This is a genomic window from Amycolatopsis kentuckyensis (assembly GCF_041679295.1).
GTDB classification, from domain to species: domain Bacteria; phylum Actinomycetota; class Actinomycetes; order Mycobacteriales; family Pseudonocardiaceae; genus Amycolatopsis; species Amycolatopsis kentuckyensis_A.
Genome location: NZ_JBGDMD010000004.1, coordinates 390,948 through 506,290 on the forward strand (window position 1 = coordinate 390,948; position 115,343 = coordinate 506,290).

Annotated in this window: 71 protein-coding genes (2 of these 71 cut by a window edge); 42 read left to right on the top strand and 29 right to left on the bottom strand. The window is 72.5% G+C overall.

The window, feature by feature from the left end; translation table 11 throughout:
* Positions 1 to 130 carry the beginning of a ricin-type beta-trefoil lectin domain protein gene (locus ACERZO_RS18660; RefSeq protein ID WP_372665948.1) on the bottom strand. It extends 953 nt beyond the left edge of the window, so only the first 130 of its 1,083 coding nucleotides appear in the window; the start codon lies at positions 128 to 130; its stop codon lies beyond the left edge, outside the window.
* A 16-nt stretch (positions 131 to 146) separates the two neighbouring features.
* Positions 147 to 2,516 carry an RICIN domain-containing protein gene (locus ACERZO_RS18665; protein WP_372665949.1) on the bottom strand — a complete coding sequence of 790 codons (2,370 nt, stop codon included), beginning with the start codon at positions 2,514 to 2,516 and terminating at the stop codon, positions 147 to 149.
* Between the two features lie 211 nt (positions 2,517 to 2,727).
* Here ACERZO_RS18665 and ACERZO_RS18670 point away from each other — a divergent pair, with 211 nt between their 5' ends.
* From ACERZO_RS18670 to ACERZO_RS18700, 7 genes are all read left to right on the top strand, one after another.
* Positions 2,728 to 3,468, top strand: a complete 741-nt coding sequence (locus tag ACERZO_RS18670; RefSeq protein ID WP_372665950.1) for a FadR/GntR family transcriptional regulator — start codon at positions 2,728 to 2,730, stop codon at positions 3,466 to 3,468.
* Between the two features lie 222 nt (positions 3,469 to 3,690).
* Complete coding sequence (locus ACERZO_RS18675) at positions 3,691 to 4,860, top strand: ThuA domain-containing protein (protein WP_372665951.1); 1,170 nt, start codon at positions 3,691 to 3,693, stop codon at positions 4,858 to 4,860.
* Between the two features lie 35 nt (positions 4,861 to 4,895).
* The gene (locus ACERZO_RS18680; RefSeq protein ID WP_372665952.1) at positions 4,896 to 7,754 is read left to right on the top strand and encodes a PQQ-dependent sugar dehydrogenase; all 2,859 of its coding nucleotides are present in this window, start codon (positions 4,896 to 4,898) and stop codon (positions 7,752 to 7,754) included.
* The gene (locus tag ACERZO_RS18685) at positions 7,751 to 9,070 is read left to right on the top strand and encodes an extracellular catalytic domain type 1 short-chain-length polyhydroxyalkanoate depolymerase (RefSeq protein WP_372665953.1); all 1,320 of its coding nucleotides are present in this window, start codon (positions 7,751 to 7,753) and stop codon (positions 9,068 to 9,070) included. Before ACERZO_RS18680 ends, ACERZO_RS18685 begins: the two co-directional genes overlap by 4 nt.
* 23 nt (positions 9,071 to 9,093) lie before the next feature.
* Positions 9,094 to 10,458: an RICIN domain-containing protein gene (locus tag ACERZO_RS18690; RefSeq protein ID WP_372666422.1), complete on the top strand. Its 1,365-nt coding sequence runs from the start codon at positions 9,094 to 9,096 to the stop codon at positions 10,456 to 10,458.
* A 56-nt stretch (positions 10,459 to 10,514) separates the two neighbouring features.
* Positions 10,515 to 11,540, top strand: a complete 1,026-nt coding sequence (locus ACERZO_RS18695; protein WP_372665954.1) for a LacI family DNA-binding transcriptional regulator — start codon at positions 10,515 to 10,517, stop codon at positions 11,538 to 11,540.
* A gap of 66 nt (positions 11,541 to 11,606) precedes the next feature.
* Positions 11,607 to 13,064 (top strand): arabinofuranosidase catalytic domain-containing protein, encoded by a 1,458-nt coding sequence (locus ACERZO_RS18700; RefSeq protein ID WP_372665955.1) that lies wholly within the window; start codon positions 11,607 to 11,609, stop codon positions 13,062 to 13,064.
* Between the two features lie 222 nt (positions 13,065 to 13,286).
* On the opposite strand, the gene ACERZO_RS18705 is transcribed toward ACERZO_RS18700, so the two are convergent.
* The gene (locus ACERZO_RS18705) at positions 13,287 to 14,900 is read right to left on the bottom strand and encodes a glycoside hydrolase family 27 protein (protein WP_372665956.1); all 1,614 of its coding nucleotides are present in this window, start codon (positions 14,898 to 14,900) and stop codon (positions 13,287 to 13,289) included.
* A gap of 22 nt (positions 14,901 to 14,922) precedes the next feature.
* A complete protein-coding gene (locus tag ACERZO_RS18710) occupies positions 14,923 to 16,311 on the bottom strand; it encodes a glycoside hydrolase family 43 protein (RefSeq protein ID WP_372665957.1) in 1,389 nt (462 codons plus the stop codon).
* A 255-nt stretch (positions 16,312 to 16,566) separates the two neighbouring features.
* Here ACERZO_RS18710 and ACERZO_RS18715 point away from each other — a divergent pair, with 255 nt between their 5' ends.
* From ACERZO_RS18715 to ACERZO_RS18730, 4 genes are all read left to right on the top strand, one after another.
* On the top strand, positions 16,567 to 18,534 hold the full coding sequence (locus ACERZO_RS18715; RefSeq protein ID WP_372665958.1) for an alpha-L-fucosidase: 1,968 nt from the start codon (positions 16,567 to 16,569) through the stop codon (positions 18,532 to 18,534).
* A 26-nt stretch (positions 18,535 to 18,560) separates the two neighbouring features.
* On the top strand, positions 18,561 to 20,936 hold the full coding sequence (locus tag ACERZO_RS18720; RefSeq protein WP_372665959.1) for a ricin-type beta-trefoil lectin domain protein: 2,376 nt from the start codon (positions 18,561 to 18,563) through the stop codon (positions 20,934 to 20,936).
* A gap of 121 nt (positions 20,937 to 21,057) precedes the next feature.
* The gene (locus ACERZO_RS18725) at positions 21,058 to 22,524 is read left to right on the top strand and encodes an arabinofuranosidase catalytic domain-containing protein (RefSeq protein WP_372665960.1); all 1,467 of its coding nucleotides are present in this window, start codon (positions 21,058 to 21,060) and stop codon (positions 22,522 to 22,524) included.
* Between the two features lie 28 nt (positions 22,525 to 22,552).
* Complete coding sequence (locus tag ACERZO_RS18730) at positions 22,553 to 23,962, top strand: endo-1,4-beta-xylanase (RefSeq protein ID WP_372665961.1); 1,410 nt, start codon at positions 22,553 to 22,555, stop codon at positions 23,960 to 23,962.
* Positions 23,963 to 24,068: 106 nt separating this feature from the next.
* On the opposite strand, the gene ACERZO_RS18735 is transcribed toward ACERZO_RS18730, so the two are convergent.
* Complete coding sequence (locus ACERZO_RS18735; protein WP_372665962.1) at positions 24,069 to 24,830, bottom strand: FadR/GntR family transcriptional regulator; 762 nt, start codon at positions 24,828 to 24,830, stop codon at positions 24,069 to 24,071.
* Between the two features lie 228 nt (positions 24,831 to 25,058).
* Between ACERZO_RS18735 and ACERZO_RS18740 the strand changes: the two genes are divergently transcribed.
* Genes ACERZO_RS18740 through ACERZO_RS18760 form a run of 5 tightly spaced genes read left to right on the top strand, consistent with a single transcriptional unit; the run spans position 25,059 to position 30,400 of the window.
* Positions 25,059 to 26,408, top strand: coding sequence for an ABC transporter substrate-binding protein (locus ACERZO_RS18740; RefSeq protein ID WP_372665963.1), 1,350 nt, complete (start codon positions 25,059 to 25,061; stop codon positions 26,406 to 26,408).
* The gene (locus ACERZO_RS18745) at positions 26,405 to 27,310 is read left to right on the top strand and encodes a carbohydrate ABC transporter permease (protein WP_372665964.1); all 906 of its coding nucleotides are present in this window, start codon (positions 26,405 to 26,407) and stop codon (positions 27,308 to 27,310) included. Before ACERZO_RS18740 ends, ACERZO_RS18745 begins: the two co-directional genes overlap by 4 nt.
* Entirely contained in the window at positions 27,300 to 28,235 is a 936-nt protein-coding gene (locus ACERZO_RS18750; protein WP_372665965.1) for a carbohydrate ABC transporter permease, read from the top strand. The genes ACERZO_RS18745 and ACERZO_RS18750 overlap by 11 nt, the downstream gene beginning before the upstream one ends.
* Positions 28,236 to 28,238: 3 nt before the next feature.
* Positions 28,239 to 30,158 (top strand): hypothetical protein, encoded by a 1,920-nt coding sequence (locus tag ACERZO_RS18755; RefSeq protein ID WP_372665966.1) that lies wholly within the window; start codon positions 28,239 to 28,241, stop codon positions 30,156 to 30,158.
* Positions 30,155 to 30,400, top strand: a complete 246-nt coding sequence (locus tag ACERZO_RS18760) for a hypothetical protein (RefSeq protein ID WP_372665967.1) — start codon at positions 30,155 to 30,157, stop codon at positions 30,398 to 30,400. Before ACERZO_RS18755 ends, ACERZO_RS18760 begins: the two co-directional genes overlap by 4 nt.
* Before the next feature lie 21 nt (positions 30,401 to 30,421).
* Here the strand turns inward: ACERZO_RS18760 and ACERZO_RS18765 are convergent, their stop codons facing one another.
* Positions 30,422 to 30,754, bottom strand: a complete 333-nt coding sequence (locus ACERZO_RS18765; RefSeq protein WP_372665968.1) for a MerR family transcriptional regulator — start codon at positions 30,752 to 30,754, stop codon at positions 30,422 to 30,424.
* A 635-nt stretch (positions 30,755 to 31,389) separates the two neighbouring features.
* Between ACERZO_RS18765 and ACERZO_RS18770 the strand changes: the two genes are divergently transcribed.
* Complete coding sequence (locus tag ACERZO_RS18770) at positions 31,390 to 31,650, top strand: hypothetical protein (protein WP_372665969.1); 261 nt, start codon at positions 31,390 to 31,392, stop codon at positions 31,648 to 31,650.
* A gap of 236 nt (positions 31,651 to 31,886) precedes the next feature.
* On the opposite strand, the gene ACERZO_RS18775 is transcribed toward ACERZO_RS18770, so the two are convergent.
* Positions 31,887 to 32,750 carry a fumarylacetoacetate hydrolase family protein gene (locus ACERZO_RS18775; protein ID WP_372665970.1) on the bottom strand — a complete coding sequence of 288 codons (864 nt, stop codon included), beginning with the start codon at positions 32,748 to 32,750 and terminating at the stop codon, positions 31,887 to 31,889.
* An 89-nt stretch (positions 32,751 to 32,839) separates the two neighbouring features.
* Positions 32,840 to 33,748, bottom strand: a complete 909-nt coding sequence (locus ACERZO_RS18780) for an alpha/beta hydrolase family protein (protein ID WP_372665971.1) — start codon at positions 33,746 to 33,748, stop codon at positions 32,840 to 32,842.
* A gap of 59 nt (positions 33,749 to 33,807) precedes the next feature.
* On the opposite strand from ACERZO_RS18780, the gene ACERZO_RS18785 reads away from it, so the two are divergent.
* Positions 33,808 to 34,335 carry a helix-turn-helix domain-containing protein gene (locus ACERZO_RS18785; RefSeq protein ID WP_372665972.1) on the top strand — a complete coding sequence of 176 codons (528 nt, stop codon included), beginning with the start codon at positions 33,808 to 33,810 and terminating at the stop codon, positions 34,333 to 34,335.
* 26 nt (positions 34,336 to 34,361) lie between these two features.
* On the opposite strand, the gene ACERZO_RS18790 is transcribed toward ACERZO_RS18785, so the two are convergent.
* Genes ACERZO_RS18790 through ACERZO_RS18800 form a run of 3 tightly spaced genes read right to left on the bottom strand, consistent with a single transcriptional unit; the run spans position 34,362 to position 37,756 of the window.
* A complete protein-coding gene (locus ACERZO_RS18790; RefSeq protein ID WP_372665973.1) occupies positions 34,362 to 35,036 on the bottom strand; it encodes a response regulator in 675 nt (224 codons plus the stop codon).
* On the bottom strand, positions 35,036 to 36,178 hold the full coding sequence (locus ACERZO_RS18795) for a sensor histidine kinase (RefSeq protein WP_372665974.1): 1,143 nt from the start codon (positions 36,176 to 36,178) through the stop codon (positions 35,036 to 35,038). The genes ACERZO_RS18790 and ACERZO_RS18795 overlap by 1 nt, the downstream gene beginning before the upstream one ends.
* 42 nt (positions 36,179 to 36,220) lie before the next feature.
* Positions 36,221 to 37,756: an alpha/beta fold hydrolase gene (locus ACERZO_RS18800; RefSeq protein ID WP_372665975.1), complete on the bottom strand. Its 1,536-nt coding sequence runs from the start codon at positions 37,754 to 37,756 to the stop codon at positions 36,221 to 36,223.
* Between the two features lie 247 nt (positions 37,757 to 38,003).
* On the opposite strand from ACERZO_RS18800, the gene ACERZO_RS18805 reads away from it, so the two are divergent.
* Positions 38,004 to 39,212, top strand: a complete 1,209-nt coding sequence (locus tag ACERZO_RS18805; RefSeq protein WP_372665976.1) for a L,D-transpeptidase — start codon at positions 38,004 to 38,006, stop codon at positions 39,210 to 39,212.
* Between the two features lie 136 nt (positions 39,213 to 39,348).
* Complete coding sequence (locus ACERZO_RS18810) at positions 39,349 to 42,027, top strand: ATP-binding protein (RefSeq protein WP_372665977.1); 2,679 nt, start codon at positions 39,349 to 39,351, stop codon at positions 42,025 to 42,027.
* A 14-nt stretch (positions 42,028 to 42,041) separates the two neighbouring features.
* Here ACERZO_RS18810 and ACERZO_RS18815 read toward each other — a convergent pair whose 3' ends face one another.
* A complete protein-coding gene (locus tag ACERZO_RS18815; protein ID WP_372665978.1) occupies positions 42,042 to 42,809 on the bottom strand; it encodes a hypothetical protein in 768 nt (255 codons plus the stop codon).
* 171 nt (positions 42,810 to 42,980) lie between these two features.
* On the opposite strand from ACERZO_RS18815, the gene ACERZO_RS18820 reads away from it, so the two are divergent.
* The 3 genes from ACERZO_RS18820 to ACERZO_RS18830 are packed head-to-tail and all read left to right on the top strand — an operon-like array spanning position 42,981 to position 72,620.
* Positions 42,981 to 59,180, top strand: coding sequence for an SDR family NAD(P)-dependent oxidoreductase (locus ACERZO_RS18820; RefSeq protein ID WP_372665979.1), 16,200 nt, complete (start codon positions 42,981 to 42,983; stop codon positions 59,178 to 59,180).
* Positions 59,180 to 71,452 (top strand): SDR family NAD(P)-dependent oxidoreductase, encoded by a 12,273-nt coding sequence (locus ACERZO_RS18825; RefSeq protein ID WP_444843224.1) that lies wholly within the window; start codon positions 59,180 to 59,182, stop codon positions 71,450 to 71,452. The genes ACERZO_RS18820 and ACERZO_RS18825 overlap by 1 nt, the downstream gene beginning before the upstream one ends.
* Complete coding sequence (locus ACERZO_RS18830; RefSeq protein WP_372665980.1) at positions 71,364 to 72,620, top strand: activator-dependent family glycosyltransferase; 1,257 nt, start codon at positions 71,364 to 71,366, stop codon at positions 72,618 to 72,620. The genes ACERZO_RS18825 and ACERZO_RS18830 overlap by 89 nt, the downstream gene beginning before the upstream one ends.
* Here ACERZO_RS18830 and ACERZO_RS18835 read toward each other — a convergent pair.
* Together ACERZO_RS18835 and ACERZO_RS18840 are read right to left on the bottom strand one after the other, a co-directional pair.
* The gene (locus tag ACERZO_RS18835; protein ID WP_372665982.1) at positions 72,600 to 73,022 is read right to left on the bottom strand and encodes a hypothetical protein; all 423 of its coding nucleotides are present in this window, start codon (positions 73,020 to 73,022) and stop codon (positions 72,600 to 72,602) included. The genes ACERZO_RS18830 and ACERZO_RS18835 overlap by 21 nt on opposite strands.
* A complete protein-coding gene (locus tag ACERZO_RS18840) occupies positions 73,019 to 73,945 on the bottom strand; it encodes a diiron oxygenase (RefSeq protein WP_372665983.1) in 927 nt (308 codons plus the stop codon). Before ACERZO_RS18840 ends, ACERZO_RS18835 begins: the two co-directional genes overlap by 4 nt.
* 113 nt (positions 73,946 to 74,058) lie before the next feature.
* Between ACERZO_RS18840 and asnB the strand changes: the two genes are divergently transcribed.
* The 9 genes from asnB to ACERZO_RS18885 all read left to right on the top strand — a co-directional run bounded on the left by asnB (position 74,059) and on the right by ACERZO_RS18885 (position 83,589).
* On the top strand, positions 74,059 to 75,894 hold the full coding sequence (asnB, locus tag ACERZO_RS18845; RefSeq protein ID WP_372665984.1) for an asparagine synthase (glutamine-hydrolyzing): 1,836 nt from the start codon (positions 74,059 to 74,061) through the stop codon (positions 75,892 to 75,894).
* Positions 75,895 to 76,071: 177 nt separating this feature from the next.
* A complete protein-coding gene (locus ACERZO_RS18850) occupies positions 76,072 to 78,303 on the top strand; it encodes a hypothetical protein (RefSeq protein WP_372665985.1) in 2,232 nt (743 codons plus the stop codon).
* The gene (locus ACERZO_RS18855) at positions 78,296 to 79,558 is read left to right on the top strand and encodes a hypothetical protein (RefSeq protein WP_372665986.1); all 1,263 of its coding nucleotides are present in this window, start codon (positions 78,296 to 78,298) and stop codon (positions 79,556 to 79,558) included. Before ACERZO_RS18850 ends, ACERZO_RS18855 begins: the two co-directional genes overlap by 8 nt.
* A gap of 17 nt (positions 79,559 to 79,575) precedes the next feature.
* On the top strand, positions 79,576 to 80,121 hold the full coding sequence (locus tag ACERZO_RS18860) for a hypothetical protein (protein ID WP_372665987.1): 546 nt from the start codon (positions 79,576 to 79,578) through the stop codon (positions 80,119 to 80,121).
* A 17-nt stretch (positions 80,122 to 80,138) separates the two neighbouring features.
* On the top strand, positions 80,139 to 81,446 hold the full coding sequence (locus tag ACERZO_RS18865) for a hypothetical protein (protein ID WP_372665988.1): 1,308 nt from the start codon (positions 80,139 to 80,141) through the stop codon (positions 81,444 to 81,446).
* 5 nt (positions 81,447 to 81,451) lie between these two features.
* Positions 81,452 to 82,459 (top strand): hypothetical protein, encoded by a 1,008-nt coding sequence (locus tag ACERZO_RS18870; protein WP_372665989.1) that lies wholly within the window; start codon positions 81,452 to 81,454, stop codon positions 82,457 to 82,459.
* Positions 82,460 to 82,619: 160 nt separating this feature from the next.
* A complete protein-coding gene (locus ACERZO_RS18875) occupies positions 82,620 to 82,826 on the top strand; it encodes a hypothetical protein (RefSeq protein WP_372665990.1) in 207 nt (68 codons plus the stop codon).
* Positions 82,823 to 83,356 carry a hypothetical protein gene (locus tag ACERZO_RS18880; RefSeq protein ID WP_372665991.1) on the top strand — a complete coding sequence of 178 codons (534 nt, stop codon included), beginning with the start codon at positions 82,823 to 82,825 and terminating at the stop codon, positions 83,354 to 83,356. The genes ACERZO_RS18875 and ACERZO_RS18880 overlap by 4 nt, the downstream gene beginning before the upstream one ends.
* Positions 83,317 to 83,589: a helix-turn-helix domain-containing protein gene (locus tag ACERZO_RS18885; RefSeq protein WP_372665992.1), complete on the top strand. Its 273-nt coding sequence runs from the start codon at positions 83,317 to 83,319 to the stop codon at positions 83,587 to 83,589. Before ACERZO_RS18880 ends, ACERZO_RS18885 begins: the two co-directional genes overlap by 40 nt.
* On the opposite strand, the gene ACERZO_RS18890 is transcribed toward ACERZO_RS18885, so the two are convergent.
* Positions 83,590 to 84,777: a cytochrome P450 gene (locus tag ACERZO_RS18890; RefSeq protein WP_372665993.1), complete on the bottom strand. Its 1,188-nt coding sequence runs from the start codon at positions 84,775 to 84,777 to the stop codon at positions 83,590 to 83,592.
* A 146-nt stretch (positions 84,778 to 84,923) separates the two neighbouring features.
* Between ACERZO_RS18890 and ACERZO_RS18895 the strand changes: the two genes are divergently transcribed.
* On the top strand, positions 84,924 to 87,059 hold the full coding sequence (locus ACERZO_RS18895; RefSeq protein WP_372665994.1) for a DUF6351 family protein: 2,136 nt from the start codon (positions 84,924 to 84,926) through the stop codon (positions 87,057 to 87,059).
* A gap of 34 nt (positions 87,060 to 87,093) precedes the next feature.
* Here the strand turns inward: ACERZO_RS18895 and ACERZO_RS18900 are convergent, their stop codons facing one another.
* Complete coding sequence (locus ACERZO_RS18900) at positions 87,094 to 88,272, bottom strand: tetratricopeptide repeat protein (protein WP_372665995.1); 1,179 nt, start codon at positions 88,270 to 88,272, stop codon at positions 87,094 to 87,096.
* A gap of 90 nt (positions 88,273 to 88,362) precedes the next feature.
* On the opposite strand from ACERZO_RS18900, the gene ACERZO_RS18905 reads away from it, so the two are divergent.
* Together ACERZO_RS18905 and ACERZO_RS18910 are read left to right on the top strand one after the other, a co-directional pair.
* The gene (locus ACERZO_RS18905) at positions 88,363 to 88,518 is read left to right on the top strand and encodes a hypothetical protein (RefSeq protein WP_372665996.1); all 156 of its coding nucleotides are present in this window, start codon (positions 88,363 to 88,365) and stop codon (positions 88,516 to 88,518) included.
* A gap of 14 nt (positions 88,519 to 88,532) precedes the next feature.
* Entirely contained in the window at positions 88,533 to 89,282 is a 750-nt protein-coding gene (locus ACERZO_RS18910; RefSeq protein WP_372665997.1) for a short-chain dehydrogenase/reductase, read from the top strand.
* A gap of 7 nt (positions 89,283 to 89,289) precedes the next feature.
* Here ACERZO_RS18910 and ACERZO_RS18915 read toward each other — a convergent pair whose 3' ends face one another.
* Entirely contained in the window at positions 89,290 to 90,231 is a 942-nt protein-coding gene (locus tag ACERZO_RS18915) for a lysyl oxidase family protein (RefSeq protein ID WP_372665998.1), read from the bottom strand.
* 119 nt (positions 90,232 to 90,350) lie between these two features.
* Here ACERZO_RS18915 and wecB point away from each other — a divergent pair, with 119 nt between their 5' ends.
* Entirely contained in the window at positions 90,351 to 91,523 is a 1,173-nt protein-coding gene (gene wecB, locus ACERZO_RS18920) for a non-hydrolyzing UDP-N-acetylglucosamine 2-epimerase (protein WP_372665999.1), read from the top strand.
* On the opposite strand, the gene ACERZO_RS18925 is transcribed toward wecB, so the two are convergent.
* Positions 91,493 to 92,821, bottom strand: coding sequence for an NAD(P)/FAD-dependent oxidoreductase (locus ACERZO_RS18925; RefSeq protein ID WP_372666000.1), 1,329 nt, complete (start codon positions 92,819 to 92,821; stop codon positions 91,493 to 91,495). The genes wecB and ACERZO_RS18925 overlap by 31 nt on opposite strands.
* Positions 92,822 to 92,829: 8 nt before the next feature.
* A complete protein-coding gene (locus tag ACERZO_RS18930) occupies positions 92,830 to 93,642 on the bottom strand; it encodes a glycosyltransferase (RefSeq protein WP_372666001.1) in 813 nt (270 codons plus the stop codon).
* A 258-nt stretch (positions 93,643 to 93,900) separates the two neighbouring features.
* Between ACERZO_RS18930 and ACERZO_RS18935 the strand changes: the two genes are divergently transcribed.
* Complete coding sequence (locus ACERZO_RS18935) at positions 93,901 to 95,331, top strand: exopolysaccharide biosynthesis polyprenyl glycosylphosphotransferase (RefSeq protein ID WP_372666002.1); 1,431 nt, start codon at positions 93,901 to 93,903, stop codon at positions 95,329 to 95,331.
* Entirely contained in the window at positions 95,331 to 96,629 is a 1,299-nt protein-coding gene (locus ACERZO_RS18940; protein ID WP_372666003.1) for a putative glycoside hydrolase family 15 protein, read from the top strand. The genes ACERZO_RS18935 and ACERZO_RS18940 overlap by 1 nt, the downstream gene beginning before the upstream one ends.
* A 176-nt stretch (positions 96,630 to 96,805) precedes the next feature.
* Here the strand turns inward: ACERZO_RS18940 and ACERZO_RS18945 are convergent, their stop codons facing one another.
* Genes ACERZO_RS18945 through ACERZO_RS18985 form a run of 9 tightly spaced genes read right to left on the bottom strand, consistent with a single transcriptional unit; the run spans position 96,806 to position 106,504 of the window.
* Positions 96,806 to 97,918: a glycosyltransferase family 4 protein gene (locus tag ACERZO_RS18945; protein WP_372666004.1), complete on the bottom strand. Its 1,113-nt coding sequence runs from the start codon at positions 97,916 to 97,918 to the stop codon at positions 96,806 to 96,808.
* The gene (locus tag ACERZO_RS18950) at positions 97,915 to 99,006 is read right to left on the bottom strand and encodes a glycosyltransferase (protein WP_372666005.1); all 1,092 of its coding nucleotides are present in this window, start codon (positions 99,004 to 99,006) and stop codon (positions 97,915 to 97,917) included. The genes ACERZO_RS18945 and ACERZO_RS18950 overlap by 4 nt, the downstream gene beginning before the upstream one ends.
* Before the next feature lie 5 nt (positions 99,007 to 99,011).
* On the bottom strand, positions 99,012 to 100,406 hold the full coding sequence (locus tag ACERZO_RS18955; protein ID WP_372666006.1) for an oligosaccharide flippase family protein: 1,395 nt from the start codon (positions 100,404 to 100,406) through the stop codon (positions 99,012 to 99,014).
* Positions 100,403 to 101,623: a glycosyltransferase 87 family protein gene (locus ACERZO_RS18960; protein ID WP_372666007.1), complete on the bottom strand. Its 1,221-nt coding sequence runs from the start codon at positions 101,621 to 101,623 to the stop codon at positions 100,403 to 100,405. Before ACERZO_RS18960 ends, ACERZO_RS18955 begins: the two co-directional genes overlap by 4 nt.
* A complete protein-coding gene (locus ACERZO_RS18965; protein ID WP_372666008.1) occupies positions 101,620 to 102,474 on the bottom strand; it encodes a hypothetical protein in 855 nt (284 codons plus the stop codon). Before ACERZO_RS18965 ends, ACERZO_RS18960 begins: the two co-directional genes overlap by 4 nt.
* Positions 102,471 to 103,517: a glycosyltransferase gene (locus tag ACERZO_RS18970; RefSeq protein WP_372666009.1), complete on the bottom strand. Its 1,047-nt coding sequence runs from the start codon at positions 103,515 to 103,517 to the stop codon at positions 102,471 to 102,473. The genes ACERZO_RS18965 and ACERZO_RS18970 overlap by 4 nt, the downstream gene beginning before the upstream one ends.
* A complete protein-coding gene (locus ACERZO_RS18975; RefSeq protein ID WP_372666010.1) occupies positions 103,492 to 104,715 on the bottom strand; it encodes an O-antigen ligase family protein in 1,224 nt (407 codons plus the stop codon). The genes ACERZO_RS18970 and ACERZO_RS18975 overlap by 26 nt, the downstream gene beginning before the upstream one ends.
* A complete protein-coding gene (locus ACERZO_RS18980; protein WP_372666011.1) occupies positions 104,712 to 105,677 on the bottom strand; it encodes a polysaccharide deacetylase family protein in 966 nt (321 codons plus the stop codon). Before ACERZO_RS18980 ends, ACERZO_RS18975 begins: the two co-directional genes overlap by 4 nt.
* On the bottom strand, positions 105,674 to 106,504 hold the full coding sequence (locus ACERZO_RS18985) for a hypothetical protein (protein WP_372666012.1): 831 nt from the start codon (positions 106,502 to 106,504) through the stop codon (positions 105,674 to 105,676). The genes ACERZO_RS18980 and ACERZO_RS18985 overlap by 4 nt, the downstream gene beginning before the upstream one ends.
* A 377-nt stretch (positions 106,505 to 106,881) precedes the next feature.
* Here ACERZO_RS18985 and ACERZO_RS18990 point away from each other — a divergent pair, with 377 nt between their 5' ends.
* The 3 genes from ACERZO_RS18990 (at position 106,882) to ACERZO_RS19000 (ending at position 112,644) form a co-directional block, all read left to right on the top strand.
* Positions 106,882 to 110,280, top strand: a complete 3,399-nt coding sequence (locus tag ACERZO_RS18990) for a TM0106 family RecB-like putative nuclease (protein ID WP_372666013.1) — start codon at positions 106,882 to 106,884, stop codon at positions 110,278 to 110,280.
* 265 nt (positions 110,281 to 110,545) lie between these two features.
* The gene (locus ACERZO_RS18995) at positions 110,546 to 111,880 is read left to right on the top strand and encodes a GH25 family lysozyme (protein ID WP_372666014.1); all 1,335 of its coding nucleotides are present in this window, start codon (positions 110,546 to 110,548) and stop codon (positions 111,878 to 111,880) included.
* Positions 111,881 to 111,903: 23 nt separating this feature from the next.
* Entirely contained in the window at positions 111,904 to 112,644 is a 741-nt protein-coding gene (locus tag ACERZO_RS19000) for a D-Ala-D-Ala carboxypeptidase family metallohydrolase (protein WP_372666015.1), read from the top strand.
* A 149-nt stretch (positions 112,645 to 112,793) separates the two neighbouring features.
* On the opposite strand, the gene ACERZO_RS19005 is transcribed toward ACERZO_RS19000, so the two are convergent.
* A complete protein-coding gene (locus tag ACERZO_RS19005; RefSeq protein WP_372666016.1) occupies positions 112,794 to 113,744 on the bottom strand; it encodes a helix-turn-helix domain-containing protein in 951 nt (316 codons plus the stop codon).
* A gap of 254 nt (positions 113,745 to 113,998) precedes the next feature.
* Here ACERZO_RS19005 and ACERZO_RS19010 point away from each other — a divergent pair, with 254 nt between their 5' ends.
* Positions 113,999 to 115,343, top strand: partial view of a hypothetical protein gene (locus tag ACERZO_RS19010; RefSeq protein ID WP_372666018.1) — the 5' portion only. It continues 53 nt past the right edge of the window; the window shows 1,345 of its 1,398 coding nt (coding positions 1-1,345); it begins with the start codon at positions 113,999 to 114,001; its stop codon lies off the right edge, out of view.

Below are 115,343 nucleotides of genomic sequence, written 5' to 3' on the forward strand. Positions count from 1 at the left end.
TGCCTTCGGTGATGGAGTCGCCCAGCGGCATGACCCGCACCCCGCCGTTGGAATCGGCGGCCGCCGGCGTGCCCGGGAGCAACGCGCTCAGGAACAGGGCCGTGACGGCCGCGATGAGCCGGATTCTCATGGTTCTCCTCGATCGGTCAGCCGAAGGTCCACTTTTGGTTCGCTTGCCCGGTGCACGTCCAGAGCCGGACGGCGGTGCCGTTGGCGGTACCGCCGTCGGTCACGTCCAGGCAGAGTCCGGATTGGACACCGGTGACGGCACCGGCCGCGGTGACCTGCCAGCGCTGGTTGGCGCCGCCGTTGCAGGTCCAGACGACGACCTTGGTGCCCGGCGTGGTGCCCTGCCCGGAGGCGTCCAGGCACCGGGTGCTGTCTCCGCTGTAGACGGTCAGTTCCCCGGCGGTGGTCCGGGTCCAGGACTGGTTGGTGCCGCCGTTGCAGGTCCACACGACGACCGTGGTGCCCGGGGTGGTGGCGGCGCCGTTGACGTCCAGGCACTTGCCCACGCCGGCCGCGCGCACCGGGCTCGCGGCCGGGCCGGTCCCGCGCGGGCCCGCGGCGGCGATGACCTGCTGGGCACCCGTTGGCCAGTTCGTGCCGCTCACCTGGACGTTGCCGCTCAGGACGTTGTTGTGCGGCGGTCCGGTGGCGACGTTGGTCGCGCCGCCGTTGAACCAGTTGCCGCCGAAGGTGCTGTCGTTGGTGTTGTTGCTGCCGCTGGCGTTGGTGAAGGCCCAGACCCCGGAGTCCTGGATCACGTTGGCGGTCAGGGAAACGTAGCGGGATCCCTCGTCCAGGTAGAGGCCGACCGTGCGGTTGTTGTCGTAGACGTGGTTGTGGTCGATCGAGCTGCCCGGGTTCGCGGAGAGGTTGTAGATGCTGCCGCCGTCGTGCATGAGCTTCTTCGTGCCGTGCACCCGGTTGTAGCTGACGACGGTGTCGCGCAACGTCGTCGCGGTGGAGTACACGGGCTGGTAGTCGTACAGGCCGCGGTTGCGGTAGTCCTGGCTGCCGCCCGGGTCGTTCGCGCCCCAGCCCCAGCCGACGTCGATCCCGTCGTAGGTCAGGTTCGCGACGTCGTTGTGCGTGATCACGGCGTGCGTCACGTAGGTCGAAAGGATGCCGGCCATTTCCCGGTAGTCCAGCGCGACCCGGCTGATCGTGTTGTCCGACAACGTGATGTCGCGGTTGGTCATCGCGGGGTTCGCCGGGTGGTGGGCGTCCGGGCGCACGCCGCCGACGACGATGCCCGCGCCCGAGTCCTCGGTGAACGTGTTGTGGTCCACGGTGATCGACGACGCCCCGAGGCCGACCCCGGACGCGTGCGCGTTCGCGTCGTTGCCGATGCCGAGCGCCACCTGACCGAGGTGGGTGAAGGTGTTGCCGCTGAACGTGATCCCGGTGGCGGCCGAGACCTGGACGGCGGCCGGGGCCTGCGCCCAGCCGTTGCGGGCGCCCTCGAACAGCGGGCAGCCCGACTGGCACGAGCTCAGGAAGTCACCCGGCATCGGCGCCGCGGCCGGGAGGTACGTGCCGCTCTGCTGGTCGGCGTAGCCGACCGACGTGCCCGGCGTGAGCCACGTCGTGTGCTCGAAGTGCAGTCCGTTGAAAGCGAGGCCCCGCACCGGGTCGTCGTAGCTGCCGCTGATCCGCAGCAGGGACGTCAGCCGCGGCAGCTCGACGTCGTGGCTGCCGGGGACCCACCCGCCGGGTGCCTTGTAGTAGAGCCGCCCGGCCTGCGGGTCCAGGTACCACTGGCCGGTGTTCTTGAGGAACGAGTAGGAGTTCTCCAGGTACAGCTGGCCGCCGCCGAAGGGCTTGGCGAGGGTGTCGTAGCCCCAGTTGTTGTTGTTCCACGCCGGTTGCTGCATGACGATCGACGTGCCGCTGACGTGGTCGACGGGGGAGTACCGGTCGGTGAAGGAGTTCTGGCTCTCCACCTCGATCCGGTTCTGCTGCGGCAGCGTCGCGAGGTAGTTCAGCGCGGAGTTGACGATGGTCAGGCCGGCCGTCGTGACCTGCACATCACTGCGGGAAATCGGGATCGACGCGCGCGGCGCCAAAGCCCCGTCCACGAACAGCTGCCGGGAGTCGGAGCCTGGCGGCACGGACGCGACCCAGATGTTCTGGTTCGCGTCCTGCACCGTCCAGCCGGTGACCGGCGAGCCGCCGGAGAGGATCGGCGTCTGGCCCGCCGCGGCCTGCCAGGTGACGGTGTGGCCGTTCTGGCCGGAGTCGGCGCTGGTGAACGTCAGCGGGGCGGCGAGCCGGTAGGTGCCGCCGGCGAGCTCCACGACGACGTCGCCGGCGGCCGCCCGGTCGCGGGCCAGCTGCTGCGCCTTGGCCGGGGTGGCGACGGGCCGCTCGGGGGTGCCGGGGTTGGCGTCGTCACCGTCCGGGGCCACGGCGATGATGGCGGTCGCGGCGTGGGCGGGCGGCGCGGCGAGCGCGGTCACCACGAGGGCGGCCGCGAGCGCGGCGGCCACGGATCGGGTGCGCGGCGGCATGGCGGCTACCTCCCGGGGGACGACAGATGTGTGTGACTCATGCCAGGCCATGGTCCCCGCCGCGCCGGCGGATCAGCACAGCCTTCGCACCGCTCGACTTCCCACCTGCGGGAACGCATGTAAGTTTCATCCCGGTTCCGCGGCTGTTGACTCGGTAACCGGGGCGCGAGGTACAGTCACTGGCCGGCGCCCGCTGAGTCATACTCATCGGGTGACCAGCGACGAGGAAACCGCACCGCCGGCCCCGTACCGGCCGGGCTACGAACTGGTGGCCGAGCAGATCCTGCGGCTCATCGCCGAGCTGGAGCTGCGGCCCGGTGACCGGATGCCGACCGAGGTCGAGCTGGCGGCGCGGATGGGGACCAGCCGGACCGTGGTGCGGGAGGCCGTCAAGATCCTCTCGGCGATCGGCCGGGTACGCGCGCACAAGGGACGTGGGCTGTATGTGTCCGACGACGAGGGCATGCTCGGCGCCTCCCGGTGGGGCGGGTTCTTCCTGCCCGCCGACCTCGACCACGTCTACATGCTCTTCGAGTTCCGCCGGGTGCAGGAGACGGCCGCCGGCCGGCTGGCGGCGGTCAACGCCACCCCGGCCCAGCTGCGCGCGATCGAGGCCGCCGCCGAGACCTGCCGCGACGGTCACCTGACCGGCAGCACGGCGCTGTTCGACCGCGGTGACGACGACTTCCACCTCGGGATCGCCACCGCGTCGCACAACCAGTTCCTCGTCGCGGCCGTGCGCGAGGCCCGCAGCCTGCAACGCCAGTCGAACATCATCGGGATGTCCGGCACGGTCGGCGGGCACGCGGCGGGCGCGATCGAGGAGCACGCCGCGATCTTCCGCGCGATCCGCGACGGCGACCCGGACGCGGCGGCCGACGCGGTCGCCGTCCACCTCGACAACACCCTGGAGGACTACCGCCGCGAGATCCGGCGCCGCGTCTTCGGCTGACGAACTCACTGTGGATTCCCGGAACCTGCTCCGGGAGGCCGACGGTGGGTTCGTTCCTTTGTGGACTCACCGGCGCGATCCGTTGCGCGTGAGTAATTTTCACGATGGATTGACCTTTGCCGCCGGCGGCTCTTATCTTGGCTGTTGTCCGTTCGGTCGGTAACCGGGCGGTTTCGCAGCGCGCACCCCGCGCGCTCCTTGCGCTCCTGAAGAGGAGTACCCGTGACGACGCTGTCTCGTACTCTGCGCGCGGCCCTCCTGCTCGCCGTGCTGCTCCTGGGGGTCGCGACGCCCGTGGCCGCCGCGCCCGCGGCGGCCTTCAAGGTCCTGGTGTTCTCCAAGACCACCGGCTTCCGGCACGACTCCATCCCGGCCGGGATCGCCGCGATCCGGCAACTGGGGCAGCAGAACGACTTCGCGGTCGACGCCACCGAGGACGATTCGGTGTTCACCGACGCCGGCCTGGCCCCGTACGCCGCCGTGGTCTTCCTGTCCACGACCGGCGACCCGGTCGGCACGCAGGCCGGGAAGGACGCCTTCCGGCGGTACATCGAGCGCGGCGGTGGGTTCGCCGGCATCCACGCGGCCTCCGACAGCGGGTACGACTGGGCCTGGTACGGCCAGCTCGTCGGCGCCTACTTCAAGCAGCACCCCTCGCAGCAGAACGCGCTCGTGAAGGTCGAGGACGCGAACCACCCGTCCACGCAGGGCCTGCCGGCGCAGTACCGCCATTTCGACGAGTGGTACGACTTCCGGGCGAACCCGCGCCCGGCCGTCCACGTCCTGACCACAGTGGACGAATCGAGCTACTCGGGCGCCACGATGGGCGCGGACCACCCCACGACGTGGTGCCACGACTTCGACGGCGGCCGCGCCTGGTACACCGGCATGGGCCACACCGCCGAAAGCTTCGGCGAACCGAACTTCCTGCACCTGCTGCTGGGCGGCATCCGCACCGCGGCCGGGGCGGTGCCCGCGAACTGCTCGGTCACCACCACGCCGCCGTCGGGCAAGCAGCTCGTGGGCGCGCAGTCGGGCCGGTGCGTGGAGGTGCCGAACGCCTCGACGGCGAACGGGACCCAGGTGCAGCTGCGGGACTGCGTGGCGGGCCAGGCGAACCAGACGTGGACCTACACCGCGGGCAAGCAGCTGACGGTGTACGGGACCAAGTGCCTGGACGCGTCCGGCCGCGGGACGGCCAACGGCACGCCGGTGATCATCTGGGACTGCACCGGGCAACCCAATCAGCAGTGGAATGTTAGCGCGAACACGATCACCGGTGTCCAGTCGAACCTCTGCTTGGACGCGTCCGGCCGCGGCACGGCCAACGGCACGAAGATCATCCTGTGGTCGTGCGGCGGGCAGGCCAACCAGCAGTGGTCCCTGCGCTGAACCGTCCTCGCCACCCCTTCGCCTCGAGGAGAGCCATGTCCGGATTTCCCGCGCTGCGCCGCGGCGCACTGGCGGTGGCCGCGGTCCTGGCCGCCGCCCTGGTCCCGGTGCTCACCACGTCCGTGGCCCCGGCCGCCGCGGCGCTGCCGCCGGACTCGAAGTTCCAGAAGGTCACCCTGCACACCGAGACCGGCAACCCGATGGCGCTGGACGTCGCCCCGGACGGACGGGTCTTCTACATCGACCGGCTCGGTGACGTGAAAGTCGTCAAACCCAACGGCACCACGGTTCTCTCGACGCACCTGAACGTCTTCACGGCCAACGAGTCCGGCGGCCTCAACATCGCGCTCGACCCGGGGTTCGCCACCAACCAGTGGGTGTACGTCTACTACTCGCCGAACAACGCCGGCAACGTCGACCGGCTGAGCCGGTTCACCGTCGGCGGCGACACCATCGACCAGTCGACCGAGAAGGTCGTGCTGGACGTGCCGGTGCAGCGCGCCGAATGCTGCCACCACGGCGCCGGCCTGGTCATCGACAAGAAGAACGGGAACCTGTGGTTGTCGCTGGGGGACAACACGAACCCGTTCGCCTCGGACGGCTACAGCCCGCTCGACCAGCGATCAGGACGCGCCTACTGGGACGCCGAACGCACCGCCGGCAACACCAACAGCCTGTCGGGCAAGGTCCTGCGGATCCACCCGGAGGCCAACGGGACCTACACGATCCCCGCCGGCAACCTGTTCGCGCCCGGCACGGCGAACACCCGCCCGGAGATCTACACGATGGGGGAGCGCAACCCGTTCCGGATGGGCCTCGACCCGAAGACCGGCTACCCCCTGGTCGCCAACTACGGCCCGGACGCCCCGAACGCCAGCTCGGCCCGCGGTCCGCAGAACACCGTGGAGTGGGACGTCGTCAGCAAGCCGGGCAACGCCGGCTGGCCGTTCTGCGTCGGGCCGAACCTGGCCTACAACCAGTACAACTTCGCCACCGGCGCGTCCGGGCCGCAGTTCGACTGCGCCGGCGGGCCTGCCAACAGCTCGCCCAACAACACCGGGCTGACGAAGCTGCCCCCGGCCATCCCGGCCCAGGTGTATTACCACTACACCGCCGACCCGGCGCACTTCCCGCAGCTGTCCGGCGGCGCGCCGATGGCCGGGCCGGTCTACCGGTTCGACCCGAACCTCGCCTCTGCTCGCAAGTGGCCGGTGGACTTCGACGGCCGCGCGGTCTTCGCCGAGTGGAACACCAGCTCGATGTTCACCTTCCAGCTCGACAGCGGCGGTACGAACGTCACCTCGATCGACCCGCTGCTGCCTTCGATGAAGTTCAACCGCCCCATGGACTTCGAATTCGGCCCGGACGGCGCGCTCTACGTCGTCGAGTGGGGCACCGGGTACGGCGGCGGCAACAGCGACGCGGCCATCGTCCGCGTCGACTACCTCGGCGGCGGCTCGGCCGCGCCGGTCGCGAAGGCCGCGGCCGACCGCACCAGCGGGCCCGCCCCGCTGACCGTGACCTTCTCCAGCGCCGGTTCGGCCGACCCGGGCGGGTCGGCGCTGCGGTACAGCTGGAACTTCGGGGACGGCACCACGTCCACCGCGGCGAACCCGAGCCACACCTACGCCGCCGGCACCTACACCGCCGTGCTGACCGTGACCAACTCCGCCGGGGCCGCCGGGACCGCGAGCGTCGCCGTCACCGCGGGCAACACGGCGCCGGCCGTCACCATCACCACCCCACCGTCCGGCGGGCTGTTCGACTGGGGCGACACGGTGGACTTCGCCGTCACGGTAAGCGACCCGGAGGACGGGACGATCGACTGCGCGCAGGTGACCGTCCAGGCCTACCTCGGACACGACGAGCACGGGCACCCGCTCGACCAGTACCACGGCTGCACCGCCCGCGTGCAGACCACGCTTTCCTCGGGGCACAGCGAAAACGACAACATCTTCTACGTCGTCGAAGCGTCCTACACCGACAAGGGCGGCGCCGGGGGAGCCGGCCCGCTCACCGGGCGCTCACAGGTGATCCTGCAACCCAAGATGAAGCAGGCCGAGTTCTTCACCGCGACCGGCCGGACCGCCGACGGGAAGGGCACGGACACCGCGGGCGTCACCGTGGAGGCCGCCACCGACCCGCAGGGCGGCGGCAGCAGCGCGGCGTTCGTCCAGGACGGCGACTGGTGGTCCTTCGACCCGATCGCCCTGGACAACACCACCGGCTTCCACGTCCGGGCGTCCTCGGGCGGCTCCGGGGGAACGCTCGAGGTGCGCCGCAACGCGCCGGACGGCGCCCTGGTCGCCTCGGTGCCGATCACCGGCACCGGTGGCTGGCAGACCTGGCAGGACTTCGCGGTCAGCCTGGCGAACCCGCCCACCGGCACCGGGAAGCTTTACTTCGTGGCCCGCAACCCCGCGGGCCAGAGCGGAGCCGCCTACCTGTTCAACGTCAACTGGGTCCACTTCACCGGCTCGGGCGTCGGCCAACCCGGCACGACGCCGTCGGGCAAGCAGATCGTGGGGACGCCGTCCGGCCGGTGCGTGGAGGTGCCGAACTCCTCGACGGCCAACGGGACCCAGGTGCAGCTGCGGGACTGCGGCCAGGCCGCCAACCAGCAATGGACCTACTCCAGCACGAAGCAGCTGGTGGTCTACGGGAACAAGTGCCTGGACGCGTCCGGCCAGGGCACCGCCAACGGCACGCAGGTGATCATCTGGGACTGCCACAACCAGGTGAACCAGCAGTGGAACGTCAACGCCAACGGCACGATCACCGGCGTCCAGTCCGGGCTGTGCGTCGACGCGAACGCCCAGGGCACGGCCAACGGCACGAAGATCATCCTCTGGTCCTGCGGTGGCCAGGCCAACCAGCAGTGGAGCCTCCGATGAAACGTCTGCTCGCGTTCCTCCTCCTTCTGCCGCTGGCGGTGGTGTTCGCGGCCACCCCGCCGGCCGGGGCCGCCGCGCTAACCCGCGTCACCGGGTTCGGCGCCAACCCCACCAACCTCGGCATGTACCTGTACGTGCCGGACACCGTGGCGCCCAAGCCGGCCCTGCTCGTGCTGGTGCACTACTGCAGCGGTTCGGCGAGCGCGATCTTCAACGGCAACGGGCACGACTTCGCGACGGCGGCCGACCGCTACGGCTACCTCGTCGTCGTCCCGGAAGCGACCCGGGACGGGCACTGCTTCGACGTGTCCACGAAGGCGGGCCTGACGCGCGACGGCGGCAGCGACACCACCGGCATCATGGCGATGGTGGCCTGGACCCGCCAGCACTACAACGTGGACCCCGGCCGGATCGTCGTCAGCGGCTTCTCTTCGGGCGCCATGATGACCAACGTCCTCGCCGCGGAGTACCCCGACGTCTTCTCCGCCGGTGCCGCGTTCTCCGGCGTGCCCGCCGGGTGTTTCGCGACCACCGACGGCTCGCTCTGGAACAGCCAGTGCGCGGGCGGGAACGTCGTCAAGTCCGCGCAGCAGTGGGCGGACCAGGCCCACGCCATGTACCCCGGCTACACCGGCACGTACCCGCGGATGCAGCTCTGGCACGGCAACCAGGACACCACCCTGGCCTACCCGAACTACGGCGAAGAGATCAAGCAGTGGACCGCGCTGCGCGGGCTGGGCCAGACGCCGTCCTTCACCGACCACCCGCAGTCGTCGTGGACGCGGAACCGCTACGGCGGCACCGGTACCCAGGCGCCGGTCGAGGGCATCACGATCGCCGGCACCGGCCACACCCTGCCGCAGGCGGGAATGCTCGCGTACACCATCGCCTTCCTCGGGCTCGACGGCGGCGGGAGCGGGACCGCCGGCGCGCCGGTGCGTTCGGTGGCCGCGGGCCGGTGCCTGGACGTGCCGGGCCAGTCGGCCACCCAGGGCACGCGCCTGCAGGTCTGGGACTGCCACGGCGGCTCGAACCAGACGTGGACGGCCACTTCGGCCGGCGAGCTGACCGTCTATTCCGGTGGCTCGCTGCGCTGCCTGGACGCCGAGGGCGCCGGGACCACGCCCGGCACCGCCGCGATCATCTGGGCGTGCCACGGCGGCGCCAACCAGCAGTGGCGGATCGGCTCCGACGGCTCGATCACCGCGACGCAGTCGGGGCTCTGCCTGGAGCTCGCGGGCGCGACCGCGAACGGCACCGCCGTCCGGCTCGGGACCTGCACCCACGCCACCACCCAGCAATGGACCCGGAACTGACCGGGGAAAGGAGCGCCACGATGATGTTCAGACGTCTGCTCACGTGCGCCGCGATCGGTGCGCTGCTGACGACGCCCGGGATCGGCACCGCGCAAGCCGCCGTTCCCGGCGGGCCGGCGCAGTCGGTGGCCGCCGCGGGCACCGCGGGCTGTGGCCAGGCCCCCGGGCTGGCGAGCGGCAGCCACACCATCTCCAGCGGCGGCCAGAACCGCAGCTACCTCCTGCGGGTGCCGGCGAATTACGACAACGCGCACCCGTACCGGCTGTTCGTCGGGCTGCACTGGCGCGGTGGCACGGCCAACGACGTCGACTCGGGCGGGACCGACGGCTACAACTGGTCCTACTACGGGCTTCGGCGGCTCGCGGACAGCGCGGGCAACAACACGATCTTCGTGGCGCCGCAGGGCAACGGCAACGGCTGGGCCAACCCCGGCGGCCAGGACGTCACCTTCATCGACGACCTGTTGAGGCAGCTCGAGGCGGCGTTGTGCGTCGACACCTCGCAGGTGTTCGCGGGCGGGTTCAGCTACGGCGGCGCGATGAGCTACGCGCTCGCGTGCGCGCGGCCGACGGTCTTCCGCGCGGTCGCCGTCTACTCCGGGGCCAACCTCAGCGGGTGCAGCGGCGGCACCCAGCCGGTCGCGTACATCGGGATGCACGGCATCGGGGACAACGTCCTGCCCATCGCGTCCGGGCGGTCGCTGCGTGACCAGTTCGTCCGCAACAACGGCTGCACCGCGCAGAACCCGCCCGAGCCCGCGAGCGGCAGCCGGACGCACATCGTCACCGCCTACTCGGGCTGCCGGGCCGGCTACCCGGTGGTCTGGGCCGCGTTCGACGGCGGCCACGACCCCGGCCCGCGCGACGGCTGCACCTGCAGCGGCTGGCAGACCTGGACCTCGGGCGAGGTGTGGAAGTTCCTCACGCAGTTCGACTCGTCGACCCCGCCGTCCGGGGCGCCGGTGCAGGTCGGGGTGAACTACACCGTGACGGCCGAGCACAGCGGCAAGCTCCTGGACATCAGCGGTGTCTCCACCGCCGCCGGCGCCGCGCTGCAGCAGTGGACGGCCACCGGCGGGCAGAACCAGCAGTTCGACTTCCTGGACTCCGGCGACGGCTACTACCGCGTCCGGGCCCGGCACAGCGGCCTGGTGCTCCAGGTGGCCGGGTCCGCGACCGGCGCGGTCATCAGCCAGCAACCCGACTCCGGTGCCGCGGCGCAGCAGTGGCGGGTCACCGACCTGGGTGGCGGCGTGGTCAGCCTGGTCAACCGGCTGAGCGGCCTGGCGATGGACGTCTGGGAAGCCTCGACCGCCGACGGCGCGCGGGTGTCCCAATGGACGAACACCGGTGCCGCCAATCAGCGGTTCCGGATCCAACGCGCCTGAGGCGGCCATATCCTCGGGTGAGCCCACGAAGACAACGACGTCTTGGGAGAGCGAACGTGTCCATCACCGAGTCACCAGAACTCCGTCCGACCCTGGCCGATGTCGCGCGGGCGGCCGGGGTGTCGACCGCCACCGCGTCCCGCGTGCTCAACGGTTTCGCCCGGGTGCGGCCGAAAACGCGGCAGCAGGTCGAGTCGGCGATGTCGGAGCTGGGCTACGCGCGCCAGCGGGCCGCCCGGGCGGCCGCCGGGCCCACCGGGTCGGTCGCGCTGGTGGTGTGCGAGGAGGTGCCGCGGCTGTTCGCCGATCCGTACTTCGCCCGCGTCGCGGCCGGGGTCGGCAAGGCGTTGAGCGGCGTCGGGCTGCAGCTGGTGCTGCTCACCGTGCCGGCGACGGAGAACTACCAGGCTCCGGTGGTGCGGTACCTCGACGGCGGGCACGTCGACGGCGCGCTGGTGATCGGGATGCACGGGCGTCGCCCGCTCGACCTGGGCTGGCTCGGCATCCCGGTGGTGTTCGGCGGCCGGCCGGTCTGCGGGCGGGAGCCCGGCCGGTTCTCTTACGTCGACGTGGACAACCGGGGTGGTGCCCGGCGGGCCACCCAGCGCTTCCTGGACGCGGGCCGGCGGACCGTGGCGACCATCGCCGGCCCGCAGGACATGACGGCCGGGGTGGACCGGCTGCTCGGCTACCGGCAGGCGGTGGCGGGTGCCGGTCACGGCGACCGGGGGCTGGTGGTGTTCGGGGATTTCGGGCAGGCCTCCGGTGAGCACGCGACCGCGCGGCTGCTGGACCGCCGGCCGAACGTCGATGCCATTTTCGCCGCGTCGGACATGATGGCGGTCGGCGCGATGCGGGCGTTGCGGCGGGCGGGCCGGCGGGTGCCCGGCGACGTGGCGGTGATCGGGTTCGACGACCTGCCGATCGGGCGCCGCACGGATCCGCCGTTGACGACCGTGCGGCAGCCCATCGAGGAGATGGGGGCCCGGATGACGGCGGAGCTGCTGGCGATGCTCGGCGGCTCGGGCGGGCCGCGCTGCGCGGTGCTGGACACCGAGCTGGTCACGCGCATCTCCGGCTGAACGCCGATTTGTGTTAGCGCTAACAATCGTATCGCGGCGAGATCCGCGGTGCCCGAAGGAGGATTCGTGACCACTCGAGTCAACCCGGTGCGGGCCGTGCTGGTCCTGGCTGTGCTGGTGGCGGCCGCGCTGGCCGGCGCGGTACCGGCGGCCGCGGCGACGACCTCGCTCACGAGCGCGGCGTCGGGCCGGTGCCTGAACGTGGCGGGCGGCGCCGACGCACCGGGCACGGCGCTGGAGATCCGGGACTGCACCGGCCAGGCGAGCCAGGCCTTCGAATTCACCGCCGCCGGTGAGCTGCGCGCGCTGAACGGGACGCGGTGCGTGGACGCGTACGGCAACCAGACGGCGCCCGGGACGGCGGTGATCATCTGGTCCTGCACCGGCGGGGCGAACCAGCAGTGGCGGCAGAACTCCGACGGGACGATCACCGGTGTCCAGTCCGGGCTGTGCGTCGACGTCAACGGCGCCGGGACCGCCAACGGCACCGCGGTCATCCTGTGGACGTGCCACGGCCAGAGCAACCAGCGGTGGACGACCGGAACCACCCCGCCCGCCGGCGCGGGCCCGTGCGACATCTACTCGTCGGGCGGCACGCCGTGCGTCGCCGCGCACAGCACGGTACGCGCGCTGTACCGGTCCTACGGCGGGAAGCTGTACCAGGTCCGGCGCGCGTCCGACAACGGGACCCGAGACGTCGGCGTCCTGACGGCGGGCGGTGCCGCCGACGCCGCGGCCCAGGATTCCTTCTGCGGTGGCACTTCCTGCGTCATCACGGTGGTCTACGACCAGTCCGGGCGGGGGAACGACCTGTGGTACCAGGGGTCGAGCGTGGTGCCGGGCTCCAGCCAGAGCAGCCCCGCGAAGGCGACCACGGAGTCGCTCACGGTCGGCGGCAGCAAGGCGTATTCGCTGTACATCAACCCGGGCAACAGCTACTGGCGTGACGGTCACCTGACCGGCGTGCCCACCGGCAGCGCGCCGGAGGGCATGTACATGGTGACCAGCGGGACCCACGTCAACAGCGGCTGCTGCTTCGACTACGGCAACAGCGAAACGACCCGCAAGGCCGACGCGGCCGGCGCCATGGACGCGCTCAACTTCGGCAAGCAGTGCTGGTTCGGCGGCTGCTCCGGAACCGGCCCGTGGGTGCAGGCCGATCTGGAGTGGGGGCTCTACCCCGGCGGCAGCCAGACGTGGAACCCGAACCAGCGGGCGTTCGGCAGCAAGTTCGTCACGGCGGTGCTGAAGAACAACGGGACGTCCCGGTTCGCGATCAAGGGCAGCGACGCCCAGTCCGGCGGCCTCACGACGTTGTGGGACGGCGGGCTCCCGAGCGGGTACAGCCCGATGAAGAAGCAGGGCGCGATCGTCCTGGGCAGCGGCGGCGACTGCTGCAAGCCGGGCGGGGGCGCGAACCTGAGCGCCGGGACGTTCTACGAAGGGGCGATGGTCGCCGGGTATCCGTCCGACGCGACGGAGAACGCGGTGCAGGCGAACATCGTCGCCGCCGGCTATCGCTGAGGCCACCTTCCGGGGAGAACCGAACGCCCGAGCCGTGGTGGACGGCTCGGGCGTTCGGCTCCGCCAACGTCTTGAATGACTCATTCAGGGCCTCCCAAGACCTGAATGAGTCATTCAAGACACTCGGCCATCACTCCCGCGACACCCAGCGAGTGATCCCGGAGCCGACCGAACGCCCGAGCCGTCGTGGACGGCTCGGGCGTTCGGCTGTTTCCGGACCGATCAGACGCGGCTCCAGCGCTGGTTCGCCTGGCCGTTGCAGCTCCACAGGATCGCGTGCGTCCCGTTGGCGGTGCTCGCCCCTTCGGCGTCGAGGCAGAGTCCGGAATGGACATTGCGCACCGAGCCGTCCGCGCCGAACGTCCACTTCTGGTTGTCCTGCCCGGTGCACGGCCTGCTCGTCACCTGGGCGCCGCTGGTCGTGCCGTCGAGGCACTTGTCGCCGAACACGCGGACTTCGCCGTTCGCCCAGGAGGTCCACAGCTGGTTCGCCGCCGTCTGGCAGTCCCAGAGCAGCGTGCCCGCGCCGGCGGCCGTCGAAGCGTTGTCGACGTCGAGGCAACGGCCGGAGCCCGCTCCGCGCAGCCGTGACGTCGTGGCCGCCAACGGGGAACCGCCGGACACCCGGTACGCCGCGACGCCGTGCGCGGGCACGCTCGCGCTGATCGGGCCGCCGGTCGTCGACGTCGCTCCCGTCCACACGTCGGTCAAGGTGAACGCCGTGCCGGAAAGCCCCGCCTGCGCCGCGGTCGTGCTCACGGTGGCCGTGGCGCCGCCGCGGTTGAGCAGGCCGACCGCCACCGATCCGTCGGCCAACGGCTTGGCGAAGACCTCGACGTTGCCGTCGTCGCGGACCCGGCGGCCACCCGCGCCGAGCCGGTCCTGGTCGATCGCCAGCAGGCGCGGGTTCCGCAGCACCGCGCTGATGTCAGCGGACATCGTGCGGATGTCGTTGCCCGCCATCAGCGGCGCGGTCATGAGCGCCCACAGGGCGAAGTGGGCACGGGACTCGGTCAGCGACAACCCGGGCCGCCCGACCACGAGCATGTCCGGGTCGTTCCAGTGCCCCGGGCCGGCCTGCGCGGCCAGCGGCGCGGTGACGTCGAGGACGTTGCCCACGCCCATCGGGTAGCTGTTGGTGTTGCCGTTCTGCCAGATGTCGAGGAGGTCCTCGGTGGTGCGCCAGAGGTCGGCGACCTGGCCCCAGTCGTACTTGTCACCGGTGATGGCGTGGTAGCTGTTGGGGTTGATGCTGTAGACGATCGGGCGCCCGGTGGCCCGCAGCGCGTCGCGCATCACCGTGAACCGGGCGACCTGCTCGTCGCGGGTGCCGGCGGGGGAGCACCAGTCGTACTTGAGGTAGTCCACGCCCCAGGACGCGAACGTGCCGGCGTCCTGGACCTCGTGCCCCGCGCTGCCGGTCGAGCCGGGGTAGGTGCCGGTGCGCTGGGCGCAGGTGCGGTCGGTCGGCACCTGGTAGATGCCGAACTTCAAGCCCCGGCTGTGGATGTAGTCGCCCAACGCTTTCATGCCGCTCGGGAACTTCGACGCGTTGGCGCGCAGGGCGCCTTGGGAGTCGCGTTGCGGGTCGAACCAGCAGTCGTCGACGACGACGTACTGGTAGCCCGCGTCCTTCATCCCGGACGAGACCATCGCGTCGGCCGCCTGGCGGATCGCGGTTTCGGTGACGCCGCAGCCGAAGCTGTTCCAGCTGTTCCAGCCCAGCGGCGGGGTGAGCGCCGGGCTGCCGGGTGCGGCCGCGGCGGCCGGTGGCACGGTGAGCACGGCCAGCGCGGTGGCCGCGGCGGTGAGCAGGTGACGCGGTCGAACGGGCATCGTCGCCCCTTTCCAGGAGTCGTCAGGCCGCGAACTGCCACCAGTTCAGGTTGAACAGGTAGCCGCTGCCGCCGGTGAACCGGAGGTACAGGTCGTGCGTCCCGGTGGCTCCGGTCACCGGGCAGGACACGCTCGTCCAGGTCTGCCAGCCACCCGTGCCGCCGACGGTGCAGGTGCCGGCCAGGGTGCCGCCGGTGCCGTCCAGCCGGAGCTCGATCCGCCCGCCGGCCGCCGCGGAAGCGACCCGCGCGGTGAAAGACCGGGCGCCGGCACCGAAAGCGGCGCCCTTGACCTTGATCCAGTCCCCGTTCTCGAGGTAGCCGACGTTCATCCCGCCTTCGGTGGACGGCTCGGTCTCGACGCCGGACTCCCAGGCGATCGTCTCCGCTTCCTGCCGCGTGTACGGGTTCAGCGTCCCGACCTGTGGTGCGCCGGCCGTACTCATGGTGATCGTCGGAATCGAGCCGTCGGCGTTGTAGGTGAACTTCTCCACGGCCACCGAGCGCGTGTAGCCACCGCCGCCCGGCAAAGCGCCGTTGTGGTAGAAGAAGTACGAGTTCCCGTTGAAGTCGATCACGCCCGGGTGGTTCGTGAAGCTGCTGCCCTGGGTGGGCATGACCGTCCCGCGGTAGGTCCACGGCCCGGTGGGGCCGGGCGCGGTCGAATAACCGATGAACTCCGAGCAGCACTTCGCCGCGAAGACGTTGTAGTACAGGCCGTTGCGCTTGTAGACCCACGGCCCTTCCTCGAACAGCGTCGGCCGGCTGGTGTTCCCCGGGCGCGTGCCGAACCCGGCCGTGGTGAGGGGGATCTGGTTCACCCCGCCGGAGTAGGAGATCATGTCGGCGTTGAGCTTCACGTACCACAGGTGCGGGTTGCCCCAGTACAGGTAGGCCTGCCCGTCGTCGTCGACGAACACCGTGGGGTCGAACTCGCCGTTGGCGACGAGCGGGTGCCCGAGCGCGTCGCTGAACGGCCCGGTCGGACTGGTCGACACGGCCACGCCGATGGCCATCGCACCGGTCGCCCGGACCGTCATCGGGACGTACCAGTAGAACTTGCCGTTGCGGTAGACGGTCTGGCCCGCCCAGGCGTTGGCGCTCGCCCAGCTGAAACTCGCGAGGTTCAACGGCGATCCGTGGTCGGTCCAGTTCACCATGTCGGCCGACGACCACACCCGCCATTCCTTCATGGTGTAGTACGTCGAGGCGTCTTCGTCGTGCCCGGTGTAGAGGTAGACGCGGCCGTTGTAGACCAGCGGTGCCGGGTCGGCGGTGTAGATCGTCTGGATGATCGGGTTGTCCGCCACGGCCGCGGCCGGGAACAGCCCGAGCGCGCACAACAGCGCGACGACGAGGGTGAACGCCCGCCGGGGCTTGACGATCGCCGAAGGCGAGGAAGCGACTTTCACGGGTGCTCCTTCGATTTGTGGTCACCGTTGCTCGCGCTCCGAGGCCAGGCGGAGAGCAGTCTGGCACGCTGATGTTCACGCTCACAAGCATTCGTCGCAACGCATGAAAGTTTCACGTCGTTCGAGCGGTGCACGCTGGGAGTTCGCCGCGTTCCCCGTTTTCGGGCGCGGGCAAGGCTTGACCGCCGGTGTCGGCGGAGCCTAAACAGGTCGTGTTAGCGCTAACTCAATCCGGCTTCGAGGAGGCTTCCCGCCATGCCCGAGTTCAGCCGCCGCGCCATGCTGGGCCTGATCACCGTGAGCGGCGCGGCGACGGCCGGGCTGCTGCGCGGCGGGATCGCGTCGGCCACCGCCGGGCCGAGCAGCTACACGCCCACCTGGTCGTCGGTCGACCAGCACCCGCCCGCGGCGGACTGGTTCCAGGACGCCAAGTTCGGCATCTACTTCCACTGGGGTGCCTTCAGCGTCCCCGCGTTCGGCAACGAGTGGTACCCGCGGAACATGTACGTCAGCGGGTCGAGCGAGAACAACCACCACAAGGCCGTGTTCGGCGATCCGTCGGCGTGGCCCTACCACAACTTCGTCAACGGGGCCCGCGACAAGGCCGGCAACTGGGTGCAGTTCGCCCCGAAGCTCAAGTCCGCGGGCGGGAACTTCGACCCCGCCGAGTGGGCGCAGCTGTTCGCCGACGCCGGCGCGAAGTTCGCCGGCCCGGTCGCCGAGCACCACGACGGCTTCTCGATGTGGAACAGCGCCGTCAACGAATGGAACTCCGTCGCCAAGGGACCGCGGCTGGACCTGGTGCGGCTGCACGCCGACGCGATCCGCGCCCGGGGCCTGAAGTTCATGGTGTCGCTGCACCACGCCTACCACTTCACCGGCTACTACGACCACGTCCCGGCGCAGTCGGACGCGAGCCTGCGCAAGCTGTACGGCCAGCTGGGTTCGGCAGCGGAGAACCAGCTCTGGTACGACAAGCTGGCCGAGGTGATCGACGGCTACCAGCCGGATCTGCTGTGGCAGGACTTCAACCTGCCCCGCGTCGACGAGTCCCGGCGACTCAACTTCCTCTCGTACTACTACAACAAGGCCGTCGCGTGGAACAAGGATGTCGTCGCCACCTACAAGGACGGCTTCGACAACCGCGGTGAGGTCTTCGACTTCGAGCGCGGCGGGCCGGGGGACATCCAGAACCCGTACTGGCTGACCGACGACAGCATCTCCAGCTCGAGCTGGTGCTACACGACCGGCATCGGCTACTACTCGATGAAGGCGATGCTGCATTCGCTGATCGACCGCGTCAGCAAGAACGGCACCATGCTGCTCAACATCGCGCCGATGGCCGACGGCACCATCCCGGCCGGACAGCGCACGATCCTGCTCGGCATCGGCGACTACCTCGCCCGCTTCGGCGAGTCGATCTACGCCACCCGCGCCTGGTCGGCCTACGGCGAGGGCCCGACGCAGATGGGTGGCGGCTCCTTCACGATACCCCGCGAGGGCACCAGCCGCGACATCCGGTTCACCCGCAGCAAGGACAACACCGTCCTCTACGCCACGGTCCTGGGCTGGCCGGGCGGCACGCTGGACATCACGACGCTCGGCTCGGGCCGGATCAACCTCGGCTCGCTGAAGTCGGTGCAGCTGCTCGGTTCCACGGCCGGGTCGTACACCGACCTGCCCGACCGCACGCAGGACGGCTCCGGGCTGCACGTCCGGCTGCCGTCGACGCCGTTCAGCGCCCCGGCGTACGTCGTGAAGCTGACGTTCTCCGGCCAGATCCCGGCGTTGGGCTCGGGTCCGGTCCCCACGAGCTGGGTGCGGATCGCCAACGTCACGACGGGTCTGGTGCTCGACAGCGGCGGGAACGTCGCGGCCGGGTCGGTGCTGAAGCAGTGGTCCTACGACGGTTCCACCAACCTGCACTGGCAGCTGGTCGACCTGGGCACCGGCTACCACCGGATCGTCAACCGCACCAACGGCATGGTCGCCGACAGCGGCGGCCGGACCGGCAACGGCGTCAACGCCGTGCAGGCCGCCTGGACCGGCAGCGACAACCAGCAGTGGCGGCTCGCCGCGCTCGGCAACGGCCGCTACCAGATCGTCAACCGGGCCACCGGTACCGCGCTCGACGGCGCGGGCAGCACGGCGGCCGGCTCGGCCGTGGTGCTGTGGGCGCCGAACGGCAGCACCAACAACCAGTGGACCGTCACGGCCGTCTGAACCCTTCGTCGGAAGCGAGAACTGCCATGCCCCGAACCCTGCTGCGGATGGCGGTCGCCACCGTCTTCCTGGCCGCCGGCGTGGTGGCCACCCCCGCGCCGGCCGAGGCCGCCACCTCGATCACGATCGACGGCGGGTCGGCCGGGCGCACGTTCGACGGCGTCGGCGCGGTCAGCGGCGGGGGCGGCAACAGCCGGCTGCTGATCGACTACCCCGAGCCCCAGCGCGGCCAGATCCTCGACTACCTCTTCAAGCCGGGTTACGGCGCCGCTTTGCAGATCCTCAAGGTGGAGATGGGCGGGGACACCAACTCGACCAGCGGGGCGGAACCCAGCCACGCGCACTTCCGCGGCGACCTGGACTGCAACCGCGGGTACGAGTGGTGGATCATGGAGCAGGCCAAGGCGCGCAACCCCGGCATCAAGCTCGTGGGCCTGCCGTGGGGCGCGCCGGGCTGGATCGGCAACGGCACGTTCTTCTCCGACGACCTCACCGGCTACTACCTGTCGTGGCTCGGGTGCGCGAAGCAGCACGGGCTGACGATCGACTACCTCACCAGCGTCCAGAACGAGAAGCAGTGGAGCGCCGACTGGACCGTGACCCTCCGCAACGCGCTCAACGCCAACGGGTACAGCGCGGTCAAGGTCATCTCCGGTGACTCGTGGCCGGGGGACTGGGGGCCCGCGAGCGCGATCTCGACCAACACGGCCTACCGCAACGCGACGGACGTGCTCAGCGCCCACTACACCTGCGGCTACCTCAGCGCGCAGACGTCGTGCAGTGTCCCGTCCAGCGTCACGGGCACCGGCAAGACGCTGTGGTCCAGCGAGAACGGTTCCCAGGACTACAACGACGGTGCCAAGCCGCTGGCCCGCGGCATCAACCGCGTCTACCTCGACGGCAGGATGACCGCCTACCTCAACTGGGACCTCATCGCCGCCACCACGCCGAACATCCCCTGGCCGACCGTCGGGCTGATCCTCGCCAACCAGCCGTGGTCGGGCTACTACTCGGTCGGCAAGGACGCCTGGGCGCTCGCGCACACCACGCAGTTCACCGCGCCCGGCTGGAAGTACCTCGACGCCTCCAGCGGCTACCTCGGCGGCAACCGCGCCAACGGCAGCTACGTCTCGCTGAGGTCCCCGAGCACCGGCGACTACAGCACGGTCGTCGAGACGATGGACGCCACCGCGGCCCAGACGCTGAACCTGAACGTCACCGGCGGGCTGTCGACCGGCCAGGTGCACGTGTGGGCGACCAACCTGAACTCGAACAACCCCGCCGACTTCTTCAAGCACACGGCCGACATCACGCCGTCCGGGGGAGCGTTCTCGCTGACCGCGCAGCCCGGTTACCTGTACACGATCACGACCACCACCGGGCAGGGCAAGGGCACCGCGACCAGCCCGTCCCAGGGCTCGCTGAACCTGCCCTACAGCGACGACTTCGACGGGTACGCGACGGGCAAGGAAGCCAAGTACCTGATGGACATGGAGGGCGCCTTCGAGACGTCCGCCTGCGGGGCCGGCCGCGCCGGCACGTGCGTGCGCCAGGCCGCGCCGCAGAAGACGATCCCCTGGAAGAAGTTCGTCGATCCCTACGCGCTGCTGGGCAACGTCGCCTGGAGCAACTACACGGTCAACGCGGACGTGCTGCTGGAGAAGTCCGGGTCGGCCCAGCTGCTCGGCCGGGTCGGCTCCCAGGACACCGGCAATCAGGGCGCGGTGAACGCCTACTACCTGCGGATCAGCGACACCGGCGCGTGGTCGATCCAGCGCAACAACACCAGCCAGCAGGTCACGACGCTGCGCAGCGGCACGACGACCGCGCTGGGCACGAACCGCTGGCACAAGCTGGCCCTGGGCTTCGCCGGCAGCACCATCACCGCGAGTGTCGACGGCGCCGTGCTCGGCACGGTCACCGACAGCACCTTCCCGGCCGGCCAGGCCGGGATCGGCACGAGCACGGGGGAGACCGCCCAGTTCGACAACCTCGCCGTGACCGGTTCGGGTGGCGGGTCGACGTCGGTGCTGCGCAACACCGGCTCCGGCCGCTGCCTCGACGTCCCCAACGTGTCCCAGGCCAACGGCACGCAGGTCGCGTTGTGGGACTGCAACGGCGGCGGGAACCAGCAGTGGACGCTCACCTCGGGGAAGCAGCTGCTGGTGTACGGCGCCAAGTGCCTCGACGCCGAAGGCGCGAGCACGACGGCCGGCACCCGGGCGATCATCTGGGACTGCACGGGCGGCACGAACCAGCAGTGGAACGCGAACGCCGACGGCACGATCACCGGCGTCCAATCAGGACTGTGCCTCGCCCCGAACGGGGGCACCGGGAACAGCACGCCGGTGACCCTGCAGGCCTGCACGGGCAGTGCCGCCCAGAAGTGGGCGCGGAGCTAGCGCCCCAATGTGGCCTTCGGTGCGTCAGACGCACCCAAGGGGCCCTTCGGTGCGCAGGACGCAACCAAGGCCACATTGGGGCGCTGGGCCGTTCGCCTTTCCCCTCGGACAAAGGAGTTCGATGAAAGCACGATGGAGAAGGTCGCTGCAGACCACGGGAGCCGCGGTGGCGCTCGCCGCGGGGGCGCTGGCCGGCCCGGCCGCACCGGCGCAGGCCGCCACGCAAGGACCGTGCGACCTCTACGCCGCGGGCGGCACGCCGTGCGTGGCCGCGCATTCCACCACCCGGGCGCTGTACGGTGCGTACAACGGCGCTCTGTACCAGGTCCGGCGGGCGTCGGACAACGCGACGCGGGACATCGGCCTGCTGAGCGCGGGCGGTGTCGCGAACGCGGCGACGCAGGATTCCTTCTGCGGTGGGACGACCTGCCTGATCACCGTCATCTACGACCAGTCCGGCCGCGGCAACCACCTCACGCAAGCTCCACCGGGCGGGTTCCAAGGGCCGGCTGCCGGCGGCTACGACAACCTCGCCAACGCGGCGGCCGCCCCGATCACCGTCGGCGGGCAGAAGGCGTACGGAGTGTTCGTGGCCCCCGGCACCGGGTACCGGAACAACAACGCCACCGGCACGGCGACCGGTGACCAGCCGGAGGGCATGTACGCGATCTTCGACGGCACGCACTACAACGGCGGCTGCTGCTTCGACTACGGCAACGCCGAGCGCAACAGCCGGGACAACGGCAACGGCACGATGGAGGCCATCTACTTCGGCAACATCAAGGTCTGGGGCTACGGCGCCGGCAACGGCCCGTGGATCATGGCCGACCTCGAGAACGGCCTGTTCTCCGGGATCAACCAGCGCTACAACGCCAACGACCCCAGCATCAGCCACCGCTACCTGACCGCCATCATCAAGGGCGGCCCCAACCACTGGGCCATCCGCGGCGGCAACGCGCAGTCCGGCGGCCTGTCCACCTTCTACGACGGCGCCCGCCCCAACGTGTCCGGCTACAACCCGATGCGCAAGGAAGGCGCGATCATCCTCGGCACCGGGGGCGACAACAGCATCGGTTCCGCGGGCACGTTCTACGAAGGCGTGATGACTTCGGGCTATCCGTCCGACGCCACCGAAAACGCCGTGCAGGCCAACATCACCGCGGCCGGGTACGGCACCGGCGGCAGCGGCACCACCACCGGGCCGCTGCACGCCGTCGGCGCCGGTAAGTGCCTCGACATCCCCGGCTCCACCACCACGCCCGGCACCCAGCTGCAGATCTACAGCTGCAGCGGCCAGGCGAACCAGAGCTGGACCCGCACGTCGTCGAACCAGCTGACCGCCACCGTCGGCGGGCAGACGCTCTGCCTGGACGCCTCGGGCAACGGGACGAGCGCCGGGACGAAGGTGGTGACCTGGTCCTGCAACGGCGGGGCCAACCAGCAGTGGACCGTCAACTCCAACGGCACGGTCACCGGCGCGCAGTCCGGGCTGTGCCTGGACGTGACGAGCGCGTCGACGGCGAACGGCGCGCTGGTGGAGCTGTGGACCTGCAACGGCGGCAGCAACCAGCAGTGGACGCTGGGGTAGGCACCTTCGAGGAAGGAACGAGGTTGTGATGACCACCAGTCCGATCCGGCGGCGGGCCGCACTCGCCGCCGGCCTCACGGCTGCCTCCCTGGTGCTGGTCCCCGGCACCGCGGGCGCGGCGAGCACGCTCGGCGCCGCGGCGGCGCAGAGCGGGCGGTACTTCGGTGCCGCGATCTCCACGAGCCACCTCGGCGAAGCGGCTTACGTGAACACGTGGACGGCGGAGCACAACGGCGTCACCCCGGAAAACGAGATGAAGTGGGCCACGGTCGAGCCGAACCGCAACCAGTTCGACTTCGGGCCGGGGGAGCAGATCGTCAGCCAGGGCCGGAGCAAGGGCATGAAGATCCGCGGGCACACGCTGGTGTGGCACGGGCAGCTCGCCGGGTGGGTGAGCGGCCTGGACGCGAGCAACCTGCGGTCGGCGATGCAGAACCACATCAGCCAGGTGGCCGGGCACTGGAAGGGCCAGCTCTACGCGTGGGACGTCGTCAACGAGGCGTTCGAGGAGAACGGCAGCCGCCGCCAGTCGGTGTTCCAGCAGAAGCTCGGCGACGGCTACATCGAGGAGGCGTTCCGCGCGGCCCGCACGGCCGACCCGAACGCCAAGCTCTGCTACAACGACTACAACACCGACGGCGTCAACGCGAAGAGCACCGGGATCTACACCATGGTCCGGGACTTCAAGAGCCGCGGCGTGCCGATCGACTGCGTGGGCTTCCAGAGCCACCTCGGCTCGACGTCCAACCTGAGCAGTTACCAGGCCAACCTGCAGCGCTTCGCCGACCTCGGGGTCGACGTGCAGATCACCGAGCTGGACGTCGGCGGTTCGGGTTCCGGCCAGGCGAACGTGTTCCGGCAGGTCACCCAGGCGTGCCTGGCGGTCTCCCGCTGCACCGGCATCACGGCCTGGGGCGTCACGGACAAGTACTCGTGGCGTTCGGGCGACACGCCGCTGCTGTTCGACGGCAACTACGGCAAGAAGCAGGCCTACACCGCCGTCCTCGACGCGCTCAACGGCGGTGGTGGCGGCGGAGGTGACGCCGCGCTGCGTGCGGTGGCCGCGAACCGCTGCCTGGACGTGCCGAGCTCGTCGACGACCGCGGGCACCGCGCTGCAGATCTGGGACTGCCACGGCGGGACGAACCAGCAGTGGACCCGCACGAGTTCCGGGACGTTGACGGTCTACGCCGGGAGCACGCAGCGGTGCCTGGACACCGCGGGCGGCGGGACGGCCGCCGGCACCGCGGCGGTGATCGCGAACTGCACCGGCGGGAACGGGCAGAAGTGGACGTTCCCGGGCAACGGCACGATCACGAACACCCAGTCGGGCCTGTGCCTGGACGTGACGGGCGCCGGGACCGCCAACGGGACCGCCGTGATCGTCTGGACCTGCAACGGCGGGTCGAACCAGCGGTGGACCGGGCCGGCGAGTTGATGGTCCGCGGTCTGCGTCGCCACCTCCGGCTCCGGCGGGCGTGACGAAGCAGGCCGCACCGAGGGCGTCGACCAGTACCGGTGGCCGCCCTCGTCGTGGCCGGTCGTCAGCCGAAAACGCGCCGGCGGATCTCGCGGCGGTAGTCCTCCAACGTGTTGTCGAGGTGCACCGCGGCGGCCTCCGCGGCGGCGTCCGGGTCGCCGTCGCGGATGGCCTCGTAGATCGCCGCGTGCTCTTCGACCGCCTCCGCGGCGTGCCCGCCGACGGTGCCGTCGAGCCCGATGGTGCTGGACTGGTGCTGCAGCCGGCGGACTTCGCGGACGGCGGCCAGGAGGAACGGGTTGTGGGACGCGGCGGCGATCCCGAGGTGGAAGTCGTCGTCGCCGCGGTCGAACAGCGGTGCTTCGCCGGTCAGGTGTCCCTGGCGGCAGGTTTCCGTGGCCGCCTCGATCGCCCGGAGCTCGACCGGGGTGGCCCGGGTGGCGGCCAGCCTGCTGGCGGTCATCTCCTGGACGCGGCGGAACTCGAACAGCATGTAGACGTGGTCCAGGTCGGTCGGCAGGAAGAAGCCCGACCACCGGGCCGAGCCGAGCATCCCCTCGTCGTCGGCCACGTAGAGGCCGCGCCCCTTCTGGGCGCGCACCCGCCCGATGGCGGAGAGGATCTTGATCGCTTCGCGCACCACGGTGCGTGACGCGCCCAGCCGGACGGCCAGCTCGTTCTCCGTCGGCATGCGGTCACCGGCCTGCAGGCGCAGCTCGGCGATGAGCCGGAGGATCTGCTCGGCGACGCGTTCGTACCCGGGCCGGTAGGCGGCTTCCCGGGGTGCCGGCGGACCGGGTTCGCCGGCTGCGCGCGTCTCGTCCACCCGGCTGTCTCCTTCGTCGGCGATGTCTGCGGTGAACCCTACATTCGCACAAGTCGCAGCCAAATGTGTAGTACTTATCTTCTCTCGGACGGACTCTTGACGAAGGACGCTCTTGCAGCTGTGATAGGTCCCTGTAGAGACCGCTCGCAGCAATATGTACGACACATACGATATGTTCGCCATCGCGTCAGGTGTGACTGCGGGTGCCACGATGAAGTGGAGTACCTCATGACAGTTCAGGTGCGCGCTACGGGAGCCAGAAGCCCCAGGCGGTACGCGGCGCTCGTCGCCGGGGTCGTGCTCGCCGCGGTCACGGCCTGCGGCAACGGCGGGAGCGGCAGCGGGGCCCAGGGCGGGTTCCAGCCGGTGCCGCAGACGGGCGGGAAGATCACCGTCTGGGTCGATTCCACGCGGCTGCCCGCGGCCCAGCTCTACCAGCAGCAGCACCCGTCGGTGCAGCTGGACATCGTCACCTACGACGGGGACGCCAACGGCTCGAACTACCTGCAGACCAAGGTGAGCCTGTTCAACCGCACCCGCAGCGGCTGGCCGGACGTCGTGTTCAGCTCGCAGAACAACGAGGTCAGCTGGGCGGTGCAGGCCGGGTTCACCGCACCGCTCGACAAGGGGCAGATCCCGGACGCCACCCTGAGCGGCTGGACCGCCGGGGCCAACGACCCGTGCACGGTCGAGGGCACGCTCTACTGCCTGCGCAACGACCTCGCCCAGACCGTCCTCTGGTACAACGCGCCGCTGATGCAGTCGTGGGGCTACCAGGTGCCCAAGACCTGGGAGGAGTACCAGGCGCTGGGCCGGCGGGTCGCCGCCGAGCACCCCGGCTACTTCGTGGGCACGGCCGGCGACAACTTCACCCCGGAGATCTACCTCTGGGCGTCCAAGTGCGGGGCCAACGAGATCACCGGCCCGAAGTCGGTCAAGGTGAACACCACGAGCCCGAACTGCACCCGGATGGCGTCGCTGCTCGACACGCTCGTCCAGAACCGCACGATGTCCACCAGCAGCGTGTTCAGCTCCGACTTCGCCAAGAACGCCGCGGACAAGATCCTCATGATGCCCGGGCCGTCGTGGTTCGGCGGCTCGGTGTTCCAGGAGTCGTTCAAGACCCCCGCCGGTCAGATCGCGGCCGCCCCGCTGCCGCAGTGGGCCGGCGACCCCGCGCCGTCGGTCGGCAACGTAGGCGGCGGCACCTGGCTGCTGTCCGCCCACAGCGCCAACCTCAAGGACGCGACCGACTTCCTCACCTGGGTCACCACCTCGGACGAGTACCAGGGCAAGATCGCGCCGGGCTACCCCGCACACGCGGCGGCGGCGAAGACCTGGCTGGCGAAGCAGTCCTCGAGCAAGTACTACGCCAACGACATCACGGTCCCGCTGCAGGCGGCCGCCCCGCAGGTGTGGCCGGGGTGGGGCTACGGCCAGTTCAGCCAGGAGGCGATCTGGGCGGCGACCGTGACCCCGGGGCTGACGGCGGGCAAGACGATCGTCTCGATGCTGCCCGAGTGGCAGACCGCGATCACGAACTACGCGCGTTCCAACGGGTACGAGGTCAGCCAGTGACCAGCGCCGCCCCGGCCGGGAGCCCGTCACCGCGGCGGGTCTTCCGGCCGGACCGGGCGGGTCACCTGTTCGTCGCCGCCTACGTCGTCCTGCTGATCGCGTTCGGGGTCGTTCCCACCGTGTACGCGGTGTACTTCGCCTTCACCGACGCGGGGGACGAATTCACCGGCTTCTCGAACTTCGTCGAAGCCGCCGGCGACTTCCGGTACCTCGCCGCGGTCGGGCACGTGGCGCTCTACCTGGTGTGCTGGCTGGTTTCCCTGGTCGTGTTCGTGGTCGGGCTCGCACTGCTGCTGCACCGCGTGACCTCGAACGGGGCGAGCAAGGCCCTGCGCTTCCTGTACTACATCCCGGGCGCGCTGGCCGGCGCCGCGAGCGTCATGGTGTGGCTGTTCATGCTGGACCCGTCGGTGAGCCCGGTGAGCGCGCTGCTGCGCGTGCTCGGGTTCGACACCTTCGGCCAGGTCGTCGCGCCGGACCACCTCCCGGTCCTGTTCACCCTGATCGCCTTCTGGACCGGGGCGGGCGGCTGGATCGTGGTGATGTACGGCGCGCTGAACAACATTTCGCCCGATCTGCTGGAGGCAGCCCGGATCGACGGCGCGGGCGCGTGGCAGACGGCCTGGCGCATCCAGATCCCGTTGCTGCGCAAGTGGATCGTCTACATGGTCATCCTGGCGTTCGCCGGCGGGACCCAGCTGTTCGTCGAACCGCAGCTGCTGTCGCAGGCGAGTGTCGGCGTGGCGGGCCGCGACTACTCGCTCAACCAGCTCTCCTACGACTTCGCCTTCCAGAACGACAACGTGAACACCGCCGCGGCGATTTCCGTGGAGCTCCTGCTGGTCGGGCTGGTCGTCGCCGGGGTGTTCGTCGCCCGATCGGGGTTCTTCGATGCCGACTGACATCCGCCTTCCCGCGCGAGTGGACGAGCCGGTGCGCCGCGCGGGCGCCGCCCGGCGGCGTCGCACCCGGAGCCTGCCGAACCCGCTCGCGGCGTTGGTGCTCCTGCTGTTCCTCGTCTTCTTCGTGCTCCCGGTGGCGTGGCTCCTGCTGGCGGCCACGAAGACCGACGACCAGCTCGTGCACGGCAACCCCCTGTCCTTCGGGTCGTGGCACGCGCTGGCGGACAACTGGCACGCGCTGACGTCCTTCCAGGACAACGCGATCTTCTCGTGGCTGGGCAACTCCGCGCTGTACTCGTTCATCGCGCTCGCGATCACGCTGTGCGTGGCGATCCCGGCCGGCTACGCCCTCGCGATGACCGAGTTCCGCGGCCGGCGCACGCTGCTCGTCGCGACGCTGGTCGTGATGCTGATGCCGAACGCGACCCTCGTGGTGCCGTTGTTCCTCGAGGTGAACGCGGTGCACCTGATCGGCTCGATGTGGTCGATCATCCTGCCGTACTCGTTCTACCCCTTCGGCGTCTACCTGACCTACATCTACTTCAGCACCGCGGTGCCGCGGGACCTGATCGACGCGGCCGAGCTCGACGGCTGCTCGCAATTCGGCGTGTTCCGCCACGTCGCCCTGCCGCTCGCCGTGCCGATCGTCGCCCTCGTCGGCTTCTTCAGCTTCGTGGCCAACTGGACCAACTACTTCCTGCCCTACGTGCTCCTGCCGGAAAGCGATCAGTTCCCGGTCCAGGTCGGCCTGGGCACGTTGCTGAACTCGGTGCCCCAGTTCAACCCGACGGTCGGCACCGCCGCGGTGCAGCGCCCGGAACTGGCGCTGGCCACCCTGCTGGCGATCACGCCGGTCCTCGTCGTCTTCCTGTTCTCCCAGCGTTTCCTGGTCGCCGGGATGCTGGCCGGCGCGACCAAGGAGTAGCCGATGTACCCCGCCATCACCGCCTCGGTCCCCCTGCTCGAACCACCGGGCTGGGCGATCGCCCAGCGCGAGCTCTTCGCCCTGCTCGACCGGGCCTGGCGCCGGTTCGCCCGCGACTTCACCGGCCCGGACGGACGGCTGACCTACGACGACGGGCTCACCAGCCGCGACGGCGTCGACGACTTCTACGAGACCTTCTTCAACTGGCCGCAGCTCTACCTGCTCGGCGGCGCCGGCGACCTGCTCGCCGAGTCGGAGCGGCACTGGGAAGGCGTCACCCGGCAACTGACCGAGCTGGGCATGCTGCACGACGAGTACGAACGCGGCTACGACTGGTTCCACCAAGGCGAAAGCCTGCTGCTGCTGTACTTCCTGTGCATGGCGGCGCCCGGGCGGTGGCGGGAGCGCGCCTTGCGGTTCGCCGAGCTCTACGTCGACCCAGCCCACGGCAACTACGACCCCGAGCACCGCGTCATCCGCCGTCCGCACAACGGCAGCGATCCGGCGCGCGAAGGCCTCTTCGACGGCGGCTCGTACCCGTGGCTGCCCCGGGAAGCCGCGACGTACGGCTTCCCGCTGGAGTGGCTGCTGCCCGCGGACGCCGAGGAGCCCCCACGGGACCGCGACCCGCGGCTGGGCGAGCAGCTGCGGCGGCGGACGGGGGAGGGGGACACCGCGGTCAACCTGGCCGCCTCCGGGCTCGTCTTCAACGCCTTGCTGCTGTCCGGTGACCCGCGCTACCGGGACTGGCTCGCGGAGTACGTGGGCGCCTGGCGGGACCGCGCGGCGGCCAACAACGGCATCCTCCCCGACAACGTCGCTCCCGACGGGACGGTCGGCGGGCTGCTGGAGGGGCGCTGGTACGGCGGGCACTACGGCTGGTCCTGGCCGCACGGCTGGTACAGCGTCGGGCACGCCGCCGTCGTCGCCGCCCTGTCGGCCGCGCTCGCCACGGGCGACGAGACGTTCACCGACCTGGTGCGCCCGGCGCTGGACGAGATCATCGCCCACGGCAAGGTCATGGCGTTCACCGAAGCGGATTCCAGCCTCGGCTCCAAGTGGTCGGTGCAGCTGCGGGACGACGTGGACACCCCGACGCTGCACGTCCCCTTCCGCTACGACGACCGGGGCTGGTTCGACTACAACCCGATGCTGATGGGCGTCCCGGCCGCGCTGTGGCACCACACGGCCGCGCCGGAAGACCGCGAACGCCTCGACCGGCTGCGCGCGGCCGGCGGCCACGACTGGCGGACCGTGCGGCCGTTCCGCAGCAAGGAGGAAGCCGGGCACGAGGAGCCGTGGTTCGCCTACCTCGCGGGCGACAACCCGGACTACCCGGAGCGCATCCTGGCCGCCGCGCAGGCCCAGGTCCGGCACCGGCTGACCCGCATGGAGCGCTACCGCGGCCGGGCCGTGCCCGAAGCCGACATCCACCTGTGGCAGCAGTCCAACCCCGTGGTCACCGAAGCCCTCGTCCAGCTCACCTGGGGCGCGCCGCAGGTCGTCTACAACGGCGGGCTGCCGCAGGCCCGCGTCCGCTACTACGACGCACGGGCGGAACGGCCGGGCCTGCCGCTGTCCGTGGCGGCGCTGGTTTCCGGCATCGACCCCGAAGCGACCGTCGTCGAGCTGGTCAACCTCGACCCGCTGGAGCCGCGGTCGGTCGTCGTCCAGGCCGGCGCGTTCGCCGAGCACCACATCCGCGCCGTGGACTACAGCGTCTGCGAGGACCCGTCGTGGATCGGCGACCTCTACGACTACGGCCACCGCGAACCGGTCGTGACGACCGCGTCGATCGAGCTGGACGGTCCGTGGCTGCGGGTGGACCTGCCCCGGTCCAGCCGGATCCGGTTGACGCTGAGGCTCGCCCTGCGGGTCCGGACGCCGTCCTACGCCACCCCGTTCGACGAGCGTGCCGCGTGAACCGACGGTCCCTCGGCGCCACCGGGCCGGAGGTCTCCGAACTCGGCTTCGGCACCGTCCACACGGCACTCGAGCTCGGCATCACCTTCTTCGACGTCTCCCCGTTCTACGGGAACGCGGAAACCGTGCTCGGGCCGCACCACAACGTCCTCGACGGCAACGTCAAGGTCGCGGACGGGAACTGGCCGGCCGCGGCGCAGGACGTGATGCGTGGAGCGGGCATCACGCCGGCGCGGCGGTAGCAGTCCGGGGCCGGAGGGGGATCAGTCGCGGGCGCGGAGCTCGGTGTTGAGGCGCTGGGCTTCGTGGAGCTGGTCTTCGAGGCTCACGATGCGGCAGGCGGCGTCGATGGCGGTGCCCTGGTCGACCAGCTCCCGCACGCGGGCGGCCAGGCGCAGCTGCTGGCGTGAGTAGCGGCGGTGCCCGCCGGCGGAGCGCTGCGGTGTGATCAGCCCGGCTTCGTCGAGGCTGCGCAGGAAACCTTGGGTGGTGCCGAGCATGTCCGCGGCCCGGCCCATGGTGTAAGCGGGGTAGTGCTCGTCGTCGAACTTGTCGGCTGCACCCGGCGCGGCCGGTCCTGCTGGGTCAGGAATCATTCCACCTCCACATCACGAAGGACCCCGGGTGCCGTGCACGGCACCCGGGGTCCTCAAGGGTTGGGTTTCACCATTGTCAACCGGCGTTGCCGCCGGCTTCCTGCACCCGCGTCCGGCCGAAAGCCGGGTTCCGCGGGGATCGCTTACTCGTGACCGAGCACCACCTCCGAACTCGATGGAACTGCGGCACCCGCGCGGCATTGCTACTCGGCCGCCGCGGGCGATCCAATGATGGCTCCGTTCCCTTCTTTCCGGTTTATTCCACTTACTCGGTACTGCTGCTTCACCTGCTGCTGGCGTCACCGCTGGGACCCTTCCACTGATCGGTCCCAGCACGCTGACGCCGCTGGTCACTGCCCGGAGCCCCGTTCACCGATCGGCTCCGGCCACCTGACCGGTCCTGCCACTGCACTTGCACGGAACAACTACGGATACTGCTGATCTCCGCGGGCGCACCAGCCCCGCCCGCGTCTTGTCTCACCTCGCGGGCAGTTACGTCCTCTCCCGCGCCTGCTTGACGTTGTCTCTCTCGCTACGAGAAGAACATTACCCACACCCGCCGGTCAATGTCTACCCCGGCTGGCATAGATTTTCTGCTGCGTGTCGGAGCGACGCCGAGGAAGAGGGGTACGACCGTGAGTGACGAGGCCGTCCGGGAGCCGCTCGATGAGCGTTACGGCCTGACCGAGGTCGCCGACCTCGAGGAGTACGCCGAGGCGCTGACGCGGCTGCTGGAGCGGGGCCGGCGGGAGCGGTGCGTGGCGGTGCTGTCGGAGGCCGAGGCCTACGCGGCGGCGGAGTTGCTCGGGCAGTTCGCGCAGCTCGACCCGCACGCGGCGGTGAACCAGCTGGCGGCGTCCCTGGCCAGTCGGCTCTACAGCCGCCTGGGCGCTTGATCCCGCTGGGGATCCGCTTCCGCACCGGCCGTCGCTCTGCTCGGGCATGACGAATCGGCCCTTCGGGGCTCCGTCCTCACTGCTGAAGAAGTCCGCGTTCGGGCGGTACCTCCGGGGAAGCCCGGCCGATCATCGCGGATGTCTGGCTCCGCGATCCTCACCGTGCGGTGGCGGCCACCGCCGCTTCGCTCAGCAAGAGGTACGCGGCAGCCGTCCAGGGTGTACCGGCTGCGCGCTCAGCGGGTCGCGAGCACCCGGCGCACCTCGTCCGCGCCCAGCACCACGGGCGAGCGCAGCGATCCGACCTCGCCGATCTCGATCTCGACGACGTCTCCCGGCCGCAGCCCCTGATCGAGGCCGGGCACGACGGACGTGCCCGTCGACAGCACGGCGCCGTCGGGGAAGTCGTTGTCCCGCCAGAGGTATCCGACCAGTCCCGCCGGTTCGCGGTTCAGCTGCGCGGTGCTGGACTCACCGGTGAACACCTCGTGACCGTCGCGCAGGATGCGCATGCGGAGGCCGAGCGAGAGCGGGTCCGGCACCTCCCACGCCGGCCGGACCCGCGCCGACACCGCGCACCCACCGGTGTAGATCTTGGCCTGCGGGAGGTACAACGGGTTTTCGCCTTCGATGCTGCGGGAGCTGACGTCGTCGACCACCACGTACCCGGCGACCTCCCCGGCGTGGGTCAGCACCAGGCCGAGTTCCGGCTCCGGCACGTTGTTGGCGGAATCGGCGCGGACGGCGATCGGCTCCTCGTCGGTGACCACGCGCCACGCGGCCGACTTGAAGAACAGCTCCGGCCGGTCCGCGCGGTACACCCGCGCGTAGACGTCCTGGTCGGCGCTTTCTTCGCGGCGGGCCTCCTCGGACCGCAGGTAGGTGACGCCGGCGGCCCACACCTCCATCCGCCCGTCCAGCGGCGGCAGCAGCCGCACCCCGTCCGTGGAGACGGGCTCCCCGGCCGCGTCGGCCAGCTCGCGGATCTCCGCCACGGGCCGGCGCAGCAGGTCGCTCATCGACGCCACCGCGAGCGGCCGCAGCTGCTCGCCGGTGAGCAGGCCGACGCGGACGCCGCCGGTTCCGTCGGCGAATCGCACCAGGTGACTCAACCCGGACCTCCTCGGTTCGGGGTCGAACCTACGGAGTGCGGAGCGCGGCGGTCAACGAGTGTCGGACAGCTTTCGGATCAGCGGAGCCGTTCGGCGAGCCACTGCGCGATGCCGGTCAGCAGATCGTCCTCGACGGGCCGGCGGAGCAGCTTGCGGTAGCCGAACACGGTGCCGGGGCCGTCGGTGCGCCGGAGGACGTGGGTCAGGTCCGGCACTCGCCGGACGCGGGCGCCGGGCACCAGGTCCGCGATCACGTCCAGGTCGGCCGGGTCGACCTGGACGTCCTTCTCGCCGATGATCGCCAGGACGGGAACCCGGACGCGGCTCAGATCCGCCCGCGGGTCGTAGGCCAGCTGCTCGCGCCACCACTTGGCGTTGACCCGGATGCCGCCGACGCGCGCCGCGTCGGTCGTCGTCGCGGAGACCCGGGCCAGCTGCTTCGAAGCCACGCGACGCAGAACGCCCAGCAGCGGGCGCGGTACCGCCTCGGCGAGCCGGCCACCCTGCCGGCGCACGGCCGCCTCGCCGGAGCGGGCGTACCCGGCCAGCAGCACCGCGGCCGCGGGGGAGGCGTGGGCGGCCAGCCACATCGCGTGCACCGCGCCTTCGCTGTGCCCCAGCACGCCGGCCGTGCGCACCTCGGGATGCGCGCGCAACGCCTGCAGCGCGGCCGCGGCGTCCGCGCGGTTGTCCAGGAAACCGACCGTGTGCCAGTCGCCGGGCGTGGCCCCCACGCCGCGGCGGTCGTAGCGCAGCGACGCGATGCCGTGGCGCGCCAAGGTCGCGGCCAGCGGACGTCCCAGGTCCATGCGCAGCTTGCCCGCGTTGGAATCGCGGTCGAGCTTGCCCGAGCCGGGCAGGCACAGCACCGCGGGATGCGGTCCCGGTCCGGCGGGCAGCGTGAGAGTGCCCGCGAGCAGCACGCCGTCCGCGGCCGGCGCGGCCAGCTCGATCTCCCTCGCCACCGCGGTCTCCGCCTCGATCATGTCCGACCTCCATCGTTCTCAGTTTTGATAAAGGTATCAGCAGGGGTAATGATGTGTCCATGACGACGCTCGACCTGCTGCTGCACCCGGTCCGCCTCCGGATCCTGCGCACGTTCCTGGACGGCCACCCCGCCACGACCGCGCAGCTGCGCGAGCGGCTGCCGGACATCCCGCCGGCCACGATGTACCGGCACGTCGCGGCGCTGGCGGCCGCCGGCGTGCTCGAGGTCCTCGACGAGAAACGCGTCCGCGGCGCCGTCGAGCGCACCTACCGGGTTTCGTGGCAGCACACCGAAATCGCCCCCGAGGTCCGCGCCACGATGACCACGGAAGACCATCGCCGGGCGTTCACCGCGTTCGTCGGCGGGCTGCTGGCCGACTTCGACCGGTACCTCGCCACCGGATCACCCGACCCCGCCGCCGACGGCGTCACCTACCAGCAGGCCGCGTTGTGGCTGACCGACACCGAGATGGCCGAACTCGTGGCCGAGGTCCACGCGGCCGTGACGGCGAGGATCGGCCGCGACGCCGGCCACGGCCGCACCCGCCGGATGATCAGCCTGATCGGCGTGCCCGCCGAGGCCTGAGCCGCTCACTGTCCATTCCGGACGCCTCAGCCCGCGGCGCTGACCAGCCCGGTCCGGTAGGCGAGCACCACGGCCTGCACCCGGTCCCGCAGGTCCAGCTTGGTGAGGATGCGCGAGACGTACGTCTTGACCGTCTCCACGCCCAGCACCAGCTCGGCCGCGATCTCGGCGTTCGACAGGCCGCCGGCGATCAGCTTGAGCACTTCCAGCTCGCGTGGGGCGAGCCGGTCCAAGGGGCCGCCGGCGGGAGCCACCGGCTGGATCCGGTCGGCGTAGCGGCCGATCAGCGTCCGGGTCACCGCGGGGGAGAGCAACGACTCGCCGCGCGCGACCGTGCGCACGCCCGCCGCGAGCTCGTCCAGCGGCGCGTCCTTGAGCAGGAACCCGCTCGCTCCGGCCCGCAGCGCGTCGTAGACGTACTGGCCGACGTTGAACGTCGTGACCACCAGGACTTTCGCCGGCTTCTCCGCCTGGGGACCGGAAACCCGGCGGGTCACCTCGATCCCGTCCAGCAACGGCAGCTGGATGTCCATCACGACGACGTCGGGGCGCAGCCGGCCGATCTCGGTGAGCGCGTCGCGGCCGTTTTCGGCTTGCCCCACCACCTCCATGTCCGGCTGGGCACCGAGCACGGCCACGTACCCCGCGCGGATGAGCTGCTGGTCTTCGCAGATCAGCACGCGGATCGGGCCGTCGGTCATCATGCGCTCCGCGCCGGGATGCCGGAGACGGGGAACTGCGCGCTGACGCGGAATCCGTCCGCCGAGGGCCCGGCGGCGAACCGGCCGCCGAGCGCGTCGACCCGGTCGCGCAGCCCGGCCAGCCCGCGGCCGCCGGAGCCGAGCGCGCCGGGCGCGGTCGCCGGGCCCCGGGTGGTCACCTCGATTTCGAGGAGGTCGGCGCCGTAGCCGACGCGCACCGTCGCGGGCCGGCCGGCGGCGTGCTTGGCGGCGTTGGTCAGCGCTTCCTGCACGATCCGGTACGCGGTGAGCTCGGTCTCCGGGGGCAGCTCGGGGCGTTCGCCCGCCTCGATGAGGTCGACCACGCGGCCCGGCTGCTCGACGAGCCCGCGCAACGCGCTCAGCCCCGGCGTGCGGGCGCCGGTCGCTTCGAGCACGCCGAGCAGGAACCGCAGTTCGGTGAGGGCGTCACGGCCCGAGCCGGTGATGGCGGCGAACACCTCGGGGGCGTTGTCCGGCGGGAGGTACCGGGCGGCGTCGGCCTGGACCACCATGGCCGTCACGTGGTGGGTGACGACGTCGTGCAGTTCGCGGGCGAGCCGCGCCCGTTCCTCCGCCGCCGCGGCGCGGGCGGTGAGCCGTCGTCGTTCGGCCTCCTCCCGCCTTCGCTGCCGCACCAAGGCGCCCAGCGCCCAGAACAGGACCAGCGCGACGTAGTAGACGACGTAGGTCACCAGGTCCGTCGGCGATCCGCGCAAGGTGACGAGGACCGCGAAGGCGGCGTACCCCACGGACACCGCCGCGGGCAGCGCGCGGCGGAACCGTTCCTCCCGCGCCCCGGCCGAATAGAGCGCGAAGTACAGGGCGAGGCTGCCGAACGTGGGGGAGTACGCGAGCACTTCGTGCGCCCCGAAGCAGATCGCGATGATCGCGAGGGTGGCCGCGGGCCACCGGCTGCGCACCGCCAGCGGGAGCGTCTGCCCGAGCACCAGCAGGGCCGCCGCGAACCCGCCGTCGTGCCTCGGCAGGTCACCGAACTGGGCGCCGACCATCGCGAGCGCCGGCACGAACGCGGCGGCGGTGACGGCCGCGGCGAGTGCCGCGTCCCGGACGTCCGGGGTGACGTGCGCCCAGCGGTCGCGGAGACGTCCCGGCTTCGGCATGGCCGGGAGCCTAGCGATTCCCGGCCCTCGCCGATGCCCGGGTCAGTGCCGGGTGACATCCGTGCAGTCGAGGTCCTGGTCCGGCAACCGCCCGGTGTCGAGGAAGGTCACGGTGGCGGTGTCGGCGCAGGCCGAACCTTCGTGGTAGACGTAGTGCCCGCCGTTGTCGACGCCGACGAAAGCGGCGCGGTCGCCCAGGGTGCGGCGCAGTCCCGTGCCGGAGTCCCACGTGGTGGCGTGGTCGCGGCGGTTCTGCAGGATCAGCGTGTTGCGGGGGCCGGTGCCGGTCACGGCGACCGGCTTTTCGGCCGGCTGCGGCCAGAAGGCGCACGGCCAGATGTTCGCCGGCATGCCCGCGGTCAGCGGCCAGGCCTTGCGGTCGGCCGCGGTGGCCCGCGCGTAGCTGCCGACGTCGTGGGACCACTCGGCGTCACCGCAGGTGAGGGCCAGGAACATGGTCGCCTGGTTGTCCGCGGGAACCCCCGGCGTGGGCGGGGTTTCGGCGAACACCTGCTTGAGCACCGCGCCGTCGGCTTCGGTGAGCCGGCCGTCGGCGAGGTCCGCGGCGGCCTTCCAGACCTGGGTGAGCACCGGCAGGGTGTCGTTGTGCAGCAGCAGTGCGTAGGTGATGCTGCGCAGCACGGCCCCGTTCACCGACTGCGGCGTACCCGGGACGGGCGCCGGATGGCGGTCGAGCCGGTCGGCGAGCGCGAGGTAGGCCCGGGTGACTTCTTCGGGGGTGGCGCCGAGCCCGAGGGCGGCGTTCTGCGCGGCGGCGACGGCGGCCGCGTCGGGGAAGCGTTCGGCCATGCCCTTTCCCCAGCTTTCCGCTTCCCCGGCCCAGACGTGCGCGGGATCGACGTTGCCTTCGAGGATCACGCGGTCGGCGCGGTCCGGGTAGAGCGCGTTGTAGACGGCGCCGAGGTAGGTGCCGTAGGACTGGCCCCAGTACGAGATCTTGGCTTCGCCGAGGGCTTCGCGGACGCGGTCGAGGTCGCGAGCGGTGTTGGCGGTGGTGAAGTAGCGCAGGTCGTCCCCGGCCTTGGCGGCGCACTTCGCGGCGGTGTCACGGGCGGCCTGGACGTTGGCGTCGATCGAGCCGTCGGCGGCGGGGTAGGGGAAAAGGGTGGCCGTGCTCAGGCCTTCGAGGCCGCAGCTCTGCGGGGTGCTCGTCCCGACGCCGCGCGGGTCGAAGCCGATGAGGTCGTAGCCGTCGAGGACGGTCTTGGGCAGCGTCGGCGCCATCGCGCCGGGCGTGTCGAGTCCCGGCAACGCGGGACCGCCCGGGTTCAGCAGGAGGACACCGTGGCGCTTCGCCGGGTCGGCGGCGGCCAAGCGCGAGACGACGACCTCGATGGAGGTACCGTCCGGCCGGCCGTAGTCGAGCGGGACCTTCACCTTCGCGCAGGTGAGCCGCGGATCCCGGGTGGCGCCCGGCGCGGGACACGGTCCCCAGGCGAGGGCGGCGGGCGCCGCGGCGTCTTCGTCGTCCGCGCTGTCACAGGCGGCCACCCCGAGAACGGTCAAGGTGGTGACCGCCAGGGCCGCGCCGAACCGGCGCCCCCGTGTCTTGCTCATGCTGCTCGCCCTCCGATTTCCGGCGGCGGCAGGCCCTTCCGGCCCACCGCCCGCGTTGACGGCGCCGAAGTTATCGGGATCGGGACGGCGAAAACGTCACCCCGGAGCGAGCGGGTGCGGTAGCTCTCCAGAGGGACAAGGAGAACCGGCCGCGCTGGACCGCGCCGGACGATCTGTCACGGAGTTCCCGAAAGATCGGGTCGTCACACAACTTCGGGGCGGGTGGAACGTCTGATGGTTCGTGAGAGTGATCCGGATCGCCGGGCTGGGGTTGACGGCCCTGCTGCTGGCTGCCTGTAGTGGACCGACCGAGACCGCGGGGGTCGCGCAAGCGGTCGGTGCCGCCGGAGCGACCGGGACGGCGGACGCGCCCGGGGTGCCGGCCGCGACGGTGGCGTTCGGGGGCGGTGACCAGCTGAGTCCCAAGGACCCGATCGTCGTCAAGGCCTCGGGTGGCACGCTGCAGGCGGTCACGGTCACGAACCCGCAGACCGGCAACGCCGTCAAGGGCGGCCTCTCGCCGGACAAGACGACGTGGACCAGCAACGACCACCTCCGGTACGGGGCCACCTACCAGGCGGTCGCCACCGCGGTGAACCCGGCGGGCGCGGCGACCGAGCAGCGCGGCGAGGTGCACACGCTCAAGCCGGCCGGGGTCGCGACGCCCGCGCTCTTCCAGCCGGCGGCGGGCGACTTCGGCGTCGGCCTGATCATCGGGCTGAAGTTCGACCACGACATCACCGACAAGGCCGCGGTGGAGAAGTCGTTCAAGGTGACGTCCTCGCCGGCCCAGGACGGTGGCTGGTACTGGGTGGGCAAGCGCGAAGCGCACTTCCGGCCCAAGGACTACTGGAAGGCCGGCTCGACCGTGAAGCTCGAGACGACGACCTTCGGCCTGCCGATCGGGGGCGGCGTGTACGGCGGCCAGGACGTCTCGGCCACGTACAAGGTGCACGACTCCTGGGTCGCCAAGGCGGACGGCAAGACGCACCAGATCAAGGCGTTCCACAACGGGCAGCTGGTGAAGACCGCACCGATCAGCATGGGCAAGACGGCCGACACCCCGCCGCGCGGCCCGACGCCGACCTTCACCGGCACGCACACGGTGCTGTCGAAGGAGGACCACAAGATCATGGACTCCTGCAGCTACGGCGTGTGCGAAGGCGACCCCGGCTACTACAAGGCCCCGGAGAACTGGAACGTCCGCATCTCCGACGACGGCGAGTACCTGCACGAAAACCTGAAGACGGTCGGCGTGCAGGGCCGGGACAACGTCTCCAACGGCTGCCTCAACATGAACACCGAGAACGCGAAGTGGTTCTTCGACACGTTCAACGTCGGCGACGTCGTGGAGATCACCAATTCGGGCGGCCCGCAGCTGTCGATCAACAACGGCCACGGGGACTGGGCGATCAGCTGGAGCGCGTGGCAGGCGGGCAGCGCGCTGCGCGGCTGAGCCCGGCGGCCGGATTGTTTCGTTCCTCGCGACGCTTCCGGACAGGGGCCTTCGGCTTGTCCGATAATTGTCATGAATTTGTCCGAGGGACTTGTGTGCACGGCACGCAGCGTCAGCTCGCGTACAATAAGCCGTCATGTCGGGCGGGGTGTTTCATCGCGGGGGGACGGGCTTGTCTCAGCCGGCCGTGCATCGGACGATCATGGCGCTGGACGTCGAAGGATATGGCGACCTGCGGCGGACGAATGTGCACAAATCGGTCATTCGTGAAGGAATGTACGGCGCGCTCGACGAGGCGCTTTCCGTCGCGGGAGTTCCGTTGTCCGCCTGCGAACGCACGGATCTCGGCGATGGAATACTGATCCTCGTCGTCCCGGAGCAACCGAAAACCCCGTTCGTGGAGATCGTCCCGGCGGTGATCGCGGACACATTGGCCGGTCACAACGCGACTCACCTGCGTGAAGAGCGGATCCGCGTCCGGATGGTTCTGCACGCCGGCGAGATCACTTACGACAAGCACGGCTTGGCCGCCGGTGCGGTCGTTCACGCCTATCGGCTTCTGGAGGCGCCGCCGCTGAAACTGGCTTTGGCCGAATCGCCGGGTGTGGTCGCCCTGGTCGTCTCCGCGTGGTTCTTCGAGGAAGTCGTCCGGAACAGTATGCGCATCGATGCCGCGACCTTCCGGGCGCGCCGGATCGACGTCAAGGAGACGGTGACGATCGGGTGGATCTGCCTTCCCGATGCTCCGTTTCCGTCGGATGCCGATCAGCTGACCGCGCTGGCGGCCGGAAACGTCACTCTGGTGCCTCGGCAGCTTCCGGCGGGCCCGTGGTCTTTCATCGGCCGGCGCGACGAGGTCGCCGCGCTCGACGCGGTTCTGGAGAGGGCTGCCAAAGCGGGTGGTGCCGCGGTGGTTTCCACGGTGGCCGGCGTCGGCGGGATCGGCAAGACCTGGTTGGCACTGCACTGGGCGCATCGGAACGCCGATCGTTTTCCGGACGGGCAGCTGTTCGTCGATCTGCGGGGATTCGGCCCCTCCTCGGAAATCCTGTCCGCGGACTCGGCGATGCGGGGATTTCTCGACGCGTTGGGCGTGGACGTCGCTCGCTTGCCCGCGGATCTCGACGCGCGAGCGGCGCGCTATCGCAGTCTTCTGGCCGACAAGCGGATGTTGATCGTGATCGACAACGCCAGGGACTTCGACCACGTCGTTCCGCTGTTGCCGGGTGGCACGACGTGCATGGTCATCGTCACCTGCCGGATCTGGCCGGTCCAGCTGGTGACGGGGTATGGGGCCTATCCGCTGCTTTTGGACGCGTTGCCGCCGGGAGAGGCGCACGATCTGCTCGCGGCGCGGATCGGCCTGGAGCGCCTGACCGCGGAGCCGGAGGCGGTCCAGGAGCTCATCGCCAGCTGCGCCGGACTGCCCTTGGCGTTGAGCATCGTCGCCGGACGGGCGCTCGCGCACCCGGCGTTTCCCCTGGCGTCATTGGCGGCGGAACTGAGGAGCACCAGTACTCGCTTGAACACGCTGGACGGCGAGATGTCGGAAACCGGCGTTTCCGACGTGCTGTCCTGGTCCTGCGGTGCTCTGAGCCGCGACCAGCAGCAGGCCTTCGAGCTGCTGGGCCTCGCGCCGGGGCCGGAGATCGGGATTCTGGCGGCGTCCCACCTCACCGGGCTCGACGTCGCGCGAGTCGGGCCGGTGCTGCAGGCCCTGGTGAGTTCGTCACTGGTGCAGGAATACGAACCAGCGCGATTCCGCATGCACGAACTGGTGCGGCTGTATGCGATCGGTCGTGCTCGTCGATTGCGTGCCGGGGAAGCCTGGGCCGGGATGATCCGGCGGATCATCCACTACTACCTCTACGTCTCCTACGTCGCGGATCATGTGCTCGACCCCGACAGCCAGCCGATCGAACCCCTGCCTGCGAAGCCGGAGGGCGAGGTGCCCGACGTGGCCTCCCGCGAGGCCGCGGTCGAGTGGTTCGCCACCGAACACGCGAACCTGCTGGCTGCGCAGCAAGCCGCCTCGGACAACGGGTGGCACCACGAAGTCTGGCAGCTGGCGTGGTCGTTGCACACCTACCACTGGTTGCGCGGCCACCTGCAGGACGACGTGGACATGTGGCGGACCGCGCTGGTGTCGGCCGAGCGGCTCGGTACCGCGCTGCCGCGCGCCATCTGTCACCAGATGCTCGGCCACGCGTGTTCCCGCCACGGGCAGCACGCGGAGGCGCTGCGGCACCTGGAAACCGCGATCGCCCTCGCCGAGGAGACCGGAAGCCCCGCCAACATCGCCGCGACGCACCACGCGGCAGCGCACGTGTACGGGCGAACCGAGGACTTTCTCGCGGCGCTGGAGCACGCCCAGCAGGCGTTGCGGCTTTATCGACTTATCGGCGCTCCGCTCAGGGAGGCGTGGGCCCTGACCATGATCGGGGCGTTCGCCGGCCGGGTCGGGCAGGAGGACCTCGCGCGACGCTCGTGCGACGAGGCCCTCGCGCTCTTCCGGCGTCAGCGGTACCAAGCCGGCGAAGCCGCCGCACTGGACGGACTCGGCCAATTGGCGGCCCAGGCGGGCGACACGCACGCGGCGCTGAAACACTACGAGGACGCGCTCGCTCTCCGGAGAAGCATGGGCAACACTTATGCCGAAGCAGAGACGCTTCGGCGGCTTGGTGATTGCCTGGTCGAATCGGGGCGCGGGGCGGAGGCCAAGACGGCTTGGCGCGAGGCGGAACTGCTCTTCCTCGCGCAGAACCGCACGGTCGAAGCGGAGCAGATCCGGTCGCGTTCGGCCGGGCTGGCCTGAGTTCCGGCGGCCCGTCATCCTGCTGGGATGCGGCGGATTTCGACGACCTTCGTGTTGTAGTGGGCGCCGTTCACGACCGTCGTCTCGACGAGCGCCTCGAAGTGCTTCGACTTCCTCAACCTGCGAAGGAACTTCCGCTCCCCGAGCAGCTCCGCCGCGGCCGCGGTGCCGTGTTCGAAGCAGCCCGCCACGATGACGATCTCCGACGTGTCCGGAGCCAAGGGATTCGGTGTCCGGATGATCAAAGCGTGGTCACTGACCGGATAACCCGGCTCTTCGTACTGCGGCGCCAGCGCGCGACCCGACTTCAGGTCCCGCACGACGGCTGCCGCGTGGTCCGGGTCTTCGGCGAAGTCGTAGGAGATCACGCCGCTCAGCTTCGCCAGCATCGTCGCCGTCACGGCGTTCGCCAACGGGCCGCCGATCAGGACGAGGTCCGCACTCAGGTCATGCGGCGGCAGTTGCCGGGACTCGACGATCTTCCCGGTGCTGCCCAGCTTGCGGAGCTGGGCTTCGATCTCCACCAGGGCCCCGATGTCGCCCATGCCCACCACGCCGGCTCTCGCCCAGCGCCGGTGCGGGCCGAAGTCGTACGCTCCCAGGACGATCAACGGATGACGGCCGCCCAGCGCGCGCCAGAACCTGCGCGCGCCGGCCAGCCTGAGGCGTCGTCTTGCGCTCGTCGTCGTCCAGACCAGCACGCCCCCGATGGCCGCCGCGATCAGGTTGCTGGAGATGTCGGGCAGGGCCTGGACCAACCAGCCACCCACAGTCGGCCCCATCCGCAGCCCCTCTCCGCGACGATGATCCTTCTTCCGCAGTCGCACCCGGCCCGCATCCCGTTACCACCGAGCAGGCTTCGCCCCTAACGGGGCCGCTAGGGGTGCAGTTCGGATCGTACCGATCGGTATGTTTTCGGCGTGATTCGGACCACACCGCCGGGGGTATGGGACATGGGGATTTCCGATGGTGTCGCGGTGGTGGGGATGTCCTGCCGGCTTCCGGGGGCGCCCGATCCGGCCGCCTTCTGGCGGCTGCTGCGGACCGGCACCGACGCCGTGACCCCGGTGCCCGCCGGGCGGGTGGATCCGGGCCTGGGCCGCGGTGGTTTCCTGGATCGGGTGGGGGACTTCGATCCGGCGTTCTTCGGGATTTCCCCGCGCGAAGCGGCGGCGATGGATCCGCAACAGCGGCTGATGCTGGAACTCGGCTGGGAAGCGCTCGAGGACGCGGGCCTGCTACCGGGCGGGAACACCGGCGTTTTCGTCGGCGCGATCCGTGAGGACTACCCGGATCTACGGCGTCCGGACGACATCAGCGCACATTCCATGACCGGCGTGCAGCGCGGCATGATCGCCAACCGCGTTTCCTACGCCTTGGGGCTGCGCGGTCCCAGCTTCGTGATCGACGCGGCGCAGTCCTCCTCGCTGGTCGCCGTGCACACGGCCTGCGCGAGCCTCCTGGCGAACGAGTGCACGGTGGCGCTGGCCGGCGGCGTCACCCTCAACCTGAGCGCGGACAGCGCCCTGACCGCCGTGCGGTTCGGCGGGCTTTCCCCCGATGGCCGGTGCCAGGTGTTCGACGCGCGCGCCAACGGTTACGTCCGCGGTGAGGGTGGCGCGCTCGTCGTTCTCAAGCGGCTGGCCGACGCCGTGGCCGACGGCGACCTGATCCACTGCGTGATCCGGGGCAGTGCCGTCACCAACGACGGCGGCGGCCGGAGCCTGACCGCGCCGGAGCGGGCCGCGCAGGAGGACTGCCTCCGGTTGGCCTACGCGCGGGCCGGCGTCGACCCCGCCGACGTGCGGTACGTGGAACTGCACGGCACCGGCACCAAGCTCGGCGATCCGATCGAGGCTGCCGCGCTCGGCGCGGTTCTCGGCGAAGGCCGCGATGCCGGCCAGCCGCTGCTCGTGGGTTCGGTGAAGACCAACATCGGCCACCTGGAAGGCGCCGCGGGTGTCGCAGGGCTGCTCAAGACCGTGCTCAGCCTCGAGCACGGGGAGCTGCCGGCCAGCCTGCACTTCCGCACCCCGAACCCGGAGATCCCGTTGGACGCGTTGAAGATCCGCGTCCAGGACCGGCCGAGCGCCTGGCCGGGGGCCGGGCTGGCCGGGGTGAGCTCGTTCGGCATGGGCGGCACCAACTGCCACGTCGTGCTGGCGAAGTGGACCGGCACTTCGGCGCCACGCGGGTCGCGCGTCGCGCCGTGGGTGCTCTCGGCCAAGACCGGCCGGGCGTTGCAGGAGCAGGCTTCGCGGCTGCGGGAACACCTCGAGACGCACCCGGAACTGGACCTGGCGGCCGCGGCGCACTCCACGGCCACCACCCGGTCGGCCCTCGACCACCGCGCGGTGCTGGTCGCGCCGGACCGCGACCGCGTCCTGCCCGGGCTGACCGCTCTCGCCGAGGGCATGCCGTTCCCCGGGCTGATCACGGGCGTCGCGCGGCGCACGGGCAAGGTCGCCTTCGTCTTCCCCGGGCAAGGCACCCAATGGCCCGGCATGGCGGCGGCCTTGCTGGAATCGTCCCCGGTGTTCGCCGGCCGGATGCGGGACTGCGCCGACGCGCTCGCTCCGCACGTGGACTTCTCGCTCCTCGACGTGGTTCGCGGCGAAGTTCAGGACATCGAGGTCATCCAGCCGGCCCTGTTCGCGATGATGGTCTCGCTGGCCGCCCTGTGGCGGTCCTTCGGCATCGAGCCGGACGCCGTCGTCGGCCACTCGCAAGGGGAGATCGCGGCCGCGTGCGTGGCGGGCGCGTTGTCGCTCGAGGACGCGGCGAAGACCGTGGCCTTGCGCAGCCGGGCTTTCCGCGACCTGCTCGGCGAAGGGGCGATGGCCGCGGTGACCCTGCCGGAGCGGGAAGTCGCCGGCCGGGTGACCGACGGCCTGTGGATCTCCGCCGTGAACGGACCGGAGTCGACCGTGGTCGGCGGCGACGTCGCGGCGGTGGCGGAGTTCGTCGCCGCCTGCGAACGCGACGGCGTCCGGGTCCGGCGGGTCCCCGTCCGGCACGCGTCGCATTCGCCGATGATGGCGCCCCTGCGTGAACCGCTCCTCGCGGCCCTGCACGACATCCGGCCGGTGGCCACGGACGTCACGTTCGTCTCGACGGTGACCGGCGGCGTGCTGGCCGGGTCCGAGCTAGACGCGGCGTACTGGTACCGGAACCTCTCGCAGCGGGTCGAGTTCGAGCGCGCGACCCGCTCGCTGACCGCGCTGGGCTGCGACATCTTCGTCGAGTCCAGCCCGCACCCCGTGCTCACCCATCCGGTGCAGCAGGTCGCCGAGGACGCGCTGGTGGTCGGCTCGCTGTGCCGGCACGCGGGCGGGCTCGAGGAGATCCTGGCTTCGGCCGGCCGGCTCCACGTGCGCGGGAAGGCGCCGGACTGGGGACAGGCGTTCGACGGCGGCCGGGTCCGGCTGCCGACCTACCCGTTCCAACGCGCTCGGTACTGGCTCGACGAGACCGCGCCCGAACCCGAGGTGCGCGAGGCGCCCCGGGACGTGCTGGGCCTCGTGCGGGCGCACACCTCAGCGGTGCTGGGACATCCGACGCCGGAGGCCGTCGCGGTGGACGCCACCTTCCGGGAACTCGGGATCGACTCCCACCTCGCGGTCGAGCTGCGCGACCGGCTCGCCGCGGCCACCGGCGAGGCCCTGTCCGTCACGGTCCTGTTCGACCACCCCACCTGCGCCGACCTGGCGGCCCACCTGACGGGTGACCGCGGCGAGAACGTGCCCGCGGTCCGGTCGGCGGCGGACGACGATCCGGTTGTCGTGGTGGGGATGGCGTGCCGGTTCCCGGGTGGGGTCGCGTCGCCGGAGGACCTCTGGGACGTCGTGGCCGAGGGCCGGGACGTGGTGTCCTCGGTCCCGGTGGACCGGGGCTGGGGCACCGGAACCGGCGGGTTCCTCGACGACGTCGCCGGGTTCGACGCGGACTTCTTCGGGATCTCGCCGCGCGAGGCACTGGGCATGGACCCGCAGCAGCGGCTGGTCCTGGAGTGCTCCTGGGAGGCGTTGGAGCGGGCCGGGGTCGACCCGTCGACGGTGCGGGGCAGCGATCTCGGCGTCTTCGTCGGGGTGATGGGCGGCGACGGCGCCGGGGTCACCGGCCGGGCGGCGAGCGTCGTGTCCGGGCGGGTCGCGTACGTCCTCGGGTCCGAAGGCCCGGCGCTGTCGGTGGACACGGCTTGCTCGTCGTCGCTGGTGGCGCTGCACCTCGCGGCCAGGTCCGTGCGCGACGGCGAGTGTTCGATGGCGCTGGCCGGCGGGGTGACCGTGCTGTCGTCGCCGGAGCTGTTCGAGGAGTTCGCCCGCAACGGCGGCTTGGCGGCCGACGGCCGCTGCAAGGCGTTCGCGGACGCCGCCGACGGCACCGGCTGGGCCGAAGGCGTGGGACTCGTCGTGGTGGAGCGGCTTTCCGCCGCCCGCCGCCACGGCCACCGGGTGCTGGCGGTGCTCCGGGGGAGCGCGGTCAACCAGGACGGCGCGTCCAACGGGCTGACCGCGCCCAGCGGTCGCGCGCAGCGGCGGGTGATCCGGCAGGCCCTGGTCAACGCGGGTCTGGGTGCGGCCGATGTCGACGTCGTGGAGGCGCACGGAACCGGGACCCGGCTCGGCGATCCGATCGAAGCTCAGGCGGTGCTGGCGACGTACGGCCAGAACCGGACCCAGCCGGTGCTGCTGGGGTCGGTGAAGTCGAACATCGGGCACACGCAGGCGGCCGCGGGCGTGGCCGGGGTGGTGAAGATGATCCTGGCACTGCAGCGTGGTGTGGTGCCGGCGACTCTGCACCTCGACCGGCCGTCGTCCTTTGTGGACTGGGCGGCGGGCGCGGTCGAGCTGCCGGGGGAGCGGGTGGCGTGGCCCGAGGTGGGCCGGCCGCGGCGGGCGGCCGTGTCGTCCTTCGGGGTCAGCGGGACGAACGCGCACGTCATCATCGAGCAGGCGCCGGTCGTCGAGGTCGCCGACCGGCCGGACGGCGGTCTGGTGCCGTGGGTGGTGTCCGCCCGGTCGGATGGTGCTCTGCGGGAGCAGATCCGGCGGCTGTCCGAGTGGCCGGGGGCGGCGGTCGATGTCGGCTATTCGCTGGTGACCGGTCGTGCTGCCTTCGAACACCGTGCGGTGCTCCTGGGTGATCGGGTGGTCGACGGCGTCGCGGAGCCGGTGGCGAAGACGGTGTTCGTCTTCCCGGGCCAGGGTTCGCAGTGGGTCGGGATGGCGGCGGAGCTGTGGGATTCGTCGCCGGTGTTCGCGGAGTGGATGGATCGGTGTGCGGCGGCGCTGGCGCCGCTCGATTTGCGGGCCGCGCTGGACAGTGACCGGGTCGAGGTGGTTCAGCCCGCGTTGTGGGCGGTGATGGTGTCACTGGCCGGGTTGTGGCGGTCGTTCGGTGTCGAACCCGATGCGGTGGTGGGCCATTCGCAGGGTGAGATCGCGGCGGCTTGCGTTGCGGGTGCGTTGTCCCTCGAGGACGGCGCGAAGGTCGTGGTGGAGCGCAGCCGGCTCATCGCGGAGAAGCTTTCCGGTCTGGGTGCGATGGCGTCGGTGACATTGCCCGAAGGCCACGTGCTGGACGACCGGTTGTCGGTGGCGGTGGTGAACGGCCCGGCTTCCGTGGTGGTGTCCGGGGACCCCGGCGCGATCGACGAGCTTCTCCGGAGCGTTCCCGGTAAGCGGATCGCGGTGGACTACGCGTCGCATTCGGCTCAGGTGGAGTCGGTGCGCGATGAGCTTCTCGCGGCGCTGGGCGGAATCACGCCGAGCCGGCCGGCGATCCCGTTCCGTTCGACAGTGTGCGACGAGGCGACCTTCGACGCGGAGTACTGGTATCAGAACCTTCGCCGGACTGTGCGGTTCGAGCAGGCCGTCGAGTCGTTGGGTGACGGTGTGTTCCTGGAGATGAGCCCGCACCCGGTGCTCACCATGCACCTCCCCGGCACCGCGGTTGGCTCACTGCGCCGCGGCGAAGGCGGGCTCGAGCGTTTCTTGACGTCGCTGGCCGAGGCGTACGTGCAGGGCGTCGAGGTCGACTGGATGCCGTTGCTCGCGGACGGCCGGCTGGCCGACCTGCCGACGTACCCCTTCCAGCACCGCCAGTACTGGCTCGACGCCCGGCCGGCGACCGGGGCGGGACACCCGATCCTGGCGACCACGGTCGAGCTGGCCGACGGCGCCGGATCGCTGTCCACCGGCCGGATCTCGCTGCGTGCGCACCCCTGGCTCGCCGACCACGTCGTGGCGGGCACGGTCTTGTTCCCCGGCACCGGCTTCCTCGAACTGGCCGGCCACGCGGGCGCCGGGCTCGTGCGGGAGCTGACGGTCGAGGCGCCTCTCGAACTGTCCACAAAGGACTTCGTGGATGTGCAGGTACTGGTGGGTGCGGTCGACGACACCGGGTGCCGGCCGGTGAGCGTGCACGCGCGGCCGGCCGGCGACCCCGAGTGGCACCGGCACGCGAGCGGATCGCTGGCCGCGACCGAGCCGCCGACCGGGTTCGGCTCGGCGGTGTGGCCGCCGGAAGGGGCGATCCCCCGGGAAGTCCGGTACGACTTGCTGGCGGAGACCGGTTTCGAGTACGGGCCCTCGTTCCGGGGACTGCGTGCGGTCTGGCAGCGCGGCGAGGAACTGTTCGCCGAAGTCGACCTCCTCCCCGAGCCGGACGGGTTCGCCCTGCATCCGGCGTTGCTCGACGCGGCACTCCACCCGCTGCTGCTCGACGGCGGTGGCCTGCGGGTGCCGTTCGCGTGGGCCGGAGTGCGTTACGTGGCAACGGAGGCGACCACGCTGCGCGTCCGGCTGACCCCGGCCGGGGAAAGCGCCTTCGCCGTCACCTTGACCGACCCCGACGGCAAGCCCGTGGCCACGATCGAATCCTTGACGCTCCGCCCGGTGGGCCAGGCTCGCCGCACTTTGTACGAAGTGGACTGGACGCCCGCGCCCTTCGCCGGAAAATTGGCGATCACCACCGTTTTCGAGTGCCCACAACCGGACCAGGCCCTGGGGTCGGCGGTCCGCGAGGTGCTGGCGCAGGTCCTCGACGTGACCCGGGACTGGCTGGCGAACGAGCACACGCCGGACGAGCGCCTCGTCCTCGTGACCCGGAACGCGACGGCCACCGACCCGAACCTCCTCCACGCCCCGGTGTGGGGACTGGTCCGCTCGGCGCAGGCCGAGCACCCCGGCCGGTTCGTCCTCGCCGACCTGGACGACTCCGGCTCGCTGCCGGACGTCGTCGGGCTGGACGAACCGCAGCTGGCCGTCCGCGGCAACGCGGTCCTCGTGCCGAGGCTCCGCAAGCTGACCGCCGAGCCCGGTCCCGCGCTGCGCGGGACGGTGCTGGTGACCGGCGCGACCGGGACGCTGGGTCGCTTGCTGGCCCGGCACCTCGTGACCGCGCACGACGTCCGGCGGTTGCTGCTGGTGAGCCGCACCGCGACGCCCGGGCTGGGCACCGAGCTGGGGGTCGCGGTGGACGTGGTCGCCTGCGACCTCGCCGATCGCGCCCAGGTGGCCCGGCTGCTCGCGGACAACCCGGTCGACGCCGTCGTCCACGCGGCGGGCGTCCTCGACGACGGCCTGGTCGAGTCGCTGACCCCGGAGCGCCTGGACGCGGTGCTCGCACCGAAGGTCGACGCCGCCTGGCACCTGCACGACCTGACGAAGGACGTGTCCCAGTTCGTGCTCTTCTCGTCGATGGCCGGCGTCATCGGCACGGCCGGGCAGGGCAACTACGCGGCCGCGAACGCGTTCCTGGACGCCTTGGCGGCCCACCGGAAGGCCCGCGGCCTGCCCGCGGTGTCGATGGCCTGGGGGCTGTGGGCCGAGCAGAGCGGCCTGACCAGCGGCGTCGGCGAACTGGAACGCCGGCGGCTGACGCGCGACGGAATGGCCCCGCTGCCCACCACGCAGGCACTGGACCTGTTCGACGCCGCCCTGGGCGCCGACCGCGCCGCGGTGGTCGCGACCAGGATCGATCCGCGCGCCCTGCGCGCGGACGTCACCCTGTGGCGCGAGCTGGCCAAGCCCGCGACGGCGGACCGCGGCCGGGCGCTCGCGGACCTCCCCGAGACCGAGCGGTACCAGGCCGCGCTCGACCTGGTCCGCACCCACGCGGCCGCGGTCCTGGGGCACCCGTCGGCGGCCGCGATGGCCCATGGCCGTCCGTTCCGGGAGCTGGGCTTCGACTCGCTGACCGGCGTCGAGCTGCGGAACCGGCTCGCGGCGGCCTGCGGCATCGCACTGCCCAGCACGCTGATCTTCGACTGCCCGACACCGGAAGCGATCGCCGACCGGCTGCTGGAACGCGCGCCGGACGACAAGCCCGCGGAGCGCCGGGTGTCCGATGAAGACCCGGTCGTGCTCGTGGGGATGGCGTGCCGGTTCCCGGGTGGGGTGGCTTCGCCGGAGGACCTGTGGGACGTGGTGGCCGGCGGCCGGGACGTCGTGTCGTCGTTCCCGGTGGATCGGGGCTGGGGGACCGGCTTCGGCGGGTTCGTCGACGACGTGGCGGGGTTCGACGCGGAGTTCTTCGGGATCTCGCCCCGGGAAGCCCTGGGCATGGACCCCCAGCAGCGGCTGGTCCTGGAGTGCTCCTGGGAGGCGCTGGAACGGGCGGGGGTCGACCCGTCGTCCGTGCGGGGCACCGATCTCGGCGTCTTCGTCGGCGCGATGCGCGGCGACTACCGGACCGACGGCGACTACGGCTTGACGGGTGGCGCCGGCAGCGTGGTGTCCGGCCGGGTGGCGTACGTGCTGGGGACCGAGGGCCCGGCCATCTCGGTCGACACGGCGTGCTCGTCGTCACTGGTCGCCCTGCACTTGGCGGCCGAATCGGTCCGGCGGGGCGAGAGCACGATGGCGCTGGCCGGCGGGGTGACCGCGATGTCGTCGCCGGTGCTGTTCGAGGAGTTCGCCCGGCAGGGCGGCCTGGCCGCGGACGGGCGGTGCAAGTCGTTCGCCGGCGCCGCCGACGGCACCGGCTGGGCCGAGGGCGTGGGTCTGGTCGTCGTGGAACGGCTGTCGGACGCGACTCGCCACGGGCACCGGGTGCTGGCGGTCCTGCGGGGCAGCGCGGTCAACCAGGACGGCGCCTCCAACGGGCTGACCGCACCGCACGGACCGAGCCAGCAGTCGGTGATCCGGCAGGCCCTGGCGAACGCCGGTCTCCGGCCGTCCGAAGTGGACGTCGTCGAAGGCCACGGTACCGGGACCCGGCTCGGTGACCCGATCGAGGCGCAGGCCGTGCTGGCGACCTACGGCCAGGATCGGACCGAACCGTTGTGGCTGGGGTCGGTGAAGTCCAACATCGGCCACACCCAGGCCGCGTCCGGGATGGCCGGGCTGATGAAGATGGTGCTGGCGATGCGGCACGGCGTCGTCCCGTCCACCTTGCACGTGGACGAGCCGTCGCCGGTCGTGGACTGGGCTTCGGGCGCGGTGACGCTGGCGCGGGAGCCGGTGGCGTGGCCCGAGGCGGACCGGCCGCGACGGGCCGGAGTGTCGTCCTTCGGGGTCAGCGGGACGAACGCGCACGTCATCATCGAGCAGGGACCGGCTCCCGAGGTGAGCGATCGGCCGGATCGCGAGCTGGTGCCGTGGGTGGTGTCCGCGCGGTCGGAGGTCGCGTTGCGGGAGCAGGTTTCCCGGTTGCGGATGCATCCCGGGCCTGCCGTCGACGTCGGCTATTCGCTGGTGCGTGGTCGTGCCGCCTTCGACCACCGCGCGGTGGTGCTGGGGGACCGGACCGTCGAAGGGGCGGTTCGGCCCCCGGGAAAGACGGTGTTCGTCTTTCCCGGCCAGGGGTCGCAGTGGGCGGGGATGGCGGCGGAGCTGTGGGATTCGTCGCCGGTGTTCGCCGGGTGGATGGATCGGTGTGCGGCGGCGCTGGCGCCGCTCGATTTGCGGGCCGCGCTGGACAGTGACCGGGTCGAGGTGGTGCAGCCCGCGTTGTGGGCGGTGATGGTGTCACTGGCCGGGTTGTGGCGGTCGTTCGGCGTCGAGCCGGACGCGGTGGTGGGCCATTCGCAGGGTGAGATCGCCGCGGCTTGCGTCGCGGGAGCACTGTCGCTTGAGGACGGTGCCCGGGTCGTGGTCACCCGCAGCCGGCTCATCGCCGAGAAACTCGCCGGCCTGGGTGCGATGGCGTCGGTCACGCTTCCCGAAGGCCACGTCCTGGACGACCGGTTGTCGGTGGCGGTGGTGAACAGCCCGGCTTCCGTGGTGATGTCCGGGGACCCCGAGGCCATCGACGAGCTTCTGCGGACCGTTCCCGGCAAGCGGATCGCGGTGGACTACGCGTCGCACTCGGTGCACGTGGAGTCGGTGCGCGCCGAGCTGCTGGCGGAGCTGGATGAGATCACCCCGAATCCGCCGGCGATCCCGTTCTGTTCCACCGTGTTCGACACGGCGGCTTTCGACGCGGAGTACTGGTATCAGAACCTTCGCCGGACGGTGCGGTTCGAGCGGGCCGTCGAGTCGCTGGGCGATGCGGTGTTCCTGGAGATGAGCCCCCACCCGGTGCTCACCATGCATCTCCCCGGCACCGCGGTCGGCTCACTGCGCCGCGGCGAAGGCGGGCTTGAGCGGTTCCTGACGTCGCTGGCCGAGGCGTACGTGCAGGGCGTCGAGGTCGACTGGATGCCGTTGCTCGGAGACGGCCGGCTGGTGGACCTGCCCACCTACGCTTTCCAGCACCAGCGCTACTGGCACCGCACCGAAGTATCCACAATGGACGACTGGCGCTACCGGATCGCGTGGCGGCAGCTGCCCGAGACGCAGCAGGCCCTGACCGGACACTGGCTCGCCGTCGTGCCCGACGGCGGCACCGCGGACCTGGGCCCGAACGTGGAAGCCGTCGCGTTGAGCCGGCTTTCCGAGCGCCTTGACGAGGCCGTCGGAGTGCTCTCGTTCCTCGCGGTGGACGACACCCTGGAGCTGGTCCGCCTGCTGGAGGACAGCGACGCGCCGCTGTGGCTGGTGACGTCCGGCGCCGTCGCGGCGGCACCGGGAGACGTCGTGCGCCGACCGGACCAGGCACAGCTCTGGGGCCTCGGGCTGACGATCGGGCTCGAACACCCCGGACGCCGGGGCGGCCTGATCGACCTGCCCGAGGACGTCGACGACCGGGTCCTCGGCAGGCTGGCCGCCGCGCTCGACGGCGACGAGGACCAGGTCGCGGTCCGCGCCGGCGGGACCTACGCGCGACGCCTCGTGCGCGCCCCGCGCACCCGGCCGGGGCGCGTCTGGCGGCCGCGGGGCACCGTGCTGGTCACCGGGGGAACCGGCGGACTCGGCGCGCACGTCGCCCGGTGGCTGATCCGGAACGACGCCGAGCGCGTCGTGCTGGCCGGACGCCGCGGTCCCGACACCCCCGGCGCGGCCGAGCTCGCGGCCGAACTGGGCGACAAGGTCACCTTCGCCGCTTGTGACGTGGCCGACCGCGACGCCGTCCGGGACCTGCTCGCGTCACTGCCGGACCTGACGGCCGTCGTGCACGCGGCCGGCGTCGGCCAGCACAGCACACCGGTGACCGAGATCGACGACGCCGCCGAGGTGATGCGGGCGAAGGTCGCCGGCGCGGCGAACCTCGACGCCCTGCTGGACCACGCCACCCTGGACGCGTTCGTGCTGTTCTCGTCCGGCGCGGGCGTGTGGGGTGGCGGCGGGCAAGGCGCCTACGCGGCGGCGAACGCCTACCTCGACGCGCTCGCCGGGCAGCGCCGGGCCGCGGGTGGCAACGCCACCTCGATCGCCTGGGGCACCTGGGCGGGCGACGGCATGACGAGAGACGGCGTCGGCGACCGGTTCCGCCGGCTCGGACTGTCCGAAATGGACCCGCAGATGGCGGTGCGCGCGCTCCGGGAGCTCGACGAACCCGGCCTGGTCGTCGCCGACATCGACTGGACGGTCTTCGGTCCCGCCTACTCCGTCGCGCGCAAGCGTCCCCTGCTGGCCGAGGTCTTCGAAGAGCCCGAAGCCCCGCGTCCGGTCGTCGGCGACGCTCTTCCGCTGGTCCGCGCGCAGGTGGCGGCCGTGCTGGGGATGGACTCCGGGGACGCGGTCGACGTGCGACGTGCGTTCCGGGAGCTGGGCTTCGACTCGGTCACGGCCGTCGAACTGCGCAACCGGCTGAACCACGCGACCGGCTCGAACCTGCCGCCGACGGTTGTGTTCGACCACCCGAACTGCGCCGCGCTCGCCGCCTACCTGACCGGGTCCGCGCCGGAACCGGCGCCGGCGGCCACGCCCACCGGCGAGCCGATCGCGATCGTGGCGATGAGCTGCCGGTTCCCCGGCGGGGTCACCTCACCCGAGGACCTGTGGCGGCTGGTCGCCGACGGGACCGACGCGATCGCCGAGTTCCCGGCCGACCGCGGCTGGACCGGGTCCGGCAGCGGCGGGTTCCTCTACGACGCCGCCGAGTTCGACGCGGGCTTCTTCGGCATCTCGCCGCGCGAGGCGACCGCGATGGACCCGCAGCAGCGGCTGATGCTGGAGTGCTCGTGGGAGGCCTTCGAGCGGGCGGGCATCGATCCGGCGTCGGTGCGCGGCAGCCGGACCGGGGTGTTCGTCGGCGCGCTCGCCCAGGACTACGGCCCGCGGATGCACCAGGCGCCGGCGGACTTCGCCGGGTACCTGGCCACCGGCAGCACGGGCAGCGTGCTCTCGGGCCGGATCGCCTACACCTTCGGGCTGGAGGGCCAGGCGCTGACCATCGACACCGGCTGCTCGTCGGCGCTGGTGGCGTTGCACAACGCGTGCCAGGCGCTGCGGCAGGGCGAGTGCTCGATGGCGCTCGTCGGTGGTGTCACGGTGATGGCCGGTCCCGGCGCGTTCGCGGAGTTCGAACGGCTGGGCGGGATCGCCGCCGACGGGCGCTGCAAGCCGTTCGCGGACGCCGCCGACGGCACCGGCTGGAGCGAAGGCGCGGGCATGCTGCTCGTCGAGCCGCTGTCCGCGGCCGAACGCAACGGCCACCCCGTGCTGGCGGTGATCCGCGGCAGCGCGGTCAACCAGGACGGCGCGTCCAACGGGCTGACCGCGCCCAGCGGATCCGCGCAACAGCGCGTGATCCGGCAGGCCCTGGTCAACGCGGGTCTGGTTTCCGCCGACGTGGACGTCGTGGAGGCGCACGGCACCGGGACCCGGCTGGGTGACCCGATCGAGGCGCAGGCCGTGCTGGCGACGTACGGGCAGGACCGGACCGAACCGGTGTTGCTGGGTTCGGTGAAGTCCAACATCGGGCACACGCAGGCGGCCGCGGGCGTGGCCGGGGTGCTGAAGATGGTGCTGGCGATGCGGCACGGCGTGGTACCGGCGAGCCTGCACATCGACCGGCCGTCGTCCTTTGTGGACTGGACGGCCGGCTCGGTGTCGTTGGCCACGGAGCAGGTGAGCTGGCCCGCGGCGGACCGGCCGCGACGCGCGGGTGTCTCGGCCTTCGGGGTCGGCGGCACCAACGCCCACGTGATCATCGAACAGGGACCGCCGGCCGAGGTCGCCGACCGGCCGGGCGGCGGGCTGGTGCCGTGGGTGGTGTCCGCTCATTCCGCGGACGCGTTGCGGGAACAGATCCGGCGGCTGCCCGAGTGTCCGGGGACGGCGGTCGACGTCGGCTATTCGCTGGCGCGTCGTGCCGCCTTCGACCATCGCGCGGTGCTGGTGGCGGAGCGGACCGTCGAGGGAGTTGTCCGGCCTTCGGGGAAGACGGTGTTCGTCTTCCCGGGCCAGGGTTCGCAGTGGGTCGGGATGGCGGCGGAGCTGTGGGACTCGTCGCCGGTGTTCGCGGAGTGGATGGACCGCTGCGCCGCCGCGCTGGCGCCGCTCGATTTGCGGGCCGCGCTGAACAGCGAACGTGTCGAAGTCGTTCAGCCCGCGTTGTGGGCGGTGATGGTGTCGTTGGCCGGGTTGTGGCGGTCGTTCGGGGTCGAGCCGGACGCGGTGGTGGGGCACTCGCAAGGGGAGATCGCGGCCGCCTGTGTGGCCGGTGCATTGTCCCTTGAGGACGGTGCGAAGGTCGTGGCGGAGCGCAGCCGGCTCATCGCGGAGCGGCTTTCGGGCCGGGGTGCGATGGCGTCGGTGACGCTTCCGAAGGGGCACGTGCTCGACGCCCGGTTGTCGGTGGCGGTGGTGAACGGGCCGGCTTCCGTGGTGGTGTCCGGGGATCCTGACGCCATCGACGAGCTGCTGCGGGCTGTTCCGGGCAAGCGGATCGCGGTCGACTACGCGTCGCATTCGGTGCACGTGGAGTCCGTGCGGGACGAGCTGCTCGTGGCGCTGGACGGGATCACGCCGAGCCGGCCGACGATCCCGTTCTGCTCCACCGTCTTCGACACCGCGACCTTCGACGCCGAGTACTGGTACCAGAACCTCCGCCGGACCGTGCGGTTCGAGCAGGCCGTGCAGTCCCTGGGCGATGCCGTGTTCCTGGAGATGAGCCCGCACCCGGTGCTGACCACGCACATCGAGGGTACCGCCATCGGCTCACTGCGCCGCGGAGAGGGCGGGCTCGAGCGGTTCCTGACGTCGCTGGCCGAGGCGTATGTGCAGGGCGTCGAGGTCGACTGGACGCCCGTCCTCGACGGCGGCCGGCTGGTGGACCTGCCCACGTACCCCTTCCAGCGGCAGCGTTACTGGCTGAACGCCGACGACACGGACGCGAGCCTGCACGATCACCCGTTCGTCAGCACGGTGACCACATTGGCGGACTCGGCCACGACGGTGTTCACCGGCCGGCTCGACCCCGACCGGCTGCCCTGGCTCGCCGAGCACGCCGTCGGGGACACGGTCCTGCTGCCCGGCACGGCCTTCCTCGACCTCGCGCTGTGGGCCGGCGACCAGGTCGGTGCCCCGGCGGTGGCCGACCTGACGCTCGAGTCCCCGTTGGCGGTGCCGGGCTCCGTCACGATCCAGCTCACGGTCGACGGCCCCGACCAGTCCGGGCACCGGCCCGTGCGAGTGTACTCCCAAGCGGAGGACGCCTCCTGGACGAGGCACGCCTCCGGTGTCCTCACCGCCGAGACCCACGCGTCCGGCGAACCGGTACCGTGGCCGCCCGCGGACGCGGAACCCCTCGACCTGCCCGAGCTGTACGACAAGCTGGCCGGGCTCGGCTACCGCTACGGACCTGCGTTCGGCGGCCTGCGGTCGGCGTTCCGGGCCGGCACGGACCTCTACGCCGAAGTGGCGCTTCCCGAGCGGCTCCGGCCGGAAGCACGCCGGTTCCGGCTGCACCCCGCGCTGCTCGACGCGGCGCTGCACGTCCTCGGGGCCGACCGGACCAAGCCGGCCCTGCCGTTCTCGTGGAGCGGGGTCACGCTCACCGCGCCCGGCGCGTCGGCGCTCCGGGTCAGGATCTCGGTGCGGGACAACGACATCGTCTCGATGCGGCTCTCCGACGACCGTGGCCACGACGTCGCCCGGGTGGACGCGCTGGCGCTGCGCTCGCCCACCCCGCACGACCGGCTGTTCCGGGTGGACTGGAGCCCCGCTCCCGAAGGAGCGCCGGAAGGATCGCACACGGTCGTCACGGACCTGGCCGGACTGCGGGACGTCCCCGCGACCGTCTTCCTGGAGTACCCCGGCGAAACCGTGCGGGAAGCCACCGCCGGGATGCTGGCGGTGCTGCAGGAATGGCTGGCCGACGGCCGGTTCGCCGCCTCGCGGCTGGCGATCGTGACCCGGGGCGCCGAACTCGCCTGCGCGGCGGTTCAGGGCCTGGTGCGGTCGGCCTGCTCGGAGCACCCGGACCGGTTCGCCCTCGTCGACCTGCGCGACGGCGACCTCCCGGCGCACGCGGTCCTGGCGGCGCTGGCCGCCGGGGAGACGGAGTGCGAAGTCCGGGACGGGACCGTCCGGGTTCCCCGGTTGACCCGGGTGACCGGAGAACCCGGGACCGCCGTCTGGGACACGACGGGCACGGTGCTGATCACCGGCGGCACCGGGGTCCTGGGCGGGCTGGTGGCCCGGCACCTCGTCGCCGGGCACGGCGTCCGCAGCCTGGTCCTGGTCAGCCGGCAGGGGCACGCTCCCGATCTGGTGGCGGACCTCGAGGCCGCGGGGGCGTTGGTGACGGTGGCCGCCTGCGACGTCTCCGATCGGGACGCGCTCGCTCGCGTGCTCGCCGGGGTACCGGCCGAGTTCCCGCTGCGAGGTGTGGTGCACGCCGCCGGCGTCGTGGCCGACGGCGTCATCGGTTCCCTGACTCCGGACGCGGTCGACGCCGTCCTGGCACCGAAGGCCGACGCGGCCTGGCACTTGCACGAACTGACGAAGGACCTCTCGCAGTTCGTGCTGTTCTCCTCGGCGGCCGGCGTGTTCGGCACTCCGGGACAGGGCAACTACGCGGCCGCGAACGGGTTCCTGGACGCGCTGGCGCGCCACCGCCGGGCCGCCGGACTGCCCGCGGTTTCCTTGGCGTGGGGGATGTGGGAACCGCGCAGCGGGCTGACCGGCGGGCTGGGCGAGACCGACGTCGCACGGATGTCCCAGTGGGGTGTGCGCCCGCTGTCCGCGGCCGACGGGCTCGCGGTGTTCGACGCCGCCTGCGCCCGGGACGAGCCGGTGCTGGTCCCGCTCCGGCTCGACGTCACCGCGGTCGGGGAAGTGCCCGGCCTCCTGCGCGGACTGGTCGCCCCCAAGCCGCCGGTCCAGGTCGAAACCGGGTTCGCCCAGCGCCTGGCGACGCTGCCGGAAGCCGGTCAGCACCGCGCGCTGCTGGACCTGGTGCGCGGACACGCGGCGACGGTCCTCGGCCATCCCTCGCCGGACCTGGTCGAGCCGGCACGCGGGTTCCTGGACGCGGGCTTCGACTCGCTGACCGCATTGGAACTGCGCAACCGGCTGGCGGCGGCGACCGGCGTGCGGCTGCCCACCACGGTGCTGTTCGACCACCCGACCCCGGTCGCGCTGGCCCGGCGCCTGCACGGCGACCTGGTGGGCGGCCCGTGGTCACCGCTCGACGAGCTGGACCGCTGGGAGGCCCGGCTGCGGGAATCGGCCGACGACGACACGCGCCTGGCCGTGGCGGGCCGCCTGCGGGCACTACTCGCGGGCCTCGGCGGCGGCGCGGACACCACGAGCCTCGACTCCGCCACCGACGACGAACTGTTCGAGCTGGTCGACGACGATCTGGGGATCCTCTAGTGGACAACGAACAGAAACTGCGCGACTACCTCAAGCGGACCATCGCCGACCTGCAGCAGACCCGCAGCCAGTTGCGCGAAGCCCGGTCGGCGGCGGCCGAGCCGATCGCGATCGTCGGCATGGGCTGCCGGCTGCCCGGCGGCGTGACGAACCCGGCCGACCTGTGGGAGCTGGTCTCCGAAGGCGTCGACGCCGTCTCGGAGTTCCCCACCGACCGCGGCTGGGACCTCGACACGCTCTACGACGCCGATCCGGCCCGGACCGGCACCAGCTACACGCGCCACGGCGGCTTCCTCCACGACGCCGCGATGTTCGACCCCGGCCTGTTCGGCGTGTCCCCGCGCGAGGCGCTGGCGATGGACCCGCAACAGCGGCTGATGCTGGAAACCACCTGGGAAGCCCTGGAAAACGGCGGCATCGACCCGCGTTCCCTGCGGGGCAGCGACACCGGTGTCTTCACCGGCGTCATGTACCAGGACTACGCGAGCCGCCTGCACCGCATCCCGGACGGGTTCGAGGGACAGCTCAGCATCGGCAGCTCACCCAGTGTCGTCTCCGGCCGCGTGTCCTACACCTTCGGCCTCGAAGGCCCGGCGGTCACCGTGGACACCGCGTGCTCGTCGTCGCTGGTCGCTCTGCACCTGGCGAGCCAGTCGCTGCGGCGCGGGGAGTGCTCGCTGGCCCTGACCGGCGGCGTGGCGGTGATGGCCACGCCGGGCACGTTCATCGACTTCAGCCGGCAGGGCGGCCTGGCCCCGGACGGCCGGTGCAAGGCGTTCGCCGCCGCGGCGGACGGCGCCGGCTTCGCCGAAGGCGCCGGCGTGCTGGTGCTCGAACGACTGGCCGACGCCCGGCGCAACGGCCACCCGGTGCTCGCGCTGGTGCGGGGAAGCGCCGTCAACCAGGACGGCGCGAGCAGCCGGCTGACCGCGCCGAGCGGACCGGCGCAGCAACGCGTGATCCGCCAGGCCCTGGCCGACGCGCGGCTCACGCCCGCCGACGTCCACGCCGTCGAGGCGCACGGCACCGGCACCACCCTCGGCGACCCCATCGAGGCTCACGCCCTGCTGGCGACCTACGGCCAGGACCGGGCCGAACCGCTGTGGCTGGGCTCGGTCAAGTCCAACATCGGGCACACCCAGGCCGCGGCCGGGGTGGCGGGCGTGATCAAGATGGTCCTGGCCATGCGGCACGGCACGCTGCCGAAGACGCTGCACGTGGACTCCCCGTCCGCGCAGATCGACTGGGCGGCGGGTGCGGTCGAGCTGCTGACCGAGCGGCGTCCGTGGCCGGATCCGGTCCGCCGGGCCGCGGTCTCGTCGTTCGGCGCCAGCGGGACCAACGCGCACGCGATCCTGGAACAGGCCCCGCCACCGGAAGAGACCGGTGAGCGGTTCGAGGGGCCGGTGCCGTGCCTGCTGTCCGCCCACAGCGCGGCGGCGTTGCGCGCCCAAGCCGAGCGTCTCTCGGCGCACTTGGCCGGGACGGACGTCGACGTACTGGACGTGGCGCGCACCCTGGCCGGCCGGGCGGTGCTCGGCGAACGCGCCTTCGTCGTCGCCGACGACCGGGACACCCTGATCACCGCCCTCGACCAGCTCGGGAGCGAACCAGCGGCGGAGGCCGGCGGGGTCGCGTTCCTGTTCTCCGGCCAGGGTTCCCAGCGGGCGGGCATGGGACGTGAGCTGGCCGCGACCTTCCCGGTGTTCGCCCGCGCGTGGGACGAGATCGGCACCCACCTCGACCTCCGGACGGACGCCGAAGCGCTGGAGCAGACGGGGTTCGCCCAGCCCGCCCTGTTCGCGCTCGAAGTCGCGCTGTTCCGGTTGCTGGAGTCGTGGGGACTGCGCCCGGACGCGGTGCTGGGCCACTCGGTCGGCGAGATCGCGGCGGCGCACGTCGCGGGCGTACTGTCCCTTGTGGACGCTTGTGCGCTGGTGTCCGCGCGGGGGCGCCTGATGCAGGAACTTCCGGCGGGCGGCGCGATGGTGGCCGTCCGGGCCACCGAGGAGGCGATCCGGCCGCTGCTGGGCGAGGGCGTCGACCTCGCGGCGGTCAACGGCCCGGCGTCGGTGGTGCTCTCCGGTGACGAGGACGCCGTGCTGGCCGTGGCCGCCCGGTTCGAGGAGCCGAAGCGGCTGCGGGTCAGCCACGCGTTCCACTCGGCTCGGATGGAGCCGATGCTCGCGGATTTCCGCCGGGTCGTCTCGCGCCTTTCCTTCCGGCCGCCCGAGATCGAGATCGTGGCCGGCGACGTCACGGACCCGGAGTACTGGGTGCGCCAGGTGCGCGAACCGGTCCGGTTCGCCGACGGGATGCAGACCCTGCTCGGCCTCGGCCTCCGGTCCTTTGTGGAAGTCGGGCCGGACGGCGTGCTGTCGGCGATGGGCCAGGACTGCGTGGGGGACACGGACGCGGCCCTGGTGCCCGCCCTGCGCCGGGACCGGCCGGAGCCGCACGCGGTCGTCACCGCGGTGGCCCGGCTGCATGGACGCGGTGTCCCGGTCGACTGGACGAAGTACTTCGCGGACACCGGGGCACGCACGGTCGAACTGCCCACCTACGCCTTCCAGCGCAAGCGGTTCTGGCTCGACGCGCCCCGCGAGAACGACGTCACTTCGGTCGACCTGGCCGGCGTCGACGGCCTGCTGCTGACCAAGAAGCTGTCGCTGCGGTCGCACCCCTGGCTGGCCGACCACACGGTGCTGGGTTCGGTGCTCCTGCCCGGTACGGCGTTGCTGGAGCTGGCGGTCCAGGCCGGTGACCGCGTGGGCTGCGGCCGGGTCGCCGAGCTCACCCTGCACGCGCCGATCGTCCTGCCCGCCACCGGCGAGATCGAGCTGCAGCTGCGGGTGGACGAGCAGCGCGCGCTGACCATCCACTCCCGCGACGGCGCCGGGTGGGTCCACAACGCCAGTGGCCTGCTGTCCGAGGGCGCGCCCGAGACGTCCCGGCTCACCGACTGGCCGCCGGCCGAGGCCGTCGCCCTCGAGGTGACCGACCACTACGACCGGCTCGCCGACGCCGGGCTCCGCTACGGACCGGCGTTCCGCGGGCTGCGGGCGGCCTGGCGGCGCGGTGACGAGGTGTTCGCCGAAGTCGCGCTCCAGGACGCCCACCTCCCGGCGGTGCTCGACGCGGCGCTGCACGCGATCGGCCTGGGGCCGCTCGGCGACTCCGGCCTCGCGCGGCTGCCGTTCGCCTGGCACGACGTCGAGCTGTACGCCACCGGCGCGTCGACGGTCCGGGTCCGGATCACCCCGGCCGGACCCGGTGCCGTCACCCTGCAGCTCGCCGACGGCACCGGGCTGCCGGTGGCCTCGATCGGCTCGCTGGCGCTCCGGCCCGCCGCGGTGGACTCGAAGCACGACAGCATGTACCGCGTCGAGTGGGTCCCGGTGCCGGCCGGCTCGCCCGCCACGGACGTGGTCCTGACCAGGTACGACACCGGATCCGACCTTCCCGAAGGTGGTGGAGAGGCGGCGCGCCGCGCACTGGCGGAGGTGCAGGGGTGGCTCGCCGACGAGCGACCGGAACGGCTCGCGTTCGTCACCGAGGGGGCCGTGGCCCTCGGCGACGTCACGGACCTGGCGAACGCCCCCGTGTGGGGCCTGCTGAGGTCCGCGCAGAACGAGCACCCGGACCGGTTCCTGCTGGTGGACGTCGACGACGATCCCGAGTCGACACGGATCCTGCCGGATCTGCTCGGCGCCGGTGAACCCCAGCTGGCGATTCGCGCCGGCGTCGGCTACGCACCCAGGCTCACCCGCTTCACCACGGGCAGCAAGCGCCTGGACGTGGCCACCCCGGGCACCCTCGACGGCCTCGCGTGGGTCCCGGCGCCGGAGGCGGACCGGCCCCTCGGCCCCGGCGAGGTGCGCGTCGAGCTGCGCGCCGCCGGTGTGAACTTCCGCGACGTGATGGTCACCCTCGGCCTGTACCCCGGCAAGGCGGCGATCGGCTGCGAAGGAGCCGGGGTGGTCACGGAAGCCGGTCCGGGCGTGACCCGCTTCCGGCCCGGCGACCGGGTGTTCGGCCTGTTCGGGGGTGCGTTCGGCGCGCTGACCGTGACCGATCAGCGGCTGCTGGCGCCGATCCCGGCCGGCTGGAGCGCCGAGCAGGCCGCCGCGGTGCCGCTGGTGTTCCTCACCGCCTACTACGGGCTGCACGACCTCGCCGCAGTGCAGGCAGGGGAGCGGGTGCTCGTGCACGCGGCGGCCGGTGGGGTCGGGATGGCGGCGGTCCAGCTGGCCCGGCACTTCGGCGCCGAGGTGTTCGGCACCGCGGGCCCGGGCAAGCAGGCGGCGTCCACTTTGGACGACGACCACTTCGCCTCGTCGCGCGAACTGGGCTTCGAGGAGAAGTTCGGCGGCGTCGACGTGGTGCTGAACTCGCTGGCCCGGGAGTTCGTGGACGCGTCGCTGCGGCTGCTGCGGCCCGGTGGCCGGTTCCTCGAGATGGGCAAGACCGACATCCGGGAACCCGCCGAGGTTGCGTATCAGGCGTTCGACCTGTTCGAAGCCGGTACCGACCGGCTCGGGGAGATGCTCGGCGAGATCGTCGTCCTGTTCGAGCGGGGCGTGCTCCGCCACCTGCCCGTGACGACCTGGCCGCTCGGCCGGGCCGAGCAGGCGCTGCGGCACCTCGCCCAGGCCAAGCACGTCGGCAAGGTCGTGCTGACCGTGCCGAAACCCCTCGACGGCACGGTGCTGATCACCGGCGGCACGGGCGCGCTGGGCGGCCTCCTCGCCCGGCACCTGGTGACCCGGCACGGCATCCGGCACCTGGTGCTGGCGAGCCGGCGGGGCGAAGCCCCCGAGCTGTGCGCGGAGCTGACCGCACTCGGCGCCGACGTCACCACGGTCGCCTGCGATCTGGCCGACCGCACGGCCGTCGCGCGGATGCTGGCCGCGATCCCGCAGCCGTTGACGGCGGTGGTGCACGCCGCCGGCGTGCTCGCGGACGCCACCGTGTCCGCGTTGACGCCGGCTCAGCTCGACGAAGTGTTGCGGCCCAAGCTGGACGCCGCCTGGCACCTGCACGAGCTGACCAGCGACCTCTCCGCATTCGTGCTGTTCTCCTCGGCGGCCGGGATCCTCGGCGGGCCGGGGCAGGCGAACTACGCCGCCGGTAACGCTTTCCTCGACGCCCTCGCCCAGCACCGCCGCGCGAACGGCCTGCCCGGCGTCTCCCTGGCCTGGGGCGCTTGGGACCACGGCATGGCCGGTCAGCTGGACGAACGCGAGCGCGCCCGCATCAGCGGGTCGGGCATCGCCGCCCTGTCCGAGGAGGAAGGGCTGGCTTTGTTCGACGCCGCGCTCGGCGCGGAGGAAGCGGTGCTGGTCCCGGTCCGGTTCGACCCGGCCGCGCTGCGCTCGGAGTCGCCGTTGCTGCGGCGCCTGGTGCGCGGCCGGACCCGCCGCGTGGCCGAAGCCGCGCCCGAACCCTCCGTGGACCGCTCGGAACCGGCGCTGCTGGACCTGGTGTGCGAGCACGCGGCGGTGGTGCTCGGGTTCGGCTCGGCGGCCGAGATCGACCGCGGCCGGGCCTTCCGGGACCTGGGCTTCGACTCGCTCACCTCGGTCGAGCTGCGCAACCGGCTGGCTGCCGCCACCGGGCTGCGGCTGCCGTCCACGCTGGTGTTCGACCAGCCGACCCCCATGGCGCTGGCCGCCTTGCTGCACCGGGAACTGGCCGGCGGGCCGGCCGAGGCGGCGCCCGCCGTCCGGGCCGCGGCCGCCGACGAGCCGATCGCCATCGTGGCGATGAGCTGCCGGCTGCCCGGCGGGGTGGACTCTCCGGAAGACCTGTGGGAACTGGTCGCTTCCGGCCGGGACGCCATCGGGGCGTTCCCCGCCGACCGCGGCTGGGACGTCGGCGGGCTGGGCCCCAGCGGGGGCGGGTTCCGGTATGACGCCGCCGACTTCGACGCGGGCTTCTTCGGGATCTCCCCGCGGGAAGCGCTCGCGATGGACCCGCAGCAGCGGATGCTCCTGGAAGGGTCGTGGACGCTCTTCGAGCGGGCCGGGCTGGATCCCGCGTCGCTGCGCGGCGCGCCGGTCGGCGTCTACGTCGGCGCGATCAGCAACGCCTACGCCGAAAGCCTGGGCAGCGCCCGCGACAGCGTCGAGGGTTACCTGGTGACCGGCACGATGAACAGCGTCGCCTCGGGCCGGCTCGCCTACACCTACGGGTTCGAAGGCCCGGCGATCACCGTGGACACCGCGTGCTCGTCGTCCCTGGTCGCGATCCACCTGGCAGCACAGGCACTGCGCCAGGGCGAGTGCACGCTGGCCGTGGCCGGGGGCGTGACCGTCTCGGCGACCCCCGACATCTTCATCGAGTTCGGCAAGCAGCAGGCGCTGTCCGCGGACGGGCGGTGCAAGGCGTTCTCGGCGGCCGCCGACGGGTTCGGCGTGGCCGACGGGCTCGGCCTGGTCCTGCTCGAACGGCTCTCCGACGCCCGGCGCCACGGCCACCGCGTCCTGGCCGTGGTGCGCGGTTCGGCGGTCAACCAGGACGGCGCGTCCAACGGGCTGACCGCGCCGAGCGGGCCGGCTCAGCAGCGCGTGATCGGCCAGGCGCTCGCGAACGCGGGCCTGCAACCGTCCGAAGTGGACGTCGTGGAGGCGCACGGAACCGGCACCCGCCTCGGTGACCTGATCGAGGCGCAGGCCCTGTCGGCCGCGTACGGGCCGGTGCGCGTGGGCTCGGTCAAATCCAACATCGGCCACGCGCAGGCGGCCGCGGGCGTGGCCGGGCTGATCAAGATGGTGCAGGCGCTGCGCGAGGGCGTGCTGCCGAAGACCCTGCACGTCGAGACGCCGCTGCCGGAGCTGGCCGGCCTGCGGTTGCTGAGCGAGGCCGAGGACTGGCCGGAGACCGGCCGGCCGCGCCGCGCCGGGGTGTCGTCCTTCGGGATCAGCGGTACCAACGCGCACCTCGTGGTGGAACAAGCCCCGGCCGACGTGCCGACACCGTCCACATCGGACGCTTCGGCGCCGGTGCCGTGGGTGGTGTCCGCCCGCAGCGCCCAAGCCTTGACGGCTCGGCTGGACGAACTGCGGTCGCACGTGCTGGCGCACCCCGGACTGACTCCCGCCGACGTCGGCTTCAGCCTGGCGACCGGCCGCTCGGCGATGCGGCACCGCGCGGTGGCGATCGGCGAAACCCGCGAGGAACTGCTCGCGCACCTCGGCGCGGTGACCGGCGACGCGCCGACGTCGGCCGAGGCGGTCTTCGTGTTCCCGGGACAGGGCTCGCAGTGGGCCGGGATGGCGACCGAGCTGCTGGAGTCCGCACCCGTGTTCGCCGAGCGGATGCGCGAGTGCGCGACGGCCATCGCGTCCCTTTCGGACATCGACGTCCTGGCCGCGCTGCGGGACGAATCGGCGTTGGAGCGGGTCGAGGTCGTGCAGCCCACGCTGTTCGCGGTCATGGTGTCGCTGGCCGGGTTGTGGCAGTCCTACGGCGTGCAGCCGGCCGCGGTGATCGGTCACTCGCAAGGCGAGGTCGCGGCCGCCTGCGTCGCCGGAGCGCTGTCGCTCGCCGACGCGGCCCGGGTGGTCGTGACGCGCAGCCGGTTGTTCGCGGAGACCATGGCGGGCAAGGGAGCCGTGCTCGCGGTGGCCCTCCCGGCCGAGCAGATCTCGCCGGCCCGGTGGGACGGCCGGCTGTCGGTGGCCGGGAAGAACGGGCCCGCGTCCTCGACCGTGGCCGGCGACCTCGACGCGCTGGCCGGGTTCGCCGCGGAATGCGCGGCGGCCGGCGTGCGGACCCGGCTGGTGCCGGGCACGATCGCGTCCCATTCGCCGCAGGTGGACGGGATCCGCGACCGCCTGCTGGCCGGGCTGGCCGACGTGACACCCCGGGTGGGCGAGGTGCCGTTCTACTCCACGGTCACCGCGTCCCTGCTCGACCCGACGGTCCTGGACGCCGGGTACTGGTACCGCAACGTCCGCGAGCCGGTCGACTTCGAAGGCGCGGTCCGGGCGGCGATGGCCGACGGGCACACGGTGTTCGTCGAGTCCAGCGCGCACCCGGTGCTCACGATGAGCGTCGCCGACATCGGCGCCGTCGCGATCGGCTCGCTCCGCCGCGGCGAGGGACACCTGCGGCGGTTCCTGACCTCCCTGGCCGAGGCCCACGTCCACGGCGTCGACGTCGGCTGGGAATTCCCGGCCGGCGCCCGGCTCGTGGACATTCCGACGTATCCCTTCCAGCGCGACCGGTACTGGCCGGACGGCGCCCGGTCCGCCGACGTGCGGTCGGCCGGCCTGGACACCGCGGACCACCCGTTGCTCGGCGCGACCGTCACGCCGGCGGAGTCCGACAGCGTGGTGTGCACCGGGCTGCTGTCCCCGGGAACCCAGCCCTGGCTCGCCGACCACGTCGTGGCCGGCACGGTCCTGTTCCCCGGCACGGGGTTCGTCGAGCTGGTCCGGCACGCGGGCGACCAGGTCGGCTGCGGCACGCTCGACCAGCTGACCCTGACCACCCCGCTCGCCTTGCCCGCCGGGGAAAGCGTGCGGGTGCAGATCGCGGTGAGCGCGCCGGATCTTTCCGGCGCCCGCCCGGTGACCGTCCACTCGCGACGGTCGGACACCGGCACCTGGACCCGGCACGCCACCGGCCTGGTGACGTCCGAGCCGGCGCGGTCCTTCGAGCTGACCCAGTGGCCGCCCGCCGGCGCGGTCGCACTGGACCTGGCCGGGCTCTACGAGCGGCTGGCCGCGGCCGGCCTGGCGTACGGCGACGCGTTCCGTGGCCTGAGCGCGGCCTGGCAGCGCGGCGACGAGCTGTTCGCCGAGGTCTCGCTGCCCGCCGAGATCCGTGACGCCGGCCGCTACGGCCTGCACCCGGCGGCCTTGGACGCCGCACTGCACGTTCTGGGCGTCGCCGGCCGGGGCGTGCTGCTGCCGTTCGAGTGGGCCGGGGTGTCGTTGCACGCGACCGGGGCGTCGAAGCTCCGGGTGCGACTGGTCCCGGTGGGCACCGATGCGTTCTCGATCGAGCTGGCCGACGCCACGGGTTCGCCGGTGGCGTCGGTGGAGTCGCTGTCGTTCCGGCCGGCGACGGGTGTCCGGCCGGACTCGCTGTACCGGCTCGACTGGACACCGGTGCGTGCGGCCGGACCGGCGGCCGAGGTCGTGTTCACCGAGGACTTCACGGGCACCGCGGAGGCGCTCGGCCTGGTGCAGGACTGGCTCACCCGGGACACCGGCGGCCGCCTGGTGTTCGTCACCCGGGCGGCGGTGGCGGCCCGGCCGGGCGACGACGTCACCGACCTGGCCAGGGCCGGAGTCTGGGGGCTCGTCAGGTCCGCGCAGTCCGAGCACCCGGACCGGTTCGGCCTGCTGGACCTGGACGGCGAGCTGCCGGAAAGCGCCGTCGCCGCGGCCTTCGGCGCCGGCGAGACGCAGCTGGCGGTCCGCGGCGGCGAACTCCTGGCGCCCCGGCTGGAACGGCTCGTCGACGAGCTGCGGCCACCTACCGGTTCCTGGCGGCTGCACAGCGGCGGCGGCGCCCTGCGGGACCTGTCGCTGGGTGAGGCGCCCGAGGCCGACCGGCCCCTCGCCGCCGGGGAGGTGCGGGTCGCGGTCCGGGCGGCCGGGGTGAACTTCCGGGACGTCATGGTCGCGCTGGGCCTGGTGCCCGAGGGCGACCGGGCGATCGGCGCCGAGGCCGCGGGCGTGGTCGTCGAGATCGGCCCGGACGTCGGCGGCCTAGCGCCGGGCGACGCCGTGCTGGGGCTGTTCTCCGGTGCGTTCGGTCCGGTGGCGGTCACCGACCACCGGATGCTGGCCCGGATCCCGCGCGGCTGGTCCTACCCCGACGCCGCCGCGATCCCGGTCGCGTTCCTGACCGCCTGCTACGCGCTCACCGACCTGGCCGATGTCCGAACCGGACAGTCCGTGCTGGTGCACGCCGCCGCGGGCGGGGTCGGCATGGCCGCCGTGCAGATCGCCCAGCAGCTGGGGGCGGAGGTGTATGCGACGGCCGGCCCGGCCAAGTGGGACGCACTGCGGGCGCTGGGCCTGCCGGACGACCACATCGCCTCGTCCCGCGACCTCGGCTTCGAAACCCGGTTCCCCCAGGTCGACGTCGTGCTCAACTCGCTGGCGAACGAGTTCGTGGACGCGTCGCTCCGGCTGTTGCGGCCGGGTGGCCGGTTCCTCGAGATGGGCAAGACCGACATCCGCGAACCCGCCGGCGTCGCCTACCGGGCGTTCGACCTGGCCGAAGCCGGGCCGGAGCGGATCGGCCGGCTGCTGGCCGACGTGCTGGCGATGTTCGAGGCGGGGCAGCTGCGTCCGTCGCCCACCAAGCTGTGGGACGTCCGCCAGGCGCGGGAGGCGTTCCGGTTCCTGGCGCAGGCCCGGCACGTGGGCAAGGTCGTGCTGACCGTGCCGCCGCCGCTGGACCCGAAGGGCACGGTGCTGGTCACCGGCGGCACCGGCACCCTCGGCCGCCGGATCGCCGAGCACCTGGTGGCCGAACACGGCGTGCGGCACCTGCTGCTGACCGCGCGCCGCGAGGACCACGAGCCGGTCGACGTGGACGCCGAGGTGGTCGTCTGCGACGTCGGCGACCGCGCCGACGTCGAACAGCTGCTCGCGCGGATCCCCGCCGAGCGCCCGCTGACGGCGGTCGTGCACGCGGCCGGGGTGCTCGACGACGGCGTCATCGAGTCGCTGACGCCGAGCCGGCTGGACCGCGTCGCCCGGCCGAAAGCCGATGCGGCCCGGCACCTGCACGAGCTCACCGGCGACCTGGACCTGGCCGCGTTCGTGCTGTTCTCTTCCAGCGCGGGCGTCCTCGGGTCCGCCGGCCAAGGCAGCTACGCGGCCGCGAACACGTCTCTCGACGCGCTCGCGGCGCACCGGCAGGCGCGGGGACTGCCCGCAGTGTCTCTGGCTTGGGGGCTCTGGGCGGACGAAAGCGGGATGACCGCGACCGCGGACACCGCGCGGCTGTCCCGGTCCGGGCTCAAGGGCCTGTCCACCGCGGAAGGTCTGGCACTGTTCGACGCCGCACTGGAGACCGGGCTGCCGATGGTGGTCCCCGTGAAGCTGGAGCGGCGGGCGCGGGTCCCGCGTCCGGTCGTCCGGTCCGATGTGGACGGTCTCACCCGCCGGCTGGCCGCGATGCCCGCGGGCGAACGAGAGCGGACCCTGGTGGATCTGGTGCGAGGCCACGCGGCCGTCGTGCTCGGCCACGCCGGGCCCGAGGCCGTGGCGCCGGAGCAGGCGTTCCTGGAGGTCGGGTTCGACTCGCTGACCGCCATGGAGCTGCGCAACAGCCTCAACGCGGCGACCGGCCTGCGGCTGCCCGCCAGCGCGGTGTTCGACCACCACACCCCGGCCGGGCTCGCCCGGCACCTGCTGGCCGAACTCGGCACCGAAGCACCCGCGCCGACGGACCTGCTCGGCGACCTGTTCCGCCGGGCCGTCGCGGACGGCCGCGTCCCGGAAGGCCTGGCGCTGCTCAAGGCGGCCGGAGGCTTGCGGCCCACCTTCACCTCGCCGGCGCGGCCCCCGCGACAGGTGCCACTGGCAGCCGGGCCGAACCCGACCGGCCTGCTCTGCTTCCCGTCGCCGATGGTGATGGGCGGCGTCCAGCAGTACGCCCGCCTGGCCGCGCACTGGCGTGACGTGCGCGAGGTGCGAGCGGTGCCGGTGCCGGGCTTCACCGACGGTGATCCGCTACCGGCCACAGTGGACGCCCTGGCCGGCGCGCTCGCGGAATCCGCGGTGAGCCAAGGGGATCCACGCAGCCAGGTGCTGCTCGGCTACTCCTGGGGCGGGATACTCGCGCTGGCCACCGCGAGTGCGTTGGCGCAGCAGGGCGTCCGGCCCGCGGGGGTCGTCCTGCTCGACACGCACGTCGGAGAGGTCGACGGGCTCTTCGAGCGCGTGCTGCAGGGGATGCTGGAAAGAGAATCGTCGTTCGGGCCGTTCACCGGCACCCGGCTGTCGGCGATGGGCCAGTACCTCCGGCTGTTCGGCGGCTACCCGCCACCGGAGACCACGGCGCCGGTGCTCTTCGTCCGGCCAGAAGGATCGGCCGGTCTGCGGCCGGCCTGGCCCACGGTGCTCGACGTGCCCGGTGATCACTTCACGATGGTGCAGGAGCACGCCGGCGACACCGCCCACGCGATCGAGGAATGGTTGGGAGAGTTCGATGAAGGTTCTGTTCACGACGCTGGCGGCGAACGCGCACCTGTACAACCTGGTGCCGATGGCGTGGGCGCTGCGCGCGGCCGGTCATGAGGTCCGGATCGCCGCCCAGCCGGACCTCACCGACGCCATCGTCCACACCGGACTGCCGGCGGTCGCGGTCGGCCCGGAGCTGGACCTGGCCGGGTTGAGCCGCAAGGCCCAGCAACGGCCCGCGAACAAGACCGTGTTCGGGTCGGAGTTCGACGTCACCGAGATGCGGCCCGAGCGGCTGACCCTGGACTACGTCCGCGGCGTGTTCACGACGTGGTGCTCGTTCGGGCTGGAGCGGCTCGCCCAGGACGCGGTGCTCGACGACGTCGTCGGGTTCGCCCGGTCCTGGCAGCCGGACCTGGTCGTCTGGGACGCGCTCACCTACCTGGGTCCGATCGCCGCGCGGGCCAGCGGCGCGGCGCACGTCCGGATGCTGTTCGGGCTCGACCACTGGGCCCGCATGCGCGGCCTGTTCACCGAACTGGGCGGCGCTGGGGGAGCGGATCCGATGGCGGAGTGGCTGTCGGGCAAGCTGGACCGGTACGGTTGCACGTTCGACGAGGACCTGGTACTCGGGCAGCGCACGCTCGACCCGCTGCCGCCGTGGACCCGGTTCCCGACCGGCGTGGACTACCTCCCGGTCCGCCACGTGCCGTACAACGGCCCGTCGGTGGTGCCGTCGTGGCTGTCCGAGCCGCCGTCGCGGCCCCGGGTCTGCGTCACCCTCGGCATGTCCCGGCGCGACCTGTGGGGCGCGGACCGCTTCTCGGCCGGCGACCTGTTCGACGCGGTGGCCGGCCTGGACATCGAGGTGGTGGCGACGTTGACCGCCGGCCAGGCTGCGGCGGCCTCGGCGGTCCCGGACAACGTGCGGTTGTTCGACTTCGTCCCGCTGGACGCGCTGCTCCCGACGTGCGCGGCGGTCCTCCACCACGGCGGCGCGGGCACGACCGGGAACGCCGTCGTGCACGGCGTGCCGCAGCTGGTGATCCCGGGCAACATGTGGGACAAGGCGGGGTTGGCGGATCTGCTGGCGGAGCAGGGAGCGGGGTTGGTGCTGGAGCACTCGCAGGTGACTGCGGAGCAGTTGCGGGCGCAGTTGGTGCGGGTGTTGGAGGAGCCGTCGTTCGCTGTGTCGGCGGAGAAGGTGCGGGCGCAGGTGGCGGAAACCCCGGCACCCGCGCAGGTGGTGGCCGAGCTGGAGCGGCTAGCGAGCGTCCAGGACTGACGGTTGCTCCTCGGCGGCGGACACGCCCCAGAACAGGGGCGTGGCGTCGTCGAGCAGCAGGGCCGCCGCCCACCTCGGCTCCACCAGCAGGACGTCGCCGTCGCACTCGATCGTCCACTCCGGACAGCAAGCCAGCACGACCAGCAGGTCGCCGTCGACCTCCGGGACGACGTCCGGCTCGGTGACCAAGGCCAACGTCACCGTGGCTGCCACCGGGTGCCGCATCCGCAGCGACAGGCCCGCCGGATGCGGGGACACCTCGAAGTCCAGGCCACCGTCCAGCTCCTGCGCGCGAGCCAGCCACCGCGCCAGGATGTCACCGCACTGTGCGCGGGGTGGGAAGCGGGCGGGCTCGGTCGCCAGTGGCACGGCCAGCAGCGCCAGCAAGTAGTCGCGGATCATCCGAGCAGGCCCGCGTCGAGAAAAGCCTTCGCCACCGAGGGATCCTCGAACACCCCATTGTCCCGGAGCATGCGCAACGTCGGCGTCGCGTTGCGCAGCACGCCGTCGCGAGTCCGTGCCGACGTGGACATCTCGGCCACGATCCCCTCCGGGTCACCGAACGTGTCGGGCATGCTCCGCAGCACGCTGGTCAGCGCGGGTTCGTCCGGCCAGAGGAACGCGAAGATCACCCGGGGCAGCAGCGCGCCGATCTTGCGGCGCAACGGCAGTGGCATCCTCGGCCACAGCTGCTCGAACAGCTGGCGGAAGAACGCGTGGTGCCGGCCCTCGTCCGCGGCGTGGTCCTGCGCGAGCTCGCGCACGGCCGGCTGCACGGACGGGTCCTTCGGCAGCCTGGTCAGGGTGCCGGTGATCAGGGTCTCCGAGACGATCGCGAAGAACAGCTTCACCAACGGCCGGTACGCCGGCAGCTCGGCCGAGTACAGCGCGGCGAGCTCGGTGAGGAACCGCGGCCGGTGGTCGATCGGGACCACCCCGGTCTCCGCCTGCACCGCCGACTTGAGCGTGTTGGACATCTCCGCGTGGCCGGCTTCGTCGGTGTAGATCCGCAGCACGTCGTCCTTCATCCCGGCGGGCAGCCACGGCAGGAAGCCCGGCGACCGCAGCAGCGCGCAGATCTCGTTGACCGGCCCCATTTCCAGCCGGACCGTGAACTCGAGGTGCAGGTAGAGGCTGTGGACGAGGATCGCCTCGCGGACGCCGTCCGGCGCCGCGCGCACCTCGGGGCACGCCGACAGCGGGCACAGATCCGCCGAGAAGTAGTGCCCGCCCGCGGTGAACGGGGAGTCGCGGTGGGGCTTGGAGCGCACCCAGGACCGGCGGTCCCACTCGGTGAACCTCGAGCGGTAATCGCTTGCTGTCAACGGATCCACCTCCTGTCCCAGAACACCACGCACGCACCCGGCACCCAACCCCTATGTTCGTTGTCGCTGCCCACCAGCGGCGGATACGCTGCGCTGCAACGGAGGGAGCGAACATGTGCGGGGTTGCCGGCTGGGTGTCGTTCGACCGTGACCTGACGAAGGAACGGCCTGCCATCGAGGCCATGACGCACAGCATGCGCCAGCGCGGCCCGGACGAGTGGGGGATCTGGACCGGGACGCACGCCGCCTTCGGCCACCGCCGGCTGTCGATCATCGACCTGCCCGGCGGCACCCAGCCGATGTCGGTCGACACCCCGGACGGCGAGGTCGTGCTCACCTACAGCGGGGAGACGTACAACTTCGTCGAACTGCGCGACGAACTCCGCCGGCGTGGCCACCGGTTCCGCACCGCGAGCGACACCGAAGTGGTGCTGCGCGGGTACCTGGAGTGGGGCGAGGCGGTCGCCGAGAAGATGGTCGGCATGTGCGCGATCGGGCTGTGGGACGGCCGGACCGAACGCCTGGTCCTCATCCGCGACCGCCTGGGCACCAAGCCGTTGCACTACTTCCCGACCCCGGACGGCGTCCTGTTCGGCTCCGAGCCGAAGGCGATCCTGGCGCACCCGCTGGCGGAGGCGGTCGTCGACACCGACGGCATCCGCCGGCTGCTGCTGGGTTTCCCGACGACCGACGAAGGCGTCTGGTCCGGCGTGAAGATCGCCCGCCCGGGCACGGTCGTCACCGTCGACCGGTCCGGCCTGCGCGAGCACACGTACTGGCGCCTGGCCGCCGAGCCGCACACCGAGGACCGCGAAAGCACGATCCGGACGGTGCGGGCGATGATCGAGGACAACGTCGCGCACGAACTGGTGGCCGACGTGCCCCGGGGCGTGCTGCTGTCCGGCGGCCTGGACTCGAGCGTGCTCACCGGCCTGGCCGACCGCAGCCTGCGTCCCCGCGGCGAGGTCGTCCGCACGTTCTCCGTCGACTTCCCCGACCAGACCGAGAACTTCAAGGCCGACAGCATCCGCGGGAGTGCCGACGGCCCCTACATCGCCGACGTTGTGAAGCACGTCGGGACCGAGCACCACCAGCTCGTCCTGGACCACCGCGCCCTCTCCGACCCGGAGGTGCGGCGGGAGGTCGTCGCCGCCTGGGACGCGCCCTACGGCATGGGCGACATGAACAGCTCGATCTTCCTGCTGTTCAAGGCCCTCAAGGAACACGTCACGGTGGCGCTGAGCGGCGAGGCCGGCGACGAGATCTTCATGGGCCACCTCTGGCACCACGCCGAATCGGTCTACACGGGCGACAACTTCCCCTGGTTCGTCGCCTGGCCCCAGCTGGACACCTCGTCGTACATGACCCGGGAGTTCATCGACCTGATCGACCTCGCGGGGTTCACCAAGGACAGCTACCACGACGCGCTCACCGAAGTCCCGCACCTGGACGGCGAGGACGCCCGCCGGCGCAAGCAGCGCGAGATCGCCTACCTGGGCCTGACCCGCTTCATGCGCACCCTGGAGGACCGCCTGGACCGGATGGCGATGCGCGCGGGCGTGGAAACCCGGGTCCCGTTCTGCGACCACCGCCTGGTGCAGTACCTGTACAACGTCCCGTGGTCGATGCACACGTTCGACGGCCACGAGAAGAGCCTGCTCCGCGCGGCGGCCCGGGACGTGCTCCCGGACTCGGTGGCGGCCCGCCGCAAGAGCGGTTACCCCTCGACGCAGGATCTGCAGTACGTGGCCGCACTGCAACAGCAGGTCCGGGACGTCCTCGCCGACCCGAACACCGACGCGTTGTTCATGTGCGACCCGGAGAAGGTCGCCGAAGCGGCCGGCCGGAACCCCGCCGACGTGGACCCCGCGGCCCGCTACACCTTCGAGCGGATCCTCGACGTCGCCGTGTGGCTGGACATCGCCAAGCCCGGTCTCAAGCTCTCCTGATCCCGGGTGGCGGAAAAGCCACTGGTGACCACCTTCGCGACCGTGCCACGCTGAATTCACATCGTCCGTCCGGACCGGACGCACGCGGAGGCTCGTGCCGGCTCGCCGGCCTCCCGGCGATGGCGAACTCGTCGCGCCGGCCCGGTGGGCTGGGGCGGTCAGCTGTGGAGGTTCCCGATGAGCGTGCCCGTGCTCGACCCGTACGGCGAAGAAGTCACCACCGAGATGGGCGCGACTTCGCCGTTCGCGCCGGTGAACCTGTCGAACGTGGCCGAGCCGGTCACGCCGCCGCCGCCCGGTCAGGTGCTGCACTCGCCGTTCGCGGAGGCCGCGGTCGCCGCCGGCGATGGCGACCGCGCTGCCGAGGCGACCGACGCCCTGCTCGCCGAGCTCGAAGACCCCGGTTTCACCGAGGCGCTGGAGGCGCTGGCCGACGAGGCCGCCGCCCGGCACCTCAAGTCGGTCGGCACCTGGTCGCACGACTCGGAGGCACCGGCGCTCGCCACCGCCGACACCACGCAGTGGCTGGAGCACCTGGCCGGCGAGGCCGACCGGATGCTGGGCGCGCTGGAGGCGTACTTCGGCGACCGCTCGCCGGACACGTTGCAGGAGGGTGAGATCGAGGCGGCCACCGGGATCGACGGGTTCACCGACCCGGCGGACGTGCAGCAGCTGTTCTTCGGCAAATTGCTGGACAAGGCGAAGAAACTCGCGAAGGGCGCGGTGAAGCTCGCGAAGAAGGGCCTGTCCGTCGTCGGGAACCTCGCGCTGGGCCCGTTGTTCGGCAAGCTGCGCCTGCTCGTCAAACCGTTGCTGAGCAAAGTGCTCGACACCGCGATCGGCAAGCTGCCCGAGTCGTTGCGCCCGATCGCCACCCAGCTCGCCGCCAAGCTCCGCGGCGAGACCGGCAGCCACGAGGAGGAGCTCGCGGAGACGTTCGACCGCGGCCTCGCCGAGCTGGTGACCGCGCCCGACGACACCGCGGCCGCGCACCTGCCGGCCGAGCTGCGACCGGCGGACGAGGACACCTACGCCCCTTCGGCGGCGCACGAACTGGACTCGGCCCGCGCCCGGCTGGCCCGCGAGCTGACCGAGGCCGACCCCGGCGTCCCGCCCGTCGCGCAGCTCGAGCAGTTCATCCCCGTCGTGATGGCGGCGATGCCGTTGATCCGGATGGGGGTCCGGTTGATCGGCCGCGACCGGATCGTCGACGGGATCGCCAAGCCGCTCTCGCAGCTCATCGCGAGCATGGTCGGCCAGGACGCGGCGAACCTGCTGTCCCGGCACATCGCGAGCGCCGGGCTGGGCCTGCTCGGCCTGGAGGCCGGTGGCGGCGACGCGACGCTGGGCGGTGAGGCGCTCGCCGCGGCCGCCGAAGACACCGTGCGGAAGGTGCTGACGCTGCCGCCGGAGTCCCTGGAGCAGGAGCTGCTGCTGGAAACCGAGATCCAGGACGCGTTCGCCGAGGCGGCCGCCCGCCACCTCCCCGCGGCCGTGCTACGCCCCGAACTGGTCGAACCGGGCGTCGACGGCGAGCACGGGGTGTGGCTGATGATGCCGCGCGCCACCCGGCCTTGCTTCCGCTACAAGAAGTACAGCCGCGTCATCCCGGTGCGGCTCACCCGGCCGATGGCCCGCGCGGTGCTGCTGTCCGGGGGCGAGTCGCTGGAACGCCGGCTGCTCGACGACGGAACCGAAACCTGGCCCGTCGAAGGCGAAGTGGAGCTGTACGAGCTCCTGCCCGGCGGCGGGCTCGGGCACGTTTCCGCGTTCGAATCCACCGACGGGCCGGTCGCGGCGGCCGAGGAGTTCGAGGAACTCACCGAAACGGCGGCCACCGTGCTGGCCGGCAACCCGCGCCTGGCCCACGTCGGCCACCACGGCCGGCCGGGCGGGCACCGCCGGCCGGGCAGCCGCTACTTCCGCTTCCGCCACCGCGGGCGTCCGGTGCACCGCAAGCACTTCCTCGGCGTGCTGTTCGACCTCACCGCGCCGCAACCGGTGCTGCGGGTGAACCTCGTGCTCGGCGAACGGGACACCCACGAGCTCGCCGCGCACCTGCAGCGGCGGCACTTCGTCCAGGTGGTCACGATCGTCCGCCGGCTGCTCGGCCCGGCCGCGCTGAAGGCGATCGAACGCAAGCTGACCCGGCTGACGGCCAAGCACGGCATCACCGTGGAGGCGGGGGCCGCGGCCCGGCTCGCCCAGCGGCTCGTCGACGGCGTCCTGCGCGCGGTGTCGGACCAGCTCCCCGCCACCGCGGCCACCCTCGCCAAGGCCGCCCAGGATCCGGCGCCGGGGGCCACCTTGACGTTCACGTTCGGGTTCGCCGACCGCGCGGCCCTCGCCGCGGGCACCCCGGCGAGCGACCCGGCCGTCGCGATCCGGCCGGGGCGCCACCGTGACTGAGGCGGTCGACCGGCAGACGGCGGCGGAGCTGGCCCACTGGCAGCTCGCGGTCGAGGCGCTCGCCGACCTCGACACGGTGGCCGCGCCCGAGGCGTGGCAGGCGCTGGAGGACTACCTGCAGCGCCGGGTCCGCGGCCGGCTGTCCGAGCTGGTCGCCGTGCTCGTGGCCGAAGGCAAGGCGGCGCGCCGCATGCTCGGCCACGGCGGCGACCCCGGCGCGGTGCGGCAGGCGGTGCTGAAGCTGCGCACCCGGTACCTCCAGGTGGAAACGATCCTCGACTTCTACGGCCACGCGGTGAACAGCCGGACCAACCCGGCGTTGCGGGCGGTGCTGCGCGGGTACGACACGCTCGCGGGCGACAGCATGGCCGCGGTCCTGACCCGGCTCGGCCTCGAGCCACCACCCGCCCTGGTGTACCTGGACCACGGGCTGGGCGCGTCGATCCTGCGGGCCGGCATCCGGCTGTGGGACCACAGCCACCCCTCGCCGGCCGCGGCGATCAAGCTGACCCGGCACAACCTCGCCTACCCGACGGCGCTGCTGCACGAGACCGGGCACCAGGTCGCCCACCTGACCGGCTGGACCACCGAGCTCGCGGACGCGCTGGCGGCCCGGCTCGCGCCGCGGTCGGCCGAGCTGGCGCAGGCGTGGCGGGACTGGGCCGGGGAGATCGCCGGCGACGTCCACGCCTTCGCCCAGGCGGGGTGGGCGCCGGTCGCCGCGCTGGCCAACGTCGTCGACGGCCCGACTTCGGCGGTGTACCGGGACCGGTTCGGCGATCCGCACCCCTTCCCGTTCCTGCGGGTGATGTTCAACGTCGAGCTGTGCCGCCGCTGGTTCGGGGCCGGCCCCTGGGACGACCTCGCCGCGGCGTGGCACCACCGGCACCCGGTCGACCGCGCCGCCGGGGACCCGGGGGCGCTGGCCCGGGCGAGCCTCCCGGTGCTGGGGGACATCGTCGACGTCTGCACCCGCCGGCCGATGGCGGCGTTCGGCGGGGAACCGCTCTCGGCCGTGCTCGACCCGTGCCGGGTGTCGCCGGCGGCGCTGGAATCGCTGGCCCGGCAGGCCGGTCCGTCGCTGCTCACCTCGGCGTACCTGAGACGGCGGGAGCCGTTGCGGATCCTCGCCCTCTTGTCCACGCGCGCGGTGCTCGCCCCCGAAGCCGCGGCTGACCACCAGGCGGCCCTGCTGGCCTGGGTCACCGCCGTCGGCGCGGACGCCGCGCCGCTCGCCCCCCACCGTGCAGCATGACCGGAACGAGGACCACCATGACGAACCCGAAGACCACCGAGTCCCGCGCCGTCGCCGGCCGCGGGAAACCGGCCGCGGCGGAGGTCGAGCCGACCGGAGACCGCGACGCGATGCTGACCCAGCTGGTCGCCCTCACCAAGTCGATCGGCGAACTGGCCCAGCGGCAGGACGGCGCCGCCGGCGAGCAGGTGACGGCCGCGACGGCCGACGACGACGTGGAGCAGGACCGGGTCCGGTTCGCCTACAACTTCCTCGGCTTCGCGCTGGGCCGGCGCGCGCCGAGCGTCTTCCAGCTGACGACCGTGGACGTCGAGCGAGACCACGGCACGCTCACCTTCAAGCGCCTCGGCACCGCGACCGTGGCGAAGGTGCGGGCAGCCGACAACGTCACGCGGCTGCTGGAGGGCCTGGTGGAAGGCCGGCCTGTGACCGTCGACCAGGGTCCGAACGCCATCACCGACGACCAGCGGATCGACTCGATCGTCACGTTCACCTCGGTCGGCGGCGAGCCGGTCGCGATCGGCCCGTGCCGCGAACCGGTGCCCGGCGGAATCATCACTTAGACAACGGAGACAGCGTCATGTTCTTTCCTTTGGCCAAGATCCTCGGTACGCAGCGGGTGTTCCGCCTGCACCCCTGGCAGCTCGCGTACCTGCTGGACGAGGTGTGGGGTTCGGCCCGCCGGACGCCGCAGATCCCGGACCCGACCGGGCAGGCGGACCTCGTCTTCTTCACCACGTTCTTCGACGACAAGGTCCTCGACGCGCTCGACCTGCCGACCCAGCCGGGCGACGACACGTTCACCTCGACCGACGGGCTCAACGCGTTCCTGGCCCCGTCCGGGGTCAACACCGGCGGGCCGTTCGAGTGGAGCGGGCGGCCGAACCAGCTGTTCTGCCCGCCGCTGCTGTGGCACCACCTGGCCTACGCCTACGTCCTCGAGAGCACGGGCATCGTCGAGATCTTCGCCGAGGTCGTGCGGCGGCTGCTGGTCGGCGAGACGATGGGCGTGCTGTCGCCGGACAGCATCGCCTGGCTGCGCGCGACCGAGCAGCTGTTCTTCCGGGACATCCCGACGTTCTCGGTGGCCAGCGTGCTCAGCGACGTCCGCCCGTTCGACCGGACCAACCGGCGCAACGCGTACTGGCGCATGTTCGGCCTGGACCTCGCGCACCCGGTGCCGCCGGTGTGGGCCGGGCCGGGTCCGCTGGCCGACTGGAAGGCGCTGACCGGCCCGGTGAACCTCGACTTCCGGCAGAAGTGGGGCGAATTCCTGCGCCAGGTCTGGATCGGCCTGGAGAACACGGCGAACAACAGCGGCCCGAACCCGACGGACCCGGGCTACATCGCCCTGCTGTCCACCGCGATCAAGGACCTGCTCGGCAACCGCCGCCGCGGCGGCGCGCTCGCCCGGGAGGAGTTCGCCTACGTGACGATGCTGAACTGGTTCCACCTGACCGTCGACACCGACACGTCGGTGATCGTCGATCTGCAGGCGCAGGCGAGCAACGCGGCCGACCGGCTGGGCGCGCTCGGCCAGAAGGTGGGGATCACGCCGGCGCTGCGGTCGCGGGAGCTGTTCGACCTCGCCGAACCGATGTCGACGCTGCTGCGCGGCATCGAGCTCGGGCTGTTCGACACCGAGGAAACCGCGGCGAGCCTATTCACCGGCAAGAACAACCTCGTCGGCGACGCCCGCTCGGTGATCAACAACTGGCAGTCGGCCACCGGCGAGCGGGTCAAGGAATCGCCCGCCTACCCGCGGCCCGTCGTCACCGGCACGCAGCCGTTGCGGGTGCCCGTGCCCGCGGCACCGCCGTCCGGCGCGAAGGTGCCGTCGCCGAACGGCGCGACCCTCGTGCCCTCGGTCAACGGCCGGAAGGAGTGAGGGCGGTGCGCGGCTGGACGCTCCCCGAACCCCGGTGGGAGTGGGAGTGGACGCACGTGCCCGTACCCGAACCGGCGCTCGAAGGGGAAGGCCCGGCCCCGCGGACGCCGCCGCCGGTCGCCACCGTGAAGACGTGGGCCGGCTCGTTCACCGTGGACCGGTACGTCCGCCAGGAAGTCACACCGGACGGCAGCGACCTGGTCGTCGGGGTCGGGGCGGGCTTCACCCTGTCCTTCGCGCCCGACAAGGTCGTCGACGCCGAGCGGATCGAGTTCGTCCAGCTGGCGCGGTCGGTCAAGAACGGCGCGCCGTACAACAAGTACGACGGGAACGCGCAGGAGCGGAAGACGGCCGAAAGCCGGATGATCCCCGGCGACGGCGCGCACATCGACCAGCTCCCGCGGAGCCCGGCACCCTGGTTCGCCCCGGCGGCTCCCGGGAGCCGCCGCAAGGACGCCGACGGCCGGTGGCAGCCGGCCGCGGCGTCGATGCAGGACGAGGCGAACCTGACCTCCGGCGACGTCGGCGTGTCGGCGGAGGCGGCGCACACCGCGGTGTGGAGCCAGCAGTTCGAGACGGCGGCGATCGCCACGGCGGGGCCCCAGAAGGGCACCTACTACGGCTCCGTGCGGTGGGGCTGGCGCTGGCCGGCCGCCAAGCCGCTGGAGCTGCTGAAGTTCGAGGTCGTGTCCCGGGGCGTGCCTTCGCCGGTCTTCCTGGCCGCGGCCCGGTTGTGGAACGACAGCACGACGTCCGCCGGCGCCCGCCCGGAACCGGTGCCGATCGCCGAAAGCCGCACTGTGACGGCGAAAAGCGCGCAGCTGTGGGACGACCCGGCCACGCGGGTCACGATCGCCACCCTGCCGAAAGGCACGCCGGTGCAGCGGATCGACGTCCGGCCGAGGTCGCTCGTGCTGTCCCGGTCGTGGTTCTGGGCGAAGGTCACGGTGACCGGCGGGCGGCAGCACGTGGGAAGGACGGGCTGGCTGTGGCTGACCGATCTTTCGCGCTGATCAGCCCGTTCGCGGCGGACCTCCCCGGACTGTCCGATGTGGAGCGGCGCTTTCCGGTGGAGAACGAGCCGGAAGACTGGGCCGACGCCGTCGCGCGCCTGCCGCTCCTGGTGCGCACGGCGCTCGAGGCGGGGGACGCGCCCTCCGGTCCAGCGAGCGCGTGCTGGGCCGGGAGTGGGCGGCCATCCGCACGGAGGTCGTGCGTCCCGCGCTGCAGGCCCCGGCACCCCCGGCACCTCCGGCGGCACCGCGGCGGCCGGTGGCCGACTGGCGGCGGCTGGCGCTGGCCGCGGCCGGCATCGACCCGGCCGGCTGGACACGGCCAAGTGGGGAATCGGCCGGGATCCGGGCGCCGGTCTCATCGTGAACTACGCCCACGGGCTGCAGGTGGTGCTGCTGGCGACCCAGCGGGCGATCTTCGAGGACCTGGCCTGGCAGCACGAGGCCTTCGTCCAGGCCGGCGCGCCGGAGCTCGCGGCCACCTCCGGCGCACCGGCCGCCGCCTGGCAGGACATCGCCTCCGGTGATCCGGTACGGGTCCGGCGGGGAAATCACGAACTGCTGCTGCGGGAACAAAAAACCGTCGTGGCGCCGTACTACGGCCGGATCCTCGACCTGAAGGACTTCGATCTGATCCCCGATCAGATGTCCCGCGAGGCGCTGTCGCCGATCCCCGGCGGGAAGCCGTTCCGGGAGGTCGTGCCCGGCGGCGACACCCCGCAACGCCGTCGCCGGCTGGTCAACACCCGCTGGCCGACCTCGCCGCCCGCCCGGCTGACGCTCCGGCCCACTGTCGACGGATTGTCGACGGGATCTGGGACCGTGGGGGGCGTCCGCCGGTGGGAGGGGGAGAGGTCGTGGAAATCGGAGTGTTGGGTGGTCCGTTCGGCGTGCTGAGCGACCGCGAGCTCGAAGTGCTCGCGATCGTCGCGGAAGACAAGACCGATCGGGAAATCGCGAGCCGGCTGGCGATCAGCGAGCGCACGGTGCGGGCGCACGTCAGCCGGATCATCCGGAAGCTCGGGGTCGCGTCCAGGGTGGGGGCGGCGGTGGTGTTCGTCGGCTGGAAGGTGCGCGTCGAGCCGGTCCGGGTGCCGGCCGGACCGCCGATGGCGGCCTGCCACGGGTGACTACCAGGTGACGGGCAGGCTCGCGACCCCGCGCATCAAGCCGCCGCGGCGCCACTCGAGGTCGTCCGCAGGGATTGCGAGGCGCAGGCCGGGCAGGCGGTCGACCAGCGCCGAGAGCAGGACGCGCAGTTCCAGCCTCGCCAGGGGCGCGCCGAGGCAGTGGTGCACGCCGAAGCCGAACGCGAGGTGGTGGTTGACCGCGCGGCCGAAGTCCAGGTCGCCGGCCGAGGCGAACACCGATTCGTCGCGGTTGGCCGAGTCGAGCTGGACCAGCACCGCGTCGCCGGCCCGGATGGCCTGACCGCCGATTTCGAGGTCCTCCTTCGCGATCCGCGCGAGATCCGCGACGGTCACCAGCGGCACGAACCGCAGCAGCTCCTCGACCGCCGACGGGATCAGCTCGGGCCGGGCGACGAGCGCCGTCCACCGGTCGCGGTCGGACAGCAGCTCCACCAGGAAGCTGCCGGCCAGGTTCGCCGTGGTCTCGTGGCCGCCGGCCAGCAGCGCCACGCCGAGCATGAGCAGTTCGTTGTCGGTCAGGCGGTCTCCTTCGTCGCGGGCGGCGACGAGCGCGGTCAGCAGGTCGTCGGCGGGCTCGGCCCGGCGCCGCGCGATCAGCGTGTTCAGCGCGGCCGCCAGCTCGCCGCGGGCCTGGGTGACGTCCGCGGGGGTGACGGTCCCGCCCGAGGCGACCAGCGTTTCGGTGCACTCGCGCACCATCCGGCGCTGGTCCGGCGGCACGCCGAGCAGTTCGCCGATGACCAGCACGGGCAGCTCCCACGCCACCGCCGAGGCGAAGTCGACGGGTGGGCTGACGCCGTCGAGGAGCGCGTCGACGATTTCCCGGACCCGCGGCTGCAGCAGCTCCACCCGGCGGACGGTGAACGCTTTCGCCACGAGGGCCCGGATCCGGTTGTGCTGAGGGGGATCCATGGCCAGCAGGTTGCCGGGAGGTTCGAGGCCGGGCCGCCCGCGCGGCACATCAGCCCCGGCCGCGGCGGCGCGCGAGAACCGCGGGTCGGACAGCACGAACCGCGTCTGCTCGTACCGCGTCACCAGCCAGGCGTCGCCGCCATAGGGCATCGTGACCCGCACGGGCCCGCGCGCCTTCCGCAGCTCGGCGAACCGCGGGTGGACCTGCAGTGCTTCGGCGTCCCCGAAGGGGTAGGGAACGGGCCGGACCTCCATCGCCCCATCGTGGGGCACGCACGCGTCGTCGCGTACCGCCCAACGGTGGCCCCCGGATTGAACGTTGTTCTTGCCGGGCCGCAGGTGCTATACCGGCAGCTGCCCGGTGTCGCGACGACGCGATGCCACGAGCGAGCGGAGTGTCCGTGGCAAACCGTGCCTTCGTCGTGGCCGCCCTGACCGTGCCGGTTCTCCTGCTGGGGACCGCGACCGCCGTGGCCGCGCCGGACACCCAAGCAGGGCGGCGGCTGACGATCGAGACCGTGTCGAACCCGCGGCCCGCGCTCGTCAGCGGGGGACAGGTCCTGGTCAGGGTCGTCGCCCCGGGGAAGACGCGGGTCAGCGCCAACGGCCACGACGTCACCTCGAGCTTCCGCCCCCAGCCGGACGGCAGCCTGCTGGGCCTGGTGACCGGCCTGCGCGACGGCGTCAACGACTTGAGCGCCAGGACGAGCGGCCACGGCCCGGACCAGCGGGCGAACCTGCGCGTCACCAACCACCCGATCACCGGGCCCGTCTTCTCCGGTGCGCAGCAGCACCCGTTCTACTGCGAGACCCAGGCGTTCGGCCTGCCGCCGGCCTCCCAGCCCTTCTGCAGCGCGCCGACCCAGGTGAGCTACCAGTACCGGACCACCGCCGGGGCGTTCGCGCCGCTGGCGGACCCGGCGACCCGGCCGGCGGACCTCGCGACGGCCACGGTCAACGGGCACGCCGTGCCCTACGTCGTCCGCGTCGAGCGCGGCACGATCGACCGCGCCGTCTACGAGCTGGCGGCGCTCTACGACGGCACGCCGTCGCCCGTCGCGCCGGACGCCGGCTGGAACGGGAAGCTGGTCTACACCTTCGGCGGCGGCTGCAACGCGGGCTACCACCAGGGCACCTCGACCGGTGGCGTCGTCAACGACCTGTTCCTGGCCCGGGGCTTCGCGGTCGCGTCGTCGAGCCTGAACGTGCTCGACACCAACTGCAGCCCGATCATCTCGGCCGAGGCGGCGATGATGGTCAAGGAGCACTTCGTCGAGACCTACGGCCCGGTCGCCCACACCATCGGCTGGGGTGGCTCGGGCGGCGCGATCCAGCAGTACGACATCGCGGAGAACTACCCCGGCATCGTCGACGGCATCATCCCCGGCGTCTCGTTCCCGGACCCGCTGAGCACGGGCGGCCCGGTGTCGGACTGCCGCCTGCTGGAGCGGTACTTCGCCGGGCCGGGCGCGTCGTTCACCGCGGCGCAGAAGCAGGCTGTCGCGGGCTTCGCCAGCTACGACACCTGCGTGTCCTGGGACAAGACGTTCGCCAGCCGCGCCACCGCGACCGGCAGCTGCAACGCGGCCATCCCGGTCGCGGCGCGGTGGGATCTGGTCACCAACCCGCGCGGGGTGAAGTGCAACTCGAACGAGCAGCTGGTCAACCAGCTCGGGCGGGACCCGAGGACCGGGTTCGTCCGCAGCCCGCTGGACACGACGGGGGTGCAGTACGGCTTGGCTGCGCTGAAGGCCGGGACGATCACCGCGGCGCAGTTCGTCGACCTCAACGCCACCATCGGCGGCCTCGACCACACCGGAGCACCGGTGCCGCAACGGATCGCGGCCGATCCGAAGGCGCTTCAGACGGTGTACGCCGAGGACATCGTGAACTCCGGGGCGCAGGGCTTGCGGGAAACGCCGATCATCGACCAGCGGACCGATCTCGACCTCGCCGGGTTCGGCAACGACATCCACACCACCGAGTGGTCTTACGTGATGCGGCAACGGCTTCTGCGCGCCAACGGCACGGCGGCCAACCAGGTCATCATCGAAAACCACCCCACCGCGGCCGAAGCGGCTGCGGCCAGCGCCTACGAGCTCGACGCGATGGACCGCTGGCTGAGCGCGATCGACGCCGACGGCTCGCACCGGAGCCGGCCGCAGAAGGTGCTGGCGAACCGGCCGGCCGACCTCGGCGACGGCTGCTACCTGTCCGCCGCGTCGCGGATCACCGAGAAGCTGACGTACCCGGCGAGCGGCCAGTGCGGCGCGCAGTACCCGGTGGCGGCCAACACGCGGATGGTGGCGGGGGAGGACCTGTCCCTGGACGTGCTGAAGTGCCGGCTGAAGCCGCTGGACTTCCGCGACTACCCGGTCACGTTCACCGCGGCGGACCGCAAGCGCCTGAGCGCGACGTTCCCCGGCGGCGTGTGCGACTACAGCCGCCCGGGTGTCGGCCGGCACGCTCCGCTCGGCACCTGGCTGAGCTACGGCGACGAACGGACCGGCACCACCCCGCCGACGAAGCTGCGGTGACGACGCCGCCCGTGGCCGTGACGGGCTCCGTCCCTCACCTCAGGTCGTTGCGCGTGACCGTCAGCTGACCGGTGACGTGGGGATCGAGCTGCTTCGCCCGCCTTCGCCACCCGGCCGCTTCGGGATCGCGGCCCATCCCGGCGAGCAGCGCGGCGAGATCGATCATGGCGACGGGGAGGTTGCCCCGGGCCGCCCGGGTCAGCCACCGCTCGGCCTCGGCGACCCGGCCGGCCAAGGCCAGCGTCAAGCCCAGGTTGTACGCGGCCTCGGCGTGGCCGGCCTCGGCCGAGCGGCGCCACAGCGACTCGGCCTCGGCTTTGCGGCCGGTCTCGTGGTACCGCATCGCCAGCGTGTTCGCCGCGACCAGCTGGCCGCCGTCGACCGCGGCTCGCAGCCAGCGCTCGCTCTCGGCCGCGTGACCGCGGGCGGCGAGCCGGGTGCCGAGGTTCGCCGCGGCGCCGCTGCTGCCTGCCTGCGCCGCCCGCCGCCACCACGATTCGGCCTCGTCCCAGGCGCCGGCGTTGCCGACGGCGACGCCGAGGTCGTTCATCGCTTCGATGTGCCCGCCGCCGGCCGCCGTCCGGAGCCATCGCTGCGCCTCGGCGTTGCGGTTTCCCTTGAGGTGGAAGAGACCCAGGTTGTACGCGGCGTCGACGGCGCCGTCCTCGGCCGCTCGCCGCCACCACGTCTCGGCTTCGGTGTCGCGTCCCGAGCGGTGCAGGATGACCCCGAGGTTGGTCATGGCGGCGAGGTGCCCGAGTTCGGCCGCTTCCCGCAGGGGCGCCTCGGCTTTGGCGGGATGGCCCTCCTCGACCAGCCGGACCGCGCGCTCCCAGGCGTTCAGCGCCCGGGCCTGGGCGGTCTCCCGCGCCGGGACGGCCTGCCGGAACTCGACGCCTTCGCCGGCCTCCACTGCCTTGCGCAGCCAGTACTCGTGCTCCGGATCGCCGGCCTGCTGGAGCAGCGAGGCGAGGACCATCGCGGAGGCGCCGTTCCCGGACTCGGCCGCTTGGCGGAACCAGTGCCGCGCGTCGGCGGTCCGGTCGGCGTCCAGCATCAGCACACCGAGGTTGTGCGCCCCGTCGGGATTTCCCTGCCGGGCCGCCCGTTCGAACAGCGCCGCGGCTTCCGCCCGGCGATCCTGTTCCACCAGTTCCATGCCGCGGACGACGTCCGCGTGCCCCGGCGGCTCGTCCCCCTGCCACCCGCTCATCCCGCTACCCCCGTCCCGGTCGTTCCATGATGCTCAGGAACTCCGGCGCGGTAAAGCGAACGGCCCTCGCCCGACCCGTTCGGCGGTGCGGTGCGCGAGCTTCCCCGAGGTGACCAGCAGCGGCGTCGAGCCGACACCGATGGGGGCGCCGCCGCGCACGAGCACACCCTTGCGAAGATCTTCCCGCGCATCGCCGAGACGGGCGTCGCGAAGGACGTGCTGACCGCGCTCGCCGCGGCGAGCTGACAGGAGCGGGACCGATGGATCTGTACCTCGAGGGGAAACGCGCGCTGGTCACCGGCGCCTCGAAGGGCATCGGCGCGGCCGTCGCCGAGACCCTGGCCGCCGAAGGGTGCGACCTGCACCTGGCCGCCCGCAACGGCGAAGCGCTGGAGAACCACGCCCGGAACCTGCGGGAGAACCACGGCGTGGCGGTGACCACGCACGCCGTCGACCTCCGGGTCACCGCCGACCTCGAAAAGCTCGCCGGGGCGGCGGGCGACGCCGACATCCTGGTCAACAACGCCGGCGACATCCCCGCCGGCACCCTGGACGACGTCGGGCCCGACCTCTGGCGGCACGCCTGGGACCTGAAGGTCTTCGGCTACATCGACCTCGTCCGGCTCGTGTACCCGCGGCTGCGCACCCGGGGGCACGGCGTGATCGTCAACGTCATCGGCAGCGGCGGCGAACGGCCGACCGCCGGGTACATCGCCGGCGGCGCGGGCAATGCGGCCCTGATGGCGTTCACCAAGGCGCTCGGCGGCGAAGGCCCGCGCCACGGCGTGCGCGTGGTCGGCGTGAACCCCGGCCCGGTCGCCACCGAGCGGGTCACCACCATGCGGGCCGCCAACGCCGACGTCGACGCCAGTTTCGCTTCGCTGCCCTCGGGGCGCATCGCCGAGACCCGTGAGGTCGCGGACCTGGTGGCCTTCCTGGCTTCCGAACGCGCCGGCTACATCAGCGGCACCATCGTCACCATCGACGGCGGGATGACGGCCGCACGCTGAACACCGGTCACGCGCACTGGCTCCGGCCCGGACAGCTGCGGAGGTAGCGCACCACCGGCGCTTCCGGGATGACCTGGTTCGCGCCCGGCAGGCCTTTCGGCCATTCGATCGACACGGCGACCGCGGAGGAGTTGTTGCGGTAGTTCGTCTCGGCCAGCGTCCGGTCGCCGTTCACGGTGTTGACGAGGTCGTACTTCCCCGCGGGCACGTGGGTGATGTCCAGCCACTGGAAGTCGACTTCGTACTTGTAGTCGTCGCCGGAGCCGACCGAAATGCCCTCGACCACGTCGAGCGCCGCCGGTTCGTGGTGGCGGCAGTTGTTGGCGCGCAGGCGTTGCGCGAGTTCGGCGTCGGCGCCGGTCGCCCCCGGCACGTGGGGCAACCCGCCGGCGTCGGCCACGGGGAAGCGGTCGCCGAGGCAGAAGCCGTTCTTCCGGTCGGTGACGATCGTCCGGCCCTGCGGGGAAACCAGCGCGAAGTTCTCGAAGTTCATCAGGTGCCAGTGCTGGTGGGCGAGCGCGGGCTCGTAGTAGGTGTACGCGCGGGTGGCGCGTTGCGCGGAACCGTAGTCACCCGGGATCGAGCCGTCGCCGCCGTTGCGCAGGGCCTGGCGCACGGTCATCTTTTCCTGCTTCGCGTTGTCGCGGCGCCCGTACAGCAACAGCGGCCCGTCGCCGACGTTCTCCTCGGAACTGGTGAAGCGCAACCGGACGGCCTTCGCCACGGCGGCCGGCACGCAGCGGCCGTTGGGCGCCGCGGGGTCGATCACCGGGCACACGTCCCAGGCCCCGCAGTGCGCGAGGTCCGTGGAGTAGCCGCCGGTGCAGCCCGGCGGGACCTGGCGGAGGTCGGGGAGCAGGAGGTCGGGGGCCGCGTCGGCGCGCGGTGCCGACGCCGGCGCCGCGGCCAGGATCGCCGCCAGCACCAGGGCAGCGTACTTCTTGGACAAAGGGTTCACCCTCCTCGGGGTTCCGGCTCGCGTCCGTCACACGATGGGCTGAGCCGGGTCGCTGGTGGACGTCAGATCAGTAGCGTGCGGGCGAACTGCCGCCGTCGAAAAGGAAAAGCATGCCGACCACCGCCGATTTCCGGGCCGTCGCCGAGAGTTCTCCCGAGGTCGTGCTCGCGGCCGTCGGGGGCGCGACCCTGGTCTGCGGGACCCGCCCCGAACTCATCAAGCTGGCGCCGCTGATGCGCTTGTTCGGCGACGAGTGCTCGATCGTCTACACCGGACAGCACTACGACGGGCCGCTCTACTCGCGCATCCGCGCGGATCTCCCGCCCTCGGAACGGTTCCTCGAGCTCGGCGTCGGCGGCGGCCGCCGCGGGGACCAGCTGGGCCGGACGATCAGCGCGGTCGACGAAGTCCTCGCGACCCACCCCGGCCGGGTCGTGCTCGTGCAGGGCGACACGACGTCCGCGCTCGCCGGCGCGCTGGCGGCCAACGCGCACGACCTCCCGCTGGTGCACGTCGAAGCCGGGCTGCGCAGCCACGACCGGGCGATGCCGGAAGAGCACAACCGGGTGCTGATCGACCACCTGGCCGACCTCTGCTGCGCGCCGACCGAGCTCAACCGCGGCAACCTGCTCGCCGAAAACGTGCCCGCCGAACGGATCGCCGTCACCGGCAACACCGTCGTGGAGGCCCTGGAAACCGCGCTCCCGCCGGCCGGCGAACGTGCGGACGTCCTCGCCGCGCACGGGCTCACGCGCGACCGGTACGTCCTGGCCACCATCCACCGGCCGGAGAACGTCGACGACCGGGCACGGCTGGCGGTCGTCCTCGGTGAGCTCGGCCGCCTGCCGGTCCCGGTCGTGTTCCCGCTGCACCCCCGCACGGCCAAGAGCATCGACCGGTTCGGGCTGCGCGGGCTCCTGGCGCCGCTCGTGGTGCTGGAGCCCCAGGCCTACCCGGCGTTCCTCGCGCTCGCCGCGGAAGCCGCCGTGCTCGTGTCCGACTCCGGTGGTATCCAAGAAGAAGCGAGTGTCCTCAAGCGACCGGTGGTCGTCGTGCGGCGCAGCACCGAGCGGCCCGAGATCGCGGGGACGTTCGGCGTGCGGGTGCCCGCCGGGCCGCGGATCGGCGAGGAAACCGCGCGGTGGCTGGACGACGTGGCCGGCCACCGCGAGCGGCTCCGGTGCCTCCCGTCGCCCTACGGTGACGGGTCCGCCTCGGCGCGGATCGTGGCCGCACTCGGCTCCGCGCTCGTTCACCGGGCCGGCTCCGCGATCGCGGGCTGATCCCGGCCGGCGGGGATGCGGTCGGTGACGTCGTTCGCGAGCGCGACGCTCGAGTTCCAGCTCGTCACTTCCGGGTAGACGTGTGCGGTCGTGGCCAGGAGCAGGTTCGTGCCCTCGACCTCGACACCGGGCCGCCGGGAAAGGTAACCCAGCGGGTACACGGGTTCGACGAACGGCGCCTTGAACACCCGCACCCCGGCGACGTCGTCCGGGCCCAGTTCCGGGTACAGCCCCCGGAGCTGGGCCGTCCACCGCGCGGCGATCGCGGCGTCGTCGTCGAGGTAGAGCTGCGAGTCGCGGTCGGTGTAGCGCATGACGTAGACGAGGTGGTGGCCGCCGGTGGTCTCGGTCCCGGCGAGCTCGGACATCGCGACGACGCCGTCGAACTCGGTGCCCGAGTGCAGCACCGGCGTCCAGTAGTGCTCGGTGAGCGCCCGGCGCAGGAAGAACACCCCGGTCACGACGCCTTGGTAGGGCAGGTCGGTCCGGGGGAGCCGGGTGGCGAGGGCGTCGTCGGAAATGCGCCGCAGCAAGGGAAGCGGCACGGTCGAGACGACGTGGTCCGCGCCGAGCACCTCACCGCCGGTCAGGGTGAGGATCGCGCTCTCGCCCGCGCTGTGCAGCCGCCGGACCGGAGCCGACGTGCGCACGGTTCCGCCGGCCCGCTCGATCGACTCCCGCAGCGCGTCGATGATCGCCTTGTAGCCGCCCGCCGGGTAGCCGCGGGTGGCGACGTTGCGCTCGCGGCCGAGCCGCTGCCACAGGTACAGCGAGGGGACGTCGCCGAAGGCCGGGCCGAACTTCGAGCCGAACATCGGCACGAAGAGCCGCTCCCAGACGACGTCGCCGTACAGCCCGCGCAGCCAGTCCTCGGTGCGCAGGTTGTCGAGGTCGCGGCCCCGGCCCAACCGCCGCAGCAGCACCGAAACCACGCCGAACCGGATCCGGTCGTGCGGTCGCAGCGCGGAGAACCGCAGCAGGTCGAGCGGGGAGTTGAACGGGTGCCGGCGGCCGTCGACGACCATGCCCATCGTGGTTTCGCGCCACCGGACGGCGTCCCGCAGGCCCAGCTCGCCCAGCAGGCCGAGCAGCGCGTCGTCGGTGGGCATGACGCAGTGGTAGAACCGCTCCACCCAGTGGTCGCCGTGGCGGAAGAACGTCCCGAGGCCGCCGAGCTGGTCGCCGGCTTCGAGCAGGGTCACCCGCGCGCCGCGGCGGGCGAGGCGGTGGGCGGCGGCGAGGCCGCAGATGCCGCCGCCGATCACGGCGACGTGCGGGGCGGTGGTCGAGTCGGACACCGGTGGCATCACAGCTTCCGGAAGGGCGCCGGGCTCAGCCGGTCGCGGGCGAGGAGTTTCAGGTACTGCGCCATGGTGCGGCGCAGCTTCAGTTTGCTCGGCCCGCGTTTGCGGTCGTACTGCAGGGCCAGCGGGACCTCGGTGATCACCGGACGGCAGTGGCGGAGCTTCAGCAGCAGTTCCACCATGCACGCGAACCCCTGCTCCTCGATGAGCCGCTCGCCCCAGTGCGCGGACGCGCGCTTCAGCAACGAAACCCGGTAGGCGCGGTAGCCGCTGGTGAAGTCCCGCACGCCGTCGACGTCGAGCGCGCGGTGGAACAGCTTCGCCGCGCCGCGCGAAAGCAGCCGGCGCCCGAGCGGCGCGGTCCGGTCGTCGCCGCCGGGGACGAACCGCGAGCAGATGGCGACGTCCGCGCCGCCGGCGATTTCCGCTTGCAGCGCGCGGATCAGGACCGGGTCGTGCGTGTCGTCGGCGTCCATCACGACGACCGAGTCGTCGGGCCCGGCCTCCTCCAGCGCCGCCCGGAGACCGGACAGCACCGCCCGGCCGAGGCCGAGGTTCACCGCGTGGCGCACGACGCGCACGTCGAGCCCGGCGCACCCCGACCCGGCCACCGCCGCCGTGGCGTCGGCGGAACCGTCGTCGACGACCCAGACGGTGATCCGCTCGGTGCGGCCCACTTCGGCGAGCCGCCGCAGCAGGGGCGGCAACGACGCTTCTTCGTTGAACGCGGGCAGCACGACGTGCGCCCGTCCGTCGCTCGCCTTCGCCGCGGGTTCCGGTTCCGCCAGGGTGGCCAGAGGTGATTCTTCGCGCACCACGTTCCCTTTGTTCGATCGGGTTGTCACTCGACCGGCATCGCTCTCCGACCGGTCGACGGGACGTATTCGGCTATGTTGTTGGGTTTCTTTAGCGGCCTGAAAAGTCCCCCGAAAGGATGGGCGTCATCGGAATTACACGCTGTTTCCTCCGATCACCGGTTCGGGTTTTCCGCGTTGCCCGAACGGGTGGGAAATCGTGAAGGAAGACGATGAAATGGCCCGCCCCGACCACCGTTTCGACCGAGGCAGACACCAGTGACTGAACTGAGAGACGCGATCTTCACCGAAGCGCTGCCGCTGCAGCGCCGCGTCCGGCCGCGCACCCGGCCGGAAAAACGGGCGCGGTCCCGCCCGTTCCTGACCCGGGTCAACGCGGTGGCGTCGCTGCTGATCGCCGTCGACGTCGCCGCCTGGGCCACCGCGGTGCTGCGGACCGGGCCCGGCCCGGTGGGCGCGGCGGTGACCGGCGTCGCGCTGCTGCTGGCCCGCACGGCCGGGCGGGTCCACCGCCGCCGGCTGTGGCTTTCGTGGCTGCAGGACCTCCCGCGCTCGGTCACCGCCACCGCGCTGGCGTTCGCGCTCGTCACCGGGGCCGGGCTGGTGTCCGGGATGGACGGTGCGAGCACCGCGGAGCTGCAGGAGGTCGTGCTGGTCTTCGCGGTGCTCGGCGAAGCGGTCCGCCCGTTCGTCTTCGCCTTCGGCCGGTGGGGCCGCCGCCGGCTGCGCCGGTGCGACCGCGCCGTCGTCGTCGGCTCCGGCCGGATCGGCGGCGAGCTGGTCCGCACCATGCTCGAGCACCCCGAGTTCGGGCTGCTGCCGGTCGGGCTCGCCGCGTCCGGACCGGCTCCGGCCGGCCTGCCCGTCGAGCCGATCGACGACGACCTCGCCGAGGCCATCACGCGGCTGCGCGCGGGCACCGTGGTCCTGGCGCCCGCCGCCGAGGGCGAGGACGACGGCGCGATCGTCGACGCCGCCATCAGCGCGCACCGGCTCGGGTGCGTGACGCTGGTGCTGCCGCACCTGTTCGAGCTGTGCCCGGACGGCCCGGGCGTCGACCGGCTCCGCAGCTACCCGCTGGTGTGGCTGGGCGGCGCGCCGACCCGGCGGCCCGGCTGGTGGGTCAAGCGGGTCGTCGAGACGACGCTGGCCGCGGTCGCGCTCGTGGTCCTCGCGCCGGTGATCGCCTGCTGCGCGCTGGCCGTCGCGGTGGAGAGCGGGTTCCCGGTCTTCTTCCGCCAGGTGCGGGTCGGCATGGACGGGCGCACCTTCCTGCTCTACAAGCTGCGCAGCGTCCGCCCGTCCGGTGTGGACGATTCGCAGGTGCGCTGGTCCGTCGTCGGCGACAGCCGGGTGGGCCCGGTCGGGCGGCTGCTGCGCCGGACGTCCCTGGACGAGCTCCCGCAGCTGTGGAACGTCGTGCGCGGCGACATGGCGCTGGTCGGCCCGCGCCCGGAGCGGCCGGTGTTCGTGCACGAGTTCTCCGCCGTGCACGACCTCTACTGGGCGCGGCACCGGGTGCCGACCGGGCTGACCGGCCTGGCCCAGGTGCACGGCCTGCGCGGGGACACCTCCATCGCGGACCGGGCGCGCTACGACAACTACTACATCGCGAACTGGTCGCTGTGGCTGGACGTGAAGATCGTCATCCTGACCGTGGGAGAGCTCTTGTGCCGAAGGCAACGCTGATGCGCCGTTTCCGGGCCGCCGCGGCCCTGCTGGTCCTGGTGGCGGGCAGCCTCTCCGGCTGCTCGACGAGCTCGGCGCAGGAGACGTCGGTGCCGCCGCCGAAGCCGCTGGCGCCGTGCGCGTGGTGGTACGGGATCGGCCAGCCGCCGACGGCGAAGGAGATCGAGCTGGCCGCCAAGCGCTACCAGGTCGTCGTGCTCAACGCCGACCAGGGCGCGGCCATGCGCCGGCTGCACGAGCTCAACCCGCAGGTGAAAGTCCTGGTGTACAAGGACTTGTCCAGCACCCGCAACTACCCGGGCGCGGTCGACGGCGGCCGCGACGCCGCCTTCCTGCCCAGCGGCATCGGGTACGTGGCCGCGCAGGACGACCACCCGGGCTGGTTCGCGGTGGACGACCGCGGCCGCCGCATCGAGTGGCAGGGCTACCCGAAGCACTGGCAGATGACGGTCTGGGACCCCGCCTACCAGCAGGCCTGGACGGACGCCGTCGTCGCGGAGACGACTCGCGAAGGCTGGGACGGCGTGTTGGCGGACAACGACTTCAACTCGCTGAGCCACTACTCGCCCGCGGTGCTCGCCGGGACCGCGAACGTGGCGGAGACCGACCGCAAGCTCCGCGACGGCCTCGACGCGTTCCTGTCCAAAGTGGGCGATGCCTTCACCAAGGCGGGAAAGCTGCTGGTGCCGAACGTGTCCGAGACGCACCTGGTGCCGGGCCGGTGGACCGCGCACTCGCGCTTCGGCGGCGCGATGGAGGAGAACTTCGGGTTCCGCGAGGACGGCGGCACGGGCGGCCTGCTGACCTTCCGCGGCAACGAGTTCCAGGAGCTGCGCGCCCAGGCGGCGCTGGGGGAGTCGTTGCTGCTGCTGGTGACCCGTACGAGGAACGCGCAGCAGGAGCGCGCGGGCTACGCGAGCGCGGCCCTGCTGGCCGGCCCCCGTACGTGCTGGACCCGCGCGACCACCGACGACTACCGCGACCCGGAGTGGTCGGCGTTGCAGGACAGCGGGTTGGGCGAAGCGGTGGACGCGGCGGGCCGCCTCCCGAACGGCGTCTGGACGCGGACGTTCACGAACGGGTGGGTCGCGGTGAACACGACGGCGGCGACGCAGACGGTGACCCCGCCGGAGGGACTGGCCGAGCCGGGGTCACCGTCGGTCGCTGTCGTGGAGCCGCCGGAGCCGGTTTCGCTCGAGGCGGCGGACGGGTTGGTGCTCGTGAAGCCGCCGAAGCCGGCTCGGGCGGTGGGGTGTGCCGGGGTGGGGTCGGGTCCGTTGATGCGGGCTTGCCGGTAGGCGGTGGGTTGCCGGTTGCGACCGGTTGCTTGTGGGGAGCCGGGCCGAGATCGGCCCGGCAGACCGCGCCCCCGGCGCTCGCCGCCGGCAGACCGCGCGACCCGCGCCGAAGCCCGTCCGGGCCGCCGGGGCGGGGTCGGGGCCGTTGATGCGGGCTTGCCGGTGAGCGCCGGCGGTCAGGACCGGTTGGCCGCCGGCGTCCTGGCGCGGACCAGCCGTTCGTAGAGGGCCAGGTGCCGCCGGGCGCACGCTTCCGGGTGGTAAAGCCGCTGAGCGCGCTCGGCGAGCAGCCGTCCGATCCGGCCCGGGTCCGGCTCCGCGAACAGCGCCCGCAACCCGCCGGCGAGCGCCTCGACATCACCCGGCGGCACCAGGAACGACCCCTCGCCCAGCATCTCGGGCACCCCACCCACCGCCGTGGCCAGCACCGGCTTCCCGGCGGCCATCGCCTCGGCCACCACGAGCGGCTGCTGCTCCATCGACGACGGCAGCACCAGCGCGTCCGCCGTGGCCAGCAGCGCCGGCACGTCCGGGCGGAACCCGAGGAACGTCACCCGCCCGGCAAGTGCCCGCGCGGCCCGTTCCGCCTCGGCGCGCTGCGGGCCGTCGCCGACGACGGTCAGCCGCGCGTCCGGCGGCAGCACCCCGGGGCGGGCGAGCGCGGCCAGCAGGTCGAGGATTCCCTTGCGCTCCACCAGAAGCCCGGCGAAGACGAGGTGCCGAACCGGGCCGCGCGGCGGGTCGGGCAAGGCCGGCTCGACGCAGTTGCCGATCCGCACGACCCGCGTCGCCGGGACCTTGAGGCGCCGGCGCAGGAGCTCGCCCATCGCTTCGGCGGGCACGACCGTCCGGTCGAGCACCCGCGCGACGACGGCGTCGGCCGCGAGCACGGTCCGCGTGTAGGGCGACGGCCCGGCCGCGCGACGGTCGCCGCGGAACCACGGTTCGGCGACGTCGTCGGGCACCCCGTGGTAGGTCTGCACGAGCGCCGGCCGCCCCTCGCCGCGCAGACCCGCGATCACCAGTCCGGCGCGCCGGTCCTGGGCGTGCACGACGTCGGGCCGCCACATCCGGATCGCGGCCCGTGCCCGTCGAGCCGCGCCGAGGTCTTCCTTGCCGGCCACCTGCAAGCAGTGGTGGAGGCCGTCGAGCAGTTCGGCGCCGCGGGCCGGCGCGGGCCCGAAGAGGCGCACGTCGGCACCATCGCGGGCGAGAGTGGCGGCCAGCCGGACGGTGACGTCGACGGGCCCGCCCCGGTCCTGGGTGAGCAGGTAGGCGATGCGGGTCATGGGGCGCGCTCCGATGTGGTGAGTTTCTCGACGAGGACGGCGATCTGGTCGGTCATGCGGCCGCGGTCGAAGGCCAGCTCGACGCGCCGGCGTCCCCGTTCCCCTTCGCGCGCCGCCGAATCCGGGTCGGCGAGCCGGGCGGCGACCGCGTCCGCGAGGCCGCCGACGTCACCCGGGGGCAGCACCGCCCCCGCGTCGGCGACGCTCTGGCGGACGCCGCCCACGTCGAACGCCACGACCGGCCGCGCGCACGCCATCGCCTCCAGCGGGACCAGCGCCATGCCCTCCGCGCGGGAGGGGAGGACCACCACGTCCGCGGCGGTGTACCAGGTCCCGGGGTCGTCCGTGTGCCCCACCCACCGCACCGACGCGTCCGGGTACCGCGCCCGCCACAACGCGCCCATCGGCCCGTCGCCGGCCAGGACGAGGTGCGCGGCCGGAACTCGCCGCAGCACCTCAGGCCACGCCGCCAGCAACTGGTCCTGGCCCTTCAGCTCGGCCAGCCGGCCCACGCAGACGGCCAGCGGAACGCGCTCCGGCACGCCGAGCCGCCGTCGGGCCGCGAACCGGTCACCCGGGAAGAACCGGGTCGTGTCGACGCCGTTGCAGACCACTTCCGCCAATGCCGTCACCCCGGCGGCCCGGCCGGCGGCGAGCTCGTCGTCGCTCACGCACACGACGAGGTCCGTCCACCGCGAGGCGAAGCGCTCCCACGCCGTCGTCGCGGGCCGCAACGAGCCGTTCGCGGTCTCGAAGGACCACAAGTGCGGCTGGAAGACCGTCGGACGGCGACCTCGCACCGCCAGCCGCCCCGCCAAGCCGGCCTTCGAACTGTGCAGGTGCACGACGTCCGGCGCCAGTTCGGCCAGGAGCCGGCGGAGCCGATGCGCTTCACCGACCGTGGCCGGACCGGGCGCTCGGTCGGCCGCCCAGCCGCGGACGTCGACACCGAGCTCCCGGGCGCGCTCGGGCAGCCGGCCCGATGGCGGGCAGACCACCGTCACCGCCCAGCCCCGATCCCGTTGCGCCGCAGCCAGTTCCAGCACGACCGCGGCCACCCCGGCCGTCACCGGCTGGGAAACGTGCACGACCTTCACCGGAGGCCGCCCCGGCGCAGTTCCGCGATGGCGGTGCGCTGCAACAGGAGCGTCGCACCCGCATAACCGGCGACGAAGACGACTGCCTGAAGAAGCCAGGAATCCGCGTGGGGCACCACGAGCGCGGGCACCGCCCCGGCGACGCAGGCCAGCAGGACACGCAAGCCCATCCCGGCCAGCGGCAGCGGCACGCCGATCCCGGCCAGCACCCGCCAGGCCACGGGGACCACCAGCCACGCCGCGGTGAGCTGGACGGCGGCGACGGCTTCGATCCCGGCGTGGGTGAACACGGAGAGCCCGGTGGCCAGCAGCGCGAGGTGCGTCGTCTCGAGCGCCAGGTACCGCCGGACGTGCCCGGTCGCCTTCACCGCCTGGTACCAGATCTGCAGGAGGCAGATCCCCACGCCGTAGCCGGACAGCAGCACGAGCGGGCCCGCGGCGGCCGCCCACCGGTCGCCCAGCAGCACGACGTGGCCGGCGAGGACGGCGAGCCCGGCGTACAGCCCGCCGGTGACCACGAGCACCGCCCGGGTGAACCGCGCGAGAGCCGGGGTCAGCGACCGGCCCTCGCGCTGCAACCGCGTGAACACCGGGAACGCGACGGCGCCGAGCACCACCGCCACCATGATGTACGGCACCCACGCGAGCCGGTAGGCCACCGAGTAGACGCCCACCGCGGCCGGCCCGAGTTCGTGCCCGACGGCGAGGTAGTCGAGGTTGACCAGCAGCGCGCCGACGACCGCGGCCGGGCCCACCACCGCCACCCAGCGCAGGGCTTCGGCGGCCGCGCCGGCGTCCCAGCACGGCCGGACCCCGCCGCGCACCAGCACACCGAGCAGCGGTTGCGCCACCGCCGTCGTCAGCAGGCCGAGCACCAGCGAGACCGGACCGGCGCCGCAGACGGCGAGCACCACGGTCAGCGCGGCGCCCAGGACCGCGCCGCCGCCGTCGGGCAGCAGCCGGCGGCGGAAGTCGAGTTCCCGGTGCAGCAGGCCCAGCTGGACGCCGCCCGCGGCCGAGAACGGCAGGCCGAGCGCGGCCAGCCGGACCAGGCCGGCGGCGTCCGGGGTGCCGAGCAGGACGGTGAGCGGGCCGGCGGCGGCCACCAGCACGACGGCCAGGGCCACCCCGGCGCCGACGCTCAGCGTCAGCACGGTGCCCGCCATCCGGCGCGGGTCCCGCGCGGTGCGGCCGATGACGTCGTAGACGCCGATCGACTGCACCACCTGCCCGAGGTTGACCAGCGCCACGGCCAGGGCCACGGCGCCGAGCTGGCCTTCGGTCAGCAGGGCGGCCAGCATCAGCGTGACCAGCATCTGGCTGCTCTTGCTGACCAGGTTGACCGCGCCGAGCCACAGCGATCCCCGGACCGCGCGGGTCCCGAGCGTCATCCGGCCACCACCGGCCGGGCGGCCCGGATCCGCGTCGACCGGACGACCAGCAGGCACCACGCGACGACGACCGCCACGCCGTCCACGGTGACCGCGGCCCGCGGCCCGAACGCCGAGACCACCGCGGAGTCCACTGTGTACAGATGGGCGAACGGGACGGCCAGCGCCAGCACCGCGGCGGTGACCAGCTTCTCGCGCCACCAGCAGAGCGCCACCAGCGCGGGCACGGCGATGAGCACGTCGCCGGGCTGGTGCACCACGCAGACCACGACGGCCAGGCACGTCAGCAGATCGGCGACCGGGGACTCGCCGTCCCGGTCGAGCCGCCGGACCAGCCGGACGCTCGTCGCCAGCACCACGGCCAGCACCACCAGCTCGATGCCGGCAGGCGCCCAGCCGGTGACGCGGAACAGCACCGCGGCGACGTCGATGCGTTGCGCCGTAAGGGAATCCACCGCGCCGTAGTCGGTGGCCCGCGCGTGGGTGAGGTTCGCGGCGACGACGTCGAGGAACGGGCCGACCCCGCCGCCGCGCACCACCAGCAGCACCACGACCGGCAGGCTGGCGGCGGCCGCGATGGCGGTGCCCGTCAACGCCACCCGGTGTGAGCCGCGGGCGTACAGCAGTACCGCCAAGGGAAATCCATACTGCGGCTTCAGCCACGCGAGCGCCAGCGCGGCCGCGGCCCAGCCCGGCCGGTCGCGCCGGGCCAGCAGCGCGCCCGCCGCGCCGAGCGCGATCAGCGGGTTGACCTGGCCGACGTAGAGCTGGGCCTTGCCGACCTGGCTGGTCACCAGCAGCGCCGCGACCACGGCCGTGGTGACCGCGAAGAGTGCGAACCGCCGGGCCGCGTGGGCCGCCAGCGCGGCGAGCGCGACGAGGAGCAGCAGCGAGCACACCGAGAACGCGATCGCGCCGGCCCGGTAGCCCGGCAGCGCGAACGGCGCGTGCAGCAGCAGGTGGTAGGGCTGGTAGAGGTTGAAGTCCTGACGCACCGGCCACCGCGCGAACATCGCGGCGGGGTCGTAGGGGTTCCCGCCGGCGAGGAACTCGCGGATCGGGAAGTACAGCGCGTCGCGGAAGTCCTGGAGCCGTTCTTCGGGCCGGTTGGCCCAGGTCGGCAGCGGCACCTGCCACGACGGCGCGAGCGCGTGCCAGGCGCTGACCCCGCCGACGAGCACCGCGACGACGAACACCGTGCGCTGCCGCGGGGTCATGCCAGGACCACCGCCACGAGCACGGCGTCCGCGGGCAGCACGCTCACAGCGGCGGTGAGTTCGTCTTGGCGACGGCCGGCGGTCACGGCCACCACGGACACGCCGTCGTCGTCGCCCTCCGGCAGGCCCGCCGCCAGTTTCGCCGCGGTCTCGGCGAGGTCCGGGCGTACCGGGAGCACCCGCACGGGCCGGCCGCCCGCGTCGCCGAGCACGGCCAGCCGGTCGGCGACTTCGGGGTCGTCGGCGCGCAGGACCGCGACCGGGCGGTGGACCCCCGCCGCGGCCAGCGCCCGGCGCACCGGGCGGGGTCCGCCACCCGGGATCAGCCGGCGGACGGCCGCGGTCGCGAGCCCGGCCGCGACCGCGCCGACCAGCGCCAGCCCGAGCACCAGCGGCACGTCCGGGGCGATCGGGACGATCTCGGGCCGCGGATCCAGCGTCCGCAGCTTCCCGGCCGGGGCCAGCAGGTCCGCGTCGATCATCGCCTTGCCGAGCGCGGTGGCCGCGGCACCGGCCTGCTCCGCCGAGGACGCCCGCACCGACAGGCGCGCGAGCCCGGACGCCGGGACCAGCTCGACGGAAACGTGCTCGCCGAGCTCGCCGGGGGAGTAGCCGGACACCGGGGCCGCGGCCTGCAGCACCGACGGGCTGCGGGCCAGCTCGACCAAGGCGGGCAGGGTCAGCGAGACGACTTCGCCGTATTGAGCGGCGTCGGCCGCCGGAGTGGCCAGCAGGCTGACGCGGCCTTGGAACTCGTCGCCGCGCGCCAGCCCGATGACGAGCACGAGCGCCCCGGCCAGCAGGGCGGCGGCCACGCTCAGCGCGGCGGTGCGGGTCGCGAGGTCTTTCACCGGACTCCTCGGAGCAGTTCGTCGTAGGACTTCATCAACACGTGCGGGTCGTACTCCCGCTGGATCGTGCGCAAGCCGAGCGCGGCCGCGGCTTCGCGCGCGGGCTCGTCGAACAGCAGCGTGTTCAGCGCAGCAGCCGTCGCCGCCGGATCGCCCGGGGGCACCACGAGCCCGCCGCCGTCCGCCAGGACGTCGCCGACTCCGCCCACGTCCGTCGCGACCACCGGGCGCCCCGCCGCCAGGGACTCCAGCACCGCCAGCGGCAGGCCTTCCCAGTCGCTGGTGAGGACCGTGACGTCGGCGGCCGCGAGCAGGTCGGCGACGTCGGTGCGGGTGCCGAGGAACTCCACCCGGCGCCCGAGCGCCTCGGCCCGGCGTTCGAGTTCGGCGCGCAGGCTGCCGTCGCCGGCCAGCCACAGCACCGCGTCGCCGTCGACCGCCGCCCAGGCGTCGAGGAGGACGTCGTGGCGCTTCTGCGGCTCCAGCCGCGCGAGGCAGAGCGCGACCGGCGTCCGCGCAGGCACGCCGAGCGACGCCCGCACCTCGGCGCGGCCGAACACCGGCGGCCGGGCGAACACGGCGTTGCGGATCACCGCCGGATCGGGGAAACCGGAGCCGGTGAGCTGGCCGGCGGTCGCCGGCGAGACCGCGACGACCTGCCGGGACGTGCGCCGCAGGATCCGGACGGCGGCCGGGACGTCGGCGGCGGCGACGCCGTGGAAGACGGTCACCACCGGCCGCCGGGTGGCGAGCCGGGCGACCAGGCTCGCGCCGACGTTGTGCGCGAGCACGACGTCGGGCCGGAACCGCGTCTCCGCGCGACGGACCGCCCACGCCGCCTTCAGCACGCCCGTCTTGCTGCGGCGGGCGAGCGGGACGGGGAACGCCGGCGTGCCGGCCGCGGCCAGCTCGTCGGCGCGGAAGCCACCACCGCTGGCGACCGCCGACTCCCAGCCGTACTCCCCGCCGTGGGCGACCATCCCGGCCACGAGCGTCTCCGCCCCGCCGGCGCCCAGCTCACTGATGACGTGCAGCACCCGCATCGGCGCTTCCCCCTCCTTCTCGGCGAACCTGGGTCCCCGCCGCGACGGCGAGCGCGGCCAGCGACCACAGCGGCAGGTAGTACTGCTCGGACAGGAACGTCGAGGTGACCAGCACCGCGAGCAGGGACGCCTGGATGGCGACCGCCTCCGTCCGCCGCGGGCCCGGGCCCGCCAGCCGGACGGCCCGTTCGCTCGCCACCGCGGCGACCCCGGCCACCCCGGCGAACAGCGCGAACCCGGGCAGGCCGAGTTCGGCGGCGACCTCGAGGTACATGTTGTGCGCCACCGGGGTCTGCTCGTCGATCTCGGCGTTGTGCGACTCGGCGGCGTACCGCTCGCGGAAGCCGCCCGGGCCGACGCCGAGCACCGGGTGCGCGGTGACCATCCGGGCCGCCGCCTGCCAGCGCAGCTCGCGGGTGTCCACATTGGACGCGGCGATGAAGCTCTTCTCCTGCACCGCGCGGGCCAGGTGCGGGCCGGCGACCAGGAGCGTCCCGAGGCCGAGCGCGACGACCGCGGCGGCCGTCGCGGCGACCAGCCGCCACGGCAGCACCCGGCGCACGAGCAGCCAGCCGGCCGCGGCGGCCAGCCCGAGCGCGCCGCCGCGGGAGAACGTCGCCGCCGCGCCCGCCACCAGGACCACGCCCGCGATCGCCGTCGCGACGGGCCGGACGCGGACCGCCACGAGCAGGGGAACGGCCGCGACGAGGAAGTACGCGAGGTCGTTGGGATCCGGCTGGGGACCGCTCGCCCGGGCCTGACCGTCGGCGACCAGGCTGACGAGGGCGCCCGCGCCGGCGACGGTGGCCCCGGCGGCCGCGGCCAGCAGCAGCCACCGGATCGGCACCTCCCGGCCCGCGACGTCCGCGAGCACGGCGGTGACCACCAGGAACGGCAGCCAGCGCACGGTGTACTCCGCGGTGAACGGCCCCGCGGAATGCCAGGCGGCCGTGGCGGCCAGCACCACGGCGAGCAGTGCCAGCACGGCGTGCAGCGGCGTCGGCCGGGGGAACCTGCGCTGCCCGGCGCGGACCGCGAGCCAGACCACCGTGAGCAGCGCCGGGGCGAGCTTGCCGAGCTGGCCCTGCACGGCCGTCAGGTAGCCCTCGACCGGTGCCAGCGCGACGGTCGCGCAGGCGAGCACCGGCAGCGGCGCCGGCGCCCGGAACGCGCGCCGGGTCAGGGCGAACGCGGTCATCGCCCGCCGGCCAGCCGCGTGACCGGCCGGGTGCGCCGCACCTCGGACTGCCGGACGTACTCGCCGGTGCCGACGACGTCGAAGTGTTCGCGCAGGGTGGCGAGCACCCAGCCCAGCCACGCCACCTTCCGTGTGCCCGGGGCCGCCATGCCGGGGAAGAACTCCATCCCGGGCGCCTCGGCACCGCCGAGGACGTCGGTGGGGTGCAGCAGGAGGGAGGGCGCGACCCCGCGGGCGAGGCAGAGCCGCAGCGCCGTCCGGAAGTACGCGCGGGCCAGCCGCGGCGACGCCTCGTGCAGCCGCAGCAGGTACGAGCCGTGGATCGGCGTGCGCAGCAGCGGCATCGTCGTCACCGGGAGCTCCACGAGCGCGCTGCCCCCGCACGTGCGCCAGCGGTAGGCGTGCACCGGCGCCAGCACCCGGGAGAAGCCGCCGAACAGTTCGCCGAGGCCCTCGCCGCCGGCCCCCGAGCGCACGGTCCGGTTGTGGTACGCCCGGGCCAGCGGGCCGATCCAGGTCGGCAACGTGCTGGCGTCGTAGGCATACCCGCGTTCGGCGAGCAGCTCGACCAGATCCCGCGTGACGCTGTAGCCGGGTCCGCGGAAGCCGGTCAGCCGGGGCACGCCGACGGCGGCGATCGCCTCCTCGGTCCGGCTCAGCTCGTCCTCGAGCCGGTCGCGGGAGTACCGGTGCAGCCAGGGTTCGTGGCCGAAGGAGTGGTTCGCGACCTCGTGCCCCGCGGCGGCGATCGCGGCGACCGCCTTGGCGCCGTCTTCGCGGACCGCGTCGGCGCCGACCACGAAGAACGTGAGCCGCTGCCCGTCCAGGACTTCGAGCAGCCGGGGGACCGCGGTGTCCAGGTAGCTCGGGTGGTCCCGCCAGGAGGAGTCGCCGTGGGTTTTGAGGTACGCCCAGAGGTTGTCGAGATCGACCGACACGCTGGCGAGGGGCCGCGCGCTCACGCGGCCTCCCGGACGACGGCGGTGGCGGGCCGGGACCGCGCGCCCAGCAGGAGCACACCGGTCACGACGACGGCGAGGCCCGCGGCGATCCACGGCCCGTGCCCGTCCGCGACGCGGTCGCCGAGGACGGTGAGGCCGGAGACCGACGCGAGCACGATCGTGGTGGCGTCCGCCGTCGCGACGACGGCCGGTGCCCGGCCGCGCTGGAGCGCCACCGCCATCGACGCCTGCCCGAGCACGGCGGCGACCAGCATCAGCCACGTCAGCGGCTTGCCCGGCAGCGCGGCGAGGTCGAGGTGGGCCAGCGCGCGGCTCGCGACCGCCACGACGGCGAACGCGACGCCGGAGAGCACCGCGGCGGGCAGGAACGTGTCCGCCCGGCCGGCGAAGACCATGGCGAGCCCGATCCCGAGCACCACGACGGCGAGCGCGGCCACGCCCGCCGCCGGGAGGTCCGCGGCGGCGGAGGCGGACGACGACCCGGCGAGGACGACGAGCCCCGCCGCCAGCAGCACCAGCGTCAGCGCTTCGCCGGCGCCGATCTCCCACCCCAGGACGACCACCCCGAACACCGTGGCCAGGCCGATCGCCGACGACGAAGCGGTCTGGACGAGGTACAGCGGCAACGACGCGCGGGCGGCGAACGCGAGCGCGAACCCGCCGGCCTGACCGGCGAAACCCAGGAGGTAGACCGGGTCGGCGGCCAGGCGGGCCAGCAAGCCGAGCCCGGCCCCGCGCCGGTCACCGGCTCTGCGGGCGGCGACGCTCTGCGCGACGATGCCCACCGCGTAGAGCACCGCGGACGCGGCGAGCACTGCGTAATCCATCGCGGGCGAATCCTTCGGTCGGGAGTACGGCGAAGCTTAGGAAAAGCGGCGGCGCTTCTCTTTCGGAGGATCGAATTGACGAGCGGGTGACGGAATGGCGTGCGAACGGCTCCCGTTGTTTGCCCGGAAGTGTGATGTGTGCAGGGATTTCGGCTGTCGTGGCACGGTGCGTGACGAATTACCGGGAAAACATCGAGGCGGAGCAGTTCTTTCTTCGGTGATTCGCGGAGCTGCCCTCGGAAAGGAACACCGTTTCGGGTTGCGAACAGGCGGTCAGCGGATCGTGCGTGTCACACGATCGGTGCTCCGGCTGGACACCGGCGTGTCCGCCCCCGGCTGCTCCGGCCGGGTGCGCGGCCGTGTCAGACTGCCTGGCGATGCACACCCCAGCCGATCTCGCCGACCTGCTCGAATGCGAACACCGCAGCGTCCTGGACCAGGCGTCGGCCGCGGGCCTGCCGGGTGCGCCGCGGCCCGTTCCGGACCCCGCCGCCGGCCGCCGGGGGCGGGCCGCCGCCCAGGCGATGCTCGCCCGCCTGCGCGGGGAAGGCCACGACGTCTTCGAGATCGACACCGCGGACCTCGTCGCGGCGGCGGAGACCACCGCGGCGGCCCTGTGGTCGGGTGCGGCCGTGATCCACCAGGCCGTCCTGCACGACGAGGACTTCTCCGGCGTGGCGGACTTCCTGATCCAGGACGGCGAAGGCCGGTACGAGGTCTACGACGCGGAACCGGCCCGGCAGGCGAAGCCCGCGGCCGTGGTCCGGCTGGTCGCGTTCGCGGATGCGCTGCGCCGCGCCGGGTGGCCGACCGGCCCGCACGTGCACCTGCGCCTGGGCGACGGCGGCACGCGGACGTTGCGGAGCGAGGACTTCCGGCCCGTGGTCGACCGGCTGCGAGCCCGGCTGCACGGCCGTGCGCCGGCGCTGCCGACGCCGCTGTGGGCCGACGAACGCCCGGCGTGCGCCGGCTGCGGGTACGCCCGCCACTGTGCGTCGGCCCGTGAAGCGGACCGCGACCTGCTCCTCGTGGCCGGGATGCGTGGCGACCAGCGCCGCAAGCTGACCGCCGCCGGGCTGGGCTCCATCGACGCGCTCGCGGCGGCGACGCCGGGCGACCGGCCGCGGGACCTGTCCGCCACCGCGTTCACCACCCTGCGCGCGCAGGCCGCGCTCCAGGTGCGGCAGGACGCCACCGGCGAGGTCAGCTACGAGGTCGTCGACCCGGACGTCCTGGCCGCGCTGCCGGCACCCGCGCCGGGTGACGTCTTCGCCGATCTCGCGGGGGATCCGCACGCCCTGGCGGGCGAAGGGCTGGAGTTCCTCTTCGGCGCCCTCACCCCTGGCGGCGAGCAGCGGTTCACGCCGTTCTGGGCGCACAGCCGGACCCAGGAGAAACGCGCCTTCGAGGAGTTCGTGGACTTCGCCGCCGCGCGGGTCGCCGAGCACCCCGGCTCGCACGTCTACCACTACGGGCCGTACGAGGTGACCGCGATCAAACGGCTCGCCGCCGTGCACGGGACCCGCGAGGAGACCGTCGACCAGCTGCTGCGCGGCGGCGCGGTGATCGACCTGCACACGGTGGTGCGCAAAGCTTTGCGCGTCTCGCAGCGAGCCTACGGGCTCCGGCAGCTCGAGCCGCTCTACCGGCCCGGCACCCGCGAAGGTGACGTCAAGACCGCGCTGTCGGACATCGAGGCGTACGAGGAGTACCTGCTGCTCGCGCGATCGGCCGAGCCGGGCCGCGCGGACGAGGTCCTGCGCGGCATCGCCGGCGACAGCGAAGAGGACTGCGTCTCGGCGCTGCGGTTGCTGGAGTTCCTGCACCAGGTCCGGTCCGACACCGGCATCGACCTCGTGGCCCCGGCGGCGGAGTCGCCCGAGGACGCGCTGCTGCGCCAGGCGGAGGAGGACGTCGCCGCCGAGCGCCGGGCCGAACGCGCCGCGCGGCTGGCCGCCCTGGTCGACCCGCTGCTCGACGGGCTGCCGGACGACCCGGGCGAGTTCACCGGCGACGAGCGGGCCCGCGCGCTGCTGGCGGCGGCCGTCGGCTACCACCGCCGCGAGACCAACCCCGCGTGGTGGGAGTACTTCCGCCAGCTGGCCGCCCCGCTCGGCGACCTCGAAGTCGACACGTCGTGCACCGTGCCGGTGGCGCTGGAGGCGGGGGAGTGGGTCCCGCCGGCCGGGCGCGTTCGCACCGCGAAGCGGACCCTGGTCCTGGCGTGCGACCCGGACCGGCCGCACCCGTTCGCGCCGGGCGACGAGGTCCGGCTGCGCTACGACGGCGGCACCCGCGACGCGAAGGTCGCGGCGGCGTCGGCGGTGGAGCTGACCCTGGAGGAGAGCTGCCCGCCCGACGCGACCACCGCCGACCGGCCGTCCGCGGTGCTGCCCGGCAGCCCGGTGCGGCCGTCGCCCAAGGACGAGGCGGTCGCCGACCTCGCGCAGCTCGTCGTCGACGCCCTCCCGGTGCTGCCGCGGCACCCCGGCGTCGACCTGCTCCGGCGGACTCCGCCGCGGCTGCGTGGCGGCGCCTTGCCCGAGCCGGGCCCGGATCTGGTCGCCACCGTGATCGAGGCGGTCGAGACCCTCGACGGCTCGACGCTCGCGGTGCAGGGCCCGCCGGGAGCGGGCAAGACGTTCCTGGCCGGGAAGCTGATCGCCCGCCTGGTCCGGGCCGGGCGCACCGTCGCCGTCACGTCCACCAGTCACAAGGCCGTGGAGAACGTGCTGAGCGCGGCGCTGAAGAGCGCGCCGGGGCTGGCGTGCGCCAAGCGCGCGAAGCGGGCGCCGGACCCGGCCGTGCCGTGGGAGCAGCCGAAGAGCAACCCGGCGCTGGTGAAGTGGCGCGAGGAGCACGACACCGGGCACCTGGTCGGCGGCACGGCGTGGACGTTCGCCAACGCCGCGGTCCGCGAGGAACCGTTCGACCTGCTGATCATCGACGAAGCGGGCCAGTTCGCCCTGGCCGACGCGCTGGCGGTGTCGATGTGCGCGAAGAACCTGCTGCTGCTCGGCGACCCGCAGCAGCTCCCGCAGGTGGTGCAGGGGACGCACCCGGCGGGCGCGGAGGCGTCGGCGCTGGGGCACCTGATCGGCGAGGCCGACATCATGCCGGCGGAGCTGGGCTACTTCCTCGACGAGACGCGGCGCATGCACCCGGCGGTGTGCGAGCCGGTGTCGAAGCTGTCCTACGCCGGCCGCCTGCGCGCCCACCCGTCGGCCGCCGAGCGCGCCCTCGCGGAAATCCCGGCCGGCCTGTACGTGGCCGAGGTCGACCACCACGGCAACACGACCCGTTCGGTGGAGGAAGCCGCGGCGGTCGTCGACATCGTGACGGCGCTGATCGGCCGCCCGTGGACGGACCACGGCCCGGCGCGCCCGCTGGCCGACACGGACATCGTCGTGGTGGCCCCGTACAACCTGCAGGCGCGCACGGTGACCCGTGCGCTGGCGGACGCCGGCTTCCCGGGCGTCCGGGTGGGCACGGTCGACCGCTTCCAGGGCCAGGAGGCCCCGGTGGTGATCACGACGATGACGTCGTCCTCGGCGGTCGACCTGCCCCGCGGGCTGGATTTCCTGTTGTCCCGCAACCGGTTGAACGTCGCGCTCTCGCGGGCGCAGGTCCTGGCGGTGCTGGTGTGCTCGGCCAAGCTGGTGGAGGCGGACATCCGCACGGTGGACCAGATGCGCCTGGTGGCGGGCATGATCGGCTTGCTGGGCGAGGCCCGCCCTTGGCCGGCGGTCACGGCCACGGCACCGGGAACGCCTTGACCGGCGCCCAGCCGATCAGCGCGAGCCGGCCGGCGATCCAGACGAAGCCGGGGATGTGGGTTTCGGCCGCGGGGCGCGTGGCTCGATCAGCTAGGTGAACACCGAAGCCGGGGATGTGGGTTTCGGCCGCGCGGCACCCCACCATCCCAGCGGCGTCCCACAGACCCGGCGTTCCCGCTGGTCCGGCGGGGTGGGACTGTCCCGGCGTCCCGACTTGGGCGGTGACCCGGGACCGGCGGGGTGAACCGCTGCCAGCCTCCTCGCCATGCAAAGACTCGCTCTGGCCGTCGCGGTGCTGCTGGTGGTCCCCGCCGCGGCCGCGGTCGCCGCCGAACCAGCCGTCGAAGCCGTCGAAGCCGTCGCCGTGTGCGGGCACACCGGTTCCCAGCCCACCCTCGCCCAGGGGGCGACCGGTGCCGCGGTCACCGAGGCCCAGTGCGAACTCAACCTCGCCACCAAGGCGAGCCGGTACCCGCCCATCGGCGCGGACGGCTCCTTCGGCCCCGCGACCGACGCCCGCGTGCGCGTGTTCCAGAAGTGCGCCGCCCTGAGCGTGGACGGCCAGATCGGGCCGAACACGTGGGCCGCCTTGAACTCGTGGTCCGCGCGGCCGCGCAAGTGCGCCACCCAGGGCACGTCGGCCACCGCGCAGAGCGTCGTGTGCGGCCACTCCACCGCCCGCCCGACCCTGCAGAGCGGTTCCACCGGCACCGACGTCAAGGAACTCCAGTGCCGGCTGAACCTCGCCATGGAGCCGGGCCACTACCCGCCGCTGACGATCGACGGCAACTTCGGTGACGGCACCCGCACCCGGGTGATCCAGTTCCAGCACTGCGTCAACGCCAGTGCCGACGGCGTCGCCGGGCCCACCACCTGGGCGAAGGTCACCGACTGGTCGAGCCGCAACACCTACTGCACGCCGCCGAAGCCCGCCGGGCACCCGATCGACGGCGTCGACACGGCGAAGTACCAGCACCCGGGCGGCGCGCCGATCGACTGGGGCGCGGTGAAGGCGTCCGGCGTCGAGTTCGCGACCGTCAAGGCGACCCGCGGCCTGAACGTCACCGACGACTACCTCGCCACCGACCTGCCCGCCGCGCGCAACGCCGGCCTGGCCGTCGGGCCGTACCACTTCTACACCGGCACGGCGGCCGGCACCGGCGGCGCGCAGGCGGACCGGTTCATCGCCGCGGTGAAGGCCACCGGGTACACCGGCAAGCGCGCCGGCGACCTGCCGCCCGTGTTCGACCTGGAGTGGAAGGACGACGGCTCCGGCGGCTGCCCGCCGTACGTGACCGTCGCCGACGCCAAGGCGTGGCTGGACAAGGTCCAGGCGGCGTTCGGCCGGACCCCGATCATCTACACCCAGAAGTCGTTCCTGGACGCGTGCCTGGGCGGCACCACGGCGTTCGCCGGCTACCCGATGCAGCTCGCGGACTACCGGCAGTCCGTCACGCAGCCGGCGCTGCCCGCCGGGTCGAAGACCTGGCTGATGTGGCAGTACACCGACGCGGCCATCCCCGACGGCATCCCCGCGCCGGCGACCGGCGACGTCTTCAACGGCACCCAGGCCGACCTCGACCAGCTCGCCAACCGCTGAATCCCCGTTACGAAAGGACGAGAATGACTCTCCCCCTCAGCCGCCGCACGGTCCTGCGCGGCGCGGTGGTGCTCGGCGCGGCCGCGGCGGTCAGCCCGCTGCTGCTGGCCGGCACGGCCCAGGCGTACTCGTGGTCCCGCACCCTCGTGCAGGGCAACACGGGTGCCGACGTCACCGAACTCCAGATCCGCGTCGCGGGCTGGGCGGCCGACCACGCCAGCCAGAGCCGCGTCTCGATCGACGGCGTATTCGGGCCCGGCACGGCGGCCGCGGTCCGCAGATTCCAGACCGCCTACGGCCTCGGCGCGGACGCCCAGGTCGGGCCGGCCACCCAGGCCGCGCTCAACGCGCTGGAGCAGAGCGACGGCTCGACCGCGCACTTCAACTTCAGCGAGTTCACCGACCGGGTGAGCGGCACCTTCAACGGCGGCAAGGTCAGCGCGGCCACCGCCAGGGAAAACGCCCGCCGCTGCATGTACAAGCTCGAGGCGCTGCGCAAGAAGCTCGGGAACACGCCCATCACGGTGAACTCCGGGTTCCGCAGCATCGCGCACAACGCGGAGATCGGCGGCGCCAGCGACAGCATGCACCTGTACGGCACCGCGGCCGATCTGGACGTGCCGGGCGTGGCCAACAAGACCGTCTACCAGAAGGCCGAGACCTGCGGGTTCTCCGGCCTGGAGACGTACAACACCGACCACCAGCACGTGGACAGCCGAGCCGACCTCGGCCGCTCGTGGTGGTGGGAGAACGGCACGGTCTGATCCGGCGACTGGGGGTCTGACGCCGGAAACCCCGCTGCCGAGGCGGGTTTCCGGCGTCAGCGTGCCGCGAAGCCCGCGCCCTCCAGGCCCTCTCCCAGGGGCCGCCCCTCGCGGAGGGCGCGGGCTTCGCCCTTTCGAATTCCCGGGGTTCAGTGCGACTGCGGGTTCTGCAGGGCCGCCGAGCAGGCCGGCCAGTCGTGGAAGTCGCGGCGCGCGCTCCACAGGCGGTGCGCCGCGTCGATGTTCCAGGCCGGGTCGAACGCCTGCCGCGGCGTGCCGCCGAGGTCCAGCAGGCGGGCGTCGGAGATCTGGAAGATCCCCCAGTTGCGGCTGCCGTTCGTGTTCGGCAGCACCCACAGCGGGTCGAGGAACGAGGCGCAGCGGGCGATCGCGACGGCGGTGTCCGGTGCTTCGCTGAACACGGCCCGGATCCGCTGCTCCACCACGGCCGGCGACCACCCCGCCAGGCTGGTCCGGTGGTCGTAGAGCGCGCTCTTGGTGGCGTCGTCGACCACCCCGCGGGCGGGCAGGCCGGCCAGCACCTGGAACGCGGTGACCCGGCGCAGCGTCTCCGGCCCGAACGAGCCGTCGACCGAGAGCCGTCCCTGGGCCGAGACCAGCAGGTTCTGCACCTCGGTGACGCACTCGTCGTGCTGGCCCATGCTCACCGGCGGCCGGCAGGCCGGGGAGAACAGCACGCGGTCGGCGTACCGGCCGGGAGGTGCCCCGGACCCGTCGGCGGTGACCCAGAACAGCCCGCCGGCCACCAGGACCACGACGGCGATGGCCACCGCGACGTACCAGCGGCGGCGCGGCGGCGCGGGGGTCTCGACGCGTTCGGCCGGCACCTCGTCGACCCGTCCGGCGTCGGCGAGGGCCCACAGCTGGTGCAGTTCGCGCAGTTCGTCGGCGGAGGCACCGCAGACCTTGGCGAACGAGTGGACCACCCGGTAGTCGGCGGGGACGCTCTTGCCGGAGCAGTACCGGTGCAGGCTGGACCCGCTGGCGCCGGCCAGCCTGCCGAGCCGTTCGTAGCCCTGACCGCTGCGGTCCTTCAACCTGCGCAGGTAGGCGGCGAACTTGTCCGTGTGCACTGTCACGGTGACGGGAACACCTCGCTCGGGCCAGCGGATGACGGACGGAAGTTAACACCGTCCCGCCGCTTGCCGGGCGGAAACTGGCGGATTGCTCCACTTGGCCGCACGGGCTTGACCCGGCCACCGCCGGTTCACCGGGCGAGAACGCACAACTCCCGGCAAAGGTTGCCGTACCGGTTCCGCGGAACGTTCCGGTCTCCCCGGACACCGCGACCGGTCCTAAATTTCCCCTACAACCCAAAAGGGGGAAGAAAACCATGCCCATCGGCAGATTCACGCGGCCGGCGTCGGTGCTGGCCGCGGCACTCCTCATGACCGGATTCGCGGCCGCACCCGCGTGGGCCGGTTCCGGGCCCAACCTCAAAGTCAGCGTCGTCGCTCAGCAGGGGCACTGGCTCCTGGGCGAGTACGTCGGGCTCGACGTGACCGTGAGCAACATCGGGGACTCCGTCGTCTTCGGCGCCTTCGGCACCGCCTACTCGGAGTCCGGCACGGACTTCTGGGTCGACCAGCACCAATGGGGCGACCTCGACGACAGCGGCAGCGGCGCCACCATCGCGCAGGGGGAGACCCGGACCCTCCACCTCACCGGACAGCTCGGGTCGACGTACTACGGCGACTCCGTCGTGCACGTCGAGGTGTACGGCGCGGGGGACACCGACTACAGCGACAACGTCCAGCGGGTCACCGTGCCGCTCGCGACGGGCACCGAGCGGGTCGCCGGCGTGCTGTACGGGGACACCGACGGTGACGGCAAGCCGTCGCCCGGGGAAGCGCTCGCCGGGGCCCGGGTGCGCTTCTTCGGCGTCGGCACGACGCTCGAGATGTACACCACCACCGACGCGACCGGCCACTTCTCCTACGACGGCCTGCCGCTGACCCGGACCGCCTACCTGAGCTTCGACCGGCTGCCCGGCGGCTGGGTCGCGCCGTCCCTGCCGGACCTGCGGCTCGACGGCCGGGGCGCCTACACGGCGTTGGAGGTCGCGGCCACCCGTCCGCTGTCCGACGTGCTGCACGAAACCCTCACGCTGGACAAGGCGAGCTACGCCGCCGGCGACACCGGCAAGGCGACGGTCACGCTCACCAACTCCGGCACCAAGCCGCTGACCGGCCTGTTCCTCACCTGCGACGCGGGCGGCTTCGGCTCCGAGCTGACCGTGACCGACGACCAGTGGGGCGCGTTCGGCTACCAGCGACGCGAAGGCGCGCTGGCCGCGGGGCAGCGGATCGTGCTGACGGCGACGGGCAAGGTGCCCGACAAGGCGGCCTACACCGGCGTCACCGGGCTCGACTGCACCGCCCAGGACGGCCACACCGGCGGCGCGCCGTACGCCTCGGCGACCGCCAAGGTGCCCGGCAAGGTGGGCGACTCCCACGGCCGGGTCTGGCTCGACAAGGACGGTGACAACGCACTGGACGCCGGCGAGGGCATGGCGTACCGGAACCTGGTGCTGCTCGAGAACGGCGCCATCCGCGCGTACGCCCGGACCGACGCCAACGGCTACGCGACGTTCAAGGGTGTGCCGGTCGGCAACTACGAGCTGCGGGTGCTCGGCCCGTGGAAGGCGGCGGTCCCGGGCGACAGCGAGCTGAACGTCT

Coding starts and splice junctions, on each gene's coding strand:
- ACERZO_RS18665 (WP_372665949.1), bottom strand. CDS start 2,516: ATGCCGCCGCGCACCCGATCCGTGGCCGCCGCGCTCGCGGCCGCCCTC.
- ACERZO_RS18680 (WP_372665952.1), top strand. CDS start 4,896: ATGTCCGGATTTCCCGCGCTGCGCCGCGGCGCACTGGCGGTGGCCGCG.
- ACERZO_RS18685 (WP_372665953.1), top strand. CDS start 7,751: ATGAAACGTCTGCTCGCGTTCCTCCTCCTTCTGCCGCTGGCGGTGGTG.
- ACERZO_RS18690 (WP_372666422.1), top strand. CDS start 9,094: ATGTTCAGACGTCTGCTCACGTGCGCCGCGATCGGTGCGCTGCTGACG.
- ACERZO_RS18705 (WP_372665956.1), bottom strand. CDS start 14,900: ATGCCCGTTCGACCGCGTCACCTGCTCACCGCCGCGGCCACCGCGCTG.
- ACERZO_RS18715 (WP_372665958.1), top strand. CDS start 16,567: ATGCCCGAGTTCAGCCGCCGCGCCATGCTGGGCCTGATCACCGTGAGC.
- ACERZO_RS18720 (WP_372665959.1), top strand. CDS start 18,561: ATGCCCCGAACCCTGCTGCGGATGGCGGTCGCCACCGTCTTCCTGGCC.
- ACERZO_RS18725 (WP_372665960.1), top strand. CDS start 21,058: ATGAAAGCACGATGGAGAAGGTCGCTGCAGACCACGGGAGCCGCGGTG.
- ACERZO_RS18730 (WP_372665961.1), top strand. CDS start 22,553: ATGACCACCAGTCCGATCCGGCGGCGGGCCGCACTCGCCGCCGGCCTC.
- ACERZO_RS18740 (WP_372665963.1), top strand. CDS start 25,059: ATGACAGTTCAGGTGCGCGCTACGGGAGCCAGAAGCCCCAGGCGGTAC.
- ACERZO_RS18750 (WP_372665965.1), top strand. CDS start 27,300: ATGCCGACTGACATCCGCCTTCCCGCGCGAGTGGACGAGCCGGTGCGC.
- ACERZO_RS18755 (WP_372665966.1), top strand. CDS start 28,239: ATGTACCCCGCCATCACCGCCTCGGTCCCCCTGCTCGAACCACCGGGC.
- ACERZO_RS18765 (WP_372665968.1), bottom strand. CDS start 30,754: ATGATTCCTGACCCAGCAGGACCGGCCGCGCCGGGTGCAGCCGACAAG.
- ACERZO_RS18780 (WP_372665971.1), bottom strand. CDS start 33,748: ATGATCGAGGCGGAGACCGCGGTGGCGAGGGAGATCGAGCTGGCCGCG.
- ACERZO_RS18785 (WP_372665972.1), top strand. CDS start 33,808: ATGACGACGCTCGACCTGCTGCTGCACCCGGTCCGCCTCCGGATCCTG.
- ACERZO_RS18790 (WP_372665973.1), bottom strand. CDS start 35,036: ATGACCGACGGCCCGATCCGCGTGCTGATCTGCGAAGACCAGCAGCTC.
- ACERZO_RS18795 (WP_372665974.1), bottom strand. CDS start 36,178: ATGCCGAAGCCGGGACGTCTCCGCGACCGCTGGGCGCACGTCACCCCG.
- ACERZO_RS18800 (WP_372665975.1), bottom strand. CDS start 37,756: ATGAGCAAGACACGGGGGCGCCGGTTCGGCGCGGCCCTGGCGGTCACC.
- ACERZO_RS18810 (WP_372665977.1), top strand. CDS start 39,349: ATGTCGGGCGGGGTGTTTCATCGCGGGGGGACGGGCTTGTCTCAGCCG.
- ACERZO_RS18815 (WP_372665978.1), bottom strand. CDS start 42,809: ATGGGGCCGACTGTGGGTGGCTGGTTGGTCCAGGCCCTGCCCGACATC.
- ACERZO_RS18820 (WP_372665979.1), top strand. CDS start 42,981: ATGGGGATTTCCGATGGTGTCGCGGTGGTGGGGATGTCCTGCCGGCTT.
- ACERZO_RS18830 (WP_372665980.1), top strand. CDS start 71,364: ATGAAGGTTCTGTTCACGACGCTGGCGGCGAACGCGCACCTGTACAAC.
- ACERZO_RS18835 (WP_372665982.1), bottom strand. CDS start 73,022: ATGATCCGCGACTACTTGCTGGCGCTGCTGGCCGTGCCACTGGCGACC.
- asnB (WP_372665984.1), top strand. CDS start 74,059: ATGTGCGGGGTTGCCGGCTGGGTGTCGTTCGACCGTGACCTGACGAAG.
- ACERZO_RS18850 (WP_372665985.1), top strand. CDS start 76,072: ATGAGCGTGCCCGTGCTCGACCCGTACGGCGAAGAAGTCACCACCGAG.
- ACERZO_RS18860 (WP_372665987.1), top strand. CDS start 79,576: ATGACGAACCCGAAGACCACCGAGTCCCGCGCCGTCGCCGGCCGCGGG.
- ACERZO_RS18865 (WP_372665988.1), top strand. CDS start 80,139: ATGTTCTTTCCTTTGGCCAAGATCCTCGGTACGCAGCGGGTGTTCCGC.
- ACERZO_RS18890 (WP_372665993.1), bottom strand. CDS start 84,777: ATGGAGGTCCGGCCCGTTCCCTACCCCTTCGGGGACGCCGAAGCACTG.
- ACERZO_RS18900 (WP_372665995.1), bottom strand. CDS start 88,272: ATGAGCGGGTGGCAGGGGGACGAGCCGCCGGGGCACGCGGACGTCGTC.
- ACERZO_RS18910 (WP_372665997.1), top strand. CDS start 88,533: ATGGATCTGTACCTCGAGGGGAAACGCGCGCTGGTCACCGGCGCCTCG.
- wecB (WP_372665999.1), top strand. CDS start 90,351: ATGCCGACCACCGCCGATTTCCGGGCCGTCGCCGAGAGTTCTCCCGAG.
- ACERZO_RS18940 (WP_372666003.1), top strand. CDS start 95,331: ATGCGCCGTTTCCGGGCCGCCGCGGCCCTGCTGGTCCTGGTGGCGGGC.
- ACERZO_RS18945 (WP_372666004.1), bottom strand. CDS start 97,918: ATGACCCGCATCGCCTACCTGCTCACCCAGGACCGGGGCGGGCCCGTC.
- ACERZO_RS18955 (WP_372666006.1), bottom strand. CDS start 100,406: ATGACGCTCGGGACCCGCGCGGTCCGGGGATCGCTGTGGCTCGGCGCG.
- ACERZO_RS18960 (WP_372666007.1), bottom strand. CDS start 101,623: ATGACCCCGCGGCAGCGCACGGTGTTCGTCGTCGCGGTGCTCGTCGGC.
- ACERZO_RS18970 (WP_372666009.1), bottom strand. CDS start 103,517: ATGCGGGTGCTGCACGTCATCAGTGAGCTGGGCGCCGGCGGGGCGGAG.
- ACERZO_RS18975 (WP_372666010.1), bottom strand. CDS start 104,715: ATGACCGCGTTCGCCCTGACCCGGCGCGCGTTCCGGGCGCCGGCGCCG.
- ACERZO_RS18985 (WP_372666012.1), bottom strand. CDS start 106,504: ATGGATTACGCAGTGCTCGCCGCGTCCGCGGTGCTCTACGCGGTGGGC.
- ACERZO_RS18990 (WP_372666013.1), top strand. CDS start 106,882: ATGCACACCCCAGCCGATCTCGCCGACCTGCTCGAATGCGAACACCGC.
- ACERZO_RS18995 (WP_372666014.1), top strand. CDS start 110,546: ATGCAAAGACTCGCTCTGGCCGTCGCGGTGCTGCTGGTGGTCCCCGCC.
- ACERZO_RS19000 (WP_372666015.1), top strand. CDS start 111,904: ATGACTCTCCCCCTCAGCCGCCGCACGGTCCTGCGCGGCGCGGTGGTG.